At 67.5% G+C, this 114,645-nt stretch carries 97 protein-coding genes, 1 other RNA gene and 1 riboswitch; of the genes, 42 read left to right on the top strand and 56 right to left on the bottom strand.

The genetic code is table 11. From position 1 onward, the window contains the following. Positions 1-407 precede the first annotated feature (407 nt). Both G4G00_RS01735 and ubiH read right to left on the bottom strand, forming a co-directional pair. The gene (locus tag G4G00_RS01735) at positions 408-1,589 is read right to left on the bottom strand and encodes a UbiH/UbiF family hydroxylase (protein ID WP_164270919.1); all 1,182 of its coding nucleotides are present in this window, start codon (positions 1,587-1,589) and stop codon (positions 408-410) included. Continuing rightward, positions 1,586-2,794 carry a 2-octaprenyl-6-methoxyphenyl hydroxylase gene (gene ubiH, locus G4G00_RS01730; RefSeq protein WP_164270917.1) on the bottom strand — a complete coding sequence of 403 codons (1,209 nt, stop codon included), beginning with the start codon at positions 2,792-2,794 and terminating at the stop codon, positions 1,586-1,588. The genes G4G00_RS01735 and ubiH overlap by 4 nt, the downstream gene beginning before the upstream one ends. 109 nt (positions 2,795-2,903) lie before the next feature. On the opposite strand from ubiH, the gene G4G00_RS01725 reads away from it, so the two are divergent. From G4G00_RS01725 to G4G00_RS01685, 9 genes are all read left to right on the top strand, one after another. Continuing rightward, positions 2,904-3,488, top strand: a complete 585-nt coding sequence (locus tag G4G00_RS01725) for a hypothetical protein (protein WP_164270915.1) — start codon at positions 2,904-2,906, stop codon at positions 3,486-3,488. 8 nt (positions 3,489-3,496) lie between these two features. Beyond that, on the top strand, positions 3,497-4,051 hold the full coding sequence (locus G4G00_RS01720) for a cob(I)yrinic acid a,c-diamide adenosyltransferase (RefSeq protein ID WP_164270913.1): 555 nt from the start codon (positions 3,497-3,499) through the stop codon (positions 4,049-4,051). Between the two features lie 4 nt (positions 4,052-4,055). Next, a complete protein-coding gene (locus tag G4G00_RS01715; RefSeq protein WP_108757644.1) occupies positions 4,056-4,994 on the top strand; it encodes a histone deacetylase family protein in 939 nt (312 codons plus the stop codon). Between the two features lie 89 nt (positions 4,995-5,083). Further along, a complete protein-coding gene (gene lptD, locus G4G00_RS01710) occupies positions 5,084-7,531 on the top strand; it encodes an LPS-assembly protein LptD (RefSeq protein ID WP_240336065.1) in 2,448 nt (815 codons plus the stop codon). Further along, positions 7,528-8,871: a peptidylprolyl isomerase gene (locus tag G4G00_RS01705; protein WP_108748591.1), complete on the top strand. Its 1,344-nt coding sequence runs from the start codon at positions 7,528-7,530 to the stop codon at positions 8,869-8,871. Before lptD ends, G4G00_RS01705 begins: the two co-directional genes overlap by 4 nt. 3 nt (positions 8,872-8,874) lie before the next feature. After that, the gene (gene pdxA, locus G4G00_RS01700; protein WP_108752224.1) at positions 8,875-9,855 is read left to right on the top strand and encodes a 4-hydroxythreonine-4-phosphate dehydrogenase PdxA; all 981 of its coding nucleotides are present in this window, start codon (positions 8,875-8,877) and stop codon (positions 9,853-9,855) included. Next, positions 9,852-10,655 carry a 16S rRNA (adenine(1518)-N(6)/adenine(1519)-N(6))-dimethyltransferase RsmA gene (gene rsmA, locus G4G00_RS01695; RefSeq protein ID WP_108748589.1) on the top strand — a complete coding sequence of 268 codons (804 nt, stop codon included), beginning with the start codon at positions 9,852-9,854 and terminating at the stop codon, positions 10,653-10,655. Before pdxA ends, rsmA begins: the two co-directional genes overlap by 4 nt. 13 nt (positions 10,656-10,668) lie before the next feature. After that, positions 10,669-11,052: a Co2+/Mg2+ efflux protein ApaG gene (gene apaG, locus G4G00_RS01690; protein ID WP_108748588.1), complete on the top strand. Its 384-nt coding sequence runs from the start codon at positions 10,669-10,671 to the stop codon at positions 11,050-11,052. 15 nt (positions 11,053-11,067) lie between these two features. Next, complete coding sequence (locus tag G4G00_RS01685) at positions 11,068-12,069, top strand: symmetrical bis(5'-nucleosyl)-tetraphosphatase (RefSeq protein ID WP_164270909.1); 1,002 nt, start codon at positions 11,068-11,070, stop codon at positions 12,067-12,069. A 178-nt stretch (positions 12,070-12,247) separates the two neighbouring features. Here G4G00_RS01685 and G4G00_RS01680 read toward each other — a convergent pair whose 3' ends face one another. From G4G00_RS01680 to G4G00_RS01635, 10 genes are all read right to left on the bottom strand, one after another. Continuing rightward, the gene (locus tag G4G00_RS01680; RefSeq protein ID WP_164270907.1) at positions 12,248-12,739 is read right to left on the bottom strand and encodes a dihydrofolate reductase; all 492 of its coding nucleotides are present in this window, start codon (positions 12,737-12,739) and stop codon (positions 12,248-12,250) included. Between the two features lie 13 nt (positions 12,740-12,752). Continuing rightward, complete coding sequence (locus G4G00_RS01675) at positions 12,753-13,316, bottom strand: hypothetical protein (RefSeq protein WP_240336064.1); 564 nt, start codon at positions 13,314-13,316, stop codon at positions 12,753-12,755. Then, positions 13,313-14,107, bottom strand: coding sequence for a thymidylate synthase (locus G4G00_RS01670; protein ID WP_108752220.1), 795 nt, complete (start codon positions 14,105-14,107; stop codon positions 13,313-13,315). Before G4G00_RS01670 ends, G4G00_RS01675 begins: the two co-directional genes overlap by 4 nt. Further along, entirely contained in the window at positions 14,104-14,991 is an 888-nt protein-coding gene (lgt, locus tag G4G00_RS01665) for a prolipoprotein diacylglyceryl transferase (protein WP_108748584.1), read from the bottom strand. Before lgt ends, G4G00_RS01670 begins: the two co-directional genes overlap by 4 nt. Before the next feature lie 51 nt (positions 14,992-15,042). After that, the gene (locus G4G00_RS01660) at positions 15,043-15,537 is read right to left on the bottom strand and encodes a TPM domain-containing protein (protein WP_108752219.1); all 495 of its coding nucleotides are present in this window, start codon (positions 15,535-15,537) and stop codon (positions 15,043-15,045) included. Continuing rightward, on the bottom strand, positions 15,537-16,415 hold the full coding sequence (locus G4G00_RS01655; RefSeq protein WP_108752218.1) for a TPM domain-containing protein: 879 nt from the start codon (positions 16,413-16,415) through the stop codon (positions 15,537-15,539). Before G4G00_RS01655 ends, G4G00_RS01660 begins: the two co-directional genes overlap by 1 nt. A 3-nt stretch (positions 16,416-16,418) precedes the next feature. Beyond that, positions 16,419-17,039, bottom strand: coding sequence for a LemA family protein (locus G4G00_RS01650; RefSeq protein ID WP_108752217.1), 621 nt, complete (start codon positions 17,037-17,039; stop codon positions 16,419-16,421). 556 nt (positions 17,040-17,595) lie between these two features. Continuing rightward, positions 17,596-18,756 carry an MFS transporter gene (locus G4G00_RS01645; RefSeq protein ID WP_108752216.1) on the bottom strand — a complete coding sequence of 387 codons (1,161 nt, stop codon included), beginning with the start codon at positions 18,754-18,756 and terminating at the stop codon, positions 17,596-17,598. Positions 18,757-18,917: 161 nt separating this feature from the next. Further along, positions 18,918-19,667: a TerC family protein gene (locus G4G00_RS01640; protein WP_108748578.1), complete on the bottom strand. Its 750-nt coding sequence runs from the start codon at positions 19,665-19,667 to the stop codon at positions 18,918-18,920. Between the two features lie 33 nt (positions 19,668-19,700). Then, on the bottom strand, positions 19,701-20,096 hold the full coding sequence (locus G4G00_RS01635; protein WP_108751473.1) for a diacylglycerol kinase: 396 nt from the start codon (positions 20,094-20,096) through the stop codon (positions 19,701-19,703). 213 nt (positions 20,097-20,309) lie between these two features. On the opposite strand from G4G00_RS01635, the gene G4G00_RS01630 reads away from it, so the two are divergent. Then, the gene (locus G4G00_RS01630) at positions 20,310-21,011 is read left to right on the top strand and encodes an SGNH/GDSL hydrolase family protein (RefSeq protein WP_164270905.1); all 702 of its coding nucleotides are present in this window, start codon (positions 20,310-20,312) and stop codon (positions 21,009-21,011) included. A 127-nt stretch (positions 21,012-21,138) separates the two neighbouring features. Here G4G00_RS01630 and G4G00_RS01625 read toward each other — a convergent pair whose 3' ends face one another. The 3 genes from G4G00_RS01625 to G4G00_RS01615 all read right to left on the bottom strand — a co-directional run bounded on the left by G4G00_RS01625 (position 21,139) and on the right by G4G00_RS01615 (position 24,006). Then, a complete protein-coding gene (locus G4G00_RS01625; protein ID WP_108752214.1) occupies positions 21,139-22,410 on the bottom strand; it encodes a HAMP domain-containing sensor histidine kinase in 1,272 nt (423 codons plus the stop codon). A gap of 150 nt (positions 22,411-22,560) precedes the next feature. Further along, entirely contained in the window at positions 22,561-23,274 is a 714-nt protein-coding gene (locus tag G4G00_RS01620; RefSeq protein ID WP_002811889.1) for a response regulator transcription factor, read from the bottom strand. Positions 23,275-23,361: 87 nt separating this feature from the next. Next, on the bottom strand, positions 23,362-24,006 hold the full coding sequence (locus G4G00_RS01615; RefSeq protein ID WP_108752213.1) for an arylesterase: 645 nt from the start codon (positions 24,004-24,006) through the stop codon (positions 23,362-23,364). Positions 24,007-24,081: 75 nt separating this feature from the next. Here G4G00_RS01615 and G4G00_RS01610 point away from each other — a divergent pair, with 75 nt between their 5' ends. The 4 genes from G4G00_RS01610 to G4G00_RS01595 all read left to right on the top strand — a co-directional run bounded on the left by G4G00_RS01610 (position 24,082) and on the right by G4G00_RS01595 (position 28,147). Then, positions 24,082-24,729, top strand: a complete 648-nt coding sequence (locus tag G4G00_RS01610; protein WP_164270903.1) for an ATP-binding cassette domain-containing protein — start codon at positions 24,082-24,084, stop codon at positions 24,727-24,729. Beyond that, a complete protein-coding gene (locus G4G00_RS01605) occupies positions 24,726-27,236 on the top strand; it encodes an FtsX-like permease family protein (RefSeq protein ID WP_164270901.1) in 2,511 nt (836 codons plus the stop codon). The genes G4G00_RS01610 and G4G00_RS01605 overlap by 4 nt, the downstream gene beginning before the upstream one ends. A gap of 78 nt (positions 27,237-27,314) precedes the next feature. Beyond that, positions 27,315-27,659, top strand: a complete 345-nt coding sequence (locus G4G00_RS01600) for a DMT family protein (protein ID WP_164270899.1) — start codon at positions 27,315-27,317, stop codon at positions 27,657-27,659. A gap of 2 nt (positions 27,660-27,661) precedes the next feature. After that, a complete protein-coding gene (locus G4G00_RS01595) occupies positions 27,662-28,147 on the top strand; it encodes a hypothetical protein (RefSeq protein ID WP_164270898.1) in 486 nt (161 codons plus the stop codon). A 104-nt stretch (positions 28,148-28,251) separates the two neighbouring features. On the opposite strand, the gene G4G00_RS01590 is transcribed toward G4G00_RS01595, so the two are convergent. From G4G00_RS01590 to G4G00_RS01570, 5 genes are all read right to left on the bottom strand, one after another. Further along, positions 28,252-29,181 (bottom strand): DUF6607 family protein, encoded by a 930-nt coding sequence (locus G4G00_RS01590; RefSeq protein ID WP_164270896.1) that lies wholly within the window; start codon positions 29,179-29,181, stop codon positions 28,252-28,254. A gap of 84 nt (positions 29,182-29,265) precedes the next feature. Beyond that, positions 29,266-29,868: a Hemin transport protein gene (locus G4G00_RS01585; RefSeq protein ID WP_108752207.1), complete on the bottom strand. Its 603-nt coding sequence runs from the start codon at positions 29,866-29,868 to the stop codon at positions 29,266-29,268. Between the two features lie 5 nt (positions 29,869-29,873). Beyond that, a complete protein-coding gene (locus G4G00_RS01580; RefSeq protein WP_343161366.1) occupies positions 29,874-32,066 on the bottom strand; it encodes a TonB-dependent hemoglobin/transferrin/lactoferrin family receptor in 2,193 nt (730 codons plus the stop codon). A gap of 152 nt (positions 32,067-32,218) precedes the next feature. After that, positions 32,219-32,413: a hemin uptake protein HemP gene (locus G4G00_RS01575; RefSeq protein ID WP_108748566.1), complete on the bottom strand. Its 195-nt coding sequence runs from the start codon at positions 32,411-32,413 to the stop codon at positions 32,219-32,221. 272 nt (positions 32,414-32,685) lie between these two features. Then, positions 32,686-33,657 carry an aldo/keto reductase gene (locus tag G4G00_RS01570; protein WP_108752206.1) on the bottom strand — a complete coding sequence of 324 codons (972 nt, stop codon included), beginning with the start codon at positions 33,655-33,657 and terminating at the stop codon, positions 32,686-32,688. Between the two features lie 193 nt (positions 33,658-33,850). Here G4G00_RS01570 and G4G00_RS01565 point away from each other — a divergent pair, with 193 nt between their 5' ends. From G4G00_RS01565 to G4G00_RS01550, 4 genes are all read left to right on the top strand, one after another. Next, entirely contained in the window at positions 33,851-35,149 is a 1,299-nt protein-coding gene (locus tag G4G00_RS01565; RefSeq protein ID WP_108748564.1) for a nucleoside transporter C-terminal domain-containing protein, read from the top strand. 25 nt (positions 35,150-35,174) lie between these two features. Then, positions 35,175-36,131, top strand: coding sequence for a ribokinase (locus G4G00_RS01560; RefSeq protein WP_108752205.1), 957 nt, complete (start codon positions 35,175-35,177; stop codon positions 36,129-36,131). Between the two features lie 282 nt (positions 36,132-36,413). After that, positions 36,414-37,409 (top strand): tRNA dihydrouridine synthase DusB, encoded by a 996-nt coding sequence (dusB, locus tag G4G00_RS01555; protein ID WP_108757641.1) that lies wholly within the window; start codon positions 36,414-36,416, stop codon positions 37,407-37,409. 193 nt (positions 37,410-37,602) lie between these two features. Beyond that, positions 37,603-38,430, top strand: a complete 828-nt coding sequence (locus G4G00_RS01550; protein ID WP_108748562.1) for a class I SAM-dependent methyltransferase — start codon at positions 37,603-37,605, stop codon at positions 38,428-38,430. Positions 38,431-38,484: 54 nt separating this feature from the next. On the opposite strand, the gene G4G00_RS01545 is transcribed toward G4G00_RS01550, so the two are convergent. The 3 genes from G4G00_RS01545 to G4G00_RS01535 all read right to left on the bottom strand — a co-directional run bounded on the left by G4G00_RS01545 (position 38,485) and on the right by G4G00_RS01535 (position 42,169). Continuing rightward, positions 38,485-39,513 carry a metal-dependent hydrolase gene (locus G4G00_RS01545; protein ID WP_164270894.1) on the bottom strand — a complete coding sequence of 343 codons (1,029 nt, stop codon included), beginning with the start codon at positions 39,511-39,513 and terminating at the stop codon, positions 38,485-38,487. Positions 39,514-39,674: 161 nt separating this feature from the next. Next, complete coding sequence (locus G4G00_RS01540) at positions 39,675-40,475, bottom strand: UDP-2,3-diacylglucosamine diphosphatase (RefSeq protein WP_108752203.1); 801 nt, start codon at positions 40,473-40,475, stop codon at positions 39,675-39,677. Then, positions 40,472-42,169: a GNAT family N-acyltransferase gene (locus tag G4G00_RS01535; protein ID WP_108752202.1), complete on the bottom strand. Its 1,698-nt coding sequence runs from the start codon at positions 42,167-42,169 to the stop codon at positions 40,472-40,474. The genes G4G00_RS01540 and G4G00_RS01535 overlap by 4 nt, the downstream gene beginning before the upstream one ends. 313 nt (positions 42,170-42,482) lie before the next feature. On the opposite strand from G4G00_RS01535, the gene metK reads away from it, so the two are divergent. After that, a complete protein-coding gene (gene metK / locus G4G00_RS01530; protein ID WP_108748558.1) occupies positions 42,483-43,694 on the top strand; it encodes a methionine adenosyltransferase in 1,212 nt (403 codons plus the stop codon). Positions 43,695-43,879: 185 nt separating this feature from the next. Further along, complete coding sequence (locus tag G4G00_RS01525) at positions 43,880-44,383, top strand: acyl-CoA thioesterase (protein ID WP_108761260.1); 504 nt, start codon at positions 43,880-43,882, stop codon at positions 44,381-44,383. A gap of 108 nt (positions 44,384-44,491) precedes the next feature. On the opposite strand, the gene ppc is transcribed toward G4G00_RS01525, so the two are convergent. After that, positions 44,492-47,203: a phosphoenolpyruvate carboxylase gene (gene ppc / locus G4G00_RS01520; RefSeq protein ID WP_108752200.1), complete on the bottom strand. Its 2,712-nt coding sequence runs from the start codon at positions 47,201-47,203 to the stop codon at positions 44,492-44,494. Positions 47,204-47,451: 248 nt separating this feature from the next. After that, positions 47,452-49,962 (bottom strand): prolyl oligopeptidase family serine peptidase, encoded by a 2,511-nt coding sequence (locus G4G00_RS01515; protein WP_164270892.1) that lies wholly within the window; start codon positions 49,960-49,962, stop codon positions 47,452-47,454. 101 nt (positions 49,963-50,063) lie between these two features. Next, positions 50,064-50,147, top strand: a riboswitch (S-adenosyl-L-homocysteine riboswitch). Positions 50,148-50,183: 36 nt separating this feature from the next. Between G4G00_RS01515 and ahcY the strand changes: the two genes are divergently transcribed. The 3 genes from ahcY (at position 50,184) to G4G00_RS01500 (ending at position 54,146) form a co-directional block, all read left to right on the top strand. Further along, complete coding sequence (gene ahcY / locus G4G00_RS01510) at positions 50,184-51,629, top strand: adenosylhomocysteinase (protein ID WP_108752198.1); 1,446 nt, start codon at positions 50,184-50,186, stop codon at positions 51,627-51,629. A gap of 337 nt (positions 51,630-51,966) precedes the next feature. Further along, positions 51,967-52,734 (top strand): lysozyme inhibitor LprI family protein, encoded by a 768-nt coding sequence (locus tag G4G00_RS01505; protein ID WP_240336063.1) that lies wholly within the window; start codon positions 51,967-51,969, stop codon positions 52,732-52,734. A gap of 50 nt (positions 52,735-52,784) precedes the next feature. After that, positions 52,785-54,146: a peptidoglycan-binding domain-containing protein gene (locus tag G4G00_RS01500; protein WP_240336062.1), complete on the top strand. Its 1,362-nt coding sequence runs from the start codon at positions 52,785-52,787 to the stop codon at positions 54,144-54,146. Positions 54,147-54,207: 61 nt separating this feature from the next. On the opposite strand, the gene G4G00_RS01495 is transcribed toward G4G00_RS01500, so the two are convergent. Continuing rightward, on the bottom strand, positions 54,208-55,050 hold the full coding sequence (locus G4G00_RS01495; RefSeq protein ID WP_164270886.1) for a hypothetical protein: 843 nt from the start codon (positions 55,048-55,050) through the stop codon (positions 54,208-54,210). A gap of 96 nt (positions 55,051-55,146) precedes the next feature. On the opposite strand from G4G00_RS01495, the gene ybaK reads away from it, so the two are divergent. Further along, positions 55,147-55,620 (top strand): Cys-tRNA(Pro) deacylase, encoded by a 474-nt coding sequence (gene ybaK / locus G4G00_RS01490; RefSeq protein ID WP_108752194.1) that lies wholly within the window; start codon positions 55,147-55,149, stop codon positions 55,618-55,620. Then, the gene (locus tag G4G00_RS01485; protein ID WP_108752193.1) at positions 55,620-56,114 is read left to right on the top strand and encodes a hypothetical protein; all 495 of its coding nucleotides are present in this window, start codon (positions 55,620-55,622) and stop codon (positions 56,112-56,114) included. The genes ybaK and G4G00_RS01485 overlap by 1 nt, the downstream gene beginning before the upstream one ends. A gap of 5 nt (positions 56,115-56,119) precedes the next feature. Here G4G00_RS01485 and G4G00_RS01480 read toward each other — a convergent pair whose 3' ends face one another. Then, positions 56,120-56,764: an energy transducer TonB gene (locus G4G00_RS01480; protein WP_159093942.1), complete on the bottom strand. Its 645-nt coding sequence runs from the start codon at positions 56,762-56,764 to the stop codon at positions 56,120-56,122. Between the two features lie 80 nt (positions 56,765-56,844). Then, positions 56,845-57,402 carry a DUF3228 family protein gene (locus G4G00_RS01475; protein ID WP_108752191.1) on the bottom strand — a complete coding sequence of 186 codons (558 nt, stop codon included), beginning with the start codon at positions 57,400-57,402 and terminating at the stop codon, positions 56,845-56,847. Between the two features lie 135 nt (positions 57,403-57,537). Between G4G00_RS01475 and G4G00_RS01470 the strand changes: the two genes are divergently transcribed. The 3 genes from G4G00_RS01470 to G4G00_RS01460 all read left to right on the top strand — a co-directional run bounded on the left by G4G00_RS01470 (position 57,538) and on the right by G4G00_RS01460 (position 60,670). Then, positions 57,538-59,061 (top strand): amidohydrolase family protein, encoded by a 1,524-nt coding sequence (locus G4G00_RS01470; RefSeq protein ID WP_164270884.1) that lies wholly within the window; start codon positions 57,538-57,540, stop codon positions 59,059-59,061. 159 nt (positions 59,062-59,220) lie between these two features. Beyond that, a complete protein-coding gene (gene metF / locus G4G00_RS01465; protein WP_164270882.1) occupies positions 59,221-60,048 on the top strand; it encodes a methylenetetrahydrofolate reductase [NAD(P)H] in 828 nt (275 codons plus the stop codon). A 40-nt stretch (positions 60,049-60,088) separates the two neighbouring features. Continuing rightward, positions 60,089-60,670 (top strand): DUF4124 domain-containing protein, encoded by a 582-nt coding sequence (locus tag G4G00_RS01460; RefSeq protein WP_108752188.1) that lies wholly within the window; start codon positions 60,089-60,091, stop codon positions 60,668-60,670. Positions 60,671-60,790: 120 nt separating this feature from the next. Here the strand turns inward: G4G00_RS01460 and G4G00_RS01455 are convergent, their stop codons facing one another. From G4G00_RS01455 to G4G00_RS01435, 5 genes are all read right to left on the bottom strand, one after another. After that, entirely contained in the window at positions 60,791-61,747 is a 957-nt protein-coding gene (locus tag G4G00_RS01455; protein ID WP_164270880.1) for a Nudix family hydrolase, read from the bottom strand. A 92-nt stretch (positions 61,748-61,839) separates the two neighbouring features. Then, positions 61,840-65,427 carry an autotransporter domain-containing protein gene (locus tag G4G00_RS01450; RefSeq protein ID WP_164270878.1) on the bottom strand — a complete coding sequence of 1,196 codons (3,588 nt, stop codon included), beginning with the start codon at positions 65,425-65,427 and terminating at the stop codon, positions 61,840-61,842. 303 nt (positions 65,428-65,730) lie between these two features. After that, positions 65,731-69,378, bottom strand: a complete 3,648-nt coding sequence (locus tag G4G00_RS01445; RefSeq protein ID WP_164270876.1) for an autotransporter domain-containing protein — start codon at positions 69,376-69,378, stop codon at positions 65,731-65,733. Between the two features lie 288 nt (positions 69,379-69,666). Beyond that, the gene (gene secA / locus G4G00_RS01440) at positions 69,667-72,399 is read right to left on the bottom strand and encodes a preprotein translocase subunit SecA (RefSeq protein ID WP_108752184.1); all 2,733 of its coding nucleotides are present in this window, start codon (positions 72,397-72,399) and stop codon (positions 69,667-69,669) included. Between the two features lie 200 nt (positions 72,400-72,599). Continuing rightward, a complete protein-coding gene (locus tag G4G00_RS01435) occupies positions 72,600-73,553 on the bottom strand; it encodes a M23 family metallopeptidase (protein WP_108752183.1) in 954 nt (317 codons plus the stop codon). Between the two features lie 12 nt (positions 73,554-73,565). Between G4G00_RS01435 and G4G00_RS01430 the strand changes: the two genes are divergently transcribed. Further along, positions 73,566-74,015 (top strand): DUF721 domain-containing protein, encoded by a 450-nt coding sequence (locus tag G4G00_RS01430; RefSeq protein ID WP_108748535.1) that lies wholly within the window; start codon positions 73,566-73,568, stop codon positions 74,013-74,015. Between the two features lie 282 nt (positions 74,016-74,297). Here the strand turns inward: G4G00_RS01430 and lpxC are convergent, their stop codons facing one another. The 15 genes from lpxC to mraZ all read right to left on the bottom strand — a co-directional run bounded on the left by lpxC (position 74,298) and on the right by mraZ (position 91,154). Then, positions 74,298-75,209, bottom strand: coding sequence for a UDP-3-O-acyl-N-acetylglucosamine deacetylase (gene lpxC / locus G4G00_RS01425; RefSeq protein WP_108748534.1), 912 nt, complete (start codon positions 75,207-75,209; stop codon positions 74,298-74,300). A gap of 180 nt (positions 75,210-75,389) precedes the next feature. Further along, entirely contained in the window at positions 75,390-76,625 is a 1,236-nt protein-coding gene (gene ftsZ / locus G4G00_RS01420; RefSeq protein ID WP_108748533.1) for a cell division protein FtsZ, read from the bottom strand. 185 nt (positions 76,626-76,810) lie between these two features. After that, positions 76,811-78,046, bottom strand: a complete 1,236-nt coding sequence (gene ftsA, locus G4G00_RS01415) for a cell division protein FtsA (protein WP_079220634.1) — start codon at positions 78,044-78,046, stop codon at positions 76,811-76,813. Next, a complete protein-coding gene (locus tag G4G00_RS01410) occupies positions 78,043-78,789 on the bottom strand; it encodes a cell division protein FtsQ/DivIB (protein WP_108748532.1) in 747 nt (248 codons plus the stop codon). The genes ftsA and G4G00_RS01410 overlap by 4 nt, the downstream gene beginning before the upstream one ends. Beyond that, positions 78,786-79,748: a D-alanine--D-alanine ligase gene (locus G4G00_RS01405; protein WP_108752182.1), complete on the bottom strand. Its 963-nt coding sequence runs from the start codon at positions 79,746-79,748 to the stop codon at positions 78,786-78,788. Before G4G00_RS01405 ends, G4G00_RS01410 begins: the two co-directional genes overlap by 4 nt. Then, positions 79,745-81,181 (bottom strand): UDP-N-acetylmuramate--L-alanine ligase, encoded by a 1,437-nt coding sequence (gene murC, locus G4G00_RS01400; protein WP_108761243.1) that lies wholly within the window; start codon positions 81,179-81,181, stop codon positions 79,745-79,747. The genes G4G00_RS01405 and murC overlap by 4 nt, the downstream gene beginning before the upstream one ends. A gap of 40 nt (positions 81,182-81,221) precedes the next feature. Then, positions 81,222-82,319: an undecaprenyldiphospho-muramoylpentapeptide beta-N-acetylglucosaminyltransferase gene (gene murG, locus G4G00_RS01395; RefSeq protein ID WP_164270874.1), complete on the bottom strand. Its 1,098-nt coding sequence runs from the start codon at positions 82,317-82,319 to the stop codon at positions 81,222-81,224. Next, entirely contained in the window at positions 82,316-83,656 is a 1,341-nt protein-coding gene (gene ftsW / locus G4G00_RS01390) for a putative lipid II flippase FtsW (RefSeq protein WP_108755416.1), read from the bottom strand. Before ftsW ends, murG begins: the two co-directional genes overlap by 4 nt. A gap of 2 nt (positions 83,657-83,658) precedes the next feature. Further along, positions 83,659-84,744 carry a phospho-N-acetylmuramoyl-pentapeptide-transferase gene (gene mraY / locus G4G00_RS01385; protein ID WP_108752178.1) on the bottom strand — a complete coding sequence of 362 codons (1,086 nt, stop codon included), beginning with the start codon at positions 84,742-84,744 and terminating at the stop codon, positions 83,659-83,661. Next, positions 84,734-86,128 carry a UDP-N-acetylmuramoyl-tripeptide--D-alanyl-D-alanine ligase gene (gene murF, locus G4G00_RS01380; protein WP_108752177.1) on the bottom strand — a complete coding sequence of 465 codons (1,395 nt, stop codon included), beginning with the start codon at positions 86,126-86,128 and terminating at the stop codon, positions 84,734-84,736. Before murF ends, mraY begins: the two co-directional genes overlap by 11 nt. Continuing rightward, positions 86,125-87,624 (bottom strand): UDP-N-acetylmuramoyl-L-alanyl-D-glutamate--2,6-diaminopimelate ligase, encoded by a 1,500-nt coding sequence (locus G4G00_RS01375; protein ID WP_164270872.1) that lies wholly within the window; start codon positions 87,622-87,624, stop codon positions 86,125-86,127. Before G4G00_RS01375 ends, murF begins: the two co-directional genes overlap by 4 nt. Further along, positions 87,621-89,468, bottom strand: coding sequence for a penicillin-binding protein 2 (locus G4G00_RS01370; RefSeq protein WP_108752175.1), 1,848 nt, complete (start codon positions 89,466-89,468; stop codon positions 87,621-87,623). Before G4G00_RS01370 ends, G4G00_RS01375 begins: the two co-directional genes overlap by 4 nt. After that, positions 89,465-89,728 (bottom strand): cell division protein FtsL, encoded by a 264-nt coding sequence (gene ftsL / locus G4G00_RS01365; RefSeq protein WP_108748523.1) that lies wholly within the window; start codon positions 89,726-89,728, stop codon positions 89,465-89,467. The genes G4G00_RS01370 and ftsL overlap by 4 nt, the downstream gene beginning before the upstream one ends. Next, the gene (rsmH, locus tag G4G00_RS01360; RefSeq protein ID WP_108755412.1) at positions 89,725-90,693 is read right to left on the bottom strand and encodes a 16S rRNA (cytosine(1402)-N(4))-methyltransferase RsmH; all 969 of its coding nucleotides are present in this window, start codon (positions 90,691-90,693) and stop codon (positions 89,725-89,727) included. The genes ftsL and rsmH overlap by 4 nt, the downstream gene beginning before the upstream one ends. Before the next feature lie 14 nt (positions 90,694-90,707). Continuing rightward, positions 90,708-91,154, bottom strand: a complete 447-nt coding sequence (gene mraZ, locus G4G00_RS01355) for a division/cell wall cluster transcriptional repressor MraZ (RefSeq protein ID WP_004143635.1) — start codon at positions 91,152-91,154, stop codon at positions 90,708-90,710. A 323-nt stretch (positions 91,155-91,477) separates the two neighbouring features. Here mraZ and G4G00_RS01350 point away from each other — a divergent pair, with 323 nt between their 5' ends. Further along, positions 91,478-92,266: an NRDE family protein gene (locus G4G00_RS01350; RefSeq protein ID WP_164270870.1), complete on the top strand. Its 789-nt coding sequence runs from the start codon at positions 91,478-91,480 to the stop codon at positions 92,264-92,266. A 134-nt stretch (positions 92,267-92,400) separates the two neighbouring features. Here the strand turns inward: G4G00_RS01350 and rnpB are convergent. Beyond that, positions 92,401-92,752: RNase P RNA component class A (gene rnpB / locus G4G00_RS01345), an RNA gene on the bottom strand. Between the two features lie 134 nt (positions 92,753-92,886). Then, positions 92,887-93,705: a 16S rRNA (cytidine(1402)-2'-O)-methyltransferase gene (gene rsmI / locus G4G00_RS01340; protein WP_108752172.1), complete on the bottom strand. Its 819-nt coding sequence runs from the start codon at positions 93,703-93,705 to the stop codon at positions 92,887-92,889. An 81-nt stretch (positions 93,706-93,786) separates the two neighbouring features. On the opposite strand from rsmI, the gene G4G00_RS01335 reads away from it, so the two are divergent. From G4G00_RS01335 to G4G00_RS01305, 7 genes are all read left to right on the top strand, one after another. After that, a complete protein-coding gene (locus tag G4G00_RS01335) occupies positions 93,787-95,508 on the top strand; it encodes a penicillin-binding protein activator (protein WP_108754725.1) in 1,722 nt (573 codons plus the stop codon). Continuing rightward, the gene (locus G4G00_RS01330) at positions 95,471-95,866 is read left to right on the top strand and encodes a YraN family protein (protein ID WP_108752171.1); all 396 of its coding nucleotides are present in this window, start codon (positions 95,471-95,473) and stop codon (positions 95,864-95,866) included. Before G4G00_RS01335 ends, G4G00_RS01330 begins: the two co-directional genes overlap by 38 nt. A 110-nt stretch (positions 95,867-95,976) precedes the next feature. Continuing rightward, positions 95,977-96,621 (top strand): metal-dependent hydrolase, encoded by a 645-nt coding sequence (locus G4G00_RS01325; protein ID WP_164270868.1) that lies wholly within the window; start codon positions 95,977-95,979, stop codon positions 96,619-96,621. Beyond that, entirely contained in the window at positions 96,618-98,003 is a 1,386-nt protein-coding gene (locus tag G4G00_RS01320; RefSeq protein ID WP_164270866.1) for an FAD-linked oxidase C-terminal domain-containing protein, read from the top strand. Before G4G00_RS01325 ends, G4G00_RS01320 begins: the two co-directional genes overlap by 4 nt. Before the next feature lie 45 nt (positions 98,004-98,048). Beyond that, positions 98,049-98,360 (top strand): FAD-linked oxidase C-terminal domain-containing protein, encoded by a 312-nt coding sequence (locus G4G00_RS01315; protein ID WP_164270864.1) that lies wholly within the window; start codon positions 98,049-98,051, stop codon positions 98,358-98,360. A gap of 214 nt (positions 98,361-98,574) precedes the next feature. After that, positions 98,575-101,016 carry an autotransporter outer membrane beta-barrel domain-containing protein gene (locus G4G00_RS01310; protein ID WP_164270862.1) on the top strand — a complete coding sequence of 814 codons (2,442 nt, stop codon included), beginning with the start codon at positions 98,575-98,577 and terminating at the stop codon, positions 101,014-101,016. 359 nt (positions 101,017-101,375) lie between these two features. After that, positions 101,376-103,760: an autotransporter outer membrane beta-barrel domain-containing protein gene (locus G4G00_RS01305; protein WP_164270860.1), complete on the top strand. Its 2,385-nt coding sequence runs from the start codon at positions 101,376-101,378 to the stop codon at positions 103,758-103,760. A gap of 164 nt (positions 103,761-103,924) precedes the next feature. Here the strand turns inward: G4G00_RS01305 and G4G00_RS01300 are convergent, their stop codons facing one another. After that, complete coding sequence (locus G4G00_RS01300; protein WP_164270858.1) at positions 103,925-104,917, bottom strand: hypothetical protein; 993 nt, start codon at positions 104,915-104,917, stop codon at positions 103,925-103,927. Beyond that, positions 104,914-105,420 (bottom strand): fimbrial protein, encoded by a 507-nt coding sequence (locus G4G00_RS01295; protein WP_164270856.1) that lies wholly within the window; start codon positions 105,418-105,420, stop codon positions 104,914-104,916. Before G4G00_RS01295 ends, G4G00_RS01300 begins: the two co-directional genes overlap by 4 nt. Positions 105,421-105,812: 392 nt before the next feature. Here G4G00_RS01295 and G4G00_RS21875 point away from each other — a divergent pair, with 392 nt between their 5' ends. Then, positions 105,813-106,181: a hypothetical protein gene (locus tag G4G00_RS21875; RefSeq protein WP_240336060.1), complete on the top strand. Its 369-nt coding sequence runs from the start codon at positions 105,813-105,815 to the stop codon at positions 106,179-106,181. 278 nt (positions 106,182-106,459) lie between these two features. On the opposite strand, the gene G4G00_RS01285 is transcribed toward G4G00_RS21875, so the two are convergent. Together G4G00_RS01285 and G4G00_RS01280 are read right to left on the bottom strand one after the other, a co-directional pair. Beyond that, positions 106,460-107,284, bottom strand: a complete 825-nt coding sequence (locus tag G4G00_RS01285; protein ID WP_164270854.1) for a fimbrial protein — start codon at positions 107,282-107,284, stop codon at positions 106,460-106,462. 222 nt (positions 107,285-107,506) lie between these two features. Further along, the gene (locus tag G4G00_RS01280; protein WP_164270852.1) at positions 107,507-107,743 is read right to left on the bottom strand and encodes a hypothetical protein; all 237 of its coding nucleotides are present in this window, start codon (positions 107,741-107,743) and stop codon (positions 107,507-107,509) included. 1,222 nt (positions 107,744-108,965) lie between these two features. On the opposite strand from G4G00_RS01280, the gene G4G00_RS01270 reads away from it, so the two are divergent. Then, on the top strand, positions 108,966-109,379 hold the full coding sequence (locus tag G4G00_RS01270) for a hypothetical protein (protein WP_164270848.1): 414 nt from the start codon (positions 108,966-108,968) through the stop codon (positions 109,377-109,379). Between the two features lie 113 nt (positions 109,380-109,492). Here G4G00_RS01270 and G4G00_RS01265 read toward each other — a convergent pair whose 3' ends face one another. Next, entirely contained in the window at positions 109,493-110,002 is a 510-nt protein-coding gene (locus G4G00_RS01265) for a fimbrial protein (protein WP_164270846.1), read from the bottom strand. Positions 110,003-110,023: 21 nt separating this feature from the next. After that, positions 110,024-112,540, bottom strand: coding sequence for a fimbria/pilus outer membrane usher protein (locus G4G00_RS01260; protein WP_164270844.1), 2,517 nt, complete (start codon positions 112,538-112,540; stop codon positions 110,024-110,026). Between the two features lie 234 nt (positions 112,541-112,774). On the opposite strand from G4G00_RS01260, the gene G4G00_RS01255 reads away from it, so the two are divergent. The 3 genes from G4G00_RS01255 to G4G00_RS01245 all read left to right on the top strand — a co-directional run bounded on the left by G4G00_RS01255 (position 112,775) and on the right by G4G00_RS01245 (position 114,553). Continuing rightward, positions 112,775-113,287, top strand: a complete 513-nt coding sequence (locus G4G00_RS01255) for a fimbrial protein (RefSeq protein WP_164270842.1) — start codon at positions 112,775-112,777, stop codon at positions 113,285-113,287. A gap of 60 nt (positions 113,288-113,347) precedes the next feature. Then, complete coding sequence (locus tag G4G00_RS01250; RefSeq protein WP_164270841.1) at positions 113,348-114,070, top strand: molecular chaperone; 723 nt, start codon at positions 113,348-113,350, stop codon at positions 114,068-114,070. A gap of 111 nt (positions 114,071-114,181) precedes the next feature. Further along, positions 114,182-114,553 carry a DUF805 domain-containing protein gene (locus tag G4G00_RS01245; protein ID WP_164270839.1) on the top strand — a complete coding sequence of 124 codons (372 nt, stop codon included), beginning with the start codon at positions 114,182-114,184 and terminating at the stop codon, positions 114,551-114,553. The last annotated feature ends 92 nt before the right edge of the window (positions 114,554-114,645 follow it).

The following is a 114,645-nucleotide window of genomic DNA, read 5'->3' as shown; positions in this document are numbered from 1 at the left end:
CCTTCGCCCCATCTGGGCCGACGTTGCCTGACAGACGTGCCAACCAAGGTTGGCACCTACCAGAGCGGCGTACCGCGCGGTGGGTGGGTGCCAGGGCAACGTACCGCGCAGTCGGTAGGTGCCAACCTTGGTTGGCACAACCTCGCAAACACCTTCGCCCCATCTGGGCCGACGTTGCCTGACAGACGTGCCAACCAAGGTTGGCACCTACCAGAGCGGCGTACCGCGCGGTCGGTGGGTGCCAGGGCAACGTACCGCGCAGTCGGTAGGTGCCAACCTTGGTTGGCACAACCTCGGAAACACCTTCGCCCCATCTGGGCTGACGTTGCCTGACAGACGTGCCAACCGAGGTTGGCACCTACCAAAGCCGTGCCGCGCGGTCGGTGGGTGCCAGAGCGGCGTGCCGTTCAGACGCCGGCGGCGCGCTTCCAGAATGCCTGTACCACCGGCGGCCACTTGCCCACGCAGCCCAGCGCGCGGCCGCGGGCCAGGGTCAGGTGCATTTCGTCGTTGGAAAACAGCCGGTTGATCGCATCGAAACTGTAGGCGGCGATCTGGTTGTCACTACGCCGTTCCCGCGCCCAGCGCTGCAACCGCTGCGGCGACAGGCGCGGCTGGCCACGGCGCTCGGCCGAGGGCGCCAGCCATTGCTGCAGGGCGGCCACGTCGCGCAGGCCCAGGTTCACCCCCTGCCCCGCCAGTGGGTGCACCACGTGCGCCGCATCGCCCAGCGCCAGCACGCGACCGGACACATAGTGGCGGGCCAGCTGCCGGCGCAGCGGGAACGCCGCGCGCGCCGAGGCCAGGCGCAGTTCGCCCAGGCGGCCGGCAAAGGCGCGGGTCAGCTCGCGATTGAACGCGGCGTCGTCCAGCGCCAGCACGCGTGCCGCTTCGTCTTCCGGCAGGGTCCACACGATCGAACTGCGGCGCTCGGCCACCGGCAGCAGGGCCAGCGGACCGGTCGGCAGGAAACGCTGCCAGGCCGTGGCCTGGTTGGGCAGCGCGCTGTCCACGTAGGCCACCAGGCCACGCTGGTGATAATCGTGCGATTCCACCTCGATCCCGGCCAAGCGGCGCAGGGTGGAATCGGCGCCATCGGCGGCCACGGCCAATGCGGCATCCACGCGACGCCCATCGTCCAGCCGCAGGCGTACACCTTCGTCGTCCTGTTCCAGCGCTTCCACCCGCCCCGGGCAATGCAGCTGCACGCCCGCCGCCGGCAATGCGGCCCACAGGCGGTCCTGCAGCAGGCCGTTCTCAACAATGAACCCCAGCTCGCGCCGACCGAAGCGGTCTGCGTCGAACAGCAGGTCATCGCCGCCGGCCGCGTCCCACACCTGCATGCGCCGGTAGGGCCAGGCACGCGCCTGTGCAATGGCCGGCCAGACGCCCAGGCGCTGCAGCAGCTGCACGTTGTCGGCGGCGAAGGCGAACACCCGCAGATCCGGCTGCGCGGCCTGCCAGGCCGGCGGCTCGCGCCCTTCGACCAGCGCCACCGACAGACCGGCATCGGCCAGCGCCAGTGCACAGGCGGCGCCGACAACGCCGCCGCCCACCACGGCCACATCCAGTCGCATGCGCCGGCTCATGCAGCCTCCCCACGGCACAGGCGCGGCACGTCGCCACGGAAGCCCATGGCGCCCCCCACCAGCATCGACTGCACGGAGGCGCGTTGTGCCGCCACCAGGCCCAGGCTGCGCAGCGGGCGCAGCAACGGTGCCGGATTGCTGGTCAGCCGTGCCAGCCCACCGGAAAACGCCACGGTCTGCTGCCGGTCTTCCGCGCGCCGGGCCACGTAGGCCTGCAGCAGCGCGTCGCTGCCCGCATCTTCATCGGCTGCTTCCAGCAGCTCGGCCAGGGTGAGCGCGTCGCGCAAGCCCAGGTTGAAGCCCTGCGCGCCCAACGGGTGGATGGTCTGCGCGGCGTTGCCCAGCAGCACCGCGCGTTCGCCCACCAGCGCGCGCGCCAGTACCTGCACCAGCGGGTAGGCACTGCGCGGGCCCGATTCCAGCAAGCGCCCGGCGCGCCAGCCCAGCGTGTGCTGCAGGCGCTGCAGCCAGGCCGCATCGTCCAGCGCCATCACCGCCTCGGCCTGGTCGCGGGCCACGCCGTGCACACAGCCGAAGTGGCGGTCGCCGCGCGGCAACAGCGCGGTCGGGCCGGTATCGGTGAAGCGCTCCCACGCGCTGCCATCGGGCGCGCGCTGGCTGCGCACGCGGGCCACGAACAGGGTCTGTTGGAAATCATGGCGGTCCACCGCAATGCCCAGCGCATCGCGCACGCCGCTGGCGGTGCCATCGGCCCCCACCACCAGCCGGGCCAGCAGCATGCGCTCGCCCGCATCGTCAGCCACATGGACCTGCCGGTAACCGTCGACCACCGCGCCCAGGCCGATGAAACGCATCGGGCGGTAGCGCTGCAGCTGCGGCAGTTCCTGCAGCCGCGCCTCCAGCGCCTGGCCGAAATCGCGGGCCACCACCACCTGGCCGAACCACGGCCGGTCGTAATCGGCCGCATCCATCTGCACGCGGCCAAAGTCGCCGGCGCGGCTGACGTGGATGCGACGGATCGGGCCGGGTGGCATCGCCAGCTTCTGCATCACCCCCAGCGCGGTCAGTGCGTTCACGGTGGCCGCGGCGAAACTGAGGTTGCGCTGGTCGAACACCGCCGGCAGTTCACCGGCCGGGCTGGCTTCCAGCAGGGCTACATTGCGGCCCAGCCGCTCCAGGGCGATGGCCAGGCTGGCCCCGACCAGACCGCCACCGACGATCAGCACGTCATGTCGTTCACTCATGGGCCCATGATACGCGCTCGCCACGCCATCCAGACCCGGCACGCCGCGCCTGCGCAGGGCCGCGCGGCGGGCTAGAATGGAAGCTGAATCCGCCCCACGGGTCTTCGCCATGTCCCACACCGCCCATCGCGCCTTTGTCCTGTCCGTGCTTGTGCTGCTGCTGGCGGCGACCCGGGTGAACCACTTCGCAGCCATCCCCGATGCCTCCTGGGCCGTGTTCTTCATCGGCGGCTTCTATCTGGCCCGCTGGACCCGCTGGGCGTTCCCGCTGCTGATGGTGTTCGCCGTGCTGGTGGACTGGATCGTGATCCGCAGCGCGGGGCTGGACTTCTGGCAGCACTACTGCGTGTCGCCAGGGTACTGGCTGCTGTTGCCGGCATATTTCTCGCTGTGGGCCGGCGGCCTGCTGCTGGGCCACAACTACCACGGCGCGCACTGGTCGGTACTGGCCAAGGGCGTGCCGCTGTTGGTGGTCTCGGTGGCGCTGTGCCACCTGCTGGCCCAGGGCGGGTTCTACTGGACCAGCCGCAACGTGGCCGAACCGACCCTGGCCGGCTGGGCGCAGAACTACGCCCAGTGGTTCGGGCCGTACCTGCGCACCACCGCCATCTACGTGGCCCTGGCTGCCGCGCTGCAATTGGCCGTGGAGCAGATGCTGAAGCTGCACCAGGCCCGCCGCGACATCCACCACTGAGCACCGGCATGGGGCATCGGCTTTCGCGCATCTACACCCGCACCGGCGACGACGGCAGCACCGGGCTGGGCGACGGCAGCCGGGTGGCCAAGGACGATCTGCGGGTCGCCGCCTATGGCACCGTCGACGAAGCCAATGCCGCCCTGGGGCTGCTGCTGGCCGTGCCACTGCCCGAAGACGTGCGTGCGCTGGTGGTCCATCTGCAGCACCAGCTGTTCGATCTGGGCGCCGAGCTGTGCGTGCCCGGCCATGCAGCCGTCCATGCCGCCGACGTTTCCGCGCTGGAACAGCAGCTGGACCATTACAACGCCGGCCTGCCGATGCTGAAGGAATTCATCCTGCCCGCGGGCGGCGAGGCGGCGGCGCGCTGTCACCTGGCCCGCACCATCGTGCGCCGCGCCGAGCGCGAAACGGTCAGTCTGGCCCGGGCGCAGGCCGTGCGCAGCGAAGCCCTGCACTACCTCAACCGCCTGTCGGACCTGCTGTTCGTGCTGGCACGGGTACTGGCCCGCGCCGATGGCCACGGCGAAGCGCTGTGGCAACCACAGCACCGGCAGGCCTGAGCCCGTGCAGGTCTTCACTCATCCGTCCTGCCTGCTGCACGACCCGGGTCCGGGCCATCCCGAATGCCCGCAACGGCTGCAGGTGGTGCTCGACGCCCTGCAGCAGGCCTTCCCCGGCCAACTGGACTGGCAGCAGGCCCCGCCGGCCAAGTTCGGCGAGCTGAGCCGGGTCCACGACAGCGCCCTGCTCGACTTCGTGCTGCAGCCGCAGACCCTGCCACTGCGCCAGCTGGACATGGACACCTGGACCTCGCCCGGTTCGGCCAGCGCCGCCGTGCACGCCGCCGGCGCCGGCGTGGCCGCGGTGGACGCGGTGATGCTGGGCGATGACCCGCTGGCGTTCTGCGCGGTGCGCCCGCCGGGCCACCATGCCACCAGCAGTACGGCCATGGGCTTCTGCCTGCTCAACAATATCGCCATCGCCGCCGCCTACGCGCGCGACCGCCACGGCCTGGAACGGATTGCCGTGGTCGACTTCGACGTGCACCACGGCAACGGCACCCAGGACATCTTCCAGCACGACGCGCGGGTGTCGTACTACAGCACCCACCAGGCCGGGCTGTTCCCCAACTCGGGCCTGCGCCGCGACCGTGGCGCCGGCAACCTGATGAACATCCTGCTGCCGCCGGGCAGCGGTGGCTTCCGCTTCCGCAACGTCTGGGCCGACGAGATGCTGCCGGCCATCGACGACTTCCGCCCGCAGCTGCTGCTGATTTCGGCCGGTTTCGATGCCCACCTGCGCGACCCGCAGGCAGACCTGATGCTGGAAACCGAGGATTTCGCCTGGATCACCGGCGAACTGCATGCGCTGGCGCGGCGCCATGGGGCCGGCCGCGTGGTGTCCATGCTGGAAGGCGGCTACGACCTGCAGGCGCTGGCCGAATGCAGCGTGGCCCACGTGCAGACCCTGCTGCAGGGCGCCGCTGCGGCACGCCCAGGATGAACCCGAACCGGTCTGGGCCGGACGCCTTCATTGCCCCTATGCAAGGGATGGGGCAATCTACGGTCCGTTTTCGCCCGAATCCGAACCGCGTGCGCCGAGCCCTCCGCCTGCTTCCCCTGCCCCTGAGCATCGCTGTCTGCCTGCCGGCGATGGCCGATGACAAGCCGCTCAACTGGGGCCTGTGCCCGGCCACCGAAGTCATTCCCGCCTTCACCGATGCCCCCACCCCGGTACCGGGGCAGGACGCGGCCGCCGCCAGCGCCCAGCGCGAGCAGCAGCCCACCGACATCGAAGGCGACCAGCTGCTGGGCACCACCACCGTGCCGCAGTACCAGGGCAACGTGGCCCTGCGCCGCGGCGACCAGTTCGTGGGCACCGACAAGCTCAGCTTCGATACCGACACCGGCAACTACATCGCCGACGGCAACGTGCGCTACCAGGATTCCTCGATCCGCATGGTGGCCAAGCGCGCCGAGGGCAACCAGGAAAGCGACACCCATAAGATCACCGACATCCAGTACCAGCTGGTGTCGCGCCGTGGCAACGGCGAGGCCGAATCGGTCGACCTGCAGGGCGCCGTGGGCCAGATGCATCGCTCCACCTACACCACCTGCGACCCCTCGCAGCCGGTGTGGAAGCTGACCGCACCGCAGATCGACGTGGACAACGACGAAGGCTTCGGTACCGCCCGCAACGCGGTGCTGCGCATCGGCAAGGTGCCGGTGCTGTGGGCGCCGTACTTCAAGTTCCCGATCGACGACCGCCGCAAGACCGGCCTGCTGTTCCCGCAGCTGGGCATGTCCGGCCGCAATGGTTTCGACTACACCCAGCCGATCTACCTGAACCTGGCGCCGAACTACGACGACACCCTGATGCCGCGCTACATGAGCGAGCGCGGGCTGATGCTGGACAACGAGTTCCGCTATCTCTACAACGGCGGCCGCGGCGAGCTGCTGACCGCCTACATCCCCAACGACAAGCTGCGCGACCGCGACCGCGGCCGGGTGATGTTCAGTGGCTACCACAACGTGGACAGCCATTGGCAGGCCCGCGCCAACCTGGCCTGGGTGAGCGACGAGCGCTACGTGGAGGATTTCTCCAACCGTCTGGTGGGCGTGACCGCGTCGAACCTGCAGAGCACCATCGGCCTGTACGGCACCGGCAAGGACTGGACCGCCGGCATCATGGCCGACCGCTGGCAGCTGACCGACTACACCCTGACCGAATCGGCACTGGCCTACAACCGACAGCCGCGCCTGTACTTCACCTGGGACAAGCCGCTGCTGCCGTGGGTCGAAACCAGCCTGTACGCCGAGGCGGTGCGCTTCACCCACGATGACGTGCATGAGAAGACGATCGATGCCGACGGCGAATACGTGCGCACCGGCAACGTGACCCGCATGGACGGCGGTTCGCGCCTGGACATCAAGCCGTCGATCTCCTTCCCGTTCAGCGGCGCGGCCTGGTATGTCACCCCGACCCTGGCCTACCGCTACACCGCCTATGACCTGGAACGTGGCCTGGCCGACAGCATCCGCAGGACGGTGCTGACCTCGCAGGGCATCGATCCGGCCACGGCCAGCGCCGAACAGCTGCGCGGCAACACCTCGCCCAGCCGCTCGCTGCCGATCGCCAGCCTGGACGCCGGCCTGTTCTTCGACCGCGAAACCACCATCGGTGGCAAGTCGTTCCTGCATACCCTGGAACCGCGCCTGTTCTACCTGCGCACGCCGTACCGCAACCAGGACGACCTGCCGCTGTTCGACACCCGTGACTTCACCTTCAGCTGGGGCCAGCTGTTCCGCGATTCGCGCTACACCGGCGCCGACCGCCAGAACGATGCCAACCAGCTGACCATGGCGCTGGGCACCCGCTTCATCGACCAGACCACCGGCAAAGAACGGTTCTCGGCCAGCATCGGCCAGATCCAGTACTTCGACGAGTCGCGGGTGACCACCACCCCGGGCGGCGCACCGGTTGAAAAGGGCAAGTCGGCCTGGATCGCCGACGCCAACTATATGGTGAACGACCGCTGGACCCTGAGCGCCACTTACCAGTGGGACCCCAAGTACAAGCGTGAGGACCTGGCCAGCTTCCGCGCCCGCTACCTGATGTCCAACGATGGCGTGGTCAACCTGACCTACCGCCACCGCATCAACCCCGACGGCACCGACCTGCTGAAGCAGGCCGACCTGTCGTTCCTGTACCCGCTGAATGCGCGCTGGAGCCTGGTCGGCCGTTACTACTACTCGCTGGAAGACAAGGCGCCGCTGGAAATCATCGGCGGCGTGCAGTGGGACAGCTGCTGCCTGGCCGTGCGCGCCGTGGCCCGCCGTTACGTGCGCAACCGCGAAGGCGACCTGAACAATTCCATCCAGATCGAGTTCGTGCTGAAGGGCCTGAGCTCGCTGGGCCAGGACACGGACCGTACCCTGCGCCGTGCTATCCTCGGCTACAACCGCGACGACCTTTATCTGGTGCCGCCCAGCAATACCGGGGTGACCCGGGACGACTACGATCCGAATCTGATCCCATGACCAAGCGCTTCCCCGTTCTTCTCGCCTCGCTGCTGGCGGTGTCCAGCGTGTCCGCCCCCCTGCAGGTCATCGCGCAGGAGGCCCAGCCGCTGGACCGCATTGCTGCGGTCGTCGACGAGGACGTGGTCCTGCAGAGTGAACTGCAGCGCGCCATCGCCAACATCAAGGCCCAGTACGTGGGCCGCGAAAACCAGCTGCCGCCGGACGACGTGCTCAGCCGCCAGGTGCTGGAGCGCCTGGTGCTGGTGAAGCTGCAGGTGGCCCGCGCCCAGGGCAGCGGCATCCGTGTCAGCGACCAGGAACTGAACCAGGCGATGAACTCCATCGCCCAGCAGAACGGTTCCAACCTGGACAGCCTGCGCCAGCGCCTGGCCCATGACGGCATCGACTTCGAGGAATTCCGTTCCTCGGTGCGCGACGAGATCACCGTGCAGCGCCTGCGCCAGAGCTTCGCGCAGAGCCGCATCAGCGTGAGCGAGGGTGAAGTGGACGCCGCGCTGAAGCAGCAGGCCACCGCCGGCAACCAGTACCACCTGGCGCACATCCTGGTCGCCCTGCCCGACGGCGCCAACGCCGACCAGATCGCCACCGGCCAGAAGAAGGCCGACGGCGTGAAGGCCCTGCTGGACAAGGGCGAGCTGGACTTCAACGCCGCCGCCGTGCGCTATTCGGACAGCCCCAACGCGCTGGAAGGCGGCGATCTGGGCTGGCGCACGCTGGACGAAATCCCGGCGGCGTTCGCGCAGATGATGCAGCAGATGAAGGCCGGCGATGTGGTTGGCCCGATCCGCGGCCCCAGCGGCTTCCAGCTGCTGAAGCTGGTGGAAGTGCGTGATGCCAACGCCGCCGCCGGTGCCCACACGGTCACCGAATACCATGCCCGCCATATCCTGGTGCGCGTGGACGGCAACCAGACCGATGCCGCCGCCAAGGCCAAGATCGACACCCTGCGTGCCCGCGTGGCCGGTGGTGCCGACTTCGAGCAGGTGGCCAAGGAATCGTCGGAAGACAGCAACAGCAAGGGCCAGGGCGGCGATCTGGGCTGGTTCCCGGCCGATGCCTTCGGTCCGGCGTTCGGCCAGCAGGTCGAAGGCATCCAGGATGGCGGCGTCAGCCAGCCGTTCCGTACCGATGCCGGCTGGCACATCGTGCAGCGCGTTGCCACGCGCCAGACCGACGTGACCAGCGACAACCAGCGTGCCCAGGTGCGTGAAACCATCGGCCGCCGCAAGCTGGAAGAGGAATACAACCGCTTCCTGCAGGAACTGCGTGGCGAAGCCTACGTCAGCTTCCGCAGCGGCGACCGGGCGGAAAACACCGCCACCCCGCCGCAGTCCTGACCCATGCGCCCCGAGCTCGCGCTGGTACCGGGCGAGCCCGCCGGGATCGGTCCGGAACTGTGTGTCCGCCTGGTACAGCAGCCGCGCGATGATTGCCGGCTGCTGGCCTTCGCCGACCCGGACACCCTGCGCGCGGCCGCCGCCGCGCTGAACCTGCCCCTGCAACTGCTGCCGGAAGATGCGCACGCGCGTCTGCCTGGCGATCTGCGCCTGCGCGTGGTGGCCAATGCCGCGCCCAGCCGCTTCGGCCAGGCCGACCCGGCCAACGCCAGCGCTGTCATCGGCGCCCTGCTCGGTGCCGGCCAGGCCTGCCTGTCCGGCGAACTGCACGGCGTGGTCACCGGCCCGGTGCACAAAGCGGTCATCAACGAAGGCGGCATTGCCTACAGCGGCACCACCGAACTGCTGGCCGACCAGGCCGGGGTTAAGGTGGTGATGATGCTGGCCAACGACATCGTGCGCGTTGCGCTGGCCACCACCCACCTGCCCTTGCGCGAAGTGGCCGATGCGATCACCGCGCCTGCCCTGGAACACACCCTGCGCACGGTGCATGCCGCGTTGCGCGGTGAGTTCGGCCTGGCCGCCCCGCGTATCGCCGTGCTGGGCCTGAACCCGCATGCCGGTGAAGACGGCCATCTGGGCCGCGAGGAACTGGACCTGATCATTCCGCTGCTGCAGCGCTTGCGCGCAGAGGGCATGGATCTGGTCGGGCCACTGCCGGCCGACACCGCCTTCCTGCCGGCCAAGCTGGCCGGGTTCGACACCGTGCTGGCCATGTACCACGACCAGGGCCTGCCCGTACTGAAGTATTCGGGCTTCGAACAGGCCGTGAACCTGACCCTGGGCCTGCCTTACCCGCGCGTGGCGGTCGACCATGGCACCGCGCTGGACCTGGCCGGACGCGGCATTGCCGACCCGTCCAGCCTGCAGGCCGCCACGGCCCTGTGTGCGCAATTGGCCCGGCAACGTACACTGAGCGCATGAATTCCCCGCATTCCCCCTCCGGCCCGGTGTTTACCGCCCCGGCCAAGAAACAGCTTGGCCAGCATTTCCTGGCCGACCGCCACTACATCGACAAGATCGTGATGGCGGTCAACCCCAAGGATGGCGACCGCCTGGTCGAGATCGGCCCTGGCCAGGGTGCGATCACCCTGCCCCTGCTGCGCGTCCATCCGAAACTGACCGTAATCGAGTTCGACCGCGACCTGATCGCGCCGCTCACCGCGGCCGCCGAGCCGCTGGGCGAGCTGACCATCGTCCACCGCGACGTGCTGCGCGTGGATTTCACCGAACTGGCCGCCGGCCAGCCGATCCGCCTGGTCGGCAACCTGCCCTACAACATCTCCTCGCCCATCCTGTTCCATGCGCTGGAACATGCCGCGGTCATCCGCGACATGCATTTCATGCTGCAGAAGGAAGTTGTCGACCGCATGGCCGCCGGCCCGGGCAGCAAGGTCTACGGCCGCCTGAGCGTGATGCTGCAGGCCTACTGCCAGGTCACTTCGCTGTTCGTGGTGCCGCCGGGCGCGTTCCGGCCGCCGCCGAAGGTCGATTCGGCCGTGGTGCGGCTGGTGCCGCGCGACCCGGCCACCATCGCCATCCACGATCACGCGCGCTTTGCCGAGGTGGTCAAGGCCGCCTTCGGCCAGCGCCGCAAGACCCTGCGCAACGCGTTGAGCAAGGTGGTGACCGCCGAACAGTTCGCCGCTGCGGGCGTGCGCCCCGATGCCCGTGCCGAACAGCTGGATGTGGCTGAATTCATCGCTTTGGCCAATGCCACCTGATTACACTGCCGGTATGGAAGACGCTGACGTTTACGCCATCTCCGTTGAAGTTGCCCCGCGCTTCCTCGACGACCAATCCGCGCCGGAAGACGGCCGCTATGCGTTCGCCTATACGATCCGCATCCGCAACCGTGGCCGCGTCGCCGCGCGCCTGGTTGCGCGCCATTGGCGCATCACCGACGCCAACGGTCGCGTCGAGCATGTCGATGGCGATGGTGTGATCGGCGAACAGCCGCGCCTGCGCCCCGGTGAAGACTTCCACTACACCTCGGGTGTCATGCTGGGCACCGACCACGGGACCATGCAGGGCCACTACGACATGGTTGCCGACGATGGCACTGAATTTGCCGCGCCGGTCGCACCTTTCGTGCTGGCCATCCCGCGTACCCTGCACTGACACGGAGGCCGGACGATGAGTGTGTGGGCGATCGGCGACCTGCAGGGCTGCTACGACGTAACCCAGCGCCTGCTGGAAAAGATCCGCTTCGACCCGGCGCAGGACACCCTGTGGTTCTGCGGCGATCTGGTGAACCGCGGTGGGCAATCGCTGGAAACCCTGCGCCTGGTGCATTCGCTGCGCGAGCACAGCGTGGTGGTGCTGGGCAATCATGATCTTTCGCTGCTGGCCGTGGGTGCGCGCACCGAGGAAGAGCAGCGCAAGGTCAACCCGGACCTGCTGCGCATCGTGCAGGCCGAAGACCGCGACGAGCTGCTGGAGTGGCTGCGCCTGCAGAAGCTGGTGCACGTGGACCGCGAGCTGGGCTGGATGATGGTGCATGCCGGCCTGGCGCCGAAGTGGACCACGCAGATGGCCGAAAAGCATGCCGCCGAAGTGGAAGTGCAACTGCACGGCGCCGGCTATCGCAAGCTGTTCCGCAACATGTACGGCGACAAGCCCAGCTGGGCCCCGAACCTGGCCGGCTATGACCGCTCGCGCGCGATCATCAACGTGCTCACCCGCATGCGCTACTGCACCCCGCGCGGGCGCATCGGCATTGAAGACAAGGGCACGCCCGGCACCCAGGAACAGGGGCTGTACCCCTGGTTCGAAGTGCCCGGCCGGGTCGAGCGCGACCTGAAGGTCGTCTGCGGCCACTGGTCGGCGCTGGGCCTGACCATCACCCAGGGCGTGCACGCCATCGATACCGGCGCGGTCTGGGGTGGCAAGCTGACCGCCCTGCAGCTGGATACCGATGAACTGCGCGTGGTGCAGGTGCCGGGGCGTGATGTGCCGGCGCCGGTCGCCAACGCACGGCCGCCGGCACGCCCGCCGCAGCCGCGTGCACCTGCGGCTGCACCGAGCAAGGAAGGCGGCAACGGCCAGCCTGCCGCGCCGGGCAACCGTGGCCCGCGTCGTCGTCGCCGTCGCGGTGGTGGTGGTGGTGGCAACAACGGCGCACCGCCGCAGAGCTGAAGGCACAGCGGTAGAGTCGACTGTCAGTCGACTATCGCGCGGAGCGCGGGGTTTCGCATGGTCCGAACCAGGAGCAGTCGACCAACGGTCGACTCTACCAGTCGACTATCGCGCGGAGCGCGGGGTTTCGCGAGGTCCGAACCAGGAGCAGTCGACCAACGGTCGACTCTACCCGGGGTCAGCGGCGCGTGTAGTGCGCGAAGCGGAACGCGTAGGCGTGGCGTGCGTCGGCTGGGTGCGGCTCGCTGCTGGTTTCCTGCCACACCGCCGGGTCGACTTCGGGAAAATGCGTATCGGCCGGCACCTCGGCGTCCACCCAGGTCAGGTACAGGTCGCTGGCCTGGTCCAGCAGCTGGCGGAAGATTTCGCCACCGCCAATGATGCACAGCTCGCTGGCGCCCTCGCCCGCCGCAATGGCCTTGGCTTCTTCGAGCGATGCCACCGCACGCATGCCTTCGAACGGCACCTGGCCGCTGCGGGTCAGCACCAGATTGGTCCGCCCCGGCAGCACCCGGCCGATCGATTCGGCGGTCTTGCGCCCCATCAGGATCGGCTTGCCCAGGGTCAGCGCCTTGAAATGCTTGAAGTCGTCCGGCAGGTGCCAGGGCATGGCATTGCCCTGGCCGATGCCACGGTTGCGGTCCAGCGCTACGACCATCGAAAGTTTCATCGCTGCGACCTCCTCAACCGGCATCGATCTGCAGCCGTTCACAGGCAGCCTTGGCGGCACTGGCCGCCTGCAACGCTGCCGCCAGCGCCGGGCTGGACGGGGACTTCTCATCCATGCCATCGACGATCTTCTGCATCTGCGCCTCCTCGATGTCCTTCAGGCCCGGGCCTGACAGGATCTCCGCGGACAACGCCGCCCTATCGGTGTCGGTGTCGGCAGCCCGCACCAGAAACGCCTGCAACTGGTCGCTGGAGTAGACGCTGGCGAGCTGCTGCTCGAGCACGCGCTGGTACTCCGGCTCTTCGATGCCCGCCTTGAGGTGCTCGGTCATCGCCGCGTACATGCCGGTCACCGCCTCGCGCATCTGCGCCTGGCAGCCTGCCGGAATGTCCTCGGGCATCATCGTGCTGCCGTTGAATGCCGCGGCAAACGCGTGGGCTTCCTCGCGCATGTGTCTGTGCACGATCTGTGCGTTGACTTCACGGGCCAAGCCCAGCGTATCGGCCGGTGCCGCGTACGCGCCCGTGCACAGCACGCCGGCCAGCAGCAGCGGGGGCACACACCTGCGCAGCCTCATACCGCCACCGGGGCCTTGATGGCCGGGTGCGGGTCGTAGCCGTCAATGCGGATGTCGTCGAACTGGAAACCGAACAGGTCGGTCACCTCGGGGTTCAGCCACAGCTTGGGCAGCGCGCGCGGTTCACGCGACAGCTGTTCACGGGCCTGCGCGTAGTGGTTCGAATACAGATGGGCATCGCCCAGGGTATGCACGAAGTCGCCCACGCCCAGACCCGTGGCCTGCGCCACCATGTGGGTCAGCAGCGCGTAGCTGGCGATGTTGAACGGCACGCCCAGGAAAATATCGCCGCTGCGCTGGTACAGCTGGCAGCTCAGCTTGCCGTCCACCACGTAGAACTGGAACAGGTTGTGGCATGGCATCAGCGCCATCTGCGAAAGCTCGCCCACGTTCCAGGCACTGACCACCAGCCGCCGCGAATCGGGATTGCGCTTGATCTCGTCCACCAGCCACTGCATCTGGTCGATCTCGCGGCCATCGGCGGTGGCCCAGCTGCGCCACTGCTTGCCGTACACCGGGCCGAGATCGCCATTGGCGTCGGCCCACTCGTCCCAGATGCGTACCTGGTTGTCCTTCAGGTAGCCGATGTTGGTGTCGCCCTTCAGGAACCACAGCAGCTCGTGGATGATCGAGCGCAGGTGCAGCTTCTTGGTGGTGACCAGCGGGAAGCCTTCGTTCAGATCGAAGCGCATCTGCCAGCCGAACACGCTGCGGGTGCCGGTGCCGGTGCGGTCGCTCTTCTCGGCGCCGTGTTCGAGCACGTGCGAAAGCAGGTCCAGGTAGGCCTTCATGCCTTGCCCTCCGCCGCCACCAGCGGCTGCGGCTGCAGCACCGGTGCGCGGCGCGACAGTGCCAGCAGCACCAGGCCCAGCGCCACCAGCGGCAGGCTCAGCAGCTGGCCCTTGGTCAGCCAGCCGAAGGCGATGTAGACCCCGTTGTCGGGCATGCGCACGAACTCCAGGCCGAAGCGGAAGATGCCGTACATCAGCGCGAACAGGCCCGACACCAGGTAGCGGTGGCGCGGCTTGGCCGACACCATCCACAGCACGGTGAACATCACCACGCCTTCCAGCGCCGCTTCATACAGCTGCGAGGGATGGCGCGCGTAGGGGTTCAGCGCGCCGGTAGCGAACTGTGCCTTCAGCGTGGCCGCATCCAGCTGGTTCAGCGGTGCTGGCAGGCCCGAAGGGAACACCACGCCCCAGGTGCCGTCGGTGTACTTGCCCCACAGCTCGGCGCCGATGAAGTTGCCCACCCGCCCCAGTGCCAGGCCGATCGGCACCAGCGGCGCCATGAAGTCGATCGTGTCGAACAGGTGCAGGCGCTGCTTGCGCGACCACCACCAGCACGCCACCACCACGCCCAGCAGGCCGCCGTGGAAGCTCATGCCACCGTCCCATACCTTGAACAGCAGCACCGGGTTGGACAGGAAATCGCCCAGTGCATAGAACAGCATGTAGCCGATGCGCCCGCCCAGCACAACGCCCAGCATGGCGTAGAACAGCAGGTCGGAAAAACCGTTGGCATCGACGCCCGGCAGGCGCCCCTGCGCGATGCGCTTGCGCCCCAGCAGCCAGGCTGCAGTGAAGCCCAGCAGGTACATGATGCCGTACCAGTGCACCTTGATCGGCCCCAGCGAAAGGGCAATGGGGTCGATATCGTGGAAATAGATCATGGAAGGTGCCTTGCAGGTGAACGCCTATTCTCGGGCCAGCGCCGCCGCGGCTCAACCAAGCAGCTGCGGGGTGTTGGGCAGCCCGTCATCGTCGGACCCCGAACCGGGCGGAAAGTGCCCGGCCAGCAGCCCGGAGACTTCATCGATGGCATCGCGCAGGGCCTGCACCGGCTCGCTGCCGCGCAGCCCTTCGCGCAGATGGGTGCAGATGCGCTGCCATTGCGCCGGGCTGACCCGGCCGTGCAGGCCGCGGTCGGCCACGATCTCGATGGCGTGGTCGGCCAGCAGCAGGTAGATCAGCACGCCGTTGTTATGCGCGGTATCCCAGGTGCGCAGCTGGGCGAAGGCCTGCTCAGCCGCCTGCCGCGGGGTCACCCGCCGCCACAGCGCGTGCAGGGGCAGATCGGCTTCCACCGCGAACATGACCTGGCCGCCGTGGCGCTGTTCACCACTGGCGATGGCCTCGGTGATCGCCTGCAGCACCGCCGGCGGGAAGGCCCGCCGCAGCGACGGGGAAAACAGGTGCCGCCCGATACGCCTGATCATCACCAGCCCCCCGAAGCGCCACCGCCACCGGAACGGCCACCGCCGCCGCCCCAGCTGCCGCCACCACCGCCGAAACCACCGCCGCCCCCGCCGCCCCAACTGCCACCGCCCCAGCCACCGCCGCCGGCGAAGCGGCCGGGGTGGCCCGAAAGCATGGCCACGATCAGGCCGACGATACCGGCCAGGCCACTGGCCAGCAGCGTGGAGGTGAACAGGAAGGCCGCCAGCGCGGCGCCGCCACCGCCCAGCAGGCCGCGCAGCGGGCGCGGCACCCGCGAGAACACCCCGCGCAGGATGCTGCCGGCAAATACGCCAATGAACAGCGCCAGCGCCCAGGTATCACCGCCGTCGCCGCTGTCAGCGCCGCGCTGGCTGCTGACCGGCGCTGGCAGGGCCTCGCCATCGATCAGCTTGACCAGCACCGCGGTCGCTTCGGTGATGCCGCCGGCGTAGTCGCCGGCACGGAAACGCGGCACCAGGTATTCCTGGATGACACGGTTGGCAATGGCATCGGGAATGGCGCCCTCCAGCCCATAGCCCGGTTCGATGCGCACCCGCCGATCGTCCTTGGCCACCACCAGCAGCACGCCGTCATCCACGCCCTTGCGGCCGATCTGCCATTGATCGAACACACGGGTGGTGTACTGCGCGATGTCCTCGGGCTGGGTGCTGGGCACCACCAGCACCTGCAGCTGGCTGCCCTTGCGCTGCTGCAGCGCCAGCGCCTGCTGCACCAGTGCCTGCTTCTGCGTGGCATCCAGTGTGCCGGTGGTGTCGACCACCGGCGAATCCAGCGCCGGAATCGGCGCAAGCTGCTGCGCCTGCGCGGCCAGCGGCAGCCACAGCAGCAGGGCCAGCAGCGCGGTGGGCAGGCGCATGGATCAGTTCGCCGGCTGCGCTGCCGGCGGCTGCTGCGGCGCGTTGCCGAAATCGACCGCCGGCGCGTTGGAAATCTGCGCCTCGTTTTCCACGCTGAAGTTCGGCTTGGGCTGGTAGCCGAAGATCTTGGCGGTGATCAACTGCGGGAACGAGCGGATGTAGGTGTTGTAGTCCTGCACCTGCTGGATGTAGCGGCCACGGGCCACGGTGATGCGGTTTTCGGTGCCTTCCAGCTGCGCCTGCAGGTCGCGGAAGTTGGCGTCGGACTTCAGCACCGGATAGTTCTCGGTAACCACCAGCAGCCGCGACAGCGCACTGCCCAGTTCGCCCTGCGCCTGCTGGAACTGCTTGAGCGAGGCTTCATCATCGGCGTTGACGTTGATCTGGCCGACCCGCGAGCGGGCGTTGGTGACTTCGGTCAGCACGCGCTCTTCCTGGCTGGCGAAGCCTTTCACGGTCTGCACCAGGTTGGGCACCAGATCGGCGCGGCGCTTGTACTGGTTCAACACTTCGGACCAGCTGGCCTTCACGGCCTCGTCCTTCTGCTGGATGGTGTTGTAGCCGCAGCCGGAGAGCAGGCCGGCCAGCAGCAGCAGGGGCAGGACACGGGTGAACAGGCGCATGGTGGCAATTCCGGGTGGACGATGTGCCGAGCATGCCACGGACGCGGTGAAAGATCGGCCATCGGGCGCCGCCCCCTCCGCGGTGGTGGTGCTCATCGATCATCGGGGTAGTCCGGGCGGGTGGGCATGACGGGGGACGCCGTGAATCCGTCCTCGGAGGCTTAGCCGCGCCATCCATGGCGCGGATACCCCCGCCACGCCCACCCGCCCGGCCTCGTACGGTTTCCTGCGCACCGCGGGAAGATCAAAAAAGAGCAAGAGCAAGAGCCGATGCTTCCGGCATTCGTGTCGACCAAGGTCGACACCTACCAGAGCGGGAGGCCGACACGCACCCAAGCGGGAGGCCGTTCCGACAGACCGCGGGAAACTGTCGAAGGCGGGGTGGGTCCGGTTGAGGGGGCGTGAGCCGCATGGATGCGGCGACCGAGCTTACATGGACGTACTTGCAGCGTCCCCCTCAACCGGACCCACCCCGCCATCCCACGGAATGCCAGCTTTTGACGTTGACGTTGATTCGGCGGGTGCAGGGCTGCAAGCCCTGCCGCAACCCACCTCCTCAGCAGGCTTCGGCGGCCGGGGCGCGCACCCGCCCCCACCACGCCAGCACCAGCGCGGCAGCCGCCAGCAACCCACCGGCCACCGGAATGGCCGCATAACCCAGGCCCAGGCTGATCACCGCCCCGCCCAGCGCGGCCCCCAGCGCATTGCCCAGGTTGAACGCACCCACATTGATGGACGACGCCAGGCCCGGCGCCTCGGTCGCCGCCTGCATCACCCGGATCTGCAGCGGCGGCACGATCGCGAAGGTGGCCGCACCGAATAACAGCAGCCCCACCGCAGCGGTGGCGTGGCTCATGAACGCCAGCGGCAGCACCAGCATCAACAGGGCCAGCACCGCCAGCAGGATGCGCGTGGCGCCGTCCAGCGACCAGTCGGCCAGACGCCCGCCAATGCCATTGCCCACGGTGAAGCCGATGCCCACCAGCGCCAGCGACACCGCGATGAATGCATTGGAGGCACCGGTCAGCTCGGTCAGCACCGGCGCCACATAGGTGTACAGGGTGAACATCGCACCGGCCCCCAGCACCGTGGTCGCCATCGCCAGCAGCACCTGCGGCTGCATGATCGCCTTCAGCTCACGGTGCACGTCCGGGCGCGGGCCCGGCGCCGAAGCCGGCAGGGCCAGGCCCAGCGCGGTGATCGCCACCACGCCCAGCACCGCCGTACCGGCAAAGGACAGGCGCCAGCCCAGCTGCTGCCCGGCCCAGGTGGCCAGCGGCACGCCGCCGATGTTGGCGATGGTCAAGCCCATGAACATGGTGGCCACGGCCGCGGCCTGCTTGTCCTTCGGCACCAGGCTGGCGGCCACCACCGCGCCGATGCCGAAGAACGCGCCGTGGTTGAGGCTGGTGACCAGCCGCGACAGCAGCAGCAGGCCGTAGTTCGGCGCCAGCGCCGACAGCAGGTTGCCGACCACGAAGATCGACATCAGCAGCATCAGCGCGGTGCGCTTGCCGAAGCGCCCCATCAGCAGGGTCATCACCGGCGCACCCAGCATCACGCCCACCGCGTAGGCGGTAATCAGCATGCCGGCAGTAGGGATGCCCACGCCCACGCCGTCGGCGATGACCGGCAGCAGGCCCATGGGCGCGAATTCGGTGGTGCCGATGGCGAAGGCGCCGACGGCAAGGGCCAGCAAGGCGGCTCTGGAGTTCATGGACGTTTCCTGCGTGGGGCAGGCCTGTGAAAAGAAGCGCACAGGGTGCGCGCTTTGCCCGACCGGATTAAGCCCCGTGGCGGGGAAACAGTGTTGACCCCGGTTCACAGATCCCCATAACGCAGAACCCCCGGCCAGGCCGGGGGTTCCAGGAAACGCGCTTACCAGTCGCCGGCACCCGGCACGTGGTGTTCGCGTGCGCGGCGGCGCATCAGCAGGTTCAGCCACTCCACCAGCACCGAGAAGCCCATCGCGGCGTAGATGTAGGGCTTGGGCACGTGCACGTCCAGGCCGTCCAGGATCAGCACCGCGCCGATCAGCAGGATGAAGGCCAGCGCCAGCATCTTCACCGTCGGGTTGGCGTCGATGAAGCGGCCCAGCGGGTTGGCGGCCAGCAGCATCACCATGACCGACAGCAGGATCGCGGCCACCATCACCGGAATGTGGTCGGCAATGCCGACCGCGGTGATGACCGAGTCCAGCGAGAACACGATGTCGATGATCGCGATCTGCAGGATGACCATGCCGAACACGCCCGAAGCCTTACTGGTGGCGGGATTTTCATCGTCGCCACCGGTGATCAGTTCCTTGATCTCCAGGTAGCCCTTGATGATCAGGAACAGGCCACCGACGATCAGCACCAGGTCGCGGATGGAAATGCCCATGCCGGCCACGTTGAACAGGTTGGCCGACATGTGCGCCAGGTAGGCCAGCGACACCAGCAGCAGGATGCGGGTGATGCAGGCCACGGCGATGCCGAGCTTGCGGGCGAACGGGCGGCGCTCTTCCGGCAGCTTGCTGACGGCGATGGAGATGAACACCAGGTTGTCGATGCCGAGCACGATTTCCAGCGCGCTCAGGGTGAACAGGGTCACCCAGGCGTTGGGGTCGGCGAGGAACTCAAAGGACATGGAAACTCTTCAAGGCAGTGGGGAATGGGAGGTTCAGCCGTAGGTGCCGGCCAACAGGTGCGGCACCACGACCAGGGCCCAGCACAGCAGTACGTTCATCATCAGCACGAACACCGCCGCCGAGCCCATGTCCTTGGCGCGGCCGGCCAGCTCGTGGATCTCCGGGCCATAGCGCTCGATCACCGCTTCGATGGCCGAATTGGCCAGCTCCATGGCCAGCACCAGCAGCATCGAGCCGATCAGCAGCGCGCGCTCCACCGGGGTCTGGCCCAGCCACAGCGCCAGCGGCGCCAGCAGCACCAGCAGGTAGACCTCCAGGCGGAACGAGGATTCGTGCAGCCAGGCGGCGCGCAGGCCCTGCCAGGACCAGCGTGCGGCCTGGAAGATGCGGCGCGGGCCGCGGGGCATGTGGCCGAAGTTGTCAGCCACGGGCGAGGGATCCAGCAACAGGGGCGCGGCGCAGCGACCGCTCAGACGCACGGCAGGAGATCATGAAGGCACAGGGAGGGGCAGATGGCGCCCATTTTGCCACAAGGGCCGCCGTGGCACCCCGGCCCCGGCCGTGCGCCACCTGACAGGGACAAGCGGCCTGCCGGCCCAGCTCCTATGATGAACGTCCTTATTGTTGCGCTGGAGAGCCCGATGACCCGTCGCCGTACCTGCCTGCTGATGCTGGGCCTGCTGACTGCCGCACCGCTGGCGCAGGCGCTCAGCCCGCCGGCAGCGCCGTCCGTGCCCGACCAGGTGTCCAACGTGGCCTGGGCCGGCGACATGGCCGCCTTCGCCCAGACCGACCGCACCTCGCCGCCGCCGCGCGGTGGCATCGAGTTCATCGGCAGCTCGTCCATCCGCATGTGGGACACCCTGGCCCGCGACTTCCCCACCCAGCCGGTGTTCAACCGCGGCTTCGGCGGTTCGGAAGTGCGCGACAGCACCTGGTACGCCGACCGCATCGTGGTGCCGTATGCGCCGTGCAAGGTGTTCTTCTATGCCGGCGACAATGATCTGAACAGCGGCCGCAGCGCCAGCCAGGTGCGTGACGACGTGGTAGCCTTCGTGCAGCGCGTGCACCGCGACCTGCCGAAGACGAAGGTGGAATACCTGTCGATCAAGCCCAGCCCGTCGCGTGCGCACCTGCTGCCGGCGATCAACGAAGCCAACGCGCAGATCAAGGCCGCGCTGGCGAAGCTGCCCAACACCGGTTACACCGACATCTACACCCCCATGCTGGGTGCCGATGGCCAGCCCGATGCGAAGCTGTTCCGCGAGGACATGCTGCACATGACCCCGGCCGGGTACGCGATCTGGACCCAGGCGCTGGCGCCGAAGGTCAACTGCAACTGAGCCATTGCGGACGCCGGGCATGGCCCGGCGCTACCGTCGCCCCATCCACGCATGGCGTGGATCTACCGGGATCGGGCGTGGGGTCAGAGCCCGTTGCGCGGCAACGGGATCCGACCCCGGCGCAGCGTCAGCGGAAGATGACGGTCGCTTCGGTGCCCTTGCCCGGCTCACTGGCCAGGCTGACCTTCCAGCCGAAGCGATCACACAGGCGGCGCACGATCGACAGGCCCAGGCCGGTGCCCTGCGGGCGGTCCGGTTCGGCGCGGTAGAACGGCTCGAACGCCCGCGCCAGCGCCTCTTCGGACATACCGATGCCGGTATCGCGCACCACCACCCGGTCGGCCTGCACATCCACATCGATGCGCCCTTCGTCGGTGTAGTTGCAGGCATTGCGCACCAGGTTGCTGACCACCACCTGCAGCACCCGCGGCGGGGCGTGCAGCTGCACCGGTTCGGCACTGTGCAGGGCGATGCTGACCGGGCGGTTGCCCAGCAGTTCGCGCGCGTTGTCCACTTCGTAGCGCACCACGTCGTTCACATCGAACAGTTCGATCTGCGGTTCGATGTCGGCCTCGCGGGCCAGGATCAGGAATGCGTCGATCACCGCTTCCATGTCCCGCCCGGCGCGCTGGATGCGCTGCAGGCTGCGGCGCAGGCGCGGTTCCAGGCCGTCGTCGGCCAGCGCCATGTCACTGGCCACGCGGATCACCGTCAGCGGCGTGCGCAGTTCGTGGCTGGCATCACGGGTGAAGTTGCGCTCGCGGGCCACGTGGTCGCTGACCCGGGTGGCCAGCGAATGCAGCGCTGCGGCCAATTGCCGGGTCTCGCCCTGCATGTCCGCCGGCAGTTTGTCCGGCTCCAGGTCGGCCGCTTCCGGATGCCCCGGGTCCCAGCGTGAGACGCGCCGGGCCAGCCAGTTCACCGGCGAGACTAGGCGCTTGGAGGCGCGGTAGGTCACCCAGCTGGCGCCGTACACGGCCAGCAGGGTCAGCAGCACCGGCACGATGCCGAACCAGAACGCCAGCATTTCCGCGCGCGAACGCAGGAACACCAGGTACAGGCGCCCCTCGGGCCGCGCGTCCACCAGCACCAGCTGGTCATCGCCGGGCAGTTCGTGGAAGCCCGGCTCCAGCGCGCGCAGGTTGGGCGGCAGCGACAGGCTGGACTGACCGCGTTCCAACAGGTAGCCGCGGATGTTCTGGGTGTTGGGCGGCGGTTGTGCCGGCGAGGCCGCGTACAGGGTCCAGTAGTAGGACGCCTCTTCGCGCAGGGCCGCGCCCACCAGGCTGTGCTTGATCACCAGCGCGACCAGCCAGGCACCCAGCAGGATGCCCAGGCTGGCCAGCACGGCCTGCAGGATGAAAACGATGCGGATCTTGCGCGGCAGGCCGTGCGGCATTGCGGGGTCCCGGTCGAAGCGCTGCGATTATAGGCAGCGCCACGTGCCACGGTCGTGCACGGACGGTGACCACACTGGCAACAAGCTGCCCGCCCGCTGCCCCGGGCCCCGGCCAGGGCCGGGGCGGGTCTGTGCCTGCGCCAGCACCGATCAGGCCATCGGTTGGGCGATATCGGCGATGCGGTAACCGGCGCTCTGCACGGTGTGCAGCAGCGGGCGGTCGAACGGCTTGTCGATGATCTTGCGCAGGTTGTACAGATGGCTGCGCAGCGTGTCCGAATCGGGCAGGCCGTTGCCCCAGATCTCGCGCTCGATTTCCTGGCGGGTGACCACGCGCGGCGATTCGCGCATCAGGATGGTCAGCAGGCGAAGACCAATCGGCGAAAGCTGCAGTTCGGTACCGGCGCGGGTGGCGCGCATGCTGACCGGGTCGAGCACCAGGTCGGCCACCTTCAGCACTTCCGAACCCACCTGGCGGCGCTCGCGGCGGATCAGCGCGCGCAACCGGGCTTCCAGTTCCTGGATGGCGAACGGCTTGGTCAGGTAATCGTCTGCACCAAAGCCCAGGCCGGTCAGCTTGTCGTCCAGGGTGTCGCGCGCGGTCAGCATCAGCACCGGCGTCGACTTGCGTGCATCGTTGCGCAGGCGGCGGCATACCTCGATGCCGTCCAGGCGCGGCAGCATCAGGTCCAGCACGACCACGTCGTAGCTGTTCTCGGCAGCCAGACGGTAGCCGTCCAGGCCATCCTGCGCGTAATCCACCTCGAAGCCACGGCCTTCCAGGTACTCGCCGATCATCTCGGAGATGTTGCGATTGTCCTCGACCACCAGCACCAAGCCGGAAGTCTCCTTCGTCTGACGCATGTGATTCCCTCTGTCTTCAGCTTTGTGAAACATGCCCCATCGACGGTGGACGCGATGTGAAGTTCCGTCAAGACACGCGGAAACGGCTCATAGCAGGGGCTTGAGCAGCGGCCAGACGTTGTCCAGCACCTTCGGCTGCGCCTGGGCGGTGGGGTGCAGGCCGTCGGCCTGCATCAGCCCCGGCTGCAGGGCCACGCCTTCCAGCAGGAACGGCAGCAGCGGCACCTTGTACTGGTCGGCCAGGCCCCGGTAGACCGCGGCCAGACGCTGGCGGTAGCCGGGGCCGTAGTTGGGCGGTACGTCGATGCCCAGCAGCAGCACCTTGGCACCGGCCTTCTGGCTGGCCTGCACCATCTTTTCCAGGTTGCCCCGCACCTGCAGCGGGGTCAAGCCGCGCAGGGCATCGTTGCCGCCCAGGGCGATCACCACCACGCTGGGCGTTTCCCGCGCCAGCAGGCCCGGCAGGCGGGTCAGCGCGCCGGCGGTGGTTTCCCCGCTCATGCTGGCATTGACGATGCGCGGCGGGGTTTTCGACTGCTGCCTGACCCGCTTGTCCAGCAGGCTGACCCAGCCGGCATCGGCCGGGATATTGTGGGCAGCACTGAGACTGTCGCCCAGCACCAGCACGGTGCCGCCCGGACCTTTGGCACAGGCCAGCAGGGGCGCCAGCAGCAACCCTAGCAGCAGCACCATCATCGTGCCGGCTTGCCGGCTCCATCCTGTAACGCGCATTGGAGTCTCCTCATCGACAGCCTGTCCCCCCGCAGTGCGCCCGTCGCCATCGCCGTCGACCAGGTCGGCAAGACCGTGCAGGGCCCGGAGGGTGAAGTCCACATACTGGACAACATCACCCTGACCGTCCATGAAGGCACCAGCGTGGCCATTGTCGGCGCCTCCGGTTCCGGCAAGACCACCCTGCTGGGGCTGCTGGCCGGGCTGGACCTGCCCAGCCACGGCCGCATCGCCCTGGCCGGGCAGGAGCTGGGTGCGCTGGACGAAGAAGCCCGGGCGCAGCTGCGCGCGCGCGAAGTCGGCTTCGTGTTCCAGAGCTTCCACCTGCTACCGGCGCTGACCGCCGCCGAGAACGTGGCCCTGCCGCTGGAACTGGCCGGCCGCGAAGACCCGGCCCGCGTGCAGCAGGTGCTGGAGGCGGTGGGCCTGGCCCATCGTGGCCGCCACTACCCGCGCCAATTGTCCGGTGGCGAGCAGCAGCGCGTGGCCCTTGCCCGCGCCTTCGTCAGCCGCCCGCGCATCCTGTTCGCCGATGAGCCCACCGGCTCGCTGGACCAGGCCACCGGCCAGCACATCAGCGACCTGCTGTTCGAACTCAATGCCAGCAGTGGCACCACCCTGGTGCTGGTGACCCACGACCTGCGCCTGGCACAGCGCTGCCAGCACATCCACCGCATCGACAACGGCCGCCTGCAGGACGTCGCCCACGAGGCGCACGCATGAACCTGCTGCGCCATGCCTGGCGTGCGCTGCGCCGCGAGGCGCTGGCCGGCGACCTGCTGACCGTGTTCGCCGCGCTGGTGCTGGGCGTGGCGGTGATGACCGCCGTGGGCACCCTGGTGAACCGGGTGAACCTGGCCCTGACCGGCAGTGCCGCGGAAATGCTGGGCGGCGACCTGGGCGTGGGCAGCCGCAACGAACCGCCTGCAGCCTTCGCCGAAGAAGCGCAGCGGCGCGGCCTGGCCCACACCCGCATTGCCGGCTTCGGCAGCGTGCTGTTCCAGGGCGATGCCAGCCAGATGGCCAGCATCAAGGCGGTTGAAGCGGGCTACCCGCTGCGCGGCAGCCTGCGCGTGCGTGCCACCCCGGGCGGGGCGCTGATCGAGCGCGCCGGCATGCCGCCCAAGGGCCAGGCCTACGCCGACCCACGGCTGCTGCAGGCGCTGGGCCTGGAGGCCGGCGACGATCTGGAATTTGGCGCGGGCACGCTGCGCATCGCCGGCATCATCGAAGCCGAGCCGGATACCGGCGGCGACCTGCTGACGCTGTCCCCTACCCTGCTGGTGAACCGCGCCGACGTGGACGGCACGGGCCTGCTCGGCCCCGGCAGCCGCATCAACTACCGCTTGATGTTCGCCGGCGATCCGGCGCAGATCGCCGCGTTCCGGCAGTGGCTGCTGCCACAGACCAAGGGCATGCGCGTGCTGAGCGTGGATGACACCCAGCGCGGGGTGCGCCAGGCCTTCGATCTGGCGGGCCGTTTCCTGGGCCTGAGCGCGCTGCTGGCGGTGCTGCTGGCCGGCGTGGCCACCGCCCTGGCCGCCAACCGCTTTGCCCTGCGCCGCATCGACCAGGTGGCCGTGCTGCGCTGCCTGGGCGCACGCCAGCGCGACATCCTGCTGGGCCTGGCCCTGCAGTTGCTGATGCTGGCGGTGCCGGCCTGTGCCGTGGGCATCGCACTGGGCATGGCCGCACAGGAAGGCCTGGTGCAGGCACTGGGCAGTCTGGTGCCGCAGCGCCTGCCGCTGCCTGAAGCCACCCCGGCACTGACCGGCGCCGGCATCTGCCTGTTGCTGCTGTTCGGCTTCGGCTTGCCGCCGCTGCTGCGCCTGCGCGGGGTGCCGCCGATGCGGGTGCTGAACCGCTCGTTCGCCGCACTGCCGCCGGCCTCGCTGCTGGCCTATGTAGCCGCGCTGGGCGCCAGCCTGCTGTTGGCGGTGCAGGTAACCGGCGATCTGAAACTGGCGCTGTGGGTGCTGGGCGGGCTGGCCGCGCTGGCGCTGGCCGCCGGCGTGCTGGGCTTTGTGCTGCTGCAGGTGCTGCGCGGCCTGCAGCACCGCCTGCATGGCAACTGGCGGCTGGGCCTGGCCGCACTGACCCGGCGCCGCCTGCTGGCGGTGATGCAGCTGGTGGGCCTGTCGCTGTCGCTGTGCGCGCTGCTGTTGCTGGCGGTGACCGGACCGGGCCTGCTGCAGCAGTGGCGCGAGCGCCTGCCGGCCGATACCCCCAATTACTTCCTGATCAACATCCAGCCCGAACAGCGCGACAGCGTGCTGGCCACCCTGCGGGGCCTGGGCGCGGACGACGCCAGCATCGAGCCGATGGCCACAGGCCGCCTGATCGCGATCAACGGCAAGCCGCCGCTGCGCGTGGACCAGGCCGGCGCCGAAGGCAACGGCGCGAACAACGGCCCGCGCGAAGACGACGACGAGAACCGCCCGCTGAACTTCAGTTGGCGCAGCACCTTCCCGCCGGCCAATGCACTGCTGGAAGGCCGCTTCTGGCAGGCCGACAGCACCGCGGCGGAGGCCTCGGTGGAAACCGGCTGGGCGCGGCGCTACGGCGCGCACCTGGGCGATCGCATCACCATCGCCGTCGGCGAGCAGCAGCGCGAGTTCACCGTTACCAGTATCCGCAAGGCCGACTGGAACACCTTCCGGCCGAACTTCTTCGTGCTGTTGAACCCCAACGCGGTGGGCGATGCCCCGCACAACCTGCTGTCGGCCTTCCACCTGCCGGCCGGCCAGGCCGCAGGCCTGGGTGAGCTGGTACGGGCCCAGCCCAACCTGTCCCTGCTGGATGTGGACGCGGTGATTTCGCAGGTGCGCGATGTGATGAACCGGGTCGCGCAGGCGGTGCAGCTGGTGATGGTGTTCAGCCTGCTGGCCGGCGTGCTGGTGCTGCTGGCGGCGCTGCAGGCCACTGCCGGCGAGCGGCGTTATGACAGTGCGGTACTGCGCACCCTGGGCGCCACCCGCCGCCAGCTGCGCGGCGCGGTGCTGGTGGAATTCGGTGCGCTGGGCACCCTGGCCGCCACGCTGGCCGTGGGTGCGGCGGCGGCGATCGGCCTGCTGGTGTCGCAGAAGGTGTTCGAACTGCCGCTGCTGCCGCCCTGGCCGGGCCTGTTGCTGGGCGGCGTGCTGGGCATCGGCCTGAGCCTGCTGGCCGGCTGGTGGGGTACCCGGCGGATCCTGCACACCCCGCCGGCCCTGGCCCTGCGCGAGGCCTGAGCACCGGCAGCGCGGCGTGGATGTGCAGTCCACGCCGCGCTGCGTATGCTTGCCGCCTTTCCCCCAGGGCGTACGCCGATGCCGTTCACCGCTTACCTGTACCCGGTGCTGTTGCTGGTGGCCAGCAACGTGTTCATGACCTTTGCCTGGTACGGGCACCTGAAGTACAAGAGCGCGCCGCTGATGCTGGTCATCATGGTCAGCTGGGGCATCGCCTTCTTCGAGTACTGCCTGCAGGTGCCGGGCAACCGCCTCGGCAGCGCGGTGTATTCAGCGCCGCAGCTGAAGGGCATGCAGGAAGTGATCACCCTGCTGGTGTTCGCGGTGTTTTCCGCGTTCTACTTGGACCAGCCGCTGAAGTGGAACCACTGGGCCGCGTTCGGGCTGATCGTGGTGGCCGCGTTTTTGATGTTCAAGGAATAGGAATGAAGTACCGCTTCTGCCTGCGCGTGCTTCTGGTCGGCGTGCCACTGCTGTTGGCGACGCAGGCCGCATCTGCCCGCACTGCGCCGGGCCTTGTCCCGGACCCGGTACAGGCGTTCGTGCTGGAAACGGTGCTGGCCGACGAGGTGCGCGCCTTCCACGAGGGCCACCCGACCTATCTGGTCACCGCCGACGGGGCGCACACGCGCAGCGACGCCGAGGTGCTGGCCGGGCTGCGTGCGGAGTTCGACCGGTTCTATCAGGGCCAACCGAAACCGAGGAAGGAAGTGGCGCACATGGCGATCCTGGTCGCGCAGACCGCACTGCTGCTGCCCGACCGCACGGCGTGCAGCACCGACCGCGTGCGCTGCAGCGACGCCATCAGGCGCGTGCGCACACGCGATGACGAGGCGAGCCTGCAGGTCACCCTGCGGGCGTTCCAGGAGGCCGGGTTGGACCTGACGACCCTGGGTGCGCCGGCGTCTTGAGCCGGGAGCGTGCCGAGCAAGCTCGGCACCTACCCAAAGCGGAAGTAGATCCACGCCATGCATGGATGCGCTGCCGGAGAGAGGCAGTCGAGCATGGCTCGACTCTACAAGGGGGCTTTTTCCACGTACTTGGCGAAGACCTCGTCGATCTGCGCGTCCTTCACCTTCTTCCCGTCCTGGATGTCCTGGGCCTGGGTGAACAGCGGAATGATCATCGCCATGCCATCCAGCTTGGTCTTCAGGTGCACGCCCGGGGCCTGGCCGAGGAAGCCGTCCCAGCGCTGGCGCACCTTGCCCCAGTAACCGGCAGTGGCCTTCCAGTAATCGCGGGCCGGGGTGAAATCGACATCGGTGGTCTTGATGTAGTCGTTGAAGCCGAACTCGCGGGCGATTTCCACCTGGCTGCCATCGGCGTTGCGCTGCACCTTGGTGTTGAACTGCTCGTGGGTCCAGCCGTTCGGGGTCAGGGTGTGGCGGTTGATCACCGCCAGCGCGTTGTAGTCGCTGCGCTTGGTGTACTCACGGCGCGGCAACGGACGCCAGCTCAGATCGCTGGTCCAGGTCGCCACGTTGTTGTCATAGCTCCAGCGCCCGGTGCCGCAGTAGCGCGGGGCATCACTCACTTCGTACACGCACTGGGTCCAGGCACCCTGGTTCTGCGCGGCCGGGATGGCACGCACCTGCCAGGTCTGCTCGGCGCTGAATTCGAAACGGTTCGGCGCCTCGTACACCCAGTCCTGCCGCCAGTGCTTGGTCACATGGCCGCTCTTTTCATCCAGCAGCAGGTGCTGCAGCACCACGCGCTTCGGGCTGTCTTCCACCACCACCACCACTTCGTTGCCGCCGCTGCGCATGGCCGGCGCGCGTTCGTAGCCCGGCTTCAGCAGTACGGTTTCGTCGAAGGCGAAATCCACGTTGTATTCGCCCTGCATGGCCAGGATGCTGGCGTGGTCGCGGGCGATGTCGGAGGGCTGGGCGTGGGCTGCGCCGGTGGCGGCGAGCAGCAGCATCGCACTGGCTGTCTGCAACTTCATCGAATGTCCTTGGCTCTACGGTTCATGGAAAGGCCATCCGTGGCCGGTAGTCGTTCCATCAGGAGCGTTGCAGCGGGCGCGCGCTTACAGGCGCACCAGCGGCAGATCGTCCGGCGCGCGCGGGGCCGGGCGGCGCGCAGCGTCGGCACAGCAGCAGTCATCGATGGCCAGTTCGCCCTCTGCGCCTTCCAGGCGGGCGATGCGGCGCGCGGTGGCCGCCCCCAGCGAGGACAGCGTGGACAGGCTGGCGGCCAGTGTGCGGCCCTCTTCGGCCGCATGCAGGCGCAGTGCGCACAGGCGCCAGCGCTGCCCGCCCAGGTGGCCGGCCAGGCGCCGCCACAGGCGTTCGCCCACGCTGCCATCGGCATCGCGCGACGGCGCCGATGGCAACGCGGCCACCAGCCGGTCCCAGGCCAGGAAATCACTGTCCGGCAGCAGGTACAGGCGCCACACACAGCGGCCGCGGGCATCGAGGAAACACAGGCTTTCGCGCAGGCCTTCGCTGTCCACGCCCTGGCAGGCGTGCACCGAAACCGCCTGGCGCCAGCCGCCGATCTCGCTGCCATCGGCGTGGTACAGGCACAACACGGTGCCGAGCGCGGCCAGCTGCGCCGGCGTGGGCCAGACCTGCAGCGGCACCCGCGGCAGGGACGACGACAGACGACGTGCAGACAGGGCTCGGCTCATGGGATTCACCAGGAAACGGCAAGGCTGGCCGACAGCGTGCGGCCGGGGCTGGTATAGCGGTCCAGCACGCTGCTGCTGGCCGACAGGGTCGAACCAACGTTGGACCAGTCGATGTAGCGCTTGTCACCGAGGTTGAACACGCCCACGTTGAAGGTGGCGCCCGGAGCGAAGTTCCAGTGCGCCATCAGGTCGGCCACGCCGTAGCCGGCCGGGCGGTAGACCGTGGCCGAGGCGACCCGGTCCTTGCGCTTGACGAAGGTGCCGGCCAGCTCGACGCCCCAGGTATCGGTGTCGTACATCAGGCCGACCGTGCCGCGCATCGGGTCCACCGAATCCAGCGGGGTGTCTTCGGTCTTGTTGTCACCGCGCGACCAGGCCACCGCGCTGCGCAGCGCCCAGCCCTGCAGCGCGGGGCTGATCTGGCCGAAATCCACGCCGGCCTTCAGCTCGGCGCCGTAGATGCGCGCATCGGCGATGTTGCGCGACTGGAACACCATCAGGCCCTGCGCGTTGGTGCCGACCAGCGACTGCGACTCGATGAAATCCTTGTAGTCGTTGTAGTAGCCACTCAGGCTGACGTAGGCCGCCGGCGACAGGAAACGCAGGCCCAGTTCCACGCCATCGCTGGTTTCCGGCTTCAAATCCGGGTTGGGAATGGCGGTGTAGCCGAAGGCGAAGTTGGTGAAGCCCAGGTTGACGTCGTTGTACGGCGGCGAACGGAAGCCGCGCGAGTAGCCGGCAAACAGCGACCAGGCGTCGCTGAAGCGATAGACCATGCCCAGCTTGGGCGAGACGCTGGTCTTTTCCAGCTTGGTGACGGCAACGCCGGGGTTATCTTGGGCGAAGATCGAATCCACGTCCGGCTTCAGCTCGTAACGGTCCACGCGTACGCCCGGTACCAGCGACAGCTTGCCGCCGGCCATGCGCATTTCGTCCTGTGCATACAGGCCCAGTTCGGTGGTCTTGCTGATCGGGAAATCGCGCACCGGGAACACATCGGGCAGCAGCGTGCTGGTCACCTGGCCGTTGGCCAGCACCTGGTAGCCATCGCGCTTCTGCCGGATCTCGGTGCGCGCGCCTTCGAAGCCATAGGTCAACGCGTGTTCCACGCTGCCGGTGCTGAAGGCCTTGTTGAACTGCGCCTGCAGGCCGTACACCTGCTGGTCGAAGTTGAACTCGCGATGGCGACGGGTGCGGTTGGCACGGTCTTCGTCGGTAACCTGGGTGGTTTCGCTGTGCTGGCTGTAGATCTGCCAGTGCAGGCTGTCGGCGAAGGCCTTGTCCAGCGCATCCATTTCATGGGCGAAGGACACGCGGGTGCGTTCCTGGGTGTCGTGCGCCTTCATGCCGGTGGTCGTGGTGCGGTCGATCAGCGACAGCACATCGGTATCGGTGCTGTCCTCGTTGCCTTCCACGGTCAGGCGGAAGCGCTGGTCCGCGCTGGGCGCGAATACCAGCTTGGCCAGGCCGCTGCGACCGTCGCGATCCTGCGGGTTGGCCGCGGTACGGGTGTTGTTGCGGCTGCGCTCATCGCCCTGGTTGTCGGTTTCCTGGCCCTGGCGGTGGTTGATGTTGACCATGCCGCTCCAGCGGTCGCCACCGAAGGCGGTGGTGATGCCGCCCAGCAGACCCTGCCATTCACCGTCGTAGCCGAACTTCAGGCCAACGTAGCTGTCCTTGCCATCCTTCAGGTAATCGGTGGGGTCCTTGGTGACGAAGGCCACCACGCCACCCAGCGCATCGGAGCCGTACAGCGAACTGGCCGGACCGCGCACGATCTCCACGCGCTTGAGCGTGTCCAGATCGGTGAAGTTGCGGTTGGCGTTGGAGAACGAGCCGATGCTGAAGCTGGTCGGCATGGCGATGCCGTCGGTCTGGATGCGCACGCGGTTGCCGTCCAGGCCACGGATGCGGATGCTGCCCAGGCCGAACCGGGTGGCGCTGCGGCTGGCCGACAGACCCGGCTCGTAGCGGATCAGGTCCTGGATGTCCTGCACCAGATGGCGGTCCATCTGTTCGCGGTCGATCACATCCACCGTGGCAGCCACATCGCTCACGGCGCGTTCGGTGCGCGTGGCGGTGACCTGCACGCGATCAAATTCGCGCGCGTCGGGCGCGGCATCGGCTTCGGCGGCGGCATGGGCGGACAGCGGCAGGGCCATCCACAGGGCGATCGACAGGGCGGTCTGGCGGGTCATCGGTCTTGGGTCTTCGGGCACACAGGGGGAACCCCCGGCCACCGGCACGCAGAACGTGCACGGACAGCCGAGGGGGAGAGAGCGGGAGCGGACGGGTCGCCCACCCTGCCGGCGGGCCGGCAGGTGGGAGGGATGCGGGCGACCGGGCCGCGTTACTTGGTCAGGATCAGCTTGTCGTTGCTGGTGTGGCGCAACCGATAGAAACGGTCGCCGTGCTGGATCAGGATTTCACGACGGCCCTTGAGCAGGGCTTCGCTGTCGATGACCTCTTCGGCCGGAACGGCACGCACCGGGCGGTCGCGGAGGGTCAGCGTTTCGGGGCGCAGCAGTACAGGTTGAGCATTCATGAGCGTCTGGACTCGTGCGAGGGACGCGATAGATGATAATGATTCTCAGTTGACAATCAACAACCATTCTCAATTCGGGCGATGAGAATATCTATTGAATTGTTAATTTCAATAGACAGTGGCTATTGATTGGGTAGAGTCGAGCTTGCTCGACTGCTCTTGCTCACGAGCAGTCGAGCAAGCTCGACTCTACGAAAGGCAAAGGCAGGAGCAGTCGAGCAAGCTCGACTCTACGAAAGGCGTGGCGCGCGGGTTCGGCGCCACCAGGGCGATCAGACGAACGCGGCTTCCACCCGTGCCCAGCCGGCCTCGTCCATCTGCGCCAGCACGTCCAGCGCCTGCAGGTTCTGCAGCAGCTGCGGCACGCGGCTGGCGCCGAGGATCACGCTGGACACGTTCGGGTTGCGCAGGCACCAGGCAATGGCCAGGCTGGCCGGGGCATGCCCCAGCTCGCGGGCGACCTGGCTGAAACGGCGTACCTGGGCCAGCCGCGCGGCGGCGTTGTCGCCCAGCACCAGGTCCTGCAGCCAGCCCATGCCGTCACGGCCCAGGCGCGCGTCGGCGGGAATGCCGTCGTCGTACTTGCCGCTCAACAGCCCCGACGCCAGCGGCGAGAAGATGGTCGTGCCCAGGCCCGGCGCTTCATACAGCGGGGCGTATTCCACTTCCACCCGCTCGCGGTGCAGCAGGTTGTACTGCGGCTGTTCCATCGATGGGCCCTGCAGGTTGTGCCGCGCGGCCACCTCCAGCGCCTGCTGGATCTGCGCGGCCGACCATTCCGACGTGCCCCAGTACAGCACCTTGCCCTGCCGCACCAGGGTATCCATGGCGTGCACGGTTTCGGCGATGGGCGCGTCCGGATCCGGGCGGTGGCAGTAATAAAGGTCCAGATAGTCCACCCGCAGGCGCTTGAGCGCGGCGTGGCAGGCATCGGTCACATGCTTGCGCGACAGGCCGCGCTGGGTCGGCCGCGGGTCCTTGGCACTGCCGAAGAACACCTTGCTGGACACGCAGTAGCCGTCGCGCGGCAGCCGCAGATCGGCAATCACATCGCCCATCACCTGCTCGGCGCGGCCGTTGGCATAGCCCTCGGCGTTGTCGAAGAAGTTGATGCCATGGTCCCAGGCGGCGGCCACCAGGTTGCGCGACTCGTCCCGGGCGACCTGGTCGCCGAAGGTCACCCAGGCGCCGAAGGACAGGGCGGAAATCGGCAGGCCGGTGGAGCCCAGGCGACGGTAGAGCATGACAATCTCCTGCTGCAGGCCCGCATCCGGGCCGGGATCGAGCCCCCATTCTACCTGTCCCGGCAACCGCCAAGCCCTTGCCGTTGCTGGCTTGTTCGGAGCCGATGGGAACCGGCAGGCGGCTTTTCCTTGCTCCGGCCCCTGCCCTGCACTAGGCTTCCCGTTTTTCGCGACGCCCCAGGGGAGTCACCACATGGTCGAAGGTTTGGGCAGGATCGGCTTCGGCCTGTTCGGGTTGGCGGTGCTGATCGGCATCACCTGGCTGTTTTCCAACAACAAGCGCGCGGTGGACTGGAAACTGGTCGTCACCGGCATCACCCTGCAGATCGCGTTCGCGGCGCTGGTGATCCTGGTGCCGGGCGGCCGTGACGTGTTCGATGCCCTGGGCAAGGGCTTCGTGAAGGTACTGAGCTTCGTCAACGAAGGCTCGGGCTTCATCTTCGGCTCGTTGATGGACACGAAGAATTACGGCTTCATCTTCGCCTTCCAGGTGCTGCCGACCATCATCTTCTTCTCGGCGCTGATGGGCGTGATGTACCACCTGAACATCATGCAGGGCATCGTGCGCGTGATGGCCTGGTCGATCACCAAGGTGATGCGCGTGTCCGGCGCGGAAACCACCAGCGTCTGCGCCAGCGTCTTCATCGGCCAGACCGAGGCGCCGCTGACCGTGCGCCCGTACATTCCGAAGATGACCCAGTCCGAGCTGCTGACCATGATGATCGGCGGCATGGCCCACATCGCCGGCGGCGTGCTGGCGGCCTACGTGGGCATGCTGGGCGGTGGCGACCCGGTGCAGCAGGCGTTCTACGCCAAGCACCTGCTGGCCGCCAGCATCATGGCCGCCCCGGCAACCCTGGTGGTGGCCAAGCTGCTGATTCCGGAAACCGGCACCCCCCTGACCCGCGGTACGGTGAAGATGGAAGTGGAGAAGACCTCCAGCAACATCATCGACGCCGCTGCTGCCGGCGCCGGCGATGGCCTGAAGCTGGCCCTGAACATCGGCGCCATGCTGCTGGCCTTCATCGCCCTGATCGCCCTGCTGAACGCCCCGCTGACCTGGATCGGTGATGTGACCGGCCTGGCTGCCGCCATCGGCAAGCCCACCAACCTGTCCACCATCTTTGGCTACGTGCTGGCGCCGATCGCCTGGGTGATCGGCACCCCGTGGGCCGACGCCACCACGGTGGGCTCGCTGATCGGCCAGAAAGTCGTGATCAACGAGTTCGTGGCGTACACCGAGCTGTCGCAGATCGTGAACGGCCAGGTGGCCGGCGTGAGCCTGTCCGACGAGGGCCGCCTGATCGCGACCTATGCGCTGTGTGGCTTTGCCAACTTCAGCTCGATCGCCATCCAGATCGGTGGCATCGGTGGCCTGGCCCCCGAACGTCGCCACGACCTGGCCAAGTTCGGCCTGCGCGCGGTGCTGGGCGGTACCATCGCCACCTTCATGACGGCCACCATCGCCGGCGTGCTGACCCATTTCAGCTGAACCCCTGTTTGAGAAAAGATTCCCTATGAGCAGCAGTGTCGTTGTCGTCGGTTCCTTCAATGTCGATCACGTGTGGCGGTGCGAAGCACTGCCGGCACCGGGTGCGACCATTGCCGGCCGTTACAGCACCGGCCCCGGTGGCAAGGGCTTCAACCAGGCGGTTGCCGCCAGCCGTGCCGGTGCCGACACGCACTTCCTGTGCGCGCTGGGCGACGACGCCGGTGGCGCCATGGCCCGTGACCTGGCCGCGCAGGACGGCTTCGCCCTGATCGCCGAGGCCAGCGCCGAGCCGACCGGCACCGCCGGTATCTACGTGGATGCCCGTGGCCGCAACACCATCGTGATCGGCCCCGGCGCCAATGCCGCCCTCAGCACCGACTTCCTGCAGCAGCAACAGGCCCTGCTGGCCGGCGCCAAGGTGGTACTGGTGCAGCTGGAATCGCCGGTGCAGACCATCGAAGCGGCGCTGGCCGCCGCCCGCGAAGCCGGTGTGACCACCGTGCTCAACGCGGCCCCGGCCGACGCCCCCTCGAGCATCGGCCTGCTGAAGCTGGCCGACGTGATCACCCCGAACGAGACCGAGTTCGCCGCCCTGCTCGGCCGCCACGTGGGCGAGCGCGTGGACGCCGACGATGTGGCCGCACTGGACGGCGCCAGCCTGCATGCGCTGTGCCGCAAGCTGGTGGGCAACGGCACCGTGGTGGTCACCCTGGGTGCGGTGGGTGTGTTCGTGTCGCATGCCGACGAGCAGCTGCGCGGCGATACCCAGCCCTACTACCGCGTGGGTGCCGAACAGGTGCAGGCGATCGACACCACCGGTGCCGGCGATGCGTTCAACGGCGCACTGGCCGCCTCGATCGCCCAGGTGCCGGACGCCCCGTTCGCGCGCCACGTGCGTTTCGCCAACCAGTTCGCCGGCCGTTCCACCGAAAAGGAAGGCGCCGCCGCGGCCATGCCGCGCTTCACCCCGGCTGACGTGTAAATCCACGCCATGCGTGAATGAGAACCCCGGGCGTGCGAACGCCCGGGGTTTTTTGTGTCCCGCCGCCCACCATGATCGAACTGTAGGGGCAGTAGATCCACGCCATGCGTGGATGGGCGTTAGCGCCTGACCCAGCCGCCCACCATGGCCCAGCCCTTGGGGCGGCGGAAGCAACCGTCAAGCATCTGCTGATTCCGGTGCGGCATGACCTCGGTCCGGATCGGCCTGAATGGGCGCCCCTGGCAGCGGGCCTTCGCCCCGCCCGCGCCCTACAATGGGCACATGCAGATCGGCCCGTACACCATTGCCCCCAACGTCGTGCTGGCGCCCATGGCCGGCGTCACCGACAAACCGTTCCGCCTGCTGTGCAAACGGCTGGGTGCGGGTCTGGCCGCCTCGGAGATGACCATCAGCGACCCGCGCTTCTGGAACACGCGCAAGTCGATCCACCGCATGGACCATGACGGCGAGCCGGCCCCCATCAGTGTGCAGATTGCCGGCACCGAGCCGCAGCAGCTGGCCGAGGCGGCCCGCTACAACGTCGACCACGGCGCGCAGATCATCGACATCAACATGGGCTGCCCAGCCAAGAAGGTGTGCAACGCCTGGGCCGGCTCCGCATTGATGCGCGACGAGGCATTGGTGGCGCGCATCCTGGAGGCGGTGGTGAACGCGGTGCCGGTGCCGGTCACGCTGAAGATCCGCACCGGCTGGGACTGCGACCATCGCAATGGCCCGCTGATTGCGCGCATTGCCGAGGACAGTGGCATTGCCGCGCTGGCGGTGCATGGCCGCACCCGCGACCAGCATTACACCGGCCAGGCCGAATACAGCACCATTGCCGAGATCAAGGCCGCGCTGCGCATTCCGGTCATCGCCAATGGCGATATCGATTCGCCGCAGAAGGCCGCGCAGGTGTTGCAGCAGACCGGGGTGGACGCGGTGATGATCGGCCGCTCCGCGCAGGGCCGGCCGTGGATCTTCCGCGAAGTGGCGCACTACCTGGCCACCGGCCAGGAACTGCCGCCGCCGTCGCTGGCCGAAGTGCGCGACATCCTGCTGGGCCACCTGCATGCACTGCACGCGTTCTACGGTGAACCGCAGGGCGTGCGCATCGCCCGCAAGCACCTGGGCTGGTACGCCAAGGACCGCCCGGAAAATGCCGCCTTCCGCGCCGTGGTGAACCGCGCCGAAGACCCGGCCAGCCAGATCGCACTGACGGCCGAGTATTTCGACCGCCTGATCGCCGGGGAGCCGGCCATGCCCACAGCCGCCTGACCGCCAGCCCATTCGCAACGTCGAGCATGCTCGACGCCCGCACTTGTGGAGTCGAGCTTGCTCGACCACCGCATTGGTAGAGTCGAGCTTGCTCGACTGATTTTCAGAACAGTCGAGCAAGCTCGACTCTACGCGCCCTGCATCGAGCAAGCTCGACGCTCCCAAGCAAACTCGACCGCCACACGAGCCCGCCATGACCCCGCCGATCTCCTCCCCCACCTACCTGCACGGTTTTTCCGGCACCGAACAGCAGCGCCTGATGACCCAGGCGCGCCTGCTGGAATCGAGCATCTTCGGCCAGATCGACTACAGCGGCGCCCGCCGCCTGCTGGAAGTGGGCAGCGGCGTGGGCGCGCAGACCGAGATCCTGCTGCGCCGTTTCCCCGACCTGCACGTGACCGGCGTGGACCTGAGCGAGGCCCAGCTGGCCACGGCGCGCGAGAACCTGGCGCGCACGCCCTGGTGCAGCGACCGCTACACCCTGCAGCAGGCCGATGCCGGTGAACTGCCGTTCGAGGCGCGCAGCTTCGATTCGGCCTTCCTGTGCTGGGTGCTGGAGCACGTGCCTTCGCCGGCCCGCGTATTGAGCGAAGTCCGCCGCGTGCTGGCGCCGGGTTCGCCGGTGTACATCACTGAAGTGATGAATGCGTCGTTCCTGCTCGATCCGTATTCGCCGCACATCTGGCGTTACTGGATGGCCTTCAACGACTTCCAGTACGACCACGGCGGCGACCCGTTCGTCGGCGCCAAGCTGGGCAACCTGCTGCTGGCCGGCGGCTTCCGCGACGTGCATACCGAAATCAAGACCATCCACCTGGACAACCGCGAACCGGCGCGCCGCAAGACCATGATCGCGTTCTGGGAACAGCTGCTGCTGTCGGCGGCCGACCAGCTGCTGCAGGCCGGTGCGGTGGACGAAGACACCGTGGAAGGCATGCGCCGCGAGTTCCGACTGGTGCAGAACGATCCCAACGCGGTGTTCTTCTATTCGTTCGTGCAGGGCCGCGCTACGGTGTATTGAAAGCCTATCCACGCATGGCGTGGATCTACTGCACCATCCACGCCATGCGTGGATCTACGGGGTGTGCCAGATGCGCTGCCACATCATCGCCAGCCGGCCCTTCATCGCGGCCCGCGCCTGCGGGCTGCTGTAATCGGTGCGGCGCTGCTCGGGCACGATCGGCTGCCACTGTCCGTCGGCCTGGCGGGCCACGGCGAAGTTGAAGGTGTAGTCCGGTTCCAGGCCCATGCGCAGATCGCTCAGCACCAGGGTGCCATCGACCACCTGCGCGCGCATGAAGCCGCGATTGAACCATTGCAGGCGCTGCACCGCGGGCAGGTGTGCCGTCTCGCGCAGTGCCTGCACGTTCGAGGCATGCCCTTCGAACTGCATCGGGCCGCTGTCGGCCAACAACGAACGATCGCCCACCACGTAGCCGTTGGGCGTCATCGCCACCACCTGCCACAGCAGGGTGTTGAAGGGCATCGGCACCGAGAAGCGCGGCGCATCGCCCAGGCCCATCGCGGCCAGGCTCTGCTGCGCAGCCTTGTCCACCTGCGCCTTGGCCACCAGCCCCCAGCCCAGGTAGGCACTGCTGACCAGCAGCGCCATGCCCAGCACCTTGCCGGCCCAGGGCCGCGCGCGACCGAACCAGGCCAGCACGCAGCCCAGCAGCAGCCACACGGTGTAAGCCGGGTCGATGATGAACACACTGGAGCCCATGGCAGGATGCGGCTGCAGCGGCCACCACAACTGCGTGCCGTAGACGGTGAACGCGTCCAGCAGCGGATGGGTCACCAGCGCCAGCTGGATGGCCCAGAACCAGCGCACTGGCGACTGTGCCACGCGCCCATGGCCGAAGCGTTTGAACAGCCACCAGATCGCGGCGGCCACCCAGGGCAGCACCAGCAGCGAGTGGCTGAAGCTGCGGTGCTCGACCATGTTCGCCACCGGGTCACTGGCGGTGAAACCAAGCCAGAGCGCGTCCAGGTCCGGCAGGGTGCCCAGCGCCGCGCCAGCCAACAGGGCCGCGCGGCGATGGCCGGGCGGAGCGATGGCAGCGGCTACCGCGCCACCGAGTACGATCTGGGTCAATGAGTCCATGCCGCGATGCTAGCGCGAAGGCGCGCGCAGGGTCGACGTACGGCGGAACGGCGGAACGACGGTAGAGTCGACTGTCAGTCGACTGGTCTTCCGTAATACCGCGAAAATCCCGCGCTGCGCGCGATAGTCGACTGACAGTCGACTCTACCCCTCGCGCGGCATCAGGCGGCCTGTCGGATGCGTGCGCCTGGCAACTCGACCAGGGTCCGGCCGGTGTGGTCGAGCAGGCGCAAGGCGCCGTCGTGGTCCTCGGCCAGCGCGCTCAGGCTTTCCACCCAGTCACCATCGTTGGCATAGACCAGGCCATCACGTTCGATCAGCGCCGCGCGATGGATGTGCCCGCAGACGATGCCGTCCAGCCCCCGCCGGCGCACATCGTCCAGGCCGGCCTGCACGAAGCGCTGGATGTAGCGCTCGGCGGCACTGCTGCGCCGCTTCAGGAACTCGGACAACGACCAGTAGCGCAGCCCCAGCGGGCGGCGTACCGCATTGAACAGGCGGTTGCCGGTCAGGATGCGGTAGTACAGCCAATCACCGAAGCGTTCCTGCAGTCCGCCGAAGTGGGTGACGCCGTCGTAGTCGTCGCCGTGCACCACCAGCAGGCGGCGGCCATCAGCGGTCACATGGATGGCCCGCCGGCGCACCTGCATGGCCGGCAGCATCATGCCGCAGACCTGGCGCAGCGAGGCATCGTGGTTGCCGGGAATGTAGATGATGTCGGTGCCCGCCCTGCGCAGCGCGTGCAGGGCCTGCACCACATCGCTGTGTGACTGCCGCCAGCGCGCGCTGCGGTGAGCCATCCACCACAGATCGATGATGTCGCCCACCAGATACAGCTTCTCGCAGCGCAACCGGCCCAGGAAGCCCGCCAGTTCTGCGGCGTGGCAATGCGGCGAGCCCAGGTGCACGTCAGACACGAACACGGCCCGATGGCGCGGCGGCAGCGCCGCCACCCCGCTCATGCCACCACCCCGGCATCGCGCAGGTAGCGCTTGCGCTTGTGCGGCCGGATCGCCTGCAGGTCCACCTCGATCAAGCCGTCGATGGAATCGCTGAAATCCGGATCGACACCGAAGGCCAGGAAGCGGGCACCACCGGGTTCGCACAGCTCGGTGTATTGCCGGTACAACGTCGGCACCGCCGTTCCCAGCGCGGCCAGGTTGGCCTTCAGCACCTCGAAGGCTGCAGCTGCGTCCAGTTCACCGTAGCTGGGCGGTGCGGCGAAATACTGGAACGGACGATGCGATTCGACCAGACCCTGCGCGCCACCGTGGTAGCGCTGGTAGTAGGCCACCAGCTGCTCGCGTGCATCGCGCGGCAATGCCGCACTGATGGACACCGCGCCGAACAGGTAGCGGATGCCCGGCTGGCACTGCAGGTAGGCACCGATGCCCTGCCACAGATAATCCAGGCTGCGGCTGCCCCAGTAATCGGGCACCACGAAGCTGCGGCCCAGTTCCAGCCCTTCGGCGATGCGCGGAATCGCATCGTCGGAATAGCGGAACAGCGAAGCGCTGTAGAGGCCGCCCAGGCCGCGACGGGCCAGCGCCTGGGCGCCGCGCATGATGCGGTAGGCACCGGCGATGCGCTGCGCCACCGCATCCCAGATCACGATGTGCTGGTAGTCCAGATCGAACGCGTCCAGATCGCGCGCGCGACCGGTGCCCTCGCCCACGCGGCGGAAGGTCAGTTCGCGCAGGCGCCCCAGTTCCAGCAGCAGTGGGCAACCCGCTGCGCAGCGCGCCAGCAGGATCTGCTTGCCGTCACCGGTCTGGCCCAGTTGCTGGGCCGCCGCCACCGCCCTGGCCACCTCGGCCGGCGGCAGCGGTGCGGCCAGCGGTTCCTGCGCCGGCGCGGCCGCGTCGCCGCAGCGCAGGGCGTACAGCGCGCGCCGCACCGCCAGCAGCTGGGCGCTGGCATCACCGTGGGCCAGCTGCATCGGCTGGCCGATCTGCAGCCGCAACGGGCGCCCGCGGCGGGCGAACATCTCGCGCGCCAGCAAGGCGGTGCCGGCCGGCTTGAACAACGCCGAAGCGCTGTAGAACAGCAGTGAATTGCGCGCCTGCACCCGCACCGGCAGCACCGGCGCCGACGATGCGCGGGCGAAACGGACGAAGCCACGCTGCCAGCGCCCATCGCGGATGCCGTGCACCGACAGCCGCGACACTTCACCGGCGGGGAACACGATCACACACTGTTCGGCGCCCAGCGCCTGTTCCACCGCCAGCAGACTCGCGCGCTGCACCTTGCCGCCCAGCATGCGCACCGGCAGCAGCAGCTCCTGCAGCGGCGCCAGCGCGCCCAGCAGGTCGTTGGCCACGATGCGGACATCGCGCCGCACCCGGCCCACCGCATCCAGCAGGGCCAGCGCGTCCAGCGCCCCGGACGGGTGGTTGGCCACGATCAGCAGCCGCCCCTGCGCCGGAATGCGATCCAGCGCGCCGGCTTCCAGCTGGTAGGGGCTGCCCAGGAAGTCCAGGCTGGCGGCGACGAAATCGAAGCCGCGCAGGCCTTCGCTGCGCTGCAGGAAGGCCTCGATGCGGTCCAGCCGCGACCAGCGACCGATACCGCGCAGCAGGGGCCGGGCAAGCTGCCCCCGGCGGCCATGGAACCATTCGGGGAAGCGTTGCTGGAGGCGCTGCTGCAGTTCCTGCATGGCGTGCTCGCGGGTGCCCGGCGGCCGGATTGGCGCAGAGCCTGCGCCCCGGCCAAGGCAGGCAGATGGCGGTTTGGCGGCAGAAAAATGACGGCCCTGCCCCGCGCACCCACCCGCCCGGGCGGCCCGCCAATGGTCACGCAGATGGAACACTGGCCCTGCAACATCAGGCACTTGCGCCCCGCAGGGCCTGTGAAGACGGGCACACCGCCTTAACCACCGGCAACCTGTCTGGGTTCACAATGCACAGGCGGCGCACCCCGTGTATCATGCGCGCCCATCTTTCCATCCGAATCAAGGGATATACCGCCTGATGTCCAGCTATCTCTTCACCTCCGAGTCGGTCTCCGAAGGCCATCCGGACAAGGTTGCCGACCAGATCTCCGATGCGGTGCTGGACGCGATCCTGACCCAGGACCAGCGCGCCCGCGTGGCCTGCGAAACCATGGTCAAGACCGGCGTTGCCATCGTCGCCGGTGAAATCACCACCAGCGCGTGGATCGACCTGGAAGCGCTGACCCGCAAGGTCATCACGGACATCGGCTATGACAGCTCGGACGTCGGCTTCGACGGCGCCACCTGCGGCGTGCTGAACCTGATCGGCAAGCAGTCGCCGCACATCGCCCAGGGCGTGGACCGCAAGAAGCCCGAAGAAATGGGCGCTGGCGACCAGGGCCTGATGTTCGGCTACGCCACCAACGAAACCGACAGCTACATGCCGGCGGCCATCCACCTGTCGCACCGCCTGGTGGAACAGCAGGCCAAGATCCGCAAGAAGCGCAACTCGCCGCTGTCCTGGCTGCGCCCGGATGCCAAGAGCCAGGTCACCCTGCGCTATGAAAACGGCGAAGTCTCGGCCATCGATGCGGTCGTGCTGTCGACCCAGCATGCCCCGGGCATCAAGCAGAAGGACCTGATCGAGGCCGTCCGCGAAGAGATCATCAAGCCGGTGCTGCCGGCCAAGTGGCTGCACAAGGGCACCAAGTTCCACATCAACCCGACCGGCAAGTTCGAGATCGGTGGCCCGGTGGGCGACTGCGGCCTGACCGGCCGCAAGATCATCGTCGACACCTACGGCGGCTGGGCCCGTCACGGTGGTGGCGCGTTCTCCGGCAAGGATCCGTCCAAGGTCGACCGTTCGGCTGCCTACGCGGCCCGCTACGTCGCCAAGAACGTGGTTGCCGCCGGCCTGGCCGACCGTTGCGAAGTGCAGGTCTCCTACGCCATCGGCGTGGCTGAGCCGACCTCGATTTCGGTCACCACCTTCGGCACCGGCAAGATCAGCGACGACAAGATCGAGAAGCTGATCCGCAAGCACTTCGACCTGCGCCCGTACGGCATCATCAAGATGCTGGACCTGATCCACCCGATGTACCAGCAGACCGCGGCCTACGGCCACTTCGGCCGCAAGCCGAAGGAGTTCAGCTACCTCAACGGCGAAGGCGAAACCGTCAACGCCACGGCCTTCTCCTGGGAGAAGACCGACCGCGCCGCCGCCCTGCGCGCCGACGCCAAGCTGAAGTAAAGCCGGCGGCTAGAACCGACCGGTAGAGCCGACCGGTAGAGCCGACTGTTAGTCGGCTGACCTTGCAGAAGGGCCGCGAAAGCGGCCCTTCTCTTTTGCGTAGCGTCGAGCTTGCTCGACTGCTCCTGGCATCGGCAGTCGAGCAAGCTCGACGCTACGCGGTCCATGCCCGATACAATCAGGCCATGTCGACCGAACTCAAATCCCACCAGCTGTCCATGACCGTGCTGATGTCGCCGGACATGGCCAATTTTTCCGGCAAGGTACACGGCGGTGCGATCCTGCGCCTGCTCGACCAGGTGGCCTACGCCTGCGCCAGCCGCTACGCCGGCAGCTACGTGGTTACCCTGTCGGTGGACCAGGTGATGTTCCGCCAGCCCATCGCGGTGGGTGAACTGGTCACCTTCCTGGCCTCGGTGAACTACACCGGCACCTCGTCGATGGAGATCGGCGTGAAGGTGGTGGCCGAGGACATCCTCAAGCGCAGCGTGCGCCACGCCAACAGCTGCTTCTTCACCATGGTGGCCGTGGACGAGGCCGGCAAGCCGACCGCCGTGCCGCCGCTGCAGCTGGAGAACAGCGACGAGCGCCGCCGCCACGCCGCTGCGCTCATCCGCCGCCAGCTGCGCCAGGAAATGGAACAGCGGCACCTGGAACTGCTGGCCTCCAACCCGCCGTCTCCCGAGTAGAGTCGAGCGTGCTCGACTGGGTTCTGCGTCAGTCGAGCACGCTCGACGCTACCGGCCCGCACCCACCGGGGCCGGTAGCGCCGGGCCACACCCGGCGGATGCAGACGATCAACCGGTGTTCTGCACGCCCTGCGAAACGCCGTTCACGCACGCCACCAGCGCGCGCAGCAGATCGTCATCCTCGCGCCCGCTGGCCCGCCAGCGCTGCAGCAGATCCACCTGCAGCACGCTGATCGGATCCACGTAGGGGTTGCGCAGGCGGATCGACAGCGCCAGCCGCGCATCGTGGTCCAGCAGCGTCTTCTGGCCCAGCAGCGCCAGCAGCCAGTGCCGGGTCAGTTCAAGCTCGCGCTGCACCTGCGGGAAGAACCGCCCGTGCAGATCGCCGGACAGCAGCGAGAACTGCTCGGCAATGGTGATATCGCCCTTGGACAACACCATGGCGATGTCATCCAGGAAGGTGCGGAAGAATGGCCAGTCGCGCGCCATGTCCCGCAGCGTCTGCTCATGGCCGGCATCCACAGCCGCCTGCAGGCCACTGCCCACGCCATACCAGCCGGGAATGACCGCCCGCGCCTGGCTCCAGGCAAACACCCAGGGAATCGCCCGCAGGTTGCCCAGCGCCGCGTCCTGGCCGAGCCGCCGCGAGGGCCGCGAGCCCAGCGTCATCCGCTCGATCACATCGATCGGCGTGGCGGTGCGGAAGTAGTCCATGAACTGCGGTTGGCCCACGAATGCCCGATAGACCTCGCTGCTGGCGGCAGCCACCTGGTCCATCACCGGCCGCCAGTCGTCTTCGCGTGGCTCGGCCGCACGCGGGCGCAGGCTGGCGCGCAGCACCGCGCCGGTGGACTGTTCCAGCGAGCGCAAGGCCAGCGCGCGGATGCCGTACTTGCGGTGGATCACCTCGCCCTGCTCCGTCACCCGCAGGCGGCCATCGATGCTGCCACGCGGCGAAGCATCCACCGCATGGGTCGTCTTGCCACCGCCGCGGCTGATCGAGCCGCCACGGCCGTGGAAGAAGGTCAGCCCAATGGAATGTTCGGCGGCCACTTCCAGCAGTTCTACCTGGGCGCGCTGCAGGCCCCAGCGCGATGCCGCGATGCCGCCATCCTTGCTGCTGTCCGAATAACCCAGCATCACCATCTGCACATCGCCCCGTGCGCGCAGGTGTGCGCGATACACCGGGTCGGCCAGCAGGTCCCGCAGGGTGGCAGTACCGCGCTTCAGATCGTCCACGGTTTCAAACAGCGGGGCGATATCCAGTGGCACCGCGCCCTCGTCATCGACCAGGCCGCCGCGCCGCGCCAGCGCCAGCACCGCCAGCACGTCGCTGCGGTCATGCGCCATGGAAATGATGTAGCTGCCCAAGGCATCGGCACCGTGGCGTGTGCGGGCATCGGCCAGCGCCGCGAACACGGCATCCAGGCGCGCGTTGCCTTCATCGCTGCCGGCCGGCAACGGTGTTTCGCCGCTGGCGTGCGGGCCCAGCAACCGCGCCCGGCCCAGCGCGTCCAGCGCCTGCCATGCCGCCTCACCGCCCAGCACCGCCGCCAGCGCGCGCGCATGCACGCTCGATTCCTGGCGCACGTCCAGCCGCGCCAGATGGAAGCCAAAGGTCTTCACCCGCCACAGTAGCCGCTGTACCGCAAAGCCACCGGCATGCTCGCCGCGGTTGCCACGCAGGCTGTCCAGGATCAGCTGCAGATCGTCGATCAGTTCATCCGGGCCGGCATAGGCACCGTGCGCATCGTCCAGCGTGGCCTGCAGGCGCGCACGCATGCGGTCGTTGAGCAGACGGTACGGCATGTCGGCATGGCGTGGCCGCGACTGCACCTGCGGCAACTGCTGCTGGTACTGCGCCACGCGCGCCTGCAGCGCCTCGCTCACCCCCACCCGCTCGGTGGACTGGCTGAGCAGGCTGGCCAGCTGCAGCAGTTCCTTCTGGTAACGGCCCAGCACCGCCTGGCGCTGCGCATCCAGGGTGTTGCGGATGGTGCCGGCATCCACGTTGGGGTTGCCGTCCATGTCGCCGCCTACCCAGGTGCCGAAGCGCAGCAGGCGTGGCAGCGGCAGTTCCTGCCCGTAGGTATCGCGCAGCGCCTGCTGCAGCGATTCGTACAGCACCGGGATCACCCGGTACAGCACCTGCACCAGATAGAAACCCACGTGTTCGCGTTCGTCATCCACGGTGGGCCGCACCGGCGATGAATCGGTGGTCTGCCACGAAGCGGTCAGCGCCATGCGGAAGCGCGCGGCGTCGGCGGCGGCTTCACCGGGCGTGCGCTGGCCATCCAGGTTGTCCACCAGGCTGGCCACCATCAACTGTTCTTTTTCCAGCAGCGCGCGGCGCACCGCTTCGGTGGGATGGGCGGTGAACACCGGTTCGATGTCGATGCGCGGCAACCACTGTGCCAGTTCGTCCAGGCTCACGCCCTGCGCTTTCAGGTGCTGCAGCGCGTCCTGCAGACCGTCAGGCTGCGGCGCGGCGGTACCGGCACGCTGGTAATCGCGTCGGCGGCGGATGCGGTGCACGCGCTCGGCAATGTTCACCACCTGGAAGTAGGTACTGAACGCACGCACCATGGTTTCGGCCTGCTGCGGCGTGCGCCCGGCCAGGCCCTGCGCCAGTTCGGCCAGCGGCGCCTGGTTTTCGCGGCGGGCGATGGCGCGGGTGCGCACATCCTCCACATCATCGAGGAACGCGGCGGAGACTTGTTCCACCAGCAGATCGCCAACCAGTGCGCCCAGCCGGCGCACATCATCGCGAAGCGGAAGATCGGGGGAAGCGAATTCGATGCTGCTGCGGTACTCGTTCATCGGCGACGCACGAACCTCTGGGCATGATCCGTCGCCAAGCCTACCCCAGTTCGCCGCCGTTGCTGCGGCGCGAAAATGGTTTCATCTGCACGTATCGTCCGGCTACGGATACACCCATCGCGGAAATACCGACGGGGTAGAGTCGACCGTTGGTCGACTACCGAGATCCTGCGCTGCGCGCGATAGTCGACCAACGGTCGACTCTACCTCCGGCGGCCCCCGTTGCAGGGGCCGCCATCACACACGCCTCAGCGCTTCTTCTTCGCCTTGCCCTGCGGCACCGGGCCCAGGGTCTGTTCCAGCCAGCGCTCGCTTTCGGCCAGCATGGTCATGATCGATTCGCGTGCGCGGTAGGCATGCGATTCGTTGGGCAGCATCACCAGCCGCGCGGTGCCGCCCAGGCCCTTCACCGCTGCGAACATGCGCTCGCTCTGGATCGGGAACGTGCCAGAGTTGTTGTCGTCCACGCCGTGGATGAACAGGATCGGGTCCTTGATGTCGCCGGCGTAATTGAACGGCGACATCTTCTGGTAGACGTCCTGCGCCTGCCAGTAGTTGCGTTCCTCGGCCTGGAAACCAAACGGGGTGAGCGTGCGGTTGTAGGCGCCGCTGCGGGCGATGCCGGCCTTGAACAGGCGCGTATGGGCCAGCAGGTTGGCGGTCATGAACGCACCGTAGGAATGGCCACCGATGGCGATGTGGTCACGATCGGTCACGCCACGGCGCACCACCTCGTCCACCGCGGCCTGCGCGTTGGCCACCAGCTGTTCGATGTAGGTGTCGTTGGGTTCCTTGTCGCCCTCGCCGATGATCGGCATGGTCGGGCTGGCCAGCACCACGTAGCCCTTGGCCAGGAACGCCTGCGGGCCCCAGTAGCTGACCGCGTTGAAGCGATACGGCGAATCGGTCACCTGGCTGGCCGCGGCGGCACTCTTGAACTCACCCGGGTAGGCCCACATCAGCAGCGGGCGCGGGCCATCGCGCTTGGGGTCGTAGCCCGGCGGCAGCAGCAGCGTGGCGGTCAGGTCCACGCCATCGGCACGCTTGTAGCGGATCTGCTCCTTCTGCACGCCCTTCAGCTGCGGCAGCGGGTGGGCGAAGTGGGTCAGCGCGCGCGGCGCGGCACTGGTATCGGCCAGCGACTGCACCTGGTAGTTGGCCGGCTCGTCGGGGCTTTCGCGGGTCAGCAGCAGCGAGGTGCCTTCCTGGTCCAGCAGTGCAACCGGCAACGAATAGGCCGGCGCCTGCGAATGGAACAGGCGCGTGGCCTGGCGGCTTTCGATATCGAAGCGGTCCACGAACGGACGGTCACCTTCCGGCGAAGCGCCCTGCCCGTACAGGAAGATGCTGCGGCCATCGGCGGTGGTCTGCAGGCGTGCGCGACCATTCACATCGCGCACCACGCCGGCACGGCCCGGATCGTTGTAGCGGTCCTGCGCATCGCGGTCCCACAGCAGCTGCGGCGCCTGCGCGGCATCGTCCGGGGCGATGCGCCAGGTCTTGCTGTTGCGGGTCTTCCACCACGACTCATTGAGCAGGGCCAGGTCGCCGCGGCCCCAGGTGATGCCGGCGAAACGGCTGCCCAGCTGGGCCAGGGTCACCGGCGGCTTGTCGAACGGCGCGGCCTGCATGAACACCGCATCGCGCACCTTCGCTTCGCGGTTCGGATCGCCACCGTCCTGCGCCTCGGCCCAGACCAGGGTGGCGCCGGCGTCGGCGCGCCAGCTGATGTCACGCACGCCGGTCACTTCGGCATCGTTGCCGGTCGGCAGGCCTTCCACCAGCGGCCGCACGGCCACGGTGTGGGCCAGCTGACCGTTGCGGTCCAGCACTTCGATGCGGCGCGGGAAGCTGCCCACTGGCACCACGTAGGAATACGGACGCTGCACGCGCTGACTGAGCACATAGTTGCCGTCGGGCGATACGCTGAAGTCCAGATAGATGCCCGCCGCACCCAGCGCGCGGGTCTGCCCGTCCAGGCCGACCTGCATCGGCTGGGCCTTGGCGTAGTAGTCGAACAGGCGCGCGTCGGCCTCGTTCTTCAGCAGGTCCTGGTAGGTGCGGATGGACACCACGCCGCTGCTCTTGCCGGTCTGCTGCACGGCCGGTCCGGTGGGCACGCCATCGGCCGGCGGCGGATCACCTGCACCGGCCACGCGGGTCATGACGATCAGCCCACGGCTGTCAGGCAGCCACTGGTAGCCCTCGCCGAACACCGTGTTCAGACCGGCCTGCAGGCGGCGGGCGCTGCCAGCGGCCACGTCCACCAGCCACAGTTCGTTGGCACCGCTGGCCGCGTCCACCTGGTTGAAGGCCAGCCACTTCTGGTCGGGCGACCAGGCCAGGCCGGCAATCGACAGCTGCGCCGGCAGGCCGCTGATCTGCCGCTCCTTGCCATCGGCCACGTTCATCAGCCACAGCTTCTGGCCGAAGCTGAAACGGCTGTCGGAGAAGGTACGCGGGTTGATGCGCACGCCGGCCAGCTTCAGTTCCGGCTGCGCCACCACCTGGATCGACGGCAGCGACGGCATCTGCATCAGCGCGGCCACGTCGCGGCGCGGCGACAGGGACAGCGTGGGCGCACGCGGTGCGTCCACCACCGCCTGCAGCGCGGCCGACGGCAGTTCGTAGCCTGCGGCGGCCTGGGCGGTGGCGGCCGGCGCGGTACCGGCCGACCAGGCCAGCGGCGCAACGGCCAGCAGGGCCATCGACAGAACCAGACCGGTCCAGCGCCGCTGGCGGCGCGCGTGCTTGCTCATCGTTCTTCCTGTTTCGGTGCGTGAAGACCCCGACCTTAACAGGCAGCGCCACGGCCCCCATCTGCCGATGGTTGGGGGCCGCGATATACTGGGCGTTCTCCCCTGCCGAGGGGCGCTGCGACCGGAACCCATGAGGCCCGGCCAGGCTCGGTAAGGTGGCTTTGTAACAACGGCGCCCGGCTAGATACGAGCATCTGCTCGTCCACAACCGGAGCTACTGCATGAACGCTGTTGCCAAGACCTTCTCCACCGAAGGTGACTACAAGATCCGCGACATCACCCTGGCCGACTGGGGGCGCAAGGAACTGGACATCGCCGAGCACGAGATGCCGGGCCTGATGTCGATCCGCCGCAAGCACGCCACCAGCCTGCCGCTGAAGGGCGTACGCGTGACCGGCTCGCTGCACATGACCATCCAGACCGCGGTGCTGATCGAGACCCTGAAGGACATCGGCGCCGACGTGCGCTGGGCCTCGTGCAACATCTTCTCGACCCAGGACCACGCTGCTGCGGCCATCGCCGCCACCGGCACCCCGGTGTTCGCCTGGAAGGGCGAAACCCTGGAAGAGTACTGGGACTGCACCCTGGACGCGCTGACCTTCACCCTTCCCGACGGCACCCTGACCGGCCCGGAGCTGGTGGTGGACGACGGCGGTGACGTGACCCTGCTGATCCACAAGGGCTACGAGCTGGAAAACGGCAGCGACTGGGTCAACACCGCTTCGTCCTCGCACGAAGAACAGGTCATCAAGAACCTGCTCAAGCGCGTTGCCACCGAGCGCCCGGGTTACTGGGGCCGCGTGGTGAAGGACTGGAAGGGCGTCTCCGAAGAGACCACCACCGGCGTGCACCGCCTGTACCAGCTGGCCCAGGCCGGCACCCTGCTGATCCCGGCGATCAACGTCAACGACTCGGTCACCAAGAGCAAGTTCGACAACCTGTACGGCTGCCGTGAATCGCTGGCCGATGGCCTGAAGCGCGCGATGGACGTAATGCTGGCCGGCAAGGTCGCCGTGGTCTGCGGCTACGGTGACGTGGGCAAGGGCTGCGCCGCCTCGCTGCGTGCCTACGGCGCGCGCGTGATCGTCACCGAGATCGACCCGATCTGCGCCCTGCAGGCGGCGATGGAAGGCTACGAAGTCAACACCATCGAATCGACCCTGGGCCGTGCCGACCTGTACGTCACCACCACCGGCAACAAGGACATCATCCGCATCGAGCACCTGAGCGCGATGAAGGACCAGGCCATCGTCTGCAACATCGGCCACTTCGACAACGAAATCCAGGTCGATGCGCTGGTGGCGTTCCCGGGCGTGAAGCACGTGAACATCAAGCCGCAGGTGGACAAGTACATCTTCCCCAACGGTAATGCGATCTTCCTGCTGGCCGAAGGCCGCCTGGTGAACCTGGGCTGCGCCACCGGCCACCCGAGCTTCGTCATGTCCAACTCGTTCGCCAACCAGACCCTGGCCCAGATCGACCTGTGGGCCAACAAGGACAGCTACGAGAAGAAGGTCTACCTGCTGCCCAAGCACCTGGACGAAGAAGTGGCCCGCCTGCACCTGGAAAAGATCGGTGTGAAGCTGACCACCCTGACCCAGGAACAGGCCGACTACATCGGCGTGCCGGTGCAGGGCCCGTTCAAGCCGGACCACTACCGCTACTGATCGGCCGATGCAGCCACGCATGGCGTGGCTCTACAAAAGCTGCGGGTCGGATCCCTTTCCGCAGGAAAGGGCTCTGACCCCCGCAACGGATTTACACAGAACGGGCGCCTTCGGGCGCCCGTTTTGTGTTCCGCGCGCCCTGTCACAGAGCCCTACGAAGTCGCTTGCTACGCTTTCCCCCCCCTGCGGCCCCCGCCGCAGGTGTTCCAGTGCCCAGCCCGCTCCGTGCGGCCGCCACGGCGCCCCCGTTCCATGGTTCGCCCCATGCCTGCCGCCCGCAGGCCATGCGCCAGGACGCAGACATCAAAGGATCGACATGCAGCGCAGCAGTGAACGTATGACCCGGGCCCTGAAGCCCCTGATGACCCTGTGCTGGGTGGCCCTGCTGGCCGCCTGCACCCCGCCGTCCAGCGACGCCCAGGCCACCGCCCCGGCGGCGGCCAGCGAAGCGGCGGGTGCCGATGGCAAGGGCGCCACCGCCCCGGCTGCGGCCCCTGCAGGCAGCACCGCCTGTGCCGATGGCGCATCGCCGGCGCAGACCCTGATCTGCAAGGATCCGGCCCTGACCGGCCTGGACGCGGACCTGGGCAAGGCCCTGGCCACCGCACAGGCCACCCTGGACAGTGCAGGCCAGACCAGGCTGCAGGCCGAGCAGCAGCGCTGGGTCCAGCACACGCGCGACCTGTGCGGCGACGCACAGTGCCTGCAGCAGGTGTTCGCCGACCGCATCAAGGTGCTGACCGCCACCCGTGACGGCCTGGTCGACCAGGATGCCTGCGAAACGCCCGACGGCCAGCAGCAGTGCGTGGACACGCTGGTCCTGCGCGACCCCAACAGCCAGCTGGCAGCCTTCAATACGCTGCTGGGCGAAAACGGCCAGGAAGGCCGCCTGCTGGGCTGCAGCGCCGCCACCAACATGGGCGGCGGCCCCAACGCCCTGCTGGCGGCCAACTGCACCCAGGAAACCACCGCCGGCAAGCGCAACGTGCAGCTGTGCAGCAACCAGATGGTGGGCCAGTTCGCGCTGGAGCCGGCACCGGCCGCCTACGGCACCCAGGCCACCCGCCAGCTGCTCGGCTTCACCCAGCAGCACTGCGCCGGCTGAGATCCGCCGGGCGCGCCCGGCTCTTTTTCCCTCTTTGAAGGACCATGACCATGGCAACGGATTCCACGCTTACCCGCGAACAGCTGTCCACGCTGTTCCTCAACACCGAGCTGGGCGGCAACACCCGCCACCTGGACCACTTCGCATACGCGCAGAAGGGCGCCAGCACCTACTCGTTCGGGCTGGTGCAGTTCGACGTCGGCGGCAACCCGCAGGCCCGGCGCTTCCTGCGCGACAACGGCTTCACCGCCGGTGACATCGAACTGCTGTCGCAGCAGGGCGGGCTGAGCACCCAGCAGCTGGCGGCGCTCGACGCCAAGCTGCAGGCCATTCCGCAGGCGAAGATGGACGAGCTCACCAACGCCAAGCTGGACAGCGCCATCGAGCGCGTCGACGACGCCATCGCCAAGGTGCGTGCCACCAACCCGGCCGCCGCCGATGCCATCGCGGCCAACCCGGAACTGCAGCTGGCCATGGCCGACTACGACAACCAGTTCGGCAGCATGGGCCCGCAGTTCATCAACTATCTGGCCGGCAACGCGGAAAAGCTGCAGGGCGGCACCATCCAGGCCGGCAATCCGCCGACCCGTGGCGACGTGCAGAACTTCGTCGATGCCACCAAGTACGGCATCCAGGCGCCGGGCGCCGTGGCCAGCCGCGATGAGCGCTTCGACCGGGCCATGACCCAGATCGGCATCACTCCCACCCATGCCCCCTCGCACGGTTCGCCCGGAACGCCTGCGGGCAACGGCGTGCTGGTCAACGGCAGCAAGGGCGATGAGGTGCAGGCCATGCAGCAGAAGCTGTCGGACCTGGGCTACCTGGGCAAGGACGGCAAGCCGCTGGTGGCCGATGGCGATTTCGGCCCCGGCACCCTGGAAGCGGTCAAGCAGTTCCAGCGCGACCACCAGCTCACTGTCGACGGCAAGGCGGGCGGCGACACGCTGGGCGCGCTGGATGCAGCCACCCAGCAGCGCGCGCAGGCGTTCGAACAGGAACGCGCAGCGGCCGAACCGACCATGGCCAGCCCGGGCCACGCCGACAACCCGCGTTACCAGCAGGTCGTGGAAAAGCTGGAAGCGCTGGAAGAACAGCGCCGCCAGGGCGGTCTGTCGCCACTGTTCAATGACCGCAACCAGCTCGAGAACGCTGCTGGCCAGGTGGCTTACGAGTCCAAGGTGGCCGGCATGAGCCAGGTCGACACCGTGCTGGCGCGGCCGGACAACCAGGGCGTGTTCGCGGTGCAGGGCCAGCTCGGCGATCCCGCCATGCACCGCACCTACGTCGACCTGTCGCAGGCGGTGAACCAGAACCTGCAGGACAGCACGCGGCAGAGCCAGGCGCTGGACAACGAACTGTCGCAGCGGCAGACCCAGGAACAGATGCAGACCCAGCAGTCGATGTCGCGCTGATTCCGCGTAACGGGGTCGGATACCTTCCCAGCGGAAAGGGCTCCGACCCCATGGCCTGGATCTACATGCGCTGCCGGTCATCGTGCAGCGCAGTCTGGCACCGTGCGGCGAAGTCGCACCGCCAGGCCTCCAGGTCGAAGCCTTCGCGCTGCTGGAAGGAAACAGTCTCGCTGCTCAACACGTAGCAGCGGTTCTGGCTCACACGCAGTGCCGCCAGCGTGTCGCCCGCCTGCCAGCACTGATCAATGCACGCCTGCATCAGCGCATAGTCCGGGTTGGTCTTGGCGCCACCGAAGCCGAATCCCATCTGCTGGGCCATCTCCAGCACAGGATCGCCACCTGCATCGGCTGCACGCAGGGTACGCAGCACACCGGGCTCGGGAATGCCAAACGCCCAGTTCGCCAGAATGGCGGCACGTGCCGCCGCCACCGCCTCCGCATGCTGGCCCAGGCGCATCTGCTGCCCCGCCAGCATCGCCCATGCCCGCTGCAGCTCAGGAAAGCGGCTGCAGGCCTCCTGCAGCAGCGCGATCGCCTGGGCCGGCTCAGCAGCCTGTACATGCCGCTGCGCGCGCTCGATCAAGGGCAACGGCGATTCCGCATCCGGGACCGCGTGCTCATGCGGCGCCCCGCCCGCATCGTCGTCTTCCTCCGCGCCACCGGCATCCAGCCATTGCGCGAAGACATCCAGCGAGGAATGGCGGAAGACCATGCGCCCTTCGTCATGGAACATTTCGCAGACCACGGGCGGCTCAGCCTCGCGACCCAATGGCCAGTAAAGACCGAACTGATCACCGTTGCCCAGCGCACCTTCGGCGATCGGCCAGAAGCCCTGCGGTGGGTAGGGCCCCGCGCACGGCTCGCTATCCAGGGTCAGGCCATGAAGCAGGTGCGGTGCGCGCATGATGAGATTCCAGACGGTGTGCAGCGCGCATTATCGCAGGGGCCCACCAGTAGCCTCGGTCAAGGCAGGCCCGCGCCTGCGCGCTACGATGTACGCATGACCCCCGCCATCAATCTCCTCAAGCGCGAGAAGATCACCCACACCGTGCGCAGCTACGTGCACGATGCCCACGCCGCCTCCTATGGCAGCGAAGCCGTGGAAAAGCTCGGCCTGGACCCGGCACAGGTGTTCAAGACCCTGCTGGCCAGCACCGAAACCCACGAGCTGCTGGTGGCCATCGTGCCGGTGGCCGGCCAGCTGGACCTGAAGGCGCTGGCCGAAGCCGCGGGTTGCAAGAAGTGCGAAATGGCCACTGCCGATGCCGCACAGCGCGCGACCGGCTATCTGGTCGGTGGCATCAGCCCGCTGGGGCAGAAGAAGCGCCTGCGTACCTTCCTCGATGCCAGTGCGGAACCGCTGCACACGCTGCACGTCAGCGCCGGCCGTCGCGGCCTGGAAGTGGAACTGGCACCGCGCGATCTGCTGCAGCTCACCGGCGGACGCTTCGCCGCCATCGGCAAGGCGCGCTGATGCGCTGGCCGTGGTCTGCGGCGCCAGCCCCCGTTCTCGACCATGCCCAGGCGCAGGCGCTGCTGCAGGACCTGTTGTCAGGCGACGGCGAACGCATCACCGACGCCGCGCGTACGACCGCCCGCCTGTTCGATGCCGCGTCGCTGGATGCGCTGGCACCGCATGCGGCGTTGATCGAGCAGCGCAGCGCGGGCATTGCGCTGGGCGGCATGCTGGTCAGCAACCAGGCGCACCTGAAGGCGGCGCTGCAGCGGCTGCGTTACTGGCAAGCGGCCACTGGCTGCCTGTGTGCACTCAACCCCAGCTATCCGTTCTTCGACCCTCGTCGTCTGATCGAACACGGGCAAATGCAGCTGCTGTCGCTTGACGCAGCGGAGGATGGCTGGGGCGACTGCCACAGCGTCGCCTGCACCCTCTGCGGCCAGCACTGGCAGGCCATCGACCGCGAGTATCACTATCCGTGGTGGGAGTGGAAGGCCGCCGCCCAGCCCTGAACGGATCAGTTGAGTTTGAAGTCAACCGTATCGCGCACCAGGCTCATGGAAGCCGGCTTTCCCGGTGCCTCGTACTCATAGCGCCATGCACGGGCATGCTTGAGTGCGGCCTCATCCAGCAGCGGGTGACCCGTGGACCGGGCCACGATGATCGCCTGCGGCTTGCCCTGCGCATCCAGTAGAAGCGTCAGCTCGACGCGCCCCTCCTGCTGCTCGCGAATGGCGGCAGGGGGATAGAACGGTATCGAGAACGGCTGACGTTTGTGCCAGCTCCTGCCCGTGGAAATCAACGGCGTGCTGGATGCCAACGGGCAGCGCGCGGGCAGCTGCAGTGCCAAGCGTACCGGTGATGTTTCACCCACGGAGATGGCCGGCGCGCTGCAGGCGATGACCGACACCGCCTGCAACATTGCCTGCTGGCGTGCCAGCGCGGCTGCATCATCGGCTTCGGCATGGAAGGTGCACCGCCCTGCTTCCGCCTGGGACCGCAGCGCGTCAACGCCGGCATCGCGAATCGCGGTCATATCGGACAAGCCGCCGCAGGCAGCCCCTGCCTCGTATCGTGCTGCCGAACCGTCACAGGCTGCCAATAGCGCCGAAACGCACAGCGCAATCGGCATCCATGAGCGAACCGTCCTGTTGTGTTCCATGTTGTGCTCCATGCGTTCAACCGACGACATGGTAGCGCCCCCGCCGTCCTTGCCACGTTCACCTTGCGGCAGGCATCCCCCTACGGCCGCCAGTTGGCGTTGTTTTCCCAGAATTCCACCGAACGCCGGTACGCCTCGCGGTCCAGCGGCACGCCGGAACCGCCCTCCTCCACGCCCAGCGCATTGCGCATCATGGTGATCGGGGCCATCGGCACCTCTTCCGGCTCGGCGGTGTAGATGCAGCCGACGATGCCCCAGTCGGCTTCGATCGGCGAGCCTTCCTTCGCCAGCTGCTCGGCGCTGTACAGGATCACCACCAGATAATTCGCGCGCGGCGATTCCACACCCTCGAACCAGCGCACCAGGACCGGCAGCTCCTCGCGGTTGCGCGCTTCATAGCCGCTGCGCAGCAGGTGCCGGTTGGCATCAGTGACCGGCACGGTCAGGCAGCGCGTGCTGGTCCAGTTCTCGTAGACGAACAGCTTGCAGAACGGCGCATAGCCATCCAGCACCTTGAACGGCGCGTGCGCGTTCAGGTGCGCCTGGAACTGCTCGGCGCTGACGTCCTGGATGGTGTTGCCACGCGGCACGCGCGGGAACAGGCGGGGACGGGCGAATTCGGTGAGGACGATGGACATGGTGTGGTGGCAGCAGAAGGTCCAGCACAGAGTAACCGCCGCGGCCCGGCCGAGGGGCCGCGAACCGAAGGTCACTGGCGCCAGGGCCGCCATTGTCGCACCCTGCCGGTGACCTCCTGCAAGGATCGCTGGCTCATGGAAGCAGCACGCGCATTGTCCTCCTCCCCTCGCCGCCGCTGGAAGCGATTGGCCTTGGTATTCACCGCCAGCCTGGCAACGCCTCCCTTGCTGTTCGCCGCCGCATTGTTCTGGCCACTGCAGGCACCGCCGAAGCCCGAAACCGGCAACAGCCGGGTAATCGTGAATGTGCGGGTGCTGGATGTGGTGAACGGACAGGCCAGCGAACCCACCACAGTGACGGTACGCGAAGGCCGCATCGCTGCCATTGGCGATGCGACCCCGGATCCGGCGCTACCAGTGCTTGATGCCGGCGGCCGTTGGCTGTCGCCGGGATTCTGGGACATGCACACCCACGCCTTGCAGCTGTCACCCCAGCTCCAATTCCCAATGATGCTGGCCAACGGCATCACCGGCACACGCGACATGATGGATTGCCCGCAGCGCACTGATCCATTGATCGCCTGCGTGGCCGACAAGCGCCGCTGGACCGCCCAGGCCATTGCAGGGCAGCAGGTCGCGCCCCGCTTCGTGCAGGTGGCCAGCTTCTACTTCGAAGACCCCGAGATGCGGGCAGATGAAGCGATGCGCCGTGCACGCGAATACGATGCCCGCGGCATCGATGCACTGAAGGTCTACAACCGGTTGCGCGCGGATACCTACCAACAGCTGGCTGTCGAGGCACAGCGCCTGCAGCGTCCGCTGGTCGGCCACCTGCCCAAGGCGGTCCAGTTACAGGATGCGCTGCAGGCCGGCCAGCGGAGCTTCGAGCACGCGCATATATTTCCCCGCCAATGCTTCGACAATGCCACGCAATGGCGCGAAGGCAAGCTCGATGGTGAGGATCCAACGGCGCTGGCCGAGCAGATGGTCGCAGGTCACCAGTCCGCAGTCTGCGAGGAAGCGTTCGCGGTGATGCACGCCAGTGGTGCCGTGTTCGTGCCCACCCATGTTACCCGCGAGGAAGATGCGCGCGCCCGTGATCCGGCCTTCATCAACGACCCGCGCTTGGTATATCTGGATCCATTGTCGCGCTGGGCCTGGCGCGATGATCTTCAAGCTACGGTCGCACGTTATCCCGGCCCCCGTGGCGATGCCGCACTGCAGGCGTACTTCCGCCATGGCCTTGCGTTGACCGGCGCCGCCCATCGCGCTGGCGTGCGGGTACTGGTCGGCACCGACACCGGCCTGGGCGGATTCCGCTACCACGATGAACTGCAATGGCTGCAGCAGGCCGGCCTGGGCCAGGCCGATGTGCTGCGCGCCGCCACACTGCAGGCCGCGCGTCACTTGGAACTGCAGTCCGTGCACGGCAGTGTGGCGGTAGGCAAAGCAGCCGACCTGGTGCTGCTCGACGGCAATCCCCTGCAGGACATCCGCAATACCCGCCGCATCCATGCGGTGCTGCTCGCAGGCCATCTTTACGACCGCCCGCGCCTGGATGCGCTGCTGGACCATGCGCGCGCGCAGGCACGTTCTCCGGCGGTAATGGCGAGGCTGCTCTGGGGCTTCCTCACCAGCCCGGTCAGTGCCGAGTTGTGAGTGCCGGCGGAGCGGGGTCCGCGGTTGCGATTCAGGAGCAACGGCCCGGCAGCCGGGTGAACGGTCGCTCGCGACGGGCCAGTTCTTCACGCCCTGCAACTTCACATCTATCTTGATGGAGAGATATACTAGACCGCACCCGCCGCCACTGCCCGTGCCATGACCGCCATCAGCTTCGAGTTCTACCCGCCCAAGACCGATGAGCAGCGTGGCCAGCTGGACCGTGCCGCCGCCCGGTTGAAGGCCTACGCGCCCGACTATGTGTCCTGTACCTTCGGCGCCGGTGGCTCCACGCTCAGCTACACCTCCGAAACGGTGCGCCACCTCAACCAGCACCATGGTTTCGACGCGGCACCCCACCTGTCCTGTGTGGGCGGCACCCGCCAGGAGATCCGCGAGCTGCTGAAGCTGTACCGCGCCATCGGCTGCCGCCGGCTGGTCGCACTGCGCGGCGACCTGCCCTCGGGCATGGGGTTTCCCGGCGACATGCGCTACGCCGCTGAACTGATCGCCTTCATCCGTGCCGAACACGGCGACGCCTTCCACATTGAAGTGGGCGCCTACCCGGAAACCCACCCGCAGGCGTCGGATGCGTTGGCCGACCTGCGGCATTTCAAGGCCAAGATCGATGCCGGCGCCGATGCCGCCATCACCCAGTACTTTTTCAACGCCGATGCGTATTTCCACTTCGTGGATGCCGTGCGCAAGCTGGGCGTGACGGTGCCGATCGTGCCGGGCATCATGCCCATCGCCAACTTCAGCCAGCTTCGCCGCTTTTCCGAACAGTGCGGCGCCGAAATCCCGCGCTGGATCAGCCGCAAGATGCAGGCATACGGCGACGATGCCGAATCGGTGCGGGCGTTCGGTGCCGAGGTGGTCTCCGGGCTGTGCCAGCGTCTGGTGGACGGCGGCGCGCCGGGCCTGCACTTCTACACCCTGAACCTGGCCAAGCCGACGGTGTCGGTGCTGAAGCTGTTGCAGGGCTGATTACGCACAACTTTGTCGGCATCGGCGTTACGCTGGGCCCATGAACCTCGCAATTCCCGCCGTGCTGGCTGTCGTGCTGGCCAGTCTGCCGGTGCTGGCCCACGCGCAGGCCACGCGCTTGAACCGCTGTACCGATGCGCAGGGCCAGAGCGTGTACACCGACCGCCCCTGCGACAGCCTGGGCGCGCGGTCGCGGCAACCGCCGCCCGCACCGGCCGGTGCCACCGCGCAGCGCGACACACTGGGTGCGCAGTGCCCGCGCCGGCTGAGCGAGCTGGTGCAGGCGGTGCAGACCGCCGTGGCGACCGGCGATGTGAATCGGCTGTCGTCGCTGTATCTGTGGGGTGCGGTGTCCGATGCAGGAGCGCAGCGCATCCTGGGGCAGCTGGAATCGGTTGTGCGGCGCCCGCTGGTGGATGTGGTGCCGGTGTACCCGCAGCAGGCGGTGGATGAGGGTCAGAGCCCTGCGGTGCAGGGATCCGACCCTGAGGACGCTGAGACACCTGTGCGCCGGCACCCGGTGGGGCTGCGGCTGGAGCAGACGCTGCCGGGCAGCGCTACGCGCGCGGCCACGGTGGTGGGGTTGCGGCGGCAGTACGGGTGTTTCTGGATCACCCTTTGAGATCGCATCCACCGGTGGGGTCGGATCCGCGCGCAGCGCGGCTCTGACCCTGCCTCAACCTCTGGCAACCTCTGGGGTCAGAGCCGCGCTGCGCGCGGATCCGACCCCTCAGGCGCCCGCTCAGGTGGGCCACAGGCCGCGGATCGCGGCGATGCCCTGTGCGCCGTGGCGGCGGGCGTCGGCCACGTGGTGCGGTTCCATCCCGCCCAACGCGTAGATCGGCAACGACACCTGCGCACGCAGCGCAGCGAATCCTTCCCAGCCCAGCGGCGTGGCACCGGGATGGCTGGCGGTGGCCTGCACCGGCCCCAGCACTGCAAAGTCGCAGCCCAGCCGCTGCGCGGCCTGCAGTTGCGCCAGGTCGTGACACGAGGCGGCCACCAGCTGGCCGGCCGGCAAGGGGCGCTCGGCCAGCGCCAGCACCTGCTCACTGCCCAGATGCACCCCGACTCCCAGCGCCGCGGCCAGTTCGATATCGCGGTTGACCAGCCACTGCGGCCCGCCGCGACGGTGGGAGCCGATGGCGCTTTCGATCAGCATCTGGCGTTGCGGGTGCTGAGGTGGCAGACGCAACTGGATGCGCTGGTGGCCGGCGGCGACCGCCTGCTGCAGCTGCTGCTGCCACTGCTGTGCCAGTGCGTCATCGTCGGCCGGCGCCGGGGTGATCAGGTACTGGTCGGGCTGGCGTAGTGCAGCCACCACCGGCAGATCGGCCGGCGGCATCGAATAGCGGCCCAGCTTGTCCTGGGCTACCCAGGTGATGGCCTGGCCTTCGCGCCCGCGCGGGCTGCCCTTCCAGCTGCGCACATGGCGCACTTCCAGGGTCAGGTGCTTGTCGGGGTAATGCTGCGGCACATCCATCAGCCAGTCGCCGATGTCAGCCTCGATGCCCAGTTCTTCGCGCAGTTCGCGCACCAGGGCCTGTTCGGAGGTTTCACCCGGTTCGCGCTTGCCGCCGGGGAATTCCCACAGCCCGGCCATGTCGCGGTTCTCGGTGCGGCGGTTCAGCAGCACGCGGCCGCGGGCGTCGGTGATGACTGCGGCCACCACATGAATCGATCGTTTCGGGGGAGGCATGGCCAGAGCATGCCCAATCGGCGGCGCCCAGCGCAACCCTGAAAAGGGGGCCCCTTTCGGGGCCCCGCTCTACACCTAAGCGGCAGGCGTGATCAGAACTGCACGTTCCAGGTCATCTGTGCGCCGAGCTCACGCTGACCGCTACCCAGACGACCCTGCGCGCCCAGCGACAGACGGCTGTGTGCGCCGGTGTTCACCGCCACGCCCAGCTCGGCGATGCCGACATTGCGGGCCAGCGGTACGCCATCGATGCTGAACGCGCTACTGCCCACCACGAACTGATGACGCGAGCGGCTACGCACATCGCCGGCCGCGTTCTGCCAGGCCAGGCCGGCCACCAGGCGGGCACCGTCGTCCTGGCCGGCGCTGATGTCCCAGCTGGCACGCAGGCCGGCGGTCGCGGTCCACACCTCGTCCTTGCTGGCATCGATCACCAGCGCGGTGCTGCCGCCGGTTTCCTGCGCCGCATCGGTGGACAGGCGGGTGTAGGCCACGGCCACGTACGGGGTCAGCACCAGGCGATCCAGGTCCATGTCCCAGCCGCCTTCGGCGAAGCCGGACACGGCATCGGCGCTGTAGCCGGCACGCAGGCGCTGCTGCATGCCACCGACGATCGACGTGCGGTCGGTATCCAGGTCGTAGTCGGCATAGCTGGCACCGGCGGTGAACCAGGCTTCGCCCATGCGGTAGGAGGCATACAGGCCGCCGTGCACGGCATCGACATCGGCCTTGCTGCTGCGCGTATCCACTTGCTGGCGCAGCGTTTCGGCACCGGCGGCCAGGCCCACGGTCCAGGCGTCACCGAAGGTCCAGTCCAGGCCGGCCATCAGGCCTTCGCGGTGCTGACGGCTACGGGCGCTGCCGTGGTCGCCGTCCTGGCGATTGGCGGCGCCACCGCCGGACAGCCAGAAGCCACCGCCCTGCGCCTTGATCGACGGGTCGGTGCGCAGGCGCTGGGAAATGCCTTCACGCAGGAAGCGATCATCCAGCAGCAACGCACGGTTGCTGGCGTGGATTTCGCCGGACAGGTGATCGAAGGCCAGCCGCGCTTCGTCGGCGTCCAGCATCAGCAGCTGGTTGTACAGCGCCAGCGCCTGCCCGGACTGCTGCAGGGTGTCCAGCGCGCCGGCAATGGCCTGGTGGTTGCCGGTGGTGGCCACGGCGCCGAATACGGCCGGCGGGGTCACGCCGCCATCCTCCGAACCGGGATCCGGGCCCTGCCCGTCACTCTTGACCCCGATCAACAGACGCACGTCGTTGCCGGTCTGCACCAGATTGGGGTCGAGGAAGGCCGAACGCGAGATCACGTCATCGAACTGGCCTTCAATGCCGCCGGCCGCACTCAGGATCGTATAGCTCTGGCCCTTCTGGTAGCTGGTGGCCGGGTCCAGCGCGGTGATGCGCACGCCGGTGGCACCATGTTCACCGGAATGAGCGACGTGGCCCAGGTAGGCCTTGCCGGTCACCGTCAGCAGGTCGGCCTGTCCGTTGCCCAGCACGTCCACGTCGTAGAACGCCTTGTCGGCGACCTCCTCGGCGGTGGCAGCCATGTTGTTGAAGTACAGGTCACCATCGATGGTGATGGTGCCCACACCGTTGTGGCCCGGAGACAGCACCGCGCCGTTGCGCACGACGGTCTGGCCCACGGTAGCGTTGCCGGCCAGCACGCCGCCGTCGAGGACGATGGCGGTCGAGCTGCGGATGATCGCGCTGCCGAAGCCCGCGCCGTAGCTGATCTCCTGCTGGAAGCCCGACGCACCGTTCAGCACCAGGGTGCCGCCGGTCACGGTGATGCCCTGCGGCAGCGCCTGGCTGCTGCCGCTGTAGCCCTGGCCGGTATAGGTATCGGAATTGATGACCAGGGTGCCGCCGCTGACGTTGATGTCGCCGCCAAAGGCGGTCAGGTCACCGTCCAGCGTGGTGCTGCCGGCCAGTTGATGCAGGCCACCGTAGGTCATCGACGCAGAGGAGCTGGCGATGGTGTTGGACAGGGTGATGTCACCGGTGTGGTTGAACAGCAGGCCGCCCTGGCCGTTGTTCATGGTGATCGGCGAACCGTCCAGTTCACCGGCCGCTTCGGCCGCTGCCCACACCGGGCCGCCCGCCCTGGTCCAGTCCTGCAGGCCGCCACCGATGGCCAGGTAGCCGTTGTGGTCCAGCGTATAGCCGGTGCCGGCACTGAGCGTGGCACCGTTGTTCACCACCAGCACGCCGAGCGGATCGAACGTGCCCCTGCCGACGGTGATGCCGTTGGCAGCGCTGATGGACGAACCGGCACCACTGACCAGGACCTGTTCGGGGTACGGCTCGATGTCGTGCTTGGGCCACTGCGCGCCACCGGTCACGGTGAGCGTATCGGTGGTGATCTGGGCGCCATCGAGCACCTGCAGGTCGGTGGTGACCTGCATGGCGCCGCTGTTGACCCACTGGCTGCCGGCGCCGGTCAGGGTGGCCTTGGTCCGGCTGCCGTCGGCACTGGCACCGTACGAATTCTGGAGTTTGGCCACGTCCGAACGGATCGCGCCGCCGTTGTCGACCCGCAGACTGGCCGTGGCCTCCACGCGCGCCGACTCAATGGCCGAACCCGCGCCACTCACTTCAATGCGCCCAACCTGCCCCTCGTCGCCGAAGAGCAGGTTCGGCCCTTCGGCGATCAGCGAGGTGGTCGCATGCAGCACGCCACCGTTCTCCACCCGCAGCAGCGCGTGGCCGTAGTGCGCCAATTCGACCGTATCGGCCTGCACGCTGCTGGCCGTGGACACCAGCAGGGTACCGGTCGTGTCGGTATTCTGGGCGAGCACGATGTCCTTGGCCACCAGGACGCCGCCATCGGTCACCCTGACCGTGCCAGTGACACCGTCGTCTATGCCCACCGCCAGGGTCCGACCAACGTTGACCGCACCACCGCTGGCAATGTTCAGCTCGCCATTGCCGCGCTGGCCGACGAACAGATGGTTGTCGGTGATGTTCAGTACGCCGCTGGTGTCGACCGTGACCGAACCGGTGCTGCCTGATGACGCGCCGATGCGCATGCCGTACGACAGCGGAACGGGCGCGGTAATGGTTTCCACCACGCCGCCGTTGCTGATTACCAGTTCACCGCTGCCGAAGTTGCCGACCTCGAACTGGCGTGCGGTGAACGTTGAACCTGCACCGTCGACCCGCACCGCACCGTGGCTGCCGGCCAGGGTGCCCAGCAGCACGTTGCGCCTCACCGCGACGGTGCCGCCGTTGCTGACGTTCAGCGCTCCCCTGCCGGCATCGCCTACGCGCATGTCGTCAAACACGCTGGTCAGGCTGACGCGGCCGGTACCGGACACGTTCAACGTGCCGACGCCACCGGCCAGCGTGCCCAGGGAAGCAAATCCGTTGGTTGCCAGGCTGCCGCCATCGACAACGTTGACCACCACGGTGCCGTCCGGGCCGACGCGGAAGCCGTCGACGTAGCTGCGCGGATCACTCACCGTGTCGTCGGCGGTGAACTCGTACGCGGCCGCCAGTGCCGACTGCGCGGGCAGCACGGCCAGGCCCAGGGCCAGCAGCAGCGCAGTGCGCAGCGACGCGGGGCGGTGGGTGTGGCCGACGCTGGCGCGACCGGGCGCTTGCGAGGCGGCAAGTTCAGATGCGACCTGCATCTGGCCGGTGGTGCGATTGAACACCAGGCGATAGATCCTGTTCATGAAGCTCCATGTGGATGTCGATCAGGGATACGCGATGCCGCGGGGGCGACATCGGCGCAGCTCCGCCGGCAGGTTCTGCAGCCCCGCCGCGGGGCTCCAGCAAGTTACGGGCGGCGTCGATGCATGCACATGGCAGGGGTCCGACTTTCCTGTGAGGGTTGCCCCGCCACGTGAGTCGGGCAAGTCTGAAAAATTTCGTTGTGAGCAGACGCTCACAAGAAGCGCGTTCCGGAGTTGGCTGAAGAACCAAAAAAAAGGGGCCCCTTGCGGGGCCCCCGGTCTACATCCACGCAGTACGCGTGATCAGAACTGCACGTTCCAGGTCATCTGCGCGCCCAGCTCATGCTGGCCGCCACCGGCGCGGCCCTGTGCGCCCAGCGACAGACGGCTGTTGTCGCTGATGTTCACCGACACGCCCAGCTCGGCGATGCCGACGTTGCGGGCCAGCGGCACGCCATCGATGCTGAAGGTGCTGCTGCCCACTGCAAAGCGCTGGCGCGAGCTGCTGCGCACATCGCCGGCCGCGTTCTGCCAGGCCAGGCCGGCCACCAGTCGGGCACCGTCGTCCTGGCCGGCGCTGATGTCCCAGCTGGCGCGCAGGCCGGCGGTCGCGGTCCACACCTCGTCCTTGCTGGCATCGATCACCAGCGCGGTGCTGCCGCCGGTTTCCTGCGCCGCATCGGTGGACAGGCGGGTGTAGGCCACGGCCACGTACGGGGTCAGCACCAGGCGATCCAGGTCCATGTCCCAGCCGCCTTCGGCGAAGCCGGACACGGCATCGGCGCTGTAGCCGGCACGCAGGCGCTGCTGCATGCCACCGACGATCGACGTGCGGTCGGTATCCAGGTCGTAGTCGGCATAGCTGGCACCGGCGGTGAACCAGGCTTCGCCCATGCGATAGGAGGCGTACAGGCCACCGTGCACGGCATCGACATCGGCCTTGCTGCTGCGCGCGTCCACCTGCTGGCGCAGCGTCTCGGCGCCGGCGGCCAGGCCCACGGTCCAGGCTTCACCGAAGGTCCAGTCCAGGCCGGCCATCAGGCCTTCGCGGTGCTGGCGGCTGCGGGCGCTGCCGTGGTCGCCGTCCTGGCGATTGGCGGCGCCACCGCCGGACAGCCAGAAGCCACCGCCCTGCGCCTTGATCGACGGGTCGGTGCGCAGGCGCTGGGAAATGCCTTCACGCAGGAAGCGATCATCCAGCAGCAACGCACGGTTGCTGGCGTGGATTTCGCCGGACAGGTGATCGAAGGCCAGCCGCGCTTCGTCGGCGTCCAGCATCAGCAGCTGGTTGTACAACGCCAGCGCCTGCCCGGACTGCTGCAGGGTGTCCAGCGCGCCGGCAGTGGCCAGGTGATTGCCGGTGGCGGCAACGGCACCGAACACGGCCGGCGGGGTCGCGCCACCGCCCTCGCCCGGGGTACCCGGCGTGCCCGGATTCGGGTTCGGACCCGGGCCCGGATCGGGGCCAGGGCCAGGCCCCGGGCCCGTCTCGTCACTCTTCACCGCGATCAGCAGACGCACGTCGTTGCCGGTCTGCACCAGGCTGGGGTCGAGGAAGGCCGAACGCGAGATCACGTCATCGAACTGGCCTTCAATACCGCCGGCCGCGCTCAGGATCGTGTAGCTCTGGCCATTCTGGTAGCTGGTGGCCGGGTCCAGCGCGGTGATGCGCACGCCGGTGGCACCGTGTTCACCGGCATAGTTGACCTTGCCCAGGTAGGCCTTGCCGGCCACCGTCAGCAGGTCGGCCTGGCCATTGCCCAGCACGTCCACATCGTAGAACGCCTTGCCGGCGACCTGTTCCGGGGTGACGGCCATGTTGTTGAAGTACAGGTCACCATCGATGGTGATGGCGCCCACACCGTTCTGGCCCGGAGACAGCACCGCGCCATTGCGCACGAAGGTCTGGCCCACGGCGGCGTTGCCGGCCAGCACGCCGCCGTCGCGGATGTTGGCGGTCGAGCTGCGGATGATCGCGCTGCCCAGGCCCGTGCCGTAGTTGATCTCCTGCTGGAAGCCCGACGCGCCATTGAGCACCAGGGTGCCGCCGGTCACGGTGATGTCCTGCGTCACCGCCTGGCTGCTGCCGGTGTAGCCCTGGCCGGTATAGGTATCGGAATTGATGACCAGGGTGCCGCCGCTGACGTTGATGTCGCCGCCGAAGGCGGTCAGGTCACCGTCCAGGGTGGTGCTGCCGGCCAGCTGGTGCAGGCCACCGTAGGTCATCGACGCAGACGAGCTGGCGATGGTATTGGACAGGGTGATGTCACCGGTGTGGTTGAACAGCAGGCCGCCCTGGCCGTTGTTCATGGTGATCGGCGAACCATCCAGTTCACCGGCCGCTTCGGCCGCTGCCCAGGTGGGGCCGTCGGCAGCGGTCCAGTCCTGCAGGCCGCCACCGATGACCAGATAGCCGCTGTTGTCCAGGGTATAGCCGGTGCCGGCACTGAGCTTGGCACCGTTGTTCACCGCCAGCACGCCGAGCGGATCGAAGGTGGTGCGGCCGACGGAGATACCGTTGGCAGCGGTGATGGACGAGCCCTCGCCGCTGACCACGACCTGTTCGGGGTACAGCGCGGCGGTGCCCTTCGGGAAGTCCGAGCCACCGGACACACTGAGGGTGTCGGTGCTGATGCGGGCGCCGTCGAGCACCTGCAGGTCGGTGGTGACTTCCATCACGCCGGTGTTGATCCACTGGCTGTCGGCACCGGTCAGGGTGGCCTTGGCACGGCCGGCGCCGGTACCGGCACCGAACGAGTTCTTGATGTTGGCCACGTTCGAACGGATCGCGCCGCCGTTGTCGATCAACAGGCTGGCCGTGGCGTCCACGCGTGCCGATTCGATGGCCGAACCGGCACCGCTGACTTCAATGCGACCGACCTGGCCCCGGTCACCCGACGAACCGTCCGGCGTTTCGGCGATCAGCGAAGTGGTGGCGCGCAGCACGCCACCGTTTTCCACGCGCAGCAGTGCATTGCCGCGTTCGCCCAGTTCAAAGGTGTCGGTCTGCACGGTGCTGGCGCCGGACACGCGCAGAGTGGCGGTCGAGCCGGACTCCTGGCCGAGCAGGATGTCCTGGGCCACCAGTACGCCGTCGGTCACGTTGACCGTGCCGGTGGCGCCGTCGACGATGCCCACGGCCAGGGTCTGGCCGACGTTGACGATGCCGCCGCTGGCAATGTTCAGCTCGCCCTGGCCGCGCTGGCCGACGATCAGGTGGTTGTTGGCGATGTTCAGTACACCACCGGTGTCGACGGTGACCGAACCGGTGCTGCCTGCTTCCGCGCCGATGCGCATGCCCTGCAGCAGGGTGGAGCTGTTCACCGCGGTGGTGTCGACCACGCCACCATTGCTGATCACCAGGCTGCCGGTACCGGCCTTGCCGATATCGATCTGGCGTGCGGTGAGCTTGGAACCCACACCGCTGACCAGCGCCGCACCCTCGCCGCCGGACACGTTGCCCAGGACCACGTTGCGGGCCACGGTCACGGTGCCGCCGCCGGTCAGGTTCAGCACGCCCTTGCCGGCATCACCCACGCGCATGTCTTCGAACGTGTCGGTCAGCACGACGCTGCTGCCGAGCCCGGTCACGTTCAGGGTACCGATGCCGCCGACAGTCGTACCCAGCGACACCGGGCCATTGGCGGTCAGCACCGCGCCCGGCATCAGGTCGATGGTGATCGGCGAATTCACACCGATGCGGAAGCCATCCACATAGCCGCGGCTGTCGGACACGGTCTCGTTGCTGGGGAAGTCATAGGCAGCGGCCAGCGCCGACTGCGCGGGCAGCGCGGCCAGGCCCAGCGCCAGCAGCAGCGCGCTGCGCAGCGACGACGAACGGTGGACGTGGCCGACGCTGGCGCGGCCCGGCGAATGTGACGTGGTGAGTTCAGATGCAACCTGCACCTGGCCGGTGGTGTGGTTGAACACCTGGCGATAGATCCTGTTCATGAAGCTCCATGTGTTTGTCGATCAGGGATGCGCGGTATCGCGGGGGCGACATCGACGCAGCTCCGCCGGCAGGTTCTGCAGTCCCACCGCAGAGCCCGTGCAACATACGGGCGCGAACGGGAGCTGCCCATGGCGCGGGCCTGACTTTGGTGTGGGGGTTGCCCCGACACGCGGGTCAGATAAATCTGAAAACTCTCGTTATGGGAAATGGCTCACAAGACGCATCTGCCAGAACAAAAAAAGCCCCGCATTTGCGGGGCTTTTGCGACTCAGCTCGGTTTACTCAGCTCAGCTCAGCTGACCGTGGCAGTGCTTGAACTTCTTGCCACTGCCGCACGGGCACGGGTCGTTACGGCCGACCTTCGGTTCGTCGCGCTGGCGCTGCGCCACGCCCTGCTGTGCGGCCTGCACTTGGGCGGCTTCTTCGTCGGCGCTGTAGCCGCCGGCATCCTGGTGCTGGAACTGCGACTGGCTCAGGCGCGCCTGCGCCTGCTGGCGTTCGGCCGCTTCCAGCGCCTGCACTTCCTCGTCGCTGCGGATACGTACGCGGGCCAGCAGGGTCACCACTTCGCGCTTCACGTTTTCCAGCATGTCCGAGAACAGCTCGAAGGCTTCCTTCTTGTATTCCTGCTTGGGCTGCTTCTGTGCGTAGCCGCGCAGGTAGATGCCCTGGCGCAGGTAGTCCATGCGGGCCAGGTGTTCCTTCCAGCTCTGGTCCAGCACGGTCAGCATCACGTGCTTTTCCAGCGCACGCATGGTCTCTTCGCCCACGCCGGCTTCCTTCTCGGCGAAGTGCTGGTTCACGCGCTCCAGCACCTTGGCGGCAATGGCTTCGGCGTCCAGTTCTTCGTGCGACTTGACCATGTCGACCAGCGACATCTGCAGGCCGAAATCCGATTCCAGGGTAGCTTCCAGGCCGCGCAGGTCCCACTGTTCATCGATCGAGTTCGGCGGCACGAAGCGCGCCACCACGTCGAAGATCACGTCGTCGCGGATGCCATCGACGTTGTCCTTCACCGATTCGGCGTCCAGCAGTTCATCGCGCTGGGAATAGATCACCTTGCGCTGGTCATTGTTGACGTCGTCGAAGTCCAGCAGGTTCTTGCGGATGTCGAAGTTGTGCGCTTCCACCTTGCGCTGCGCCTTCTCGATCTGGCGGCTGACCAGGCGGTCTTCGATGACGTCGTCTTCCTTCATGCCCATCATGCGCATGGCCTTCTGCACCCAGTCAGAGGCGAAGATACGCATCAGGTTGTCTTCCAGCGACAGGTAGAAGCGGGACGAACCCGGGTCACCCTGGCGGCCGGAACGACCGCGCAGCTGGTTGTCGATACGGCGCGATTCGTGGCGTTCGGTACCAACGATGTGCAGGCCGCCAGCGGCCTTCACTGCATCGTGGCGCTTCTGCCATTCGGCCTTGATCGCGGCCTTCTGCTCGTCGGTAGCGCCTTCGCCCAGCTCGTGGATTTCCGCTTCCAGCGAACCGCCCAGCACGATGTCGGTACCACGGCCGGCCATGTTGGTGGCGATGGTCACGGCGGCCGGGCGACCGGCGTTGGCGACGATGGTCGCTTCGCGGTCATGCTGCTTGGCGTTCAGCACTTCGTGCTTCACACCGGCCTTGCGCAGGTGCTCGGACAGCATTTCCGAGGTTTCGATCGAGGTGGTACCCACCAGCACCGGCTGGCCGCGCTTGGCGCACTCTTCGATGTCGGCCAGCACCGCATTGAACTTGCCCTTGCGGTTCAGGAACACCTGGTCCGGGCTGTCCTTGCGGATGGTCGGGCGGTTGGTCGGAATGACCACCACTTCCAGGCCGTAGATGCTCTGGAACTCGAACGCTTCGGTATCGGCCGTACCGGTCATGCCGGACAGCTTCTTGTACATGCGGAACAGGTTCTGGAAGGTGATGCTGGCCAGCGTCTGGTTCTCGCGCTGTACCGGCACGCCTTCCTTCGCTTCCACGGCCTGGTGCAGACCGTCGGACCAGCGGCGGCCGGACAGGGTACGGCCGGTGAACTCATCGACGATGACCACTTCGCCGTCGCGCACGATGTAGTCCACGTCACGCTGGTAGATGGCGTGCGCGCGCAGTGCGGCATTCAGATGGTGGACCACGGTCAGGTTCTGCGCCGCGTACAGGCCTTCGGTCTGGCCGTCGAGGATGCCGGCGTCGACCAGCAGCTGCTCGGCGTGCTCCATGCCCGCTTCGGACAGGTGCACCTGCTTGCCCTTTTCGTCGACCCAGAAGTCGCCTTCGCCGTCTTCGGCTTCCTGCTTCACCAGGTTCGGCACGATGCGGTTCACCCGGATGTACAGCTCCGGGGAATCGTCGGCCGGGCCGGAGATGATCAGCGGGGTACGCGCTTCGTCGATCAGGATGGAGTCGACTTCGTCGACGATGGCGTAGTGCAGGCCGCGCTGGTAGCGGTCGGCCTTGGACAGCGCCATGTTGTCGCGCAGGTAGTCGAAACCGAATTCGTTGTTGGTGCCGTAGGTGATGTCGGCGGCGTAGGCTTCGCGCTTGTCGCTGTGCGGCATGCCCGGGTACACCACGCCCACGCTCAGGCCCAGCCAGTTGTACAACTTGCCCATCTGCGCGGCGTCGCGGCGGGCCAGGTAGTCGTTCACGGTGACCACGTGCACGCCCTTGCCTTCCAGCGCGTTCAGGTACACCGGCAGGGTCGCCACCAGGGTCTTGCCTTCACCGGTGCGCATTTCTGCAATCTTGCCCAGGTGAAGCACCATGCCGCCGATCAGCTGCACGTCGTAGTGGCGCATGCCCAGCACGCGGCGGCCGGCTTCGCGGCAGACCGCGAAGGCTTCGGGCAGCACCTTGTCCAGGGCTTCACCGCCGGCGATGCGCTGCTTGAACTCCGGCGTCTTGGCCTGCAGCTGCTCGTCGGAAAGCTTCTCGATCTCCGGCTCCAGCGCATTGATCTTGGCGACGATGCGGTTGAGCTGGCGCAGCTGTCGTTCGTTACGACTGCCAAATACGCGGGTAAGCAGGCTGTTGATCATTGAAGGAACCGGGTTGGATGGACACAGCGGCCCGGTCGTCCCCCTGGGGATCCGTCCGCCGCAAACGAAACAGGGCGCCTGGCGCCCTGTCGATGGCAACACCCATTGTAGCTTGGGACGGGCGGCAGGGGTTTCAACCCTTGCGCGATGGGGTCAGAGCCCTTCCGCGTTGCGGAAGGGATCCGACCCCGGACGGGGGCTCAGCCGCGGCTGATACGGCCCACCGGCGTGTTGCCGCCGTCACCCAGGAACTTGCGCGGGTTGACCACGTTGCCGTTTTCCCAGACTTCGAAGTGCACGTGGGCACCGGTCGAGCGGCCGGTGGAACCGGCCTTGGCCACTTCCTGGCCGGCGCGCACCAGGTCGCCCACCTTCACCACCAGGCGCGAATTGTGCGCATAGCGGGTCACGTAGCCGTTGCCATGGTCCACGTCGACCACGTTGCCGTAGCCGCCCTTCACCCCGGAGAAGCTGACCACGCCATCGGCCACCGACATCACCGGGTCACCGACGCGGGCGTGGAAGTCCATGCCCTTGTGAGTGGCGGCACCGCGACCGAACGGGTCGGCACGGGTACCGAAGTTGGACGTAATGTAGGTGTTGCGGATCGGCATGCGCGAGGGCACGGCGTTCTGCTGCAACTGGTGGTCGAACATCAGCGATTCCATCACCGACAACTGGCGGCCTGAAGCAGCGAAGCGCTGCTCCAGCACCTGTAAGTCGGCGTTGACGTCCTTCACCGGGATGTCCGCGGTCGGGCCGCCGGCATCGCCGTCACCCAGGCCGGGGGTCTCGTTGAAGTCGAATTCGCCGTCTTCCAGCTTGCCCATCTGGGTCAGCCGTTCGCCCAGCGCGTTCAGGCGGGTGGCCTGGGCCTGCAGCTCGCCCATGCGCGCGGCCAGTGCGTTGACCTGGGTCTGCGCATCGCGCTGGACCTTGGCCAGCTCGGCCTCCTGGCGGTCGACCTTGGCCTGCAGGCGCGAGTCGTTCAGCGCACTGGCGCCGAAGCCGCCGGCAAGGCCGATAATGCAGCCTACCCCGAGCACGCTGCCCAGCAGGGCGCGGGGGCGGTCCTCGAAGTAGAACCGCAGACGCGTGAGCGGCGATTTGGCCTGACGTTCACGCGTTTTGATTACGATCTTTTTGAATGCCATCAGTGAGTTTTCATGTCTGAGCCGAAATCCAGCGTTCGCCCTGCGTCCAAGCCGAAACCGGCCCTGGATGCAGTGATGGCGGACAAAAGCGGGAACCCGCTGCGGCGTGCCTTGTGGCTCGACGCGCTGGACCGTCAGTTGCGCCCCCAACTGCCGCCCCCGCTGCGCAACCGTTGCCGGTTGGCCAATGTGGACGGCGAACACCTCGTTTTTCTCGTCGAATCCCCGGTCTGGCATGCCAAGTTGCGGCTTGCCGAAGCCCAGTTGCTCGACGCGGCCCGGTCCATCGGGCTGAAGGCCACCAAGGTGACCATCAAGACTGCGTCTCCCACTCCCTCGCGCTCCCCAGCACACGACAACCGGAATGGCCCCCACGCAGTTTCAGCCGCCACGCACAAAGGGCTACGCGACGCCTTGGCAGCCTTGCAGGATGTCCCCGGTAAAACGGGAAAAGGGTCCTGATGGCAGCGGAGCATCCGGCTCCGCTCCCCGTCGCGCGTGTCACCGCAGCGTGAAACATTTTCGGGGGCCGGGTCGCATCCTAGCGGCACCCCGTGGTCGAGTCGTTAGATTGTTGTTAAAACAACGTTAAATTCAGGCTTTCGATCGGCCGGGTTCACAAAACCGTGACCCGGTGAGCGCATTCACGTCACGCTTCACGGCGCCGGTCGGCAGCGGCCACGGAAACGACAACGCCGCCCTGGAAGGCGGCGTCGTTTCTATTCAATTCAACAACTTAAGCGATCACGCGTAGGCCGGCATGGCATACACCACCGGGTCTTCCACGCTGGGCGATTCATAGGTCACCCATTCCCAGGCGGTGGCATCAGCCATCAGCGCCCGCACCAGCTTGTTGTTGAGCGCGTGGCCCGACTTGAAGCCCTCGTAGGCCCCCAACACCTGGCCACCGGCCAGATAAAGATCGCCAATGGCGTCAAGAATCTTGTGGCGCACGAATTCGTCGGCGTAGCGCAGGCCGTCTTCGTTCAATACACGGAACTCGTCCAGCACGATGGCGTTGTCCATCGAACCGCCCAGGCCCAGGTTGCGCTCGCGCATGTATTCCAGGTCGCGCATGAAACCGAAGGTGCGCGCGCGGGAGATTTCCTTGGTGTAGGCCTGCGTGGAGAACTCGATTTCCTGGCGCGACTGCTTGGCCGGAATCATCGGGTGGTCGAACTGGATGGTGAAGCCCAGCTTGTAGCCCTCGTACGGGGTGAAGCGGGCCACCTTGTCGCCCTCCGTCACTTCCACGGTCTTCAGCACGCGGATGAAGCGCTTGGGCGCGTTCTGTTCCACGATGCCGGCCGACTGCAGCAGGAACACGAACGGCCCGGACGAACCGTCCATGATCGGCAGTTCCGGCGAGGACAGTTCGACGATGATGTTGTCCACACCCAGGCCGGCCAGGGCCGACATCAGGTGTTCGACAGTCTGGATCTTGGCGTCGTTGCAGGTCAGGCCGGTGCACAGGGTCACTTCGGTGACCAGTTCGGCCTTGGCGGGCACTTCCACCACCGGGTCCAGATCGACGCGACGGAACACGATGCCATGGTTGACCGGTGCCGGGCGCAGGGTCATGTAGACCTTGTCACCGCTGTGCAGGCCAACGCCGGTGGCGCGGATCGTGTTCTTGAGAGTGCGTTGCTGGATCATGGGGGGCAGACCGGAAGTGACACACTAGATTAACACGCAGGGTCCCATACCCCGGCTGAAACGCCGTGTAGACGCCGGTGGGACGCGCGAAGCAAGGCGGCCGGGCCCATCCTGGCCCGGCGCCTGCGTTTCAGGACATGGTGGCGCAACCCGGGGGGGACAAGCCCCGGGCTACCCCGCTCAGTCCGCCTGGCGGCGCAGGAACGCCGGGATGTCCAGGTAGTCGTTGGGCAGTTCGGCGGCCGCCGGCGACGAAGCGCTCGGTGCCGACGGGGTGGACGCGGCCACGCTGTCGCTGCTGGCACGGCGCAGGCCCAGGCCCATGCCGCCCACGGCCTTGGACACCGCATCGCCGCCGTTGTCGAAGTCGCCGAATTCCGGCTGGCCGGTGGTGGCGTTGCGCACCAGCTTGATCGGCGCACGCTCGCCCGGGCGCTGGCTCTTGCTGGCCGACACGCGGTTCAGGCCGGTGGCGACCACGGTCACGCGCACTTCGTCCTGCATGTCCGGGTCGAGCACGGTGCCGACCACCACGGTGGCATCTTCCGAAGCGAAGCCATCGATGGTGCGGCCGATCTCGTCGAACTCGGCCATAGTGAAGTCGGCGCCGGCGGTGATGTTGACCAGGATGCCGTTGGCACCGGCCAGGTTCACATCGTCCAGCAGCGGGTTCTGGATGGCCGATTCAGCGGCGGCCTGGGCGCGGTCATCGCCACGGGCGGTGCCGGTACCCATCATCGCCAGGCCCATCTCGGACATGACGGTGCGCACGTCGGCGAAGTCGACGTTGATCAGGCCCGGGCGCACGATCAGATCGGCGATGCCCTGCACGGCGCCCTGCAGCACGTCGTTGGCAGCGCGGAACGCCTGGATCATGGTGGCGTTGCGGCCCAGCACGGTGATCAGCTTTTCATTGGGAATGGTGATCAGCGAGTCGCAGTGCTGGCTCAGTTCCTCGATGCCCTTCAGCGCCACCTGCATGCGGCGACGGCCTTCGAACGGGAACGGCTTGGTGACCACGGCCACGGTCAGGATGCCCATTTCCTTGGCCAGCTGGGCCACCACCGGTGCCGCACCGGTGCCGGTGCCGCCGCCCATGCCGGCGGTGATGAACACCATGTCCGCGCCCTGCAGGGCGTCCATGATGCGCTCGCGGTCTTCCAGCGCGGCCTGGCGGCCCACTTCCGGATTCGCGCCTGCGCCCAGGCCCTTGGTGACGTTGGTACCCAGCTGCAGCTGCAGCTTGGCACCGCAATTCTTGATGGCCTGCGAGTCGGTGTTGGCGGTGATGAATTCCACGCCATCCACTGCCGAGTTGACCATGTGCGCCACGGCATTGCCGCCGCCGCCGCCCACGCCAACCACCTTGATCACCGCATTGGGTGCCATCTTTTCGATCAGTTCAAAATGCGCCATGTCCGTGTCCTCGTTGTATCCGCTTTCGGTGGCATGGGCGTTCAGGCCTCCTGCCTTTGCGCGTCATGTTGCCGTTGCGGCTGTGTGGGTTGTGTGTTGCCTTGAAGCGGTACTGCAGGTGTTGCGGGTGTTGCGGGTGTTGCGGGTGTTGCGACCGGGCACGCCCGGGTGCTGCAGGTTGCGCGTCAGAACTCGCCGCGGAACCAGGTCTTCAATTTCTTGAACATGCTGCCGGCGCGGCCGGTGGGCAGCGACGGGCGACGCGGGTGTTCGTTCTGGCTGCCCATCAGCAGCAGGCCCACGCCGGTGGCATGCACCGGGTTGCCCACCACTTCGCCCAGCCCGGTCACGTGCTGCGGAATGCCCACGCGTACCGGCATCTGCAGCATTTCCTCGGCCAGTTCGACCACGCCTTCCATCTTCGATGCACCACCGGTCAGTACCAGGCCGGCGCGCACCAGTTCCTCGAAGCCGGAGCGGCGCAGTTCGGCCTGCACCATCTCGAAGATTTCCTCGTAACGACCCTGCACCGCCTGCGCCAGCGAATGGCGCGGCATGCGGCGCGGCGGGCGGTCGCCCACCGACGGCACCTGGATGCTTTCCTCGGCGGTGGCCAGCTGGGCCAGGGCGCAGGCGTAGCGCACCTTGATCTGCTCGGCTTCCGGGGTGGGCGTGCGCAGCATGTGCGCGATGTCGTTGGTCACGTGGTCGCCGGCGATCGGCAGCGATGCGGTGTGGCAGATCGCACCCTGCACGAACACCGCGATATCGGTGGTGCCCGCGCCCATGTCCACCAGCACCACGCCCAGCTCCTTCTCGTCGGCGGTCAGCACCGCCACGCTGGACGCCAGCGAGGACAGCACCAGGTCGTCCACCTGCAGGCCGCAGCGCTGCACGCACTTGCTGATGTTGGCCGCGGCCGACTGCGCGCACACCACCAGGTGCGCATGCACCTCCAGGCGCACGCCGGTCATGCCCACCGGGTTGCGGATGCCTTCCTGCGAATCATCCAGCACGTATTCGCGCGGAATGGCGTGCAGGATCTTCTGGTCGGCCGGGATGGCCACCGCCTTGGCCGCATCCAGCACGCGATCCAGGTCGCCCCAGGTCACTTCACCGTCGCGGATCGGCACGATGCCCGGCGAATTCTTGCACTGCACGTGGTTGCCGGAAATGGAGGCGTAGACCGAACGGATCTCGCAGCCGGCCATCAGCTCGGCTTCTTCCACCGCACGCTGGATCGACTGCACGGTCGATTCGATGTCCACCACCACGCCGCGCTTCAGGCCGCGCGATTCATGCGAGCCGATGCCGATCACTTCGATCGGGTTGCCCGGCGAATACTCGCCCACCAGCGCCACCACCTTGGAGGTGCCGATATCCAGGCCGACGATCAGCGATTTGTCACCCTTGCGATTCATGTCCTTTCCTGCGTCCTTCGTGCCGGGGTGGCCGGCGCGTCGGCCGGGGGCGGGGTGCCCCAGCTCAACGTGAAACCATTGGTATAGCGGAGGTCCGCCCGTTCAATCGGTGCGGCCTGGTTGGCCAGCTGCGGCAGCACGCGCACGAAGCGCTGCAGGCGCGAGCGGGCATCGTCGCGGCCCACCACCACTTCGGTGCCATTGCTCAGCAGCAGCGACCAGCTGCCGCGCGCGTCCATGCTCAGCCGGCGCACATCCACGCCGGCCGGCGCAAACAACGCGCGCGAATCGTTGTAGAGCTTCACCACTTCTTCGGTCTGGCTGTCCGGGCCGTCCAGCTCGGGCAGCTGCAGGTCGGCCAGCTTCTTCGGCGTGGGGAACAGCTTGCCCTGCTCGGACAGCAGGCGGTCGTTGCCCCAGCGGGCGAACGGCTTGTGTTCGACCAGGGTGACTTCCAGCACATCCGGCCACTGCTTGCGCACGCGCGCGCTTTCCACCCAAGGCAGCTTTTCCAGTGCGTCCTGCGCATCCTGCAGCTTCACCGCGAAGAAACCGGCGTGTGCATACGGCAGCAGTACCTGCTGCAGCTGTTCCGGCGGCACACGCTTGAACTCACCGTGCACGCGCAGCTTCGCCAGCGGCCAGCGCTCGGCGCCGACCCAGCCGTTGACCACGGCCACCACCGGCAGTGCTACCACCGACAGCGCCAACAGCCAGACGAAGATGCGCAGCACCGCGTTCATGCGTGCGATGCCTCCAGGGTCTGTTCCAGCACGCGCCACACCAGTTCTTCGAAACCGATGCCGGCCTGGGCGGCAGCCTTGGGCACCAGCGAATGACTGGTCATGCCCGGGGCGGTGTTCACTTCCAGCAGGAAGAAGCGGCCGCTGGCGCGGTCACGCATCACGTCCACCCGGCCCCAGCCACGGCAGCCCGCCGCGCGGAAGGCGGCCAGCGCGATGCGGCCGATCTCTTCCTCGTCGGCGCCGTCCAGGCCCGGGCACAGGTACTGGGTGTCTTCGGCAATGTACTTGGCGTTGTAGTCGTACCACTGGCCCTTGGGCACGATGCGGATCGACGGCAGCGCCACATCGCCCAGGATGGCCACGGTCAGTTCGTCGCCCAGCACCATCTGTTCCATCAGCAGCTGGCCGTCGTAGCGGGCGGCCAGGGCCACGGCTTCGTCCAGGCCGGCGTCGTCGGTCACCCGGCTGATGCCCACGCTGGAACCTTCGTTGGCCGGCTTGACCACCACCGGCAGGCCGAGTTCGGCTGCGTTCGCATGCACGTTCTCCGCAGTCACCTTGCGGTACTGCGGGGTCGGCAGGCCCAGCGACAGCCACACCTGCTTGGTGCGGATCTTGTCCATGCTCAGTGCCGAACCCAGCACGTTGGAGCCGGTGTACGGCACCCCGAAGGCGTCCATCAGGCCCTGCACGATGCCGTCCTCGCCGCCACCGTTGTGGCCGTGCAGGATGTTGAACACGCGGTCGATGCCACCGCCGGCCAGCGCCTTGGCCAGCGCCGGAATGCCATCGACAGCGAACGCATCGACGCCACGCGCCTGCAGCGCTTCCAGCACGTTGCGGCCGGAATCGAGCGAGACCTCGCGTTCACTGGACGTGCCGCCCAGCAGCACGGCCACGCGGCCGAACACGGCCGGGTCGGTGCTGCGCAGCGGCGGGAAGGTCAGCGTGCTCACGCCTGGCCCTCCGCCTTGAAACCTTCCACCGCGATCTGGCTGGCCACGGCGCCAATGTCGCCAGCGCCCATCATCAGCAGCAGATCACCGTCCTGCAGCACGTCCGGCAGCACGCTGGCCAGCTCGGCGGCCTTGCCCACCACCACCGGCTCGCTGCGGCCGCGCGCACGGATGGCGCGGGCCAGCGCATGCGAATCGGCACCAGCGATCGGTTCTTCACCGGCCGGGTAGACCTCGCTCAGCACCAGTGCATCCACGCTGGACAACACCGCCGCGAACTTGTCGAACTGGTCGCGGGTACGGCTGTAACGGTGCGGCTGGAAGGCCACGACCAGACGCTTGTCGGTCCAGCCGCCGCGTGCCGCGGCGAACACTGCCTCCAGCTCGCTGGGGTGATGGCCGTAGTCGTCGATGATGCGCACCTTGGCGCCGCTGGCGGTGGTCACTTCGCCAAGATCGTTGAAGCGACGGCCGACGCCGGCAAAGCTTTCCAGCGCACGCGCGATCGCGTCCGGCGCCACGCCCAGCTGCCAGCCCACCGCCGCAGCGGCCAGGGCGTTCAGCACGTTGTGCTTGCCCGGCAGGGCCAGCACCACTTCCTGGCTGGTACCCTGCGGCAGGCGCAGGGTGAAGCGCATGCGCGAACCTTCCTGCACCACGTTTTCCGCACGCACGTCGGCCTGCGGGCTCATGCCGTAGCTCATCACGTGGCGCGGGGTCTTGGCGGCCAGCGCGGCCACTTCCGGGTCGTCGATGCACAGCACGGCCAGGCCGTAGAACGGCAGGCGCTGCAGGAACTCGGCGAACGCGGCCTGCACGCGGGCAAAATCGTTGCCGTAGTTTTCCAGGTGGTCGGCATCGATGTTCGTGATGATCGACATCAGCGGGTTCAGGCGCAGGAAGCTGCCATCGCTTTCGTCGGCCTCGGCCACCAGCCACTGGCCACCGCCCAGCTTGGCGTTGGCACCGGCGGCCAGCAGCTGGCCACCGATCACGAACGTCGGGTCCAGGCCGCCTTCGCTCAGCACCGCCGCGGTCAGGCTGGTGGTGGTGGTCTTGCCATGGGTGCCGGCCACGGCGATGCCGCGGCGGAAGCGCATCAGCTCGGCCAGCATGGCCGCGCGCGGCATGATCGGAATGCGCTGGCTGCGCGCTTCCATCAGCTCGGGGTTGTCTTCGCGGATGGCGCTGGACACCACCACGCAGTCGGTGCCCAGCACGTTGGCCGCCGAATGGCCGCGCATGATGCGCGCACCCAGACCGGCCAAGCGGCGGGTGGCCGCGTTGTCGGCGTTGTCCGAACCGGACACTTCGTAGCCCAGCGTCAGCATCACTTCGGCGATGCCGCTCATGCCGGTGCCGCCAATGCCGACGAAATGCACGCGCGGGAACGCGCGCACCAGATCGTTGGTGTCATGCAGGCGGCGGATCATGCGCGGCCTCGCGCGTGGCAGGCGCTATGGCAGGCCTTCTTCATACTGCTTCCTCAAGAATGATATCGGCGATGCGCTCGGCGGCATCGACCTTGGCCAGGGCACGCGCGGCTTGCGCCATCTGCATGCGGCGGGCGGGATTTTCGGACAGTTCGCGCAGCAGTGCGGCAATGCCGTCGGCCAGCGTTCCGTCCTGCTTCAGCAACACGGCTGCGTTGCGCTCCACCAGATACTCCGCGTTGCGGGTCTGGTGGTCATCAACGGCGGCGGGGAATGGCACCAGCACACTGCCCACGCCCACCGCGCACAGCTCGGCCAGGGTGGACGCGCCGGAACGGCACACCACCAGGTCGGCCCAGGCGAAGGCGTCGGCCATGTCGGCGATGAAGGGCGTGATCTCAGCCTGCACACCGGCCTTGGCATACGCCTCGACCGCTTCGGCGTGCATCTTCTCGCCGCTCTGGTGGCGCACCTGCACCGCCACGCCGGCGCCGAGCGCGGCAATGGCCTGCGGCACGCCGGTGTTCAGCGCACGTGCGCCCTGGCTGCCACCGACCACCAGCACGCGCAGCGGACCGTGACGGTCGGCGAAGCGCTGTTCCGGCGGTGCGATGGCGGCGATTTCCGCGCGCACCGGATTGCCGACGAACTCCTCGCCCTTGGCGAAGGTCCCGGGGAAGCCGGTCAGCAGGCGGCGCGCGTAGCGTGACAGGATGCGGTTGGTCAGGCCCGGCGCACGGTTCTGTTCGTGCACGATCAGCGGCAGGCCATGCAGGCGCGTGGCCATGCCACCGGGACCGGACGCGAAGCCACCGAAGGCGACCACGGCACGCGGCTGGCGCTGGCGGATGATCATGCCGGCCGCACGCAGCGCGCGCATCAGCCGCCACGGTGCGGCCAGCAGGGCCAGCTTGCCCTTGCCGCGCAGCCCGGTGATGGCCAGCGTATCGATGTGGATGCCGTGCTGCGGCACCAGGCGGGTTTCCATCGCGCCGTCGGCGCCCATCCAGGTGACCGGCACGCCACGTTCGCGCAGCACGCGGGCCACGGCCAGGCCGGGGAAGATGTGGCCGCCGGTACCGCCGGCCAGGATCATCACCGGGCGGTTGCTGGCGGTGGGGGTCGGGGCGGCACTCATGACAGCCTCCCGAAGGTCGGTTCAATGCGCGACTGCAGGCGGCTGGTGCCACGCGCGGCGGCCGAAGGCGCTGCCGCGGCCGCCGTGCTGGCCGCAGCGTTGGCCACCGAAGGCGCCGCTGCCGGGGCCGCCGGGGCTGCCGGCGCGCTGGCCGCTGCCACCGGCGCGCCTTCGTCGGCCGCGCCGATGCGTACGGCCTGACGGCGCTCGGCACGCTTCAGTTCATAGGACACGCGCAGCAGCAGGCCCATCGCCACGCAGGTCATCAGCACCGACGAACCGCCGGACGAGATCAGCGGCAGGGTCAGGCCCTTGGTCGGCAGGATGCCCAGGTTCACGCCGATCGAGACGAAGGTCTGCATGCTGATCCACAGGCCGATGCCGAAGGCGATGTAACCGGAGAAGTGGCGCTTCATTTCCACGCAGCGCATGCCCAGCCAGAAGGTGCGGCCCACCAGCAGCGCGTACAGGGCGATGATCACGCAGGTGCCCAGGAAGCCGAATTCCTCGGCGGTGACCGAGAAGATGAAGTCGGTATGCGCTTCGGGCAGGTAGTACAGCTTCTGCACCGAATTGCCCAGGCCCACGCCGGTCCACTCACCGCGGCCCACCGCCATCAGCGCGTTGGACAGCTGGTAGCCGTCGCCCTGCTGGTCGGCCCACGGGTCCAGGAACGAGGTGATGCGGCGCATGCGGTACGGCTCGATGATGGCCAGCGCGCTCATGCCCACCAGGCCGATCACCACCGGCATCGACATGCGCGGCATGTTCACCCCGCCCAGCACCAGCATGCCGGCGGTGATGGCCAGCAGCAGGGTGGACGAACCGAAGTCGGGCTGCAGCAGCAGCAGCACCACCAGCGCACCGGCCACGCCCAGCGGCTTCAGCATGGCCGGCCAGGTCGCGTTCACTTCATCGCGGAAGCGCACCAGGTAGCTGGACAGCCAGACGATGTAGAGCACCTTCACCGCTTCCACGGTCTGGAACTTGGAAATACCCAGGTTGATCCAGCGGCGGGCGCCGTTCACGCTGCTGCCCAGGCCGGGAATGAACACCACCAGCAGCAGCGCGAAGCAGCCCAGCAGCAGCACCTGGTTGTACTGCTCGATCGACTTCAGTTCGGTGCGCGCGGCGATGACCGCCAGCACGATGCCCACCGCCAGGAAGATCAGGTGGCGGTTGAGGTAGTAGAACGGGCTGCTCATCAGCGCGATCGAACTGGACGCCACCATCACCACGCCCACGCCCGTGAGCGCGATGATCGCGCCCAGCAGCCACTTGTCGTAGCTGCCTTCGATGGCTTCAAGGCGGGTTGCCTGGCGCGACAGGTCGTTCATGCTCAGCGCACCTTCAACGTGGCCAGGCCGATCAGCACCAGCACCACCGAGATGATCCAGAAGCGCACGATCACGCGCGGTTCGGGCCAGCCCTTCAGTTCGAAGTGGTGGTGGATGGGCGCCATGCGGAACACGCGCTTGCCGGTCAGCTTGAACGAGGCGACCTGGATCATCACCGACAGCGTTTCGATGACGAACACGCCGCCCATGATCACCAGCACCAGTTCCTGGCGGGTGATCACTGCGATCGTGCCCAGCACCGCGCCCAGCGACAGCGCGCCGATGTCGCCCATGAAGACCATGGCCGGATAGGTGTTGAACCACAGGAAGCCCAGGCCCGCGCCGGCAATGGCCGCGCAGATGATGACCAGCTCACCGGCACCGGGAATCTGCGGAATCTGCAGGTAGTTGGCGAACACCACGTTGCCCGACGCATAGGCGAACACGCCCAGCGCGCAGGCCACCAGCACCGTGGGCATGATCGCCAGGCCGTCCAGGCCGTCGGTCAGGTTCACCGCATTGGAGAAGCCGACGATCCAGAAATAGGCGATGGCCACGAAGCCGATGCCGGCCAGCGGCAACGCCACCGACTTGAACATCGGAATATAGAAGGTCAGCGCCGCCGGCACATCGGCGGTCTGGAACAGGAAGATGCCCGCGGCCAGGCCGAAGATCGACTGCAGCAGGTACTTCCAGCGCGACTTCAGACCGTTCGGGTCGCGGCGCACGATCTTGATCCAGTCGTCGTACCAGCCGATGGCACCGAAGCACAGCATCACGGCCAGCACCAGCCACACGTAGCGGTTGCGCAGGTCGGCCCACATCAGCACCGACAGGGTGACGGTGAGCAGGATCAGCGAACCGCCCATGGTGGGCGTGCCGGCCTTGGAGAAGTGGGTCTGCGGGCCATCGGTACGGATCGGCTGGCCGCCCTTGAACTGGGCCAGCCGGCGGATCACCGCCGGGCCAAGCCACAGCGACAGGAACAGCGCCGTCAGCGCGGCCAGGATCGCGCGGAAGGTCTGGTAGTTGAACAGCCCGAACAGGCTCTCCAACTGCTGCAACCATCGAGCCAGTTCATACAACATGCGGGGATTCCTCTCCTTGCGCCAGCAGCGCTTTGACGATCAGGTCCATGGCACTGCCACGGGAACCCTTGACCAGGCAGCGCACACCAGCGTGCAACTCGTCCTGCAGCGCCTTCGACAGCGCATCATGGGTGGCGAAATGGCGGCCACCTTCACCGAAGGCAACCGCGGCGGCGGCGCTGAGCGGGCCCAGCGCGTACAGACGCTTCAGACCGGCCGCGCGGGCGCGCAGGCCGGCCTGCGCGTGCAGGGCCTCGGCATCGGGGCCCAGCTCGCGCATGTCACCCAACACCAGCCAACCCTCTTCCGGCGCAGCGGCCAGGGCATCGATGGCCGCAGCCAGCGAACCGGGGTTGGCGTTGTAGCTGTCATCGACCAGCACCGCACCGCTGTGCAGGGTGTGGGCGATCTGGCGGCCCGGCACCGGCTGCGCGGTGGCCAGGCCGGCGGCCACCAGGTCCAGGCCGATGCCTGCACCCAGCGCCAGGCTGGCAGCGGCCAGCGCATTGCTGATGTTGTGGCGGCCGGGCAGACCCAGCACCACGCCCACCTCGCCCTGCGGCGCAACCAAGGTGAACTGGCTGCCCTGCGCACCGGCGCGGATATCGCGCGCGGTGACGTCGGCGCTGTGGTCCAGGCCGTAGCGCAGCACACGGCAGCGCGCCGGGGTACCGACGAAATGCTGTTCGAACCAGCGGCCGTAGGCATCGTCCACGTTGATTACCGCCACGCCATCGGCCGGCAGTGCCGCGTAGATCGCGCCCTTGGTGACCGCCACGCCGAGCAGGCTGCCCATGCGTTCCAGGTGCGCCGGTGCGATGTTGTTCACCAGCGCGTAGCGCGGGCGGGCGATGTCGGTCAGGTAGGCGATGTCGCCCGGCTTGCCGGCGCCCATCTCGTAGACGGCGTAGTCGGCATCTTCCGGTGCATCGATCACCGCCAGCGGCAGGCCGATCTCGTTGTTGCGGTTGCCGGGGTTGGCGTACACCACCTTGTGGGCGTGCGCGGCCACCTGCTGCAGGATCGACAGCAACAGGCTCTTCACGCTGGTCTTGCCGTTGCTGCCGGTGATCGCGAACACCTCGGTGCGACGGTCGCGCTGCATGCCGGCGGCGATCTTCGCCAGGGCCAGTTCGCTGTCAGCCACCAGCACCTGCGGCACGTCCAGCGGCAGCAGGCGCTCGACCAGGAGCGCACTGGCGCCGCGTGCCTGCGCGTCGGCGGCGAAGTCATGGCCGTCGAAACGCTCGCCGCGCAGGGCCACGTACAGGCTGCCCGCACCCAGGCTGCGGGTGTCATTGCTGACCGCGTCGATGGCCACGTCGTCGCCGTGGATCTCGCCACCGGCCCAGTGTGCGATCAGCGAAAGCAGGGTGCGCTTCATGCCGCACCCTCCCCGGCCAGCACACCGGCCTTGGCGGCCAGCGCCGCGGCCGACACTTCGGTGTCATCGAAGTCGTGGCGCACGCCGTTCACTTCCTGGTAGGGCTCGTGGCCCTTGCCGGCGATCAGGATGATGTCGCCCGCAGCGGCACGCTTCACGGCCAGGCCGATCGCCCGCGCGCGGCTGCGCTGCACGGTCACGGCCGAGGCATCGGTGAAGCCGGCCAGGATGTCGGCCACGATCGCGTCGCCGTCTTCGCCACGCGGGTTGTCGTCGGTCACGATGACCTGGTTGGCCAGGCGCTCGGCAATGGCCGCCATCTGCGGGCGCTTGCCGGTATCGCGCTCGCCACCGCAGCCGAACACGCAGTACAACGTGCCCTGCAGGTGGCCGTGCAGGCTTTCAAGCGCCTGTTCCAGCGCATCGGGGGTGTGTGCGTAGTCGACCACCACGGTGGGCAGGCCGTTCTCGCCGCCCAGGCGGTTCATGCGGCCGCGGATCGGCTGCAGCGCCGACAGCACGGCGGCGATGCGCTGCAGCGGCTGACCCAGCGCATGCAGGCTGCCGGCCACGGCCAGCAGGTTGTCCACGTTGAAGCGGCCCAGCAGCGGCGACTGCACCGCAGCGCGTGCGCCGTCGATCACCAGTTCGAAGCCGATGCCGCGGCCATCCAGCTGCAGGGCTTCGGCACGCACGCGGGCGCCCTCGGCGCCACGCGAACTCAGGCCAATGGGCTGCACGCCGGCCGGCAGACCCGCAAACAGCTGGCGACCGAACGCATCGTCCAGGTTCACCACCGCGGCCTTCAGGTCCGGGCGGTGGAACAGGCGTGCCTTGGCCGCGCCGTAGCTGGCCATGTCGCCGTGGTAATCCAGATGGTCGCGGGTGAGGTTGGTGAACACCGCCACGTCGTAGTGCACCGCATCCACGCGGCCCTGGTCGAGCGCGTGCGAGCTCACTTCCATGGCCACGGCCTGCGCACCGTCGGCGCGCAGCTGCGCCAGCAGCGCATGCATCTGCAGCACCAGCGGGGTGGTGAAGCCGGTCGGTTCCACCGCGCCATAAAGACCGGCACCCAGGGTGCCGATACTTCCACTGGGCGTGCCGAGCAGGTGCCAGGCCTGGGCCAGCAGCTGCACGGTGGAGGTCTTGCCGTTGGTGCCGGTCACGCCCACCATGGTCATGGCGCGCGACGGCGCGCCATGGAACTGGTCAGCCATCGCGCCCAGGCGGGCACGCAGGCCGGGCACGGCGATGGCGTCGGCCGGCGCAGGCAGTTCGGCCGGGGCCGGCGGTTCAAACAGGATGGCGCTGGCACCGGCGGCACGCGCCTGGTCGACGAAGCCGAGGCCATGCGCGCCGAAGCCGGCAATCGCCACGAAGGCATTACCGGGGCGCACGGCACGGCTGTCCAGCACCAGGCCGGTCAGAACGGGATCATTGCCCGCCAGGGCAACGTCGGGAAGCAACTGCGAAAGCAACATCGAAGGGCTCATTGCGTGCCTCCCGCGGGCGGGGCCGGCACATGGTTCTGCGCGCTGGGCAGCGCGGCGTCGAATTCGGCGGCGGCATCGGCCGGCAACGCGGTTTCAGCCGGCGGTGCCGGCAGGATGGACGCCGAATGGCCCATCTTTCCGGACTGCTGGGCGGCCAGCCACGACTGCAGGTCGTCCAGCGGCACATCCATCAGCCGCAGGGTGCCTTCCATCACGTTGTGGTACACCGGCGCCGAGACCAGACCGCCATAGAACTTGCCGCCCTGCGGGTCGTTGATGACGATGACGGTGGCAAAGCGCGGGTTGGTGGCCGGCACCACGCCGGCGAACAGCGAGTTGTAGTGGCCACGCTCATAGCCACCCGGGCCGGCCTTGCGCGCCGTACCGGTCTTGCCGGCCACGTGGTAGCCCAGCACCGCCGCCTGCTTGGCGCCGCCCTGGGTCACCACGGTTTCCATCATGGCCACCACTTCCTTGGCCACGGCCGGATCGATGATCTGCTTGCCTTCGTTGCGCTGGCCCTTCACGAAGGTCGGCGCGATCAGCTTGCCGCCGTTGGCCAGGGCCGAATAAGCCGTGGCGATCTGCAGCGGAGTGACATTCAGGCCGTAGCCGTAGGACATGGTGGTCTTGGACGTACCCGACCACCGCGCCGGGCGCAGCACCACACCACCGGATTCACCGGGGAAACCACTGTGCGGCACCGAACCGTAACCGAAGCTGCGGATCGAATCGTAGAAGGTCTGGTCGGGCAGCTTGGCCGCAACCTTGGCAGCGCCCACGTTCGAACTGCGGGTGATCACGCCGGTCACGTTGAGCACGCCGTTGTTGCGCGGCACGTCGCGGATGGTGAAGCGGCCCAGGGTCATGTAGCCCGGGTTGGTGTCGATGATGGTGTCCTTGGTCACCACCCCGGCCTGCAGCGCCGTGGCAATGGTCAGCGGCTTCATCGTCGAGCCCGGCTCGACCAGGTCGGTCACGGCGCGGTTGCGACGCGTGTCCGGCACCGCACCGTTCAGCGAATTCGGGTTGTAGGTCGGCAGGTTGACCATGGCCAGGATCTCGCCGGTGGCCACGTCCATGATCACCATCGAACCGCCGGCCGCCTTGTTGGCCACCAGTGCGTTGCGCAGTTCCTTGAACGCCAGGTACTGGATGCGGCGATCGATGCTGAGGGTCAGGTCCTTGCCCGGCTCGGCGGCGCGCAGCAGATCGCTTTCCACCGTTTCGCCCTTGCGGTTGCGGATCACCCGCTTGGCGCCGGCCTTGCCGCGCAGCCATTCGTCGAAGGCCAGCTCCAGCCCTTCCTGGCCGCGGTCGTCGATGTTGGTGAAGCCAAGCACGTGCGCCATCGCCTCACCCTGCGGGTAGAAGCGGCGGAACTCGCGCTGTGCGGCCACGCCCGGAATCTTCAGCGCCACCACCTTCTCTGCTTCGTCCGGATTGATCCGGCGGCGCAGGTACATGAATTCCTTGTCCGACTTCTGCGACAGGCGGCTGCTCAGTTCATCCACCGACATGCCCACGGCCTGGGCCAGTTCGGGAATGCGCTCGGGCGAGCGCAGCAGGTCCTGCGGGTTCACCCAGATCGAGGCGACCGGGGTGGACACCGCCAGCGGCTCGCCGTTGCGGTCGGTGATCATGCCGCGCGAGGTCTTGATCGGCAGCTCGCGCAGGTAACGCGCTTCGCCCTGGCGCTGGTAGAAATCGGCGTTGACGATCTGCACGTAGGCGGCGCGGCCGACCAGCGAGACCGAGCACAGGCCGAGCGCCAGGGCGACCCAGCGCAGGCGCTGGCGCAGGTTGAAGGCGTTGCGCGGGCGGTTGCGGCCGGTCTTGCTCATGGGCGCACCACTACCACATCGGCGGCTTCAGGGAACTTCATGCCCAGCTTTTCGCGCGCGATGCGGTCCACCCGGTTGGCCTCGGCCAGGGTGGCCTGTTCCAGCTGCAGGCGGCCGAACTCCAGGTTGATGTCATCGCGCGTGCGCTCGGCGCGCGACAACTCGATGAACGTCTGCCGGTGACGGTGACGCACGAACACGACGCCGATCGCCGAGGCCACGGTGCAGGCCAACAGGATGATCAGCAGCAGCCGGCTCATGCATCGGCCTCCCGCTTCTGGGCCACGCGCAGCACGGCGCTGCGGGCACGCGGGTTGGCGGCCAGTTCTTCGTCGGTGGCCTTGATGGCGCCGCCGATCAGATCCAGGGTCGGCACGAACACCTCTGCTTCGGGCAGGCGGCGGTTGGCCGGCGGCGCCTTGGCCAGGCGGTTCATGTACTGCTTGACGATGCGGTCTTCCAGCGAATGGAAGCTGATCACCGCCAGGCGACCACCGGGCTTGAGCCGTTCCACGGCCGCATCCAGTCCGGCTTCCAGATCGGCCAGCTCGCGGTTGATGTGGATGCGGATGGCCTGGAAGCTGCGCGTGGCCGGGTGGATCTTGTCTTTGCCACGCGGCATCACCGAGGCGATCAGCTCGGCCAGTTCGGCGGTGCGGGTGAACGGCTGCTTCTCGCGGCGGGCAACGATGGCACGGGCGATGCGGCGGCTCTGCCGCTCCTCGCCGTAGGTCCACAGCACGTCGGCGATCTCGCGATCTTCCACGCGGTTGATCCACTGCGCGGCGCTTTCACCGCTGTCCGGGTCCATGCGCATGTCCAGCGGGCCGTCCTTGCCGAAGCTGAAACCGCGTTCGGCCACGTCCAGCTGCGGCGAGGACACGCCCAGGTCGAACAGCACGCCGTCCAGACCTTCGGCCGTCTCGTTCCACTGCAGCAGCTGGGCGAAGCTGCCACGGAAGATGGACACGCGCGGGTCCGGCGCGAAATCGCGTTCGGCAACGGCAATGGCTTCCGGATCCTTGTCCATGACCAGCAGGCGCCCCTCGGGACCGAGCTGGGTAAGCACGCCACGTGCATGACCGCCACGACCGAACGTGCCATCCAGATAACGTCCGTTTTCGATCACCCTCAGGCCTTCGATGACCTGGGTGTACAGGACCGGCAGGTGCACCGCCGGCGACTGCGACACCGGAAGGTGACCGGTCTGCGCTTCTGGGCGCATCCGGGCACCCCGGCTCACAACTTCAGATCGAGAAGCCCATCACCCAGATCCTCGTCAGACAATGTCTGCTGGATCAGGGCCCGATGCGCCTGCTCGCTCCACAATTCAAACTTGTCGCCCATACCGAGCAATACCGCCTTCTTTTCAATGCCCACCGCACCGCGGTGGCTGGCGGGAATGCTGATACGACCGTTGCCGTCCAGCTCGAGGTGGGCGGCCGAGCCGACCAGCTTCTGCTGCAACAGGCGCACGACGCGCTGGGTGTTGGGCTTGGACATCACATCGTCGCGGACCCGTTCCCATTCCGACTCTGCATACAGCCACAGGCAGCCGGCTTCGAACGGGTTGTAGGTCAGGACAAGACGGTTGTTGCTGGCACGCGCGACCAGGTCGCGGTAGGCGGTGGGAACCGCCATGCGTCCTTTGTCGTCAACTGTGATGGCCGTCTCGCCCTGGAACACGACGCGTGCACCTATCCTTCGCCCGGTGAAACATTGAACCACGAAAACCCACAAAACACCCGGATTTCCCTCTGATGCCCACCTTAGCAGCGGGCCAAGGGTTGTCAACAACTTTTCAGTAGGGAAATCGCCTGCCGCATCAATGGCTTGCAGCAATGTTTAGAGAATTGTTCAAGGCTTATCCACAAGTTGCTGATCCGTCTCAATTTTTGAGATTGAACCGAAGTTCAGGGGCGTGTAGAAGGCGTGAAACATCGGCCGCGCATTCATCCAGTTCGCGCTGAAAGCGGCGCCACAATGCGCAAACCGGGCACAATGACGCCATGTGCCTGCTTGCTCTTGGCTGGCTTCAGCACCCGCGCTGGCGGTTGGTGATGGTCGGCAACCGCGATGAGTTCCACGCCCGCCCCACGGCGGCGCTGGCCCCCTGGGAAAACGAACCGGCGATCATCGGCGGGCGCGACCTGCGCTCGGGTGGCGGCTGGGCCGGGGTGGGAACGGAGGGCCGCATGGCGGTGGTCACCAATGTGCGCGACCCGCTGGCCGCACAGAGCGGGCCGTCGCGTGGCGCGCTGGTGGCCGATTTCCTGCGCGGGCGCGATCCCGCCGGCGCGCACATGGACCGTCTGGCAGCGGTGGCCGGCGCCTACGCCCCGTTCAACCTGCTGCTGGCCGATGGCCAGACCCTGGAATACCTGGGCAACTACCCCGCCGAACGGCAGACGCTGGATGCGGGCGTGCACGGCATGTCCAACGGCGCCCTGGACGCCCCGTGGCCCAAGACCCGCCGGCTGATGGCCGCGCTCTCGGCCTGGCTGGAAGAAGAAGGGGTCGGATCCCTTTCGCAAAGCGAAAGGGCTCTGACCCCGGACCTGACCCCACTCTGGGAAGCCCTCGCCGACGAACATCGCCCGGCCGACAGCGACCTGCCCGACACCGGCATCGGCCTGGAGCGCGAGCGCTGGCTCAGCCCCGCCTTCATCCGCGGTGACGACTACGGCACCCGCGCCAGCACCGTGCTGCTGATCGACCACGACGGCCACGGCCAGATGCACGAGCGCCGCTTCGGCGCGCAGGGCGCGTTCCTGGGCGAAAGCCACGTCGCGTTCTAAGTAGAGTCGAGCTTGCTCGACTGTCCGTACGTGGCGCAATGCAGTCGAGCAAGCTCGACTCTACGCACGAGCGGCCCCATGCTTGGGCGTGCCTGGTAGATCCACGCCATGCGTGGATGGGCACTCGAAAAAGGAGGCGGAGCCGGCCGATAAGCCGGGTTCTGTCGTGGACAGTCATTCCTCTAGGCGTTACGTCACCGCAACGCTCAAGCAACCTACCCGGATCCAACGCGGGCCGCGCCAAAGGATCCCTATTTGGTCTTGCTCCAGGTGGGGTTTGCCGTGCCGGTCTGTTACCAGACTCGCGGTGCGCTCTTACCGCACCATTTCACCCTTACCGGCCTTCCGAAGAAGACGTAGGCGGTATCTTTCTGTTGCACTTTCCGTCGGCTTGCGCCGCCCAGGCGTTACCTGGCACCTTGCCCTATGGAGCCCGGACTTTCCTCGGCACCCCCGAAGGGACGACGCGACTGTCTGGCCGACTCCGCCAGCGCACATTCTAGCTTACGCGCGGCCTTCCTGCCCGGTTGATCGCGGCACGCGGCGCGTTCATCCGCGCGTGGCGTGGATCTACCGATCGCGCGGCCCTAGTGGGTGCGGACCTTGGTCCGCACACTCCATCAACTTCCGTACAACGCCTTGCGCGGGGCGCCGGTCAGTTCGGCGGCCAGCTTGGCGGCGGTGGACGGCGGCAGGTGCTCGCTCAGCTTAGCGTAGACCCGGCGGCCCTCGGCCAGCTTGGCTTCTTCATCGTCGCCGGCGCCCTGCACCATCACCACGAACTCGCCCTTGCGCTGGTTGTCGTCGGCTTCCACCCGCGCCAGCAGGCTGGCCAGATCGCCATCGAGCACGGTCTCGAACAGCTTGGTCAGCTCACGCGCCAGCACCGCCGGGCGGTCGCCGCCGAAGATGGCGGCCATGTCGGCCAGCGATTCGGCAATGCGGTGCGAGGATTCATAGAACACCATCGTGCGCACTTCACCGGCCAGCGCCTGCAGGCGGTCGCGGCGGCCGCTGGCCTTGGCCGGCAGGAAGCCCTCGAAACTGAAGCGGTCGCTGGGCAGGCCAGCCACGCTCAGCGCGGCGATGGCGGCGCAGGCACCCGGAATGGGGCTGACCTTGATACCGGCCGCACGGGCCGCGCGCACCAGGCGGAAGCCCGGGTCGCTGACCAGCGGGGTGCCGGCATCGCTCACCAGTGCCAGCGATTCACCGGCCTGCAGCCGCGACACCAGGCGCTGGGCCAGGGCCTCTTCATTGTGTTCGTGCAGGGCCACCAGCGGCTGCTGGATGCCGAAATGGGACAGCAGCTGGCCGCTGCGGCGGGTGTCTTCGGCACAGATGGCCGCCACCGAACGCAGCACCTCCTGCGCGCGCGGGCTCAGATCGGCCAGGTTGCCGATCGGCGTGGCGACGACGTACAGGGTTGGCACACTCATTTCAGCGGTACTCACGGGGCAAGGGTAGAATCGTAGCGTGTACCTGGCCAAGGCCGCTGCCCTCATCGCATGGACCCGATCATGAACAAGCCCGCCGCACGGATCTCCGCCCTGTCGCTCTCGCTGATGCTGCTGGCCGGTTGTGCCACCACCAGCCTGACCAGCGCGCCCGAATCGCCGGCCCAGAGCCAGGCGCTGGCGCTGATTGAACAGGGCAAGCCGCGCGACGCGGCCCTGCAGCTGGAAGCGCAGGCCGCCACCCTGCGCGGCACCGCCCGCAGCAATACCCTGGCCGACGCGGCATGGGCCTGGCACCTGGCCGGTGACAGCGCCCGCGCGCGCAGCCTGCTGGGCCAGCTGACCGCCCGCCAGCTGAGCGGTGCCAGCCTGCAGCGCTTCCAGCTGGCCAGCGCCGAGCTGGCACTGGCCGACAAGCAGCCGGCACAGGCCCTGGCCCTGCTGAAGGAGCACGGCGACAACGTGCACCCCAGCCTGCGTACCCGCTGGTACCTGGCCCGCGCCAGCGCCCTGCAGGCCAGCGGTGACAGCTTCGCCGCAGCGACCGAGCGTGCCCGCGCCCATGCCGGCCTGACCGGCACCGCCCGCAACGAGAACCAGGCCGCGATCGCCGGCCTGCTGGGCACGCTGGACGATGCCACCCTGCGCAGCCGCGCCGCCGCGCTGCCGGCCAACGACCCGCTGTACAACTTCGCCGGCCGCGCCCTGATTGCGCGCGGCCTGCCGCTGCCGCGCCCGTTCGACCGCGACGGCGCGGCCCAGTTCGACACCAGCAAGCGCCCGCCGGCCATGAGCGATGGCTACCGCCCGCCGGCGAAGATGGCCGTGCTGCTGCCGCTCAGCGGCCGCCTGGCCACCGCGGCACAGCCGGTGCGTGATGGCCTGCTGGCCGCGTACTACGGCGAAAGCCGGCGCCGCCCGGAGATCAACTTCTTCGATACCGCCGGCACCCCGGCCGGTGCACTGGCCGCCTATGACAAGGCGGTGGCCTCGGGCGTGGACTTCGTGGTTGGCCCGCTGGGCCGCGACGAGGTGGACGCGGTGTACGGCCGCGCCCAGCTGCCGGTGCCGGTGCTGGGCCTCAATCGCGGCAAGGACGCGCCGCCGGCCGGCAGTGCCGGGTTCTCGCTGGCGCCGGAAGACGATGGCATCGTCGCCGCCGAATACCTGCGTGGCCGCGAGCGCAGCAAGGCGCTGGTGATCAACAGCAGTGACGAGACCGGCCGCCGCGCCGCCGCCGCCTTCGCGCAGCGCTTTGCCCAGCGCGGTGGCACGGTTGCCGCCACCGTCAGCATCAGCGACGCGGTGGGCGATGTGGGCGCCCAGGTCCGCAATGCGGGCCAGGTCGATGCCGTGTTCCTGGCCGTGCGTGCGCCGCAGGCCCGCCTGCTGGCCCCGCAGCTGGCCCTGGCCGGTGCCGGTGGCGCCACCCGCGTGGGCACCTCGCAGTTGACCACTGGCAGCGGCAAGGTGGAAGAGGACGTGGCGCTGGACGGCATCATCTACCCCAACGAAGCCTGGAACGTACGCAGCGTGTCCGGCCTGCCCTCGGCCGCCCAGGTGGCGCAGACCCTGCCCAGCGCGCGCGGTGCGGCCAGTCGCCTGTTCGCCTTCGGCGCCGATGCCTGGAAGATCAGCGCCTACCTGGAAAAGCTGTCCAACGAAGGTGGCCTGGATGGCGCCACCGGCACGCTGTACCTGGACAGCAACGGCAACATCCTGCGCCAGCCGGCGTGGTCCACCTTCAGTGGTGGCCGCCCGATGCCGATCGCCGGTGGTCGCTGAGCATCTGCAACGGGGCTCGGCGGTGGAAGCCGCCGCCGAGCAGCACCTGCAACAGGCCGGCCTGCAGCCGCGCGCGCGCAACGTGCGCTACCGCGGCGGCGAACTGGACCTGGTGATGGAAGACGCCGGCATCGTAGTGTTCGTGGAAGTGCGCTACCGCGCACGTTCGGACTTCGGTAGTGGTGCGGCCACGGTGGATGTGCGCAAGTGCCGACGTGTGGCGCATGCCGCGTTGCTGTACCTGCAGGACCATCCCGCGCTGGCCGATGCGCCTTGCCGCTTTGATGTGGTGGAAGCTACGGGTGAACCGCCGCAGCTGTCTTGGCTGCGCGATGCATTCCGCTTGGATGATTGCTGATGGGTACCGTCCGCCTTGGTAGAGACCGACCTTGGTCGGCGTTTCTGTGCCAACCAAGGTTGGCACCTACCAGAGCGCAGCTTGGCCGGCACTACCATGGTGCGTGACTGATGCCTTCGATCATCACCCACGCCGCCGTGCCGCTGGCATTGTGGTGCGCCGCCGATCGCGGCCGCATTCCGCCGTGGCTGCTGGCCGCTGGCGTGGTGGCAGCGATGTTGCCCGATGCCGATGTGCTGGCGTTCGTGCTGCACATTCCCTATGCCGATGCGTTCGGGCATCGCGGGGCCAGCCATTCGCTGTTGTTTGCCGGGTTGTTGGCGATGTTGGCAGCGTTGGTGGCGTTCTTTGGTCGTCGCCGACCTTGGTCGGCGCCACACAGCTCCGGTAGTCGCCGACCTTGGTCGGCGGTTTCGTGCCAACCAAGGTTGGCACCTACCACGGCGCGGCCAACGGTGGCGTCCACGCTACAGGCGGCGGTATTCGTCTTCGTCTGCGCGGCCAGCCATCCCCTGCTCGACGCCATGACCTCCGGCGGCCTGGGTGTTGCCCTGGCCTGGCCGTGGAGTGAACACCGCTTCTTCGCGCCCTGGCGGCCGATCCGCGTTTCGCCTTTCGCTCCGCAGTTCTTCAGCGCACGTGGCGTGGCCACGCTGCTGTCGGAACTGCGCTGGGTGTGGCTGCCGCTGGCCACTGCAGTTGTCGCCTGGAAACTGATCCAACCTGCCCCTGCTGTCCCGCGAGAACCGTCATGAGTACTGCCCTGCCCGCCGCCCTGGTTGCCGAACTGTCCGTCCTGCTGGGCGCGGAGGGCTGGCGCATGGATGACAACGCGCTGGAAGCGAACGCGCAGGACAATTCCTGGCGCCGCCAGCGCCCGGCGGCCGTTGCTCTGCCGGCCGATATCGAACAGGTGCAGGCGCTGGTGCGCGCGTGCCGGTCGCATGGCGTGGCACTGGTCGCGCGCGGCGCCGGCACCGGCACCACCGGTGCGGCCGTGCCGCTGCCGGGCAGCATCGTGCTGTCGTTCACCCGCATGGACCGCATCGTCGAGATCCGTGCCGGTGATCGCTGCGCCGTGGTGCAGCCCGGTGTCTTGAACGGCACCCTGCAGCAGGCGCTGGCGCCGCACGGCCTGTTCTGGGCACCGGACCCGTCCAGCGCCGAGATCTGCAGCGTGGGCGGCAACCTGGCCTGCAACGCCGGCGGCCCGCGCGCGGTGAAGTACGGCACCAGCCGCGACAACGTGCTCGGCCTGGTGGCGGTCACCGGCAGCGGTGAGGTGATCCGCTGCGGCGGTGCCTACACCAAGGACTCCACCGGCTACGACCTCACCCACCTGCTGGTCGGCAGCGAAGGCACGCTGGCGCTGATCGTGGAAGCCACGTTGAAGCTGACCCCACTGCCGGTCAGCCAGGCCGGCCTGCGCGTGCTGTACCGCGACGCCGATGCCGCGGCTGCAGTCGTATCGCGACTGATGTCGCAGCCGGTGGTGCCCACGCGCTTGGAATTCATGGATGCGCGCAGCCTGGAGCTGCTGCGCTTGAACGGTGCCGAGGTACCGGAGGCTGGCGCGATGCTGCTCGTGGAAGCCGATGGCGACCACGACACCCTGCCCTACCTGCTGCAGGCGCTGGCCACCGCCGCCGAAGGCGACGGCATGATCGAACTGGACGTAGCGATGGAAGGCCGCGCACGCGATCAACTGTGGGCCGCACGCAAGGCATTGTCGCCGGCGCTGCGTACGGTTGCGCCCGGCAAGATCAATGAAGACGTGGTGGTGCCGGTGTCGCGCATCCCGGACCTGGTCGCTGGCGTGCAGGCATTGGCACGCGAGTACACACTGACCATCGTCACCTTCGGCCATGCCGGCAACGGCAACCTGCACGTCAACATCCTCTATCACCCGAATGACGCCAACGAGAACGCGCGCGCGCATGCCGCGCTGCCGAAGATCTTCGAATTGACGCTGGCGCTGGGCGGTACGTTGTCCGGTGAGCACGGCATTGGGCTGGCCAAGCGCGATTTCATGGCGCAGGCGTTCAGCCCGGCCACGCTGGCGACGATGCGCGCGATCAAGGCCGCGCTGGACCCGGATGGGATTCTCAACCCGGGCAAGGTATTGCCGCCGGTGTAACGCTTGATTGAGCGGGTTCATGGCCCATCGCAACAGCGATGGGCCATGAACCCGGCATTTGAGCCTTGTTCGGCTGTTTTCGCTTTTGTAGAGTCAAGCTTGTTCGACGGTTGCCAGAAGCAGTCGAGCAAGCTCGACTCTACCAAAGCCATCCGCGTAGCCTTCATTCTCATCGCGCAGGCGTTCACCCCGGCCACGCTGGCAACGATGCGCGCGATCAAGGCCGCACTGGACCCGCACGGGATTCTCAACCCCGGGCAAAGTGTTGCCGGACCTGGCACGTCTATACGATCCGCGGCGAATGAACGTGCTGCAACGCACCTGCGACACCGTGTCGCAGTCCTGCACGGTGCCTGAAGCGATGCCGGGTGTTGAGCGCGCTTTGCAACTTTTTGCATGGGACGGCGGAGCGCTGGCCGTGACACTGCGGCCAACAAAGACACGTGCTATCGCTTTGAGTCCCCATCCTCACGGGAGTTTCACAGGAACCGAGGCAATACGGCTCCTGACCTGAATACGGTTGGCCCGGTGTGGTGGCGCGTGTCTCCCTCCCTGACACAAGGATTCATCCATGCAGATCGCCCCCGATACCCGCTCAACCTGCGGGCCCACCGTGCGCCCGCTCCTCCGCAGCCTGCTGATCGCGCTGGCGACCCTGCCCGCCGCCGCCGCACTGGCGGGGGACCTTGATGGCCAGACGGCCGACGTTGTCGCTGGCGATCCGGTCGAGGCCTGGACCCTGATCAACGGATCGAAGCTGACTGTGACCGGCGCGCGTAGCAACCAGATCGCCGCCAGCGACACCTCCTCCATCATCCTGGACGGTGCAGAGGTGCATCGTACGGGACTGGCCGCCACTTCCCAGAGTGCCATCAATCTGTATGGCAGTGCCTCTCTGGATGCCACCCGCAGCCGATTCACCGGCGGGGGCATCACGTTGGATGGCCCGGGCGCATCGGCCCGGCTGGTCAGCGGTAGCGTCATCGTCCACACCAACCAATTGGTTCCCACCACCCAGAAGGCGATCGGTGTGGATCTGATCAACCTTGCCACCACCAACGGCGCCAACCCCTACGCGCGGATAGACGCAAGCCGCATCGATGTGCAGGACGCCCCTGGTGGACCGTCGCCGTACGCCAGCGGCCTGGGCGTGCGCCTGCAGGTGGGCGCGATCGACATCGTGAACGGCTCCGGCGTCACCGGTGCAAACGTGGGCGCCCTGCTGTGGGGCGCAGCCAATGGAACCGGCGTTGTCCGCTTGACTGTCGATGACTCCCTGCTGCAATCCGGGCGCGGCGCCGCCGTGCAGGTGATGCCACTGACCGACAACACCTACGACATCGCCGTGGTCAACAACGCTCATCTGGACGGTGGCGACGGCAATCTACTGCTGGTGGGGGCTGACTACACCAGCAGTGCACTTACGGAAGTGAACTTCACCGTTGATGATTCGCGCCTGGCAGGCAACCTCACCTTCGACCGGACCTCCGTCACCAACGGCAGCCTGGACGTGATCCTGCGCAACAAGGCGCAGATCGACGGTCGTTTCCTCAACGTCACCACTGCCAACATCGACAGCGATGCCACCTGGCTGGTGACCGGCGACAGCACTGTCGGCCACCTCACCCTGGGCGCCGGCGGCACTGTGTCGCTGGGCAATGGCAGCAGCTTCAATACCCTCCGCCTGGATGAGTTCACCGGTAACGGCGGCACGCTGCTGTTCAACACGCAGCTGGGCGATGACACCTCGCTGACCGACAAGCTGGTGATCGCCGGCGATGCCAATGGCCAGGCCAATGTGCGCGTACTCAATGCCGGCGGCGCCGGCGCCAGGACCGATCGCGGCATCGAGCTGATCGACATCGGCGGCGCGTCCAACGCGCAGTTCGATCTGGTCGGCCGCGCCGTGGGCGGCCAGTACGAGTACTTCCTGGTGAAGGACGCCAATGGCAACTGGTACCTGCGCTCGGAGCTGGCCACCGTGCCAGACCCGTGCGTGGTGGACCCGAGCCTGCCGGAGTGCAAACCTGTCGATCCTGTCGATCCTGTCGATCCTGTCGATCCTGTTGACCCTGTTGACCCTGTGGAGCCGCCGCTGCCGATCCTGCGCCCGGAAACCGGCGCCTATCTGGCCAACCAGTTCGCGATGGACCAGATGCTGCGCCACAGCTACCGCGATCGCCAGGGCGGCGCCGTTGCGGCGGACGGCATCCGTGGCTGGGCCCGCGTGGACGCCACCCAGAGCAAGCTCGGCGCGGTGGATGATCAGCTCGACCTGCGCGTGGACCGCTCGCGCCTGCAGCTGGGTGCGGATATCGGCGTGTTCGATGACGGCCGTGGCCGCATCGGCGTGATGGGTACCGCCGCACGCAGCAGCGCGACTTCGCGTTCGGACGTGACCGGCTTCAGTGCACGCGGCAAGGTGGAAGGTGGCGCGCTGGGCGTGTACGGCAACTGGGCCAACGACGCCATGTATGTGGATGCCAGCGTGCAGCGCGGCCAGTTCCGCAACCGCGTGCAGGGCGACGGCCTGGCCGAGGAGCGTTACGACTCGGATATCTGGCAGTCGTCGATGGAAGCGGGCTACCGCTTCGGCATCGGTCAGATCGGCAACACCGCGCTGAGCCTGCAGCCGGAGCTGCAGCTGGTCTACACCGATGCGAAGACGGATGTGCATACCGAAACCAACGGCACGGTGGTGCGTGCAGCGGGCAACAACGGCCTGTCTGGTCGCGCCGGCCTGCGCCTGCAGGGTGAGTCGCGCTCGGCCGCGGGTGCCTCGGTCAGCCCGTACCTGGCGGCCAACTGGTACCGCGATGGCGCGGGTAATGGCATCGCCTTTGACGACGAAGTGCTGAAGGCCGGCATTCCGCGCAACCGCTATGAACTGAGCGCGGGTGCACGGGTGCAATTCCGTTCCGGTTTCAGTGCCTGGGGCGGGCTTGGTGTGATGCGCGGTGACAGTGGGTATCGCGAGGCAACCGGTAATCTGTCTGTGGCGTACCGCTGGTAAAGCGCTCTAGGGTCGGATCCCTCTCCCGCCCAAGGGAGGGATTCACCCCGACTCGACATCATGCCTCCAGCCCGGACTCCGGGGACAACGCCGGGCACGGTGTCGTGATTCGCACTTCCGCACCCTATACGAGGTCACCGGCGGCACCGGTCGGCTGGCCGAGTGCCTCATCTTCGCGTTGAAGCCGTCATCAACTGTCGTCGTAACGGTTGAGCATGAACACTGTCGCTGATGATCTGTTGAAGTTCCGCGATTTTCAGATTTGTTGCATGGAAGCGCACTGCGCAGCGGCGGAGACTGGGCCCCCCGGCCAGGACCGGGCTCGGCCTCCGCCGTCTTCCACATTCAAAGGACCTCTAATGATCCCCCACACCTCTCGTGTGCCCCCGCGCATGCGCCCGCTTACCCGTGGCCTGCTGCTGGCGATGCTGGCGCTTCCGCTAACTGCCATTGCACGCAACCTGGACAACGAATCCGCTGAAGTCCTTCAGGATGACCCAGCTGAATTCTGGAATCTGCGCAGTGGCTCGCGGCTGTTCGTCACCGGGGGCTCGACCTTCCGTATCACGGCCCGTGACACCTCCGTGGTCCGCCTTGATGGTGCAACCGTGGACAAGGGCGAGGATGGCACCAATTATCCTTATGCCCTTGCACTGCACGACAGCGCAACGCTGACGGCCCTGAACAGCACCGTCCGCGGCGGCGGCATCATCATGGGGGAAGCGGCATCGCTGCACCTGCAAGGCAGTCGGGTACTGGTCTCGCCGGAGCACGGTGTCCCCCCCAACCCGGTGCGCACGATCGGTATCGACATGCTGGATGGCCATGGCCGCGCAGTGATCGACTCCACCGAGGTTCGGGCAAGCGAGGTCGCTGCTGATGCGAACGCGTTCAATCGCGGCGTTGGCATCCGTATGGGCAATGGCGGCCGGGCGGACGTGATCAACGGTTCGCATGTGCAGGGCGACAACCATGCCGCCTATCTGCTCGGCCGCACCGATCTGCGTGGCACCACGATCCTGAACGTGGATGCGTCCACCCTGCAGTCGACGCGCGGCGCTGCCATACGTGTCACCGCGCTGGGCAGTTCAACCGTCGATATCAACGTCGTCAATGGCGCCCAGCTCTTCGGCGGTGACGGCCACCTGCTACGGGTGGGCAGCCTTACAAGTTCGCCGAGCAACGGCCGGACTGTGGTCAACTTCTCGGTGGACAACGCTCGACTCATCGGCGATGTGACCCGCGACGTGGCAGCAGCGCCCAACAGCCTGCTGGCGGTGAGCATGCGCAACCACGCACAGATCGACGGCCGCTTCAGCAACGTCACCACCGCGTCCATCGACCAGAACAGCACCTGGCTGATGACCGGCGACAGCAGCGTTGGCCACCTCGCCCTGGGCGCGACCGGCACCGTGGGCCTGGGAAGTGGCCCGCAGTTCAACACGCTGGCGCTGGATAGCTTCAGCGGCCAGGGCGGCACGCTGGTGTTCAACACTGCGCTGGGCGATGACACCTCGGCCACCGACAGGCTGGTGATTGCCGGCGATGCCGACGGCCAGGCCCATGTGCGTGTGCTCAATGCCGGCGGTGCCGGTGCGAAAACGGATCGCGGCATCGAGCTGATCGACATCGGCGGCGCGTCCAACGCGCAGTTCGATCTGATGGGCCGCGCGGTCGGCGGCCAGTACGAGTACTTCCTGGTGAAGGATGCCAACGGCAACTGGTATCTGCGTTCGGATCTGGCGACCACGCCGGACCCGTGCGTGGTAGACCCCACCCTGCCGGAGTGCAAGCCGATCAACCCGGTGGACCCGGTCGATCCGCCCACGCCGGTGCTGCGCCCGGAGGCCGGTGCCTACCTGGCCAACCAGTTCGCGCTGCGCGAGGTACTGCGTCATTCGGCGGCCGAACGTCAGCACACCGACGCCGACGCCGAGGGCGTAAGCGGCTGGGCCAGTATCGGCAGCACGCAGAGCCGGTGGTCGGCCGCAGACGATCAGCTGGACCTGCGCGTGCAGCGCGCGCGCCTGCAGCTGGGGGCGGACCTGGGCGTATTCGATGATGACCGGGGTCGCGTAGGGGTGATGGGCACGGCCGCACGCAGCCGCACCACCTCACAGTCGGAGGTTACCGGCTACCGCGCGCGTGGCGAATTGGAAGGTGGCGCACTGGGCGTGTACGGCAACTGGCGCACCGACGCGCTGTATGTGGATGCCAACGTGCAGCGCGGCCAGTTCCGCAACCGCGTGCAGGGCGATGGCCTGGCCGAGGAGCGTTACGACTCGGATATCTGGCAGTCGTCGGTGGAAGCCGGCTACCGCTTCGGCATTGGCCAGATCGGCAACACCGCGTTGAGCCTGCAGCCGGAGCTGCAGCTGGTCTACACCGATGCGAAGACGGATGTGCATACCGAAACCAACGGCACGGTGGTGCGTGCAGCGGGCAACAACGGCCTGTCTGGTCGCGCCGGCCTGCGCCTGCAGGGTGAGTCGCGCTCGGCCGCGGGTGCCTCGGTCAGCCCGTACCTGGCGGCCAACTGGTACCGCGATGGCGCGGGTAATGGCATCGCCTTTGACGACGAAGTGCTGAAGGCCGGCATTCCGCGCAACCGCTATGAACTGAGCGCGGGTGCACGGGTGGAATTCCGTTCCGGTTTCAGTGCCTGGGGTGGCTTCGGCGTGATGCGCGGTGATAGTGGGTACCGCGAAGCAACTGGCAATCTATCTGTGGCATACCGCTGGTAATGAAACAAAAACGGCGCCGGAGCAATCCGGCGCCGTTCCACTGTGCACAATGCATCCTCTGTAGAGTCGAGCTTGCTCGACTGCTTCAAGATCAGCCGAGCATGGCTCGGCTCTACATGAAGATCAGCCGATTGGGGTCGGCGCTACACCGCACATGCGGGTGTTCAGCGATGGGTCGCGGTCAAGATGGCCTGCCCGTGCAGTTCGCCCGGTGAGATGTCTTCGTTCAACCGGATATAGCGGGCGGACAGATCAAGATCGGTCCACGAGAAGCCCGCCACCGTATCCCATTCCTGGCCGAACTGCACGGGTACGCCCCCGCGCAGAACCTGCAGGCCGACACCGCCGGCCGTCGTCCCTGCGGCCGGCGCGAGAATGCTGCCCGTATTGGCGGGGTTCCGCGCATCGTCCAGACGCATCACCGCTGTCATACCGGGATAGGCACAGAACACCTGCGCGTCCAGGGGCTTTTCCCCTGCGGTCTGGCCGGGGAAGGACAGCTGCGTCTGCACCACCGGGGCAAGAACATCCCCGCCCACTGCGCCCCGCACCTCACAGCTATAGGGAGTGATCATCAGATTGATTCCCTTTCGATGGGAAACGGTCTGCGTTCCCGGAAACAACACCGTGGATTCAACCACGCCAATATCACCGGCAACGTGTCCGGTCATTGTCCCTCCTCTGCCCAGTACGGCGACCTGCAGCCCCATGGCGATCTCGCCGCGGTCGTCGGTACGGGCGTTCACGGTGACGGAGCGCCCGTTCTGCAGTGGAGTACCTTGCGGACTGAAAGCCGCGTTGAACCAGACATGGCGGAATGCCAGCAGCGGCGAGGCGGAATGAAGACTGTAGGCGGAATAGCTGATGCCATCGATCATCACATCGCGCACGTAGGTCAATCCCTGCAGCGCGGGATCAATCCGGATCTGCACGCTCTGCAGGGGGCTGCAGCCCGTCACCCCACCCCAGCTCCCCGAGCCCAGGCTGAAAGGAAGCGCCAGCTGATCCGCAGGTTCGTCCGGCATCAAAGCACCGCTGTACTGCGCGGAAGAGTTCTGGCGCGCCGTGCACGCCATTACCAGGCCGGGCAGCAGACAGAGAGCCAGCAGCAGGGCCTGCGAGCACGCTCCTGCGCGATGGGGGCGAAGGACCTTCATTCGTAATCCGCCGTCACGGTGATCTCCGTGGCTACCGCACCGCCCCTGACAGCCGCCAGCGCCGGCACGTAATGCCCCGCGCGCAGCACATAACTGGCCGATGCACCGGCCACCGGCACCTCCACGCCGGTGTCGCCACGCGTGAGACAGGTGTTGCCGGTGGCACTGGCGTTGAGCGCCACCGAAACGCAGGCGGCAGCATCGACGGCGCTGTTCTGCCAGCGCTGCGGATCACCCGTGGCAGCGGTGCAATCCAAGCCCAGCATGGCCTTGGTCACGCCCACGCAACCGGTGAAATCAAGGCTGCCGTTCTTCAGACCGTTGTCGCCGACGATGACCTCGTCAGCTTTCGTCGGATCCAGCGCGATGGGCGGCGCGGCCAGCGTGTACGTGCCCGACAGTACGCGGCCGCTGATGGTGAGGGTGGCGGTGTCGGCCAGTGCGGCCGGTACGACGCTGGCCGCGCCCAGGAGAGCGAACGTGCGAAACATGGAGAGGGACATCGGGGTTCCTTGTTGATGGGAAGGATGTGTCGGGGCCACGCATTGGGAAAAGCGGAAAGACAGGCCGACGTTTCAGCAGTGCGGACAGCCGAGGGCCGTGCAGAATGCCCCTGCGTGTGCAACACGATGCGCGCGGTGGCGGTGTTGGCCGGGTCGGTTCCGGTAAAGCAAAAGGCTAGGTCGTCGGGGCAGGAACGCACATCGAAAAGCGTTCAAACCAGGGCCATTCGGTGGCAACTGCAGCCATTTCGATTTCGGCGCGACACGGCGGTGTCGACACTTGCCGCCGTTGCCTGCCAACGCGTCGGGCGACTTCGTGGTGCTTTATGAGTAAGCCGTTCCGGCGGGTGCATGCAGGGACGCCGCACCTGCCTCCCTGGATGAGGTGAACCATGATTTTCCGCGCTGCGACGGGGATGCGTGCACGGGTGCTTGCGGCGGCCCTGCTGCCGGCATCAGCCGCGGTGACGCTGCAGGACACGCACATCGTGCGCGATGCCAGCAGGGGCCGCGACGTGACCGTGCGCGCCAGCAACATCGGGAAGCAGCCGGCCCTGACCCAAAGGGCTCTGACCCCGCCTGCCTCGTTCATGCGCAGGGAACAGACCGGAACCAGCCGCAGGCGCCAGCAGACGGCACGGCCTCACGGGGCATTGGCATCGCCCATGGCGGCGACGATGCGTGCGATCGAAGCCGCGCTGGACCCGGATGGCATTCCCACCCCCCGGCATGGCGCTGCCAGCGGGATAGACCTCCCGTAATGAGGTCAGCCAGTCGATGGGCAATGGGGAGCGCGAAGGACTGCTGCTGGCCTTCCGAGGGCTGTCTGAATGTGTGGATGTGCAGGTGCAGGTGCAGGTGCAGGCGGTGTAACCGCGCGTGGACTGTAGCGTCGAGCTTGCTCGACTGTTTCAAGACCGGCCGAGCATGGCTCGGCTCTACAGGAAGAGCAGTCGAGCAAGCTCGACTCTACGGGATCGAGCTGCCTGCGGTGTCGATCGGCATCTGCGCAGGTGCGAACGCAACACCCGCCTTCCGCTCAGTAGTAGTTCGCCACCAGCACCGCCTGCCCAACAATATCCCCCGCCAGCAGCGGCTCACTGGGCAGGCCGATATAGCGTGCGGTAAACGGAATGCGTTCGCTGGCCCCAGTGGAATCGGTATGCGCCCAGACCCGACCCATCGGCAGCGTCAGGCCGTTGTGCAGCACCTGCAGGCCGACACCCTGCGCGCTGGAACCGGCGGCAGGCGCCAGAATGTTGCTGCTGTTGCTGCGATCACTGGCGTCGTAGATCTCCAGCGATACCGCGCGACCCGGCACACCACAATCCATCTGCACGGCGAACTCCTTTTCGCCACCGGTGCCGTTGACATCCAGCGCATCGGCACTGATCGGATCGAGCACAGGGCTGGCGTCCAGCAACGCGCAGGTAGTGCCCTGGAACTCGTAGCCTATTTCGAACTGGAACTCGCCCATGCCACCGCTGCCCTGGATCTGTACTGAGCCAAGCGCGCGCTGCGTCTGTGGGCGCATCGGACCACCACGGGAGTAGAAGCTGAGGATGAAACTGAATTTCGATCCCCCTGTACCACCTGAGATCGGATGCGCGAAGTCATTCAACGGATCGATCGGCGCAGGCTCCACGCCCTCGCTGTCGTCCAGTGGCATGGCATCAAGCAGAAGCTGCACTAGAGGCGAATCCGGGCTGATCTCGAACGCCGGCCAGCCATCGACGTCGCGCACATACCTCAGGCCCAGCAATCGTGGTGCCACGACAACGTCCTCGCTCGCATCGCAGTGCAGGGTGATTGGGGAACTGCCTGCTTGGTGCAACAGTACATCCGGCTCCTGTACGAAGCGCACCGGCACGGTCTGTGCGTACCTCACGCCGGGAACATCCGGCACACACACCGCGTGCGCGGCAAAGCCGAACGACGTCAGTCCGGCCAGCGTGATTGCACGCGTGAAATGAGAAGCACCATATATGGCGGCTCCATGGCGAGAGAAAGGGTGCACATACTGCCGGGCCCTTCATGGCCACACCATGCAATTGGTTGCGATTCGGCTGGAACCGCCGCGCAGCCGTTACCAGGCCATGCGCAGGCCCAGCTGTGCCGACAGCTCAAGCTGTCCCGCGCCATCGCGGTGCGCGTTCAGCCCCGCCCAGGCACCCCAGCGCACACCCCATTGCAGGTCGGCCCCGGCCTGCAGTTCAAGCCCGGGCCCCTTCTGTGCAGGGTGCATGCCGCCGCTCAACCCGCGCATGGCTGCATACGGTCGCAGCAGGCTGCGCCGGCCCTCATGCCAGATGGAAACACGCATACCCGCGCCCAACTCCACGCCATCAGCATGGCGCAACAGCACCTGCGGCTGCAGCTGCAAGGGCCAACACGCGCCACTGCGCCAGGCGAATGTGTAACCGCCTTCCAGCGACGCCAGCCATAGCCGCGAGTGGTGGGCCGCTTCTTGCAGGATGGTGCAGTCCACATGGCTGCGGAACTGCCCTGCCTGCAGGCTCGCATCGAGATAGGCGCCAGCCGCCCCAACCGATCTGTTGCAACCAGGTGCCGTATACGCCGACCGCCGTTCCGTGCACGCGCGCCCTCACGGGCTGGCCGGACACCGTGGAAGCCGCACGGCCATCGGTGCGACTACTCCCCACGATCACGCCCAGCAGCACATGGCTCGATTGCACCACATCGGTCCCCATCTGCAGCAGCGTGCTGTTGCCATGCGCGTCGGTGCGTTGAGCGGCCCCGCGTATCCATGCATTGCGTCCGTCTTCCAGGGTGAGTGTGCCGCGACGGTCTTGCGCACGTGGGACGAACAGGGCAGCGGCCCGAACATCGCCCAGCTGCACTGCATCGATGGGCGAATCGCCAGCCATGACCGGCGCGGCAGCGAAAACGCCAGCAAGGAGCACACAAACGCATGCGAATGAACGAACCATGGCCTTCTCCCTGGACGATGCAGGCATCGTGAAAGAACATCCATTCGTTGACTATCGGAATCGTTGCAGATGGCTGCAATTCGCTTTCGATTTTCAAGCTTTTCTGCGTTGTAGAGTCGAGCTTGCTCGACTTGTCCGATATCGCGAACGGCAGTCGAGCAAGCTCGACTCTACGGGTACCGCGAACGGCAGACGCGCGTGCGTTCGCGGCGGACGACAGCGGCGCGCAATGACGCAATCGGCCAGTCGATAGCGAAGCACCGACGGACGACCCTCGATTCGCGCGTTTTCGACTTTCAAACTTTTCTGATGGGTGGCGCAGCGCTTTCATGCGCATGATGAGGTGCCACCGACAACGGGTGGCACGGGACTCCAATCCCGTAGGACAGCTTGTTGTTTACGCTTGCCAGTCGGCGTCGCCTTTCCTGTTCAGCGGCGCCGGCTGGCAATCCGTCTGTGCGTCTTTGGCGGGCGGTGCGTGGAGGGCCCCTGTGCCCACCGGAACAAGCTGTCCCCGGTATTGGAGCCACGCACCGTCCGCCGCCCTTGCACTGCTGCAGGGGCGGCCCCTGCCTTGCACTCGAGGACGCCGCCATGACTGCATCGAAGTATCCGCACCTGTTCGCCACGCTGGGCGAGGCCGCTACACGCCTGCCCGAAGACCTGGCCACGACGCTGGAAAACACCTTTGTCTGCCTGCAGGAACGCCCGGCACCCGGGGTGGTCACCCTGCAGGCCTGCCTGCAGCAGATCCGCCAGGGCGATGCCGCCGATGGCCGGCCATGGCCGGGGCGGGGCTGCACGCCGGGGCAGCGGCTGGCGCTGGCACGCATTGATCGCGCTACCGGCGGGCTGACGTTTCTGTTGGAGCTGTTGCACGCCACCGAACGCGTACGCGTGGATGGCGAGGTCGGCCAGCAGATGGGCGACGGTGCGCGCGAGGGGTTGCTGCTGGCGTGCCGGGGGTTGGCCGAGTATGTGGACGTGCAGTTGCACAGCGCGTTGTAGAGTCGAGCTTGCTCGACTGATATCGCCAAAGACAGTCGAGCAAGCTCGACTCTACAGAGGCGTGGCGCGAACGGTAGTCGAGCAAGCTCGACTCTACGATGCGGTGCGTGCGTTTATTCGTAGTAGGCGGTGACGGTGATTTCGCTGCGCACTTCACCGGCCTGCAGGCCGGTCAGTGCGGCGGCGTAGTAGCCGGCGCGCAGCGGGTAGCTGGCGGTGGCGCCGGTGACCGGCACTTCGATACCGGTGTCGCCGTGCTTCAGGTAGGTATTGCCGCTGGCACCGGCCAGCAGCGCCACGCTCACGCCTGCCGCCGGGTCCGTGCTGGCAGTGTTCTTCCAACGCTGCGCATCGCCATCGGCCGCAGTGCCACTGAACGACAGCACCGCCTTGCTCACCCCCACGCAGCCGGTGAAGTTCAACGCGCTGGCTTTCAGCCCGTTGTCACCGACCACCAGCTCATCGGCCTTGATGGGATCCAGTGCGATCGGCGGCGCCGCCAGTGTGCAGGTGCCCGGCAGCACGCGGCCGCTGATGGTCAGGGTGGTCGAATCAGCGAAGGCAGCGCCAGGCAGTACGCCTGCAGTGATCGCGAAGACAACGGGAAGCAAGGACGCTTTCATGGAGTTCTCCTGACTGGGGTCTCATAGGGCAGCGCTGGCAGCCGCCAGACGCTGTGGAACGCATACCCCCACGTTCCACGACAGCCCGTAGGCGTCCGGGGCGTCGGGCATGCGGTATTCGATACGGCAGCGCGCCGTGCCTTCGGGGTCGACAATCAGCGCACCTGTATCCTGTGCGCCACGCAACTGGATCACCCCGCCTTGCCCGACCGCACCCAGCGCACGACCGTCTTCGCTGTGTACCTGAGCGGCGAATGGCAGCGGCTGGCCCAACGCATCGGTGGCATCGATGAAAAGCGTGCGCTCACGTCGCACCTCGAACGGTACGCGCACGATGCCGCCGGCGGTCGGCGCGACGCGCTGGGAGGTCTGCAGCAGTTCCACCTCCATCGGCAGACCAGACGGGTCCAGGTCCAGCGTGTTCCAGCGGTACGGGCTGATGTGCGGCACCAGGGCGTAACCATTGCTGGCCACGCGCACGCCATGGCTGCTGCCCACGCGTGCGCCCTGCGCACCCGATGCCTGCACCAGCGCGAAGCCATCGCCGACCGGTGCACCGAGGTTGATGCCGCCGCCGTGCAGTACCACGCTGCCCGAAGCGCCCAAGGACAGGCTGCTGTAGTTGCCTACGCGGCTGTAGCCGGCATCGACGTGGCCGCGCCCGCCCTGCCATGCGGCGTATGCACTGTGACTGCCCTGGCCGCTGCCTTGGGTGGTGGACAGCGTGTAGCTGAGCGCGCGCGATTCACCCAGGTTGCCGGTCAGCGTGGCCTGTGCCTGGTCACCACTGCCGGCGTGGCTGAGCTGCGTGCTCAAGCGTGGCGCATGGTGGGTGCGGCCCAGCGGCACGCTCAGGGTGAATGCGTAGCGGGTGTCCTGGCGCCCATCGCCTTGCTGGTAGCGCAGTGCCGACAGGCCGTAGTTCACCCGTCGCGTGCTGGTCTGCACGCTCAGCTGCAGGTCGTTGCGGCTGCGGCTGCTGTCCCAGTAGGCCACCTGGCCGCCACTGAGGTGCAGGGTGGCGCGTTCGCCCAGTTTCTGCGAGAAGTTCAGCTGGTAGCGCTCGCGTGCACGGAAGCCGTAACCCCATTCGTCTACCGCGCCGCCGCCGAGCACGCGCGCCGTATCGTTCAGGCTGAGGAAGTCGCGCGTACTGTAGCGGTAGGCAGCCAAGCCGAAGTTGGTGCCGGTGGCCTGCACGTAACGCTGGTAGTTCACCCGGAAGCTGTTGCCGGACATGCGTTCGCCGGCCGCCAGGTTGGCACGCGAGTGGGTGACGTCCACGCCGAAGGCGCCGATACGGGTATTGATGGCTGCGCCCGACAGCAGCGACTGGTAGCGCTGACCAACCTGCGCACCACCCAGCAGGGTAAGACCATTGCTGATGCCACGTGCGTAGGTGCCCTCGGCAAAGCGCAGCGGCTGCAGGGTGCGCTGGTTGTCGCGCAGCTCGCCTGTGGTGAACGCGAAGCGCGAAGCACCTGCGCGCAGCGCCTGCGGCACTGCAGAGAAGTTCACGTTGAAGCGTTGCTCGCGGCCATCGGCCTCGGTGACCGTGACCTCCAGGTCGCCGCTGAAACTGGTCGGATACAGATCCTCAATGGAGAACGGTCCGGGCGCCACGTTGCTTTCGTGGATGATGTTGCCGTTCTGGCGGATGGTGACGCGTGCCGCGCCTTCGGCGATGCCCTGTACCTTCGGTGCGTAGCCACGCAGCGAATCGGGCAGCATGCGGTCATCGCTGGCCACGCGTACACCGGTGAAGGCCACGCTGTCGAACAGTTCGCCACCGGTATTGCCCTGGCCCAGCAGCAGCTGGCTGTTCCAGGCCGGAATGTCGCGCTGCACGTGGCTGCTGATGACGTTGTAGTTCGAACCGCGCTCGCTGTGGGTAAACGAAGCGCGATGGCGCAACCGCCAGGCGCCGGCGTTGACGCCTGCATTCAGTCCCAGATAGGAACTGTCACGCCCCTGGCTGCGGTAGTGGTTGCCGCTGTAGTTCACGAACGCGGCGGTGATGCCGTCATCACGCAGTTCCGGCGCCACGAAGCCGCGCGCGGTACTAGCCTGCGCCGCCTGCGGCAGGCTGATCGACAATTCCAGCGTTCCGCTGTCGAAGGCGACACGGGCGCCCTCCACACGTTCTGGAAGATCAACGCAGGCCGCAGCATCGCCGGGCAGCGCATCAAGGTACTCCGGCTTCAGCGGCAGCAGGCGAACCAGCGACACCGGGATGCACGGCACCGCCACATGCGGGTCCTGGCCGATGGCGAAGGCGATGTCCTGGCTGCGCAGGAACTGGCCGTTGACGTGTACATCCACCGCGTAGTCGCCAGCGGGCAGTGGATTGCCGTTGGCGTACCGCGCCATGTCGATGGCTTCGCCGCCGAGCAGGAAGCCTTCGCTGAATTCCGGCGCGCCGGAGCGGGCAGACGCGGGCAGCGCTGCTCCTGCCAACAGGCAGACCGAAACGGCGTGCGCCAGTGTGCCGAGCGCACACGCGCGTCGTTGCGACGGGAGGTGGGAGACGAGCGACATCATCGGGACCGAAGGGGACGGATGGGGCGCTGCAGACTAGAGGGGCGCTGGACGGAACAACATGCAAATCGTTGCAGATTGACCGCGCATCGCAGCGTGCGGTGCGCACGCTGCGGCAACGTTGTCATTTACAAGTAATTGCATTCCGATCCACCGCAACGATCGCGAGACTTGCCGCCGCTGATCGCCACCTGGCGCTTCATGCATTTCCCCTGACTCCTGCGAGAACGCTCCATGTCCCTGAAATTTCGCCTGCTGTCCCTGTCCCTGCTTGCCGCCGCTGCACCGGCCGTGCATGCCGAATCGCTGGAAATCACCGGTGAGCTGATGGCGTCGACCTGCTCGGTCGGCTCCGCTGGCGGCACCATCACCGTACCGATGGGCCAGGTCGATCTGGCCTCGGTCAACGCTAACACGCGCGCCGGCCAGAAGAACTTCACCATTGCCCTGGACTGCACCGGTTCGGGCGCCGAACAGGACGTGGGTGTGCGCTTCGGTGGCACCCCCGATGGCAGCACCGGCAACCTGGCACTGACGGCCGCATCCGGCGCCACCAACGTGGGCGTGGCCCTGTACGACGGCGCCGGTAACCACCAGAAGATCGGTGATGACCCGACCCAGTGGGTCACCATCGCTGCCGGTGGCAGCGGCCAGCTGGACTACAGCGCGTGGTACGCCTCGCCGGGCCAGAACGCAACGCAGGGTACCGCGAATGCCTCTGGCGATTTCGTGGTGCTCTACAAGTAGGCCCCTGACCGCCCGGCGCACGGACGCGCCGGGCGGCCACCTTCATCAAGAGGTTTCCCCATGAAGCACCACGCATCGACGTGGCTGTGCGCATTGCTGGCGATGGCGGTTGCACTGCCCGCTACGGCGGCCGTCACGCTGCAGGGCACGCGCATCGTGCACGACGCCGGCAAGGGCCGCGATACCACCGTGCGCGCCAGCAATGTAGGTGAGCTGCCGGCCATGACCCAGGTCTGGATTGACGACGGCAACGCACAGTCGCGCCCGGAAGACGTGCGCACGCCGTTCCGGCTGACGCCGGCGGAGCCGCGCCTGCTGCAGTCCAAACAGGGCCAGGCCTATCGCATCACCTACGCGCCGCGTCCATCGGAGGCACCGCTGCCGACCGACCGTGAATCGGTGTTCTATTTCAATCTGCTGGACATTCCGCCGAAGCCGGCCAATGCCGCCGACAAGAATCTGTTGCAGTTCGCCGTGCGCACGCGGGTGAAGCTGTTCCATCGTCCCGCCGGCCTGCCCGGCAGCGCGCGCGATGCGGCCGCACAGTTGCAATGGCGAGGTGACGCGCAGGCCCTGCAGGTGCACAACCCCAGCGCCTACCACGTGACGCTGAGCACGCTGACGCTGGCCGATGGCCGCCGCGTGGAGGTGGACATGATCGCGCCGGGGCAGAGCGCGCACTTCGCGCTGCCGCAGGGTGCGGCGATGCCCGCGTCGGTGACCTTCACCTGGCTGGATGACTACGGCGCGCCGCGTGAGCAGCAGGCGAGCGTGGCTCGCTGACGCAGCGATGCTTCTGCGGCCGCTTCTTGGGTCAGAGCCCTTTGCCAAGGGCAAAGGGATCTGGCCCCACCCATGGTGGAGTTTCTTCCACCCACTTAGAGAGAGTAGTAGATGCACAAGATGATGATTCCACTGAAGCGCTATGCACAGTTCAGTGGCCGCGCCAGCCGCAGCGAGTACTGGTGGTTCCAGTTGTTCGTGGTGATCGTTTCGATTCCGAGCTACATCCTGAGCCTGTACGCTGGCCACTCTGGCTCGCAGGGTCTGGCGCTGGTGTCGATCGGCTTGAGCCTGGTGACGTGGCTGGCCGTTGTGGTGCCCTGTCTGGCCCTGACCGTGCGCCGCCTGCACGACACCGATCGTTCGGGCTGGTGGTTGCTGCTGGCTCTGGTGCCGTTCGCGAGTCTGGCCCTGCTGGTGTTCCTGCTGCTGCCAGGTACAGCGGGCGGCAACCGCTTCGGTGCGCCGGTGCGGCACATTTAACGATTGCGCCCTGCTTCCGCTCTGGTAGGTGTCGACCTTGGTCGACACAGTGCCAACCAAGGTTGGCACCTACCACAGCAACGCGTCGGTGC

It is taken from the genome of Stenotrophomonas sp. B1-1 (genome assembly GCF_010894375.1).
In the GTDB taxonomy this organism is placed as follows: Bacteria; Pseudomonadota; Gammaproteobacteria; order Xanthomonadales; family Xanthomonadaceae; genus Stenotrophomonas.
This window is presented reverse-complemented; position numbering and strand designations above follow the sequence as displayed.

What these genes read in the sequence shown, in the direction of transcription:
- rsmA (WP_108748589.1), top strand. Translation starts at nt 9,852, where the DNA reads ATGAATTCCCCGCATTCCCCCTCCGGCCCGGTGTTTACCGCCCCGGCC.
- G4G00_RS01620 (WP_002811889.1), bottom strand. Translation starts at nt 23,274, where the DNA reads ATGCGTCAGACGAAGGAGACTTCCGGCTTGGTGCTGGTGGTCGAGGAC.
- G4G00_RS01640 (WP_108748578.1), bottom strand. Translation starts at nt 19,667, where the DNA reads ATGTCCTTTGAGTTCCTCGCCGACCCCAACGCCTGGGTGACCCTGTTC.
- G4G00_RS01475 (WP_108752191.1), bottom strand. Translation starts at nt 57,402, where the DNA reads ATGTCCATCGTCCTCACCGAATTCGCCCGTCCCCGCCTGTTCCCGCGC.
- murG (WP_164270874.1), bottom strand. Translation starts at nt 82,319, where the DNA reads ATGAGTGCCGCCCCGACCCCCACCGCCAGCAACCGCCCGGTGATGATC.
- G4G00_RS01585 (WP_108752207.1), bottom strand. Translation starts at nt 29,868, where the DNA reads ATGAGCCGAGCCCTGTCTGCACGTCGTCTGTCGTCGTCCCTGCCGCGG.
- lpxC (WP_108748534.1), bottom strand. Translation starts at nt 75,209, where the DNA reads ATGATCCAGCAACGCACTCTCAAGAACACGATCCGCGCCACCGGCGTT.
- pdxA (WP_108752224.1), top strand. Translation starts at nt 8,875, where the DNA reads ATGCGCCCCGAGCTCGCGCTGGTACCGGGCGAGCCCGCCGGGATCGGT.
- G4G00_RS01525 (WP_108761260.1), top strand. Translation starts at nt 43,880, where the DNA reads ATGTCGACCGAACTCAAATCCCACCAGCTGTCCATGACCGTGCTGATG.
- G4G00_RS01265 (WP_164270846.1), bottom strand. Translation starts at nt 110,002, where the DNA reads ATGAAAGCGTCCTTGCTTCCCGTTGTCTTCGCGATCACTGCAGGCGTA.
- G4G00_RS01470 (WP_164270884.1), top strand. Translation starts at nt 57,538, where the DNA reads ATGGAAGCAGCACGCGCATTGTCCTCCTCCCCTCGCCGCCGCTGGAAG.
- G4G00_RS01680 (WP_164270907.1), bottom strand. Translation starts at nt 12,739, where the DNA reads ATGAAACTTTCGATGGTCGTAGCGCTGGACCGCAACCGTGGCATCGGC.
- murF (WP_108752177.1), bottom strand. Translation starts at nt 86,128, where the DNA reads ATGAAGCGCACCCTGCTTTCGCTGATCGCACACTGGGCCGGTGGCGAG.
- G4G00_RS01565 (WP_108748564.1), top strand. Translation starts at nt 33,851, where the DNA reads ATGGTCGAAGGTTTGGGCAGGATCGGCTTCGGCCTGTTCGGGTTGGCG.
- G4G00_RS01725 (WP_164270915.1), top strand. Translation starts at nt 2,904, where the DNA reads ATGTCCCACACCGCCCATCGCGCCTTTGTCCTGTCCGTGCTTGTGCTG.
- rsmH (WP_108755412.1), bottom strand. Translation starts at nt 90,693, where the DNA reads ATGCGCCCAGAAGCGCAGACCGGTCACCTTCCGGTGTCGCAGTCGCCG.
- G4G00_RS01515 (WP_164270892.1), bottom strand. Translation starts at nt 49,962, where the DNA reads ATGAGCAAGCACGCGCGCCGCCAGCGGCGCTGGACCGGTCTGGTTCTG.
- G4G00_RS01580 (WP_343161366.1), bottom strand. Translation starts at nt 32,066, where the DNA reads ATGACCCGCCAGACCGCCCTGTCGATCGCCCTGTGGATGGCCCTGCCG.
- G4G00_RS01650 (WP_108752217.1), bottom strand. Translation starts at nt 17,039, where the DNA reads ATGCGCCTGTTCACCCGTGTCCTGCCCCTGCTGCTGCTGGCCGGCCTG.
- G4G00_RS01605 (WP_164270901.1), top strand. Translation starts at nt 24,726, where the DNA reads ATGAACCTGCTGCGCCATGCCTGGCGTGCGCTGCGCCGCGAGGCGCTG.
- G4G00_RS01645 (WP_108752216.1), bottom strand. Translation starts at nt 18,756, where the DNA reads ATGAACTCCAGAGCCGCCTTGCTGGCCCTTGCCGTCGGCGCCTTCGCC.
- G4G00_RS01685 (WP_164270909.1), top strand. Translation starts at nt 11,068, where the DNA reads ATGAGTGTGTGGGCGATCGGCGACCTGCAGGGCTGCTACGACGTAACC.
- G4G00_RS01430 (WP_108748535.1), top strand. Translation starts at nt 73,566, where the DNA reads ATGTCTGAGCCGAAATCCAGCGTTCGCCCTGCGTCCAAGCCGAAACCG.
- G4G00_RS01550 (WP_108748562.1), top strand. Translation starts at nt 37,603, where the DNA reads ATGACCCCGCCGATCTCCTCCCCCACCTACCTGCACGGTTTTTCCGGC.
- mraY (WP_108752178.1), bottom strand. Translation starts at nt 84,744, where the DNA reads ATGTTGTATGAACTGGCTCGATGGTTGCAGCAGTTGGAGAGCCTGTTC.
- ahcY (WP_108752198.1), top strand. Translation starts at nt 50,184, where the DNA reads ATGAACGCTGTTGCCAAGACCTTCTCCACCGAAGGTGACTACAAGATC.
- G4G00_RS01595 (WP_164270898.1), top strand. Translation starts at nt 27,662, where the DNA reads ATGAAGTACCGCTTCTGCCTGCGCGTGCTTCTGGTCGGCGTGCCACTG.
- G4G00_RS01455 (WP_164270880.1), bottom strand. Translation starts at nt 61,747, where the DNA reads ATGCCTCCCCCGAAACGATCGATTCATGTGGTGGCCGCAGTCATCACC.
- rsmI (WP_108752172.1), bottom strand. Translation starts at nt 93,705, where the DNA reads ATGAGTGTGCCAACCCTGTACGTCGTCGCCACGCCGATCGGCAACCTG.
- G4G00_RS01675 (WP_240336064.1), bottom strand. Translation starts at nt 13,316, where the DNA reads ATGAGGCTGCGCAGGTGTGTGCCCCCGCTGCTGCTGGCCGGCGTGCTG.
- G4G00_RS01270 (WP_164270848.1), top strand. Translation starts at nt 108,966, where the DNA reads ATGACTGCATCGAAGTATCCGCACCTGTTCGCCACGCTGGGCGAGGCC.
- G4G00_RS01410 (WP_108748532.1), bottom strand. Translation starts at nt 78,789, where the DNA reads ATGAACGCGGTGCTGCGCATCTTCGTCTGGCTGTTGGCGCTGTCGGTG.
- G4G00_RS01485 (WP_108752193.1), top strand. Translation starts at nt 55,620, where the DNA reads ATGCGCTGGCCGTGGTCTGCGGCGCCAGCCCCCGTTCTCGACCATGCC.
- G4G00_RS01320 (WP_164270866.1), top strand. Translation starts at nt 96,618, where the DNA reads ATGAGTACTGCCCTGCCCGCCGCCCTGGTTGCCGAACTGTCCGTCCTG.
- ftsW (WP_108755416.1), bottom strand. Translation starts at nt 83,656, where the DNA reads ATGAACGACCTGTCGCGCCAGGCAACCCGCCTTGAAGCCATCGAAGGC.
- G4G00_RS01260 (WP_164270844.1), bottom strand. Translation starts at nt 112,540, where the DNA reads ATGTCGCTCGTCTCCCACCTCCCGTCGCAACGACGCGCGTGTGCGCTC.
- G4G00_RS01505 (WP_240336063.1), top strand. Translation starts at nt 51,967, where the DNA reads ATGACCCGGGCCCTGAAGCCCCTGATGACCCTGTGCTGGGTGGCCCTG.
- metK (WP_108748558.1), top strand. Translation starts at nt 42,483, where the DNA reads ATGTCCAGCTATCTCTTCACCTCCGAGTCGGTCTCCGAAGGCCATCCG.
- G4G00_RS01450 (WP_164270878.1), bottom strand. Translation starts at nt 65,427, where the DNA reads ATGAACAGGATCTATCGCCTGGTGTTCAATCGCACCACCGGCCAGATG.
- G4G00_RS01495 (WP_164270886.1), bottom strand. Translation starts at nt 55,050, where the DNA reads ATGCGCGCACCGCACCTGCTTCATGGCCTGACCCTGGATAGCGAGCCG.
- G4G00_RS01705 (WP_108748591.1), top strand. Translation starts at nt 7,528, where the DNA reads ATGACCAAGCGCTTCCCCGTTCTTCTCGCCTCGCTGCTGGCGGTGTCC.
- G4G00_RS01255 (WP_164270842.1), top strand. Translation starts at nt 112,775, where the DNA reads ATGTCCCTGAAATTTCGCCTGCTGTCCCTGTCCCTGCTTGCCGCCGCT.
- secA (WP_108752184.1), bottom strand. Translation starts at nt 72,399, where the DNA reads ATGATCAACAGCCTGCTTACCCGCGTATTTGGCAGTCGTAACGAACGA.
- dusB (WP_108757641.1), top strand. Translation starts at nt 36,414, where the DNA reads ATGCAGATCGGCCCGTACACCATTGCCCCCAACGTCGTGCTGGCGCCC.
- G4G00_RS01435 (WP_108752183.1), bottom strand. Translation starts at nt 73,553, where the DNA reads ATGGCATTCAAAAAGATCGTAATCAAAACGCGTGAACGTCAGGCCAAA.
- G4G00_RS01540 (WP_108752203.1), bottom strand. Translation starts at nt 40,475, where the DNA reads ATGAGCGGGGTGGCGGCGCTGCCGCCGCGCCATCGGGCCGTGTTCGTG.
- G4G00_RS01460 (WP_108752188.1), top strand. Translation starts at nt 60,089, where the DNA reads ATGAACCTCGCAATTCCCGCCGTGCTGGCTGTCGTGCTGGCCAGTCTG.
- G4G00_RS01350 (WP_164270870.1), top strand. Translation starts at nt 91,478, where the DNA reads ATGTGCCTGCTTGCTCTTGGCTGGCTTCAGCACCCGCGCTGGCGGTTG.
- G4G00_RS01560 (WP_108752205.1), top strand. Translation starts at nt 35,175, where the DNA reads ATGAGCAGCAGTGTCGTTGTCGTCGGTTCCTTCAATGTCGATCACGTG.
- G4G00_RS01590 (WP_164270896.1), bottom strand. Translation starts at nt 29,181, where the DNA reads ATGAAGTTGCAGACAGCCAGTGCGATGCTGCTGCTCGCCGCCACCGGC.
- G4G00_RS01310 (WP_164270862.1), top strand. Translation starts at nt 98,575, where the DNA reads ATGCAGATCGCCCCCGATACCCGCTCAACCTGCGGGCCCACCGTGCGC.
- G4G00_RS01445 (WP_164270876.1), bottom strand. Translation starts at nt 69,378, where the DNA reads ATGAACAGGATCTATCGCCAGGTGTTCAACCACACCACCGGCCAGGTG.
- G4G00_RS01245 (WP_164270839.1), top strand. Translation starts at nt 114,182, where the DNA reads ATGCACAAGATGATGATTCCACTGAAGCGCTATGCACAGTTCAGTGGC.
- G4G00_RS01615 (WP_108752213.1), bottom strand. Translation starts at nt 24,006, where the DNA reads ATGCGCGTTACAGGATGGAGCCGGCAAGCCGGCACGATGATGGTGCTG.
- murC (WP_108761243.1), bottom strand. Translation starts at nt 81,181, where the DNA reads ATGATCCGCCGCCTGCATGACACCAACGATCTGGTGCGCGCGTTCCCG.
- ppc (WP_108752200.1), bottom strand. Translation starts at nt 47,203, where the DNA reads ATGAACGAGTACCGCAGCAGCATCGAATTCGCTTCCCCCGATCTTCCG.
- ftsA (WP_079220634.1), bottom strand. Translation starts at nt 78,046, where the DNA reads ATGAATCGCAAGGGTGACAAATCGCTGATCGTCGGCCTGGATATCGGC.
- lgt (WP_108748584.1), bottom strand. Translation starts at nt 14,991, where the DNA reads ATGATCTATTTCCACGATATCGACCCCATTGCCCTTTCGCTGGGGCCG.
- G4G00_RS01280 (WP_164270852.1), bottom strand. Translation starts at nt 107,743, where the DNA reads ATGCGTGTTTCCATCTGGCATGAGGGCCGGCGCAGCCTGCTGCGACCG.
- G4G00_RS01670 (WP_108752220.1), bottom strand. Translation starts at nt 14,107, where the DNA reads ATGAAGGCCTACCTGGACCTGCTTTCGCACGTGCTCGAACACGGCGCC.
- G4G00_RS01720 (WP_164270913.1), top strand. Translation starts at nt 3,497, where the DNA reads ATGGGGCATCGGCTTTCGCGCATCTACACCCGCACCGGCGACGACGGC.
- G4G00_RS01305 (WP_164270860.1), top strand. Translation starts at nt 101,376, where the DNA reads ATGATCCCCCACACCTCTCGTGTGCCCCCGCGCATGCGCCCGCTTACC.
- G4G00_RS01600 (WP_164270899.1), top strand. Translation starts at nt 27,315, where the DNA reads ATGCCGTTCACCGCTTACCTGTACCCGGTGCTGTTGCTGGTGGCCAGC.
- G4G00_RS01500 (WP_240336062.1), top strand. Translation starts at nt 52,785, where the DNA reads ATGGCAACGGATTCCACGCTTACCCGCGAACAGCTGTCCACGCTGTTC.
- G4G00_RS01325 (WP_164270868.1), top strand. Translation starts at nt 95,977, where the DNA reads ATGCCTTCGATCATCACCCACGCCGCCGTGCCGCTGGCATTGTGGTGC.
- G4G00_RS01570 (WP_108752206.1), bottom strand. Translation starts at nt 33,657, where the DNA reads ATGCTCTACCGTCGCCTGGGCTCCACCGGCCTGCCGATTTCCGCCCTG.
- G4G00_RS01535 (WP_108752202.1), bottom strand. Translation starts at nt 42,169, where the DNA reads ATGCAGGAACTGCAGCAGCGCCTCCAGCAACGCTTCCCCGAATGGTTC.
- G4G00_RS01295 (WP_164270856.1), bottom strand. Translation starts at nt 105,420, where the DNA reads ATGTCCCTCTCCATGTTTCGCACGTTCGCTCTCCTGGGCGCGGCCAGC.
- G4G00_RS01575 (WP_108748566.1), bottom strand. Translation starts at nt 32,413, where the DNA reads ATGAATGCTCAACCTGTACTGCTGCGCCCCGAAACGCTGACCCTCCGC.
- G4G00_RS01545 (WP_164270894.1), bottom strand. Translation starts at nt 39,513, where the DNA reads ATGGACTCATTGACCCAGATCGTACTCGGTGGCGCGGTAGCCGCTGCC.
- G4G00_RS01370 (WP_108752175.1), bottom strand. Translation starts at nt 89,468, where the DNA reads ATGAGCAAGACCGGCCGCAACCGCCCGCGCAACGCCTTCAACCTGCGC.
- G4G00_RS21875 (WP_240336060.1), top strand. Translation starts at nt 105,813, where the DNA reads ATGATTTTCCGCGCTGCGACGGGGATGCGTGCACGGGTGCTTGCGGCG.
- G4G00_RS01735 (WP_164270919.1), bottom strand. Translation starts at nt 1,589, where the DNA reads ATGAGCCGGCGCATGCGACTGGATGTGGCCGTGGTGGGCGGCGGCGTT.
- ubiH (WP_164270917.1), bottom strand. Translation starts at nt 2,794, where the DNA reads ATGAGTGAACGACATGACGTGCTGATCGTCGGTGGCGGTCTGGTCGGG.
- ybaK (WP_108752194.1), top strand. Translation starts at nt 55,147, where the DNA reads ATGACCCCCGCCATCAATCTCCTCAAGCGCGAGAAGATCACCCACACC.
- G4G00_RS01625 (WP_108752214.1), bottom strand. Translation starts at nt 22,410, where the DNA reads ATGCCGCACGGCCTGCCGCGCAAGATCCGCATCGTTTTCATCCTGCAG.
- G4G00_RS01335 (WP_108754725.1), top strand. Translation starts at nt 93,787, where the DNA reads ATGAACAAGCCCGCCGCACGGATCTCCGCCCTGTCGCTCTCGCTGATG.
- metF (WP_164270882.1), top strand. Translation starts at nt 59,221, where the DNA reads ATGACCGCCATCAGCTTCGAGTTCTACCCGCCCAAGACCGATGAGCAG.
- G4G00_RS01315 (WP_164270864.1), top strand. Translation starts at nt 98,049, where the DNA reads ATGAACCCGGCATTTGAGCCTTGTTCGGCTGTTTTCGCTTTTGTAGAG.
- G4G00_RS01660 (WP_108752219.1), bottom strand. Translation starts at nt 15,537, where the DNA reads ATGATCAGGCGTATCGGGCGGCACCTGTTTTCCCCGTCGCTGCGGCGG.
- G4G00_RS01300 (WP_164270858.1), bottom strand. Translation starts at nt 104,917, where the DNA reads ATGAAGGTCCTTCGCCCCCATCGCGCAGGAGCGTGCTCGCAGGCCCTG.
- G4G00_RS01375 (WP_164270872.1), bottom strand. Translation starts at nt 87,624, where the DNA reads ATGAGCCCTTCGATGTTGCTTTCGCAGTTGCTTCCCGACGTTGCCCTG.
- G4G00_RS01480 (WP_159093942.1), bottom strand. Translation starts at nt 56,764, where the DNA reads ATGGAACACAACAGGACGGTTCGCTCATGGATGCCGATTGCGCTGTGC.
- G4G00_RS01655 (WP_108752218.1), bottom strand. Translation starts at nt 16,415, where the DNA reads ATGCGCCTGCCCACCGCGCTGCTGGCCCTGCTGCTGTGGCTGCCGCTG.
- apaG (WP_108748588.1), top strand. Translation starts at nt 10,669, where the DNA reads ATGGAAGACGCTGACGTTTACGCCATCTCCGTTGAAGTTGCCCCGCGC.
- ftsL (WP_108748523.1), bottom strand. Translation starts at nt 89,728, where the DNA reads ATGAGCCGGCTGCTGCTGATCATCCTGTTGGCCTGCACCGTGGCCTCG.
- G4G00_RS01630 (WP_164270905.1), top strand. Translation starts at nt 20,310, where the DNA reads ATGACCCGTCGCCGTACCTGCCTGCTGATGCTGGGCCTGCTGACTGCC.
- G4G00_RS01250 (WP_164270841.1), top strand. Translation starts at nt 113,348, where the DNA reads ATGAAGCACCACGCATCGACGTGGCTGTGCGCATTGCTGGCGATGGCG.
- ftsZ (WP_108748533.1), bottom strand. Translation starts at nt 76,625, where the DNA reads ATGGCGCATTTTGAACTGATCGAAAAGATGGCACCCAATGCGGTGATC.